Source organism: Dehalococcoidia bacterium, from assembly GCA_040902535.1.
Classification (GTDB): domain Bacteria; phylum Chloroflexota; class Dehalococcoidia; order DSTF01; family JACRBR01; genus JBBDXD01.
Map to the genome: position 1 here is coordinate 68104 of JBBDXD010000022.1, position 109751 is coordinate 177854.

A 109751-nucleotide genomic window follows, 5' to 3' on the forward strand; every position below is an offset into this window, starting at 1 on the left:
CGGCGGACTTGCGTGCGGTCTTCTTGGCGGCGGTCTTGCGTCCGCCCTTCTTGGCGGCGGACTTGCGTGCGGTCTTCTTGGCGGCGGTCTTGCGTCCGCCCTTCTTGGCAGCGGACTTGCGCGCGGTCTTCTTGGCGGCGGTCTTGCGGCCGCCCTTCTTTGCCGCAGCCTTTCGGATGGACTTCTTCGCGGCCTTCTTGGCCGGCGACTTCTTCGCGGCGGCCTTCTTCGCCGAGCGCTTGCGGGTGGCCTTGCGCGCAGACTTCTTCGCCGGCGCCATCGGCATCGCCATCGGTTCTTCCATGGCTGGCGAATCCCACGTCATCTGCGACGATGGCGTTTCCAACGTCATTGGTTCCGACATATAGAGACTCCTTTCCTCCTTTGACAAGGTGCCCTCAGAACGGTGGGGCGTCATGTTGTGAGACCCGCAGTCGTCCAGCGGGCCGGGTTCCTGATCAAGATGGGCGCGCGCCGCGGCGCCACGCCCGTCGCCGTACGCCATTATCGTACGCCCGTGCGTCAAGTCGAACGATCGCCGGGTCTGCGTGCTCATGCCGTCGCGCGGTGTCGTGCGAGGTGCGAAGGTGCGCGGTGATGAAGGCCATGCGTCGCTGTCATGCGGAGTGCCACTGCCCCGCGGTGCGCCCGACGGCGGGAGTCCTCTATGAGGTCGGCGCTAATGCTAACAGAGTGCCGCGTCATATGGAACGAGGAAAATCATCTTGCGCGGGACTTCTTGCTGGCGGCTATACTCAGCCAACTTTTCCAGGGGCGAGATGATGATGATCCACAGGACGGCTTCCGGCCCCGCGACGGCGGCGGGCAGCGCGAAGATCGCAGCGTTCTCGATCGCCGCTGCGGCAGCCGCGCGGGCCAACTTTCGTCGACGACCCTGAGCAGGATCACCGCTACCGAGCGAAAGCGGCCCACCCGATGAGGTGGGCTTTGTTGTTGGAGGGACAGGCATGATCGAGGGGACGACCGTCAACCTTCGCGCGCCCGACATGAGCGATCTGGAGCGCAATCATCGCTGGATCAACGACCGTGAAGTCGCCCGATACCTCGGCGGGCAGGCGCGCTACCTGATGTCGATGGCGGCCGAAGAGGCGTGGATGCGCGGCGTCTGCGAACAGCTCCAGTCATACGACCGCGTGTTCTTGGCGATCGAGACGAAGGACGGCCGGCACATCGGCAACACGAATTTTTTCGGCGCGATTCCCGAGCAGCGCCGCGCCGAGCTCGGCATCATGATCGGTGAGAAGGAATGCTGGTCGCAGGGCTTCGGCACGGATGCGCTGCGGACGCTCGTGCGATTCGGGTTCGACGAGATGAACTTCAACCGCATCGTGCTGCAGGTGTTCAGTTACAACCCGCGCGCGATCGCATGCTACCGAAAGCTCGGTTTCGTGGAGGAGGTGCGGATGCGCCAGGATATGTGGCACGAGGGCGCCTACCACGACACCATCGTCATGGGGCTGCTGCGCGACGAGTACTTCGCGCGCGACAAGGAGCCGGCGCGATGATCGAAGGCAAGCTCATCAACCTCCGCGCCATCGATCTCAGCGACGTCGATCGATACCTGGCTTGGTTCAACGACCCGGAGGTCACGCGCTATCTGCAGAGGCGGTATCAGATGTCCCGGCTGGCGGAGGAGACCTGGCTCCGTGAGCGCGGCACGCAGCAGATGTCCTACGGCTCGGGCGGCAACTTCGCGATCGAGACCAAGGACGGCGTGCATATCGGCAGCGTCGGCTTTCACTACGTGAATCCGGAGAACCGCAAGGCGACGCTCGGCATCACGATCGGCGACAAGGAGTACTGGTCGAAGGGCTACGGCACCGACGCGATGCTCACGATGCTCCGCTTCGGATTCGAGGAGATGAACCTCCGGCGGATCGACCTCAGCGTCGACGAGGACAACGAGCGGGCGATCGCCTGCTACCGCAGGTGCGGCTTCGTCGAGGAGGGGCGGCTGCGGGAGGAGCGCTACTCGCGCGGCACCTACCGCGACCAACTCTGGATGGGGGTGTTGCGCGAGGAGTTCCACTCGCTGCATGGGGTTGGAAGCGAGACGCGGGAGGAATAGGGGAGACCCATGGCCACGGCCATGACCGCCCTAAGTTCCCGCGGCTACCGTCTCGCCGGTGTGTTTTCTGGTCATTCTTCTTGCGGGCCGCTGGGCAAGATAGGTTCGAGGAGCTCCGGGCGTGGATCCTTCACAAACCCGACCCAAGGTCCGGCCAGCCACACCAACCAGGGTTCAGCGGTCTCCCCAACGATTAGATGACACCTACGTCCATCCGCCGTAGCGGCCACGAATCGTTTCGCCGGAGAGTCGCGGCTCCACCACGCTGTCTCCATTTTCATCCCGGATGATCCAACCAGTCTGATCCAATCTGCATCAGCCTCTGCCGTTGTCATGGCCAGCCATCGGGGCTGTGCTCTCACGAACACGCCGACCGCGCAACCGAAGCGACTACCCCTAGGGCGGCGCATGCCCACGGTTGAGACAGACATGGGAACTACGAGAAGTAGGGCTAGGGCAGCTGCTGCCACGAAGGCCAGAATCCCCGACGGCTGTGCGGCGTGCTCCTCCCCGTAGGCAACCAGCAGAAATACGCCCAGTAGGGAAGCCAACATCCAGCAGGCCACCCAGACTTGAGTCCGCATGCGAGGAGACCATCCAGACGACGGCTTCTGGTCCATCAGTCCTTGAGCTTCGCTTCCTGCTGGGAGCGCCGCTGCTGGTAGTCCTCCGTGCCGCGGCCGTCGCCGAACTTGCTGTCGCGCCATTCGAGCGCGGCCTTCAGTCCCCGCGTCATCGCCAGCCGCGCGAACTCCTTCACGGCCGGCGCCTGGTGAGCGCGACCATCGTTCTCCGCCGCCATGCGCTGGATGGTGCGCGCGCCCATCAGCTCGAGCGCGACGTTGACGATGCGCTTGTTCGGCGAGAGCAGTTCCACGTCGATCTTCTCCATCTTCGACGCGATCGCCTCGACCTCGGCTTCCAGCCGATCGGCGGGGACCGACTTCAGCACGAGCCCGATCTCGGCCGCCTTCCTGCCGTCGATGCTGTCGCCGGTAAGCAGCATGTACTTCGCCCACTGCGGGCCGACGAGATACGTCCACATGTGCGCAGGCGGCGAGCCCATGGCGCGGACCGGCGGAAATCCGATGACCGCATCATCCGCCACGACGACGAGGTCGCAGAGCAACGCCAGGTCGGTGCCGCCGGCCAGGCAGTAACCATGCACCTGCGCGATGACGGGCTTGTGGATCTCCCAGATCGCCATGCGTTCGCGCTGCTGGCGTTCGAGTTGCCAGATATCGTCGTCCATGGACGCCATGCCGCGATAGACGTTCGTGTAGGTCTCGTCCTTGTCGCCTTGGCGTGGCGGTGACTGCATGGGCGTCAGGTCGTAGCCGGCGCAGAACGCGCGCCCGGCCGCCTTCAGGATGATGACGTGGACATCGGCGTCGTTGTCGGCCTCCCAGAGCGCGCTGTTGACCTCGCGCTGAAGCTTCATCGAGAGCGCGTTGAGCTTTTCGGGGCGGTTGAGGGTGATGCGGGCCTTGCCGCCGTCCTTCTCGTAGAGGATCGTCTCGAATTCCATGGCGCCTCCGTTTCGTGGCTGAGGCTCGATGGTAGTCGCGTACGGCGAAAGAGGCCAGACCCGAGTCCGGCGCAGGGGCACGTTGCGTCCGTAGGGCGGCCGCTTGCGCATCCGCGCGGGCTGAAAGCCCGCGCTCGGCTTCAAAACCTTGAGGCGAGAGCGCTTGACAAACATTTGTTCTAGGGGGTAGAGTGCCCATCCAACCTAGAACAAACGTACTGAAACAGGAGTCCGGGGCCATGCCGGATGTCATCTTCGAAGAGATCGAGTGCAAGAGCGCCGTGAACCGCGTCGCCGCGGGGAACATGCCATTCCGCTGGACGCTCAACCCGTACCGGGGGTGCCAGCACGCCTGCACCTATTGCTTCGCGCGCGGAACGCACGAGTACCTGGGCTACGACAGCGGCCGCGATTTCGAGACGCGCGTCGTGGTGAAGGTGAACGCGCCGGAAATGCTCCGCAACGATCTCTCGCGCGAAAGCTGGCGGCGCGAACTCATCGCGGTCGGGACGGCGTGCGACCCGTACCAGCCGGCCGAGCTCAAGTACTCCCTCACGCATCGTCTGTTGAAAGTGCTGCGCGACGCCGCCAATCCGGCGAGCATCATCACGAAGTCGCCGTTCATCGTCCGCGACGCCGACGTGCTCGAGTCGCTCTCGCAGGTCGCCGAGCTAACGGTGAACTTCAGCATCTCGACGCTCGATGAAGAGATCTGGAAGCGCATCGAGCCGTCGACGGCGCGCCCGCAGAAGCGGCTCGAAGCGATGAACCTCCTCACGGAGCGGGGCGTCCGCTGCGGCGTGCTGCTGGCGCCGGTGCTTCCCGGCCTCACCGACGATCCGCAGAGTCTGGAGCAGGTGGTCGAGGCGGCGCGCGAACACGGTGCGTCGTTCGTGCACGACAACGTCCTGTACCTGAAGCCCGGCACGAAGGAATGGTTCATGCCCTTTCTCCGGGAGGCGTACCCGCACCTGTCGGAGCAATACGCGAAGTACTACCGGGGCGCCTACGCACCGAAGACGTACACCCAGGACGTGCATCGCACGGTGCAAGACCTGCGCAAGAAGTACGACCTGCTGACGCCGCGCCACGTGGCGCCGAGCGCCGGCCAGCTTCAGCTGGCGATGTGACGGGAGGCTCTTCATCCCGCTCCGGCTGAGGTGCGGGACGAGCGGTGGCGGGGCATGCGGCGCATCTGCGGGGAGGCGTCGCATGCCCCCGCTGCGAATCGGGTGATCCCATTAAGGGATATCCATCGCTGTTCTCTTTACGGGTTCTTAATCTGCCCTTAATTGCCGTTTACTCATGCGAGAGCGCCAACAGGCTACGCTCGTAACTGACGAGAATTGGTAGGAAAGAACGATAGCCGGCGACGGGTCAGCGCCGGATATGAACATGACTCCAGCCATCAACCTCCAACTGCTTCGACAGACTGACGCCTCCGCGGCTCGGATCCTGGCGCTTCCCGAGCGCATCGCCGCGACGATCTCAACGACCGACGGGCACCACATCTCGGGCGGGGTCATCGAGATCACGCAACGACGCGATGGCTGGTGGGGCAGCGTACGGCACCTCGACCGGCCGGGGGTCGTCGCGTCGATGTATTTCGCTGATGGCGTCCGCGAGGTCCTCGTCACGCTTGAAGACGGGCGGCACGGCATCGCTCGCATCACAAGTACGAGCTTCATCGCCGGCGCGCAGCGCGTGTGCGACGTGATAGGCCGCGGGATCCTTGCCTGACGTTTTGGGGGAACGCGTTGCCATAAGCGCCGCCCGCTTGGGCGGCGTTCTTCGTAGAATGTCGTCGTGAATCTTCGGGCTGGCTTGTGATCCATCTCTTCTTCGGCGAGGATGACTATCGCGTCCGAGGCGCCGTGCGCGAGCTGTGCGACCGGATCGCCGCGTCCGACGACATGCTCCAGAGCAATACGACCGTGCTGGACGGCCGGGAGACCTCACCGCAAGAACTGCTGTCGCACGCGACCGCCGTGCCGTTCCTGGCGTCGAACCGGCTGGTGATCGTCGAAGGCCTGCTCCGCGCGCTGGGCGAGATCAAAGGGGGCCGGCGCAAGAAGGTGAAAGACGACGACCCCATGGCGCCCTGGCGCGACGTCATCGTGACGCTTGGCGACAAGGCCGCCGTGCCGGAGACGACGACGCTCGTCTTCGTCGAAGGTGAATTGACCAAGACGAACGTCGCCTTCTCGATGATCGCCCCGATCGCAAGGGCGGTGGAGTTCGCGGCGCTCGGGAAGAATGAGCTCGCCCCGTGGATCGACGCCGAGGCGAAGCGTCGCGGCGTGAAGCTGGCGCCGCGGGCGATCACGGCCCTCGCGCAGCTCATCGGTCCTGACCTCTGGATGCTGTCGAACGAACTGGAAAAGCTTGGCGCGTATGCGGCAGGCGAGATCGTCGAGCAGGAGACGGTCGCGGAGTTGGTCAGCGCCGCCCGCGAGTCGCGTATCTGGGATCTGACGGACGCCGTCGTCGCGGGCGACGAGCGCAAGGCACTCGCCGCGCTCTCGCGCCTGCTCGTCGAGGGCCAGGCGGCGCCGATCCTGGCGTTTATGGTCGTGCGCCAGTTCCGGCAGATCGTGCTGGTGAAGGATCTGCGCGAGCGGCGCCTGCGCCAGGACGAAGTCGCTCGGCAGTCCGGCGTACCCGGCTTTCGCGTCGAGGCGGTAGGTGCGCTGGCATCGCGCTACTCGTGGCCGACGCTACGCGCGGCGTATGCGCTGCTGCTGGAGGCGGACCTCAGCGTCAAGCGCGGGCTGCAAGACGACGAGTCTTCGCTGCAACTGATGGTACACGAACTGTGCGCGCTCGCTCCACGCGCATCCGGGCGCCGAGCGCACTCGCGCTGAGGGGCTATCCCGTCTTGTCTGGACCGATTCGATGTACCGGCCCCGCTCGCGGCTAGGTGCTTACCGGGTGAAACATCGGGTTATAGCAGGCGACTGCGTGCCCGCCGGGCCCCGCCGCCAGCGCCGGCCAGGGCTGCGTGCGACACGCGACGACCGCCTTTGAGCAGCGTGGCAGGAACGCGCACTCGCCGCTGAGTTCGGCGAGGTCCGGCGGCGCGCCGCGGATCGGCTGCAGCGGCTGTCGCTCGTTATCGAGCCGCGGCCGCGCGGCGAGCAACGCCGACGTGTACGGATGCGTCGGCCGCGCGAAGACCTCGCGCACGTTCCCCTGCTCGACGATGCGTCCGGCGTACATCACGGCCATCTCGTCGGCCATCTGGGCGACGACGCCGAGGTCGTGGGTGATGAGGATAATCGAGGCGCCCAGGTTGCGTTTCAGTTCGTTCAACTCGCGCAGGATGCCGGCCTGCACGGTGACATCGAGCGCCGACGTCGGCTCATCGGCGATGATGATGTCGGGATGCAGCACGGTCGCGATGGCGATCATCACGCGCTGGCACATGCCGCCGGACAGCTGGAACGGATAGGAGTCCATCAGCCGGTCGACGTCGCTCAGTCCCTGGCGCCGCAGCGCCTCGGCGGCCATGCGCCGCGATTCGCGCTTCGGCACGCTCAGGTGCGTGCGGATCATCTCTTCGACCTGCGAGCCGATGTTGAGGACCGGATTGAGGCCGCTCTGGGGATCCTGGAAAATCATCGAGATGCGACGTCCGCGCACCGCGCGCAGTTCGCCGGCCGGCAGCGTGAGCACGTCCCGGCCATCGAAGAACACATGGCCGGACTCGATCGCGCCGGGCTTTGGCACGAGGTCCAGCGCCGCCAGGGCGATCGTGGTCTTGCCGCAGCCGCTCTCGCCGACGATCGCCAGCGTCTCGCCCCGCCGCAGCGTGAGGTCGACGCCATCGACGGCCTTTATGGTGCGTTCGCGTTCGTGGTAGTAGACGCGCACGTCTTCGATGCGGAGGATTTCGTCCATGGCGCCTCCGGGGCCGGTGTGGGTGCGATCCGAGTATAGCCAGCGAGACGAAAGCGGCGGAGCGCAGGCTCCGCCGCTGAGGAGTACTCCGTGGCTGCGCGCTAGTCGCGCTTGCCGATCGTGGCCAGCACCTTGCCCTGGATCTCGACGTTGTCGGCGGAAGTGAAGATCGGCTTCATGGTGCTGTTCGCCGGCTGCAGGCGCACGCGGTCGCCCTCGCGGTAGAACTTCTTGAGCGTGGCCTCGTTCTCCTGCCGTAGCCAGGCTGCCACCATGTCGCCATCGTCGCACGAACTTGTCTGCTCGAGGATGACGATGTCGCCGTCATTGACGAGCGCATCGATCATCGAGGTGCCGCGCACCCTCAGTGCGAAGACGTGCTCCTTGCCTTTCGTGAGATCTTCGGTCGCGTCGAAGACGGTGTCATAGTCGATCTGCTGCCAGGTGTCCGATGTCGGCACCGGGATCGGTTGTCCGGCGGCGATCGTGCCGATGATGGGCACCGGCACCGTGCGCGGACGCCGCGAGCCGCGGTCGAGCAGTTCGATGGCGCGGGAGACCTCGCGGTCGCGGCGGATGAAGCCCATCCGTTCGAGCGCCTTCAGGTTGTAGTCGACCACCGACGTGGAGCTGATGTCGCATCCGACCTGGATATCGCGGATGCTCGGCGGGTAATCATGCTCGTCGATGAACCGCCGCATGAACTCAAGGATGCCCTGCTGCTTGGCAGAGAGACCCTTCATGTAGCTCCTCCCGTTGCCGGTGATCATAATTCGGCAACCATCTGTTTCAAACGCCTGTTCTAGCTGGCAAATGTACGTGAGGTGGAACATCCTTGTCAAGCTTTTGGTGGAAGGCTGCGCTCAAAGGAAGGGGCACCGGAGGCTGGAGGTAGAGGATGGACGACGGCGATACGCGTAGACGCAGCGGCAAAAGCGGAAGCCCTCCGACGGCCGCTGGAAGAAGAAGCGCTGGAGGGTGAGGCGCGGGCAGACGGCGTTACGCGCGCAAGGGCAGGGCGGAAGCGTCCATAACCGCTTCAGAGATTAGCGCGCGAGGTCTTTCGGGATTTCCAGCATCCAGCCTCCAGCTTCCAGTGCCCGGACCGCGAGCGGGTGGCGGCTACGTCGCAACCTTGACACTCCAAATCGGGCGTTGATAGTATTCGGCGTTGCGTCCGAAGCAGACGCAGATTCACCGCGCCAGCTCACACAGGTCGGAAGACCCCAAAGTGACAACGGCCGGCACATAGTGGTCGCGGATCCGCCGTGGCGGACGGAGCGGCTACGCCGGACTGGCTCAGCAATAAGGCTTCGCGGCCTTTTGTGTGCCCTGAAGCAGAGCACGCCGGGCCGCTGGCTGACAGAAGTAGAAACGCAGGTATCACGGTGCCGACGATTAACCAGCTCGTGCGCAAGGGTCGCAAGAAGTCGACCAAGAAGACCAAGGCGCCCGCGCTTCGCTTTACCTATAACTCGCTGAAGAACCGCACCGTGCGCGGCAAGGGCTCGCCGCAGAAGCGCGGCGTCTGCACGCAGGTCCGCACGATGACGCCCAAGAAGCCGAACTCGGCGCTGCGGAAGATCGCCCGCGTGCGCCTCACGAATCACATCGAAGTGACCGCGTACATTCCGGGCGAGGGCCACTCGCTGCAGGAACACTCGGTGGTGCTGATCCGCGGCGGGCGCGTGAAGGATCTGCCTGGCGTGCGCTATCACATCATCCGCGGCGCCCTCGATGCGCAGGGCGTAGCGAATCGCAAGCGCGGCCGCAGCAAGTACGGCACCAGGAAGGCGTAGGCGGAGAGACAGATGCCGAGACGAGCGAAAGTCCCGAAGCGCGAGATCCTTCCTGACATGAAGTACGGCAGCCGCACCATCACCATGTTCGTCAACAAGGTCATGGAGCGCGGCAAGAAGAGTACCGCCGAACGCATCATGTACGACGCGCTCGAGCGGATCGAACAATCGACGCGGCGCAATCCGATGGACACGTTCGATGCCGCGCTTCGCAACGCGACGCCGACCATCGAAGTGAAGCCGCGACGCGTGGGCGGCGCCACGTACCAGGTGCCGGTGGATATCCGCGCGGAACGTCGCATGGCGCTCGCGATCCGCTGGCTTCTGCGCTCGGCGCGTTCCCGAGGCGGCCGCTCGATGGCGGAACGCCTGGCCGCCGAGTTGATGGACGCCGCGCAAGGGCAGGGCGCCACGATTAAGAAGAAGGACGATACCCACCGCATGGCGGAGGCGAACCGTGCCTTCGTGCACTATCGGTGGTAGGCGAGTACTGATCCGCTCTCGAAGCGGACACGCCGCCGGAGACGGGACCGTCACCGGCGGCAAACTTTGCCAGCCAGATCGCCGCGCACGCACCGGGCGCGACAAAACGGCTGGAGTAGCTAACGGCAGGACATGGCGAGAACAATACCAATCGAAAGAATTCGAAATATCGGCATCATCGCCCACATCGATGCGGGTAAGACGACGACGACCGAGCGCATCCTCTATTACACCGGCCGCACCTACAAAATCGGCGAGGTACACGAGGGCACGGCGGTGATGGACTGGATGGAACAGGAACGCGAACGCGGGATCACGATCACCGCCGCCGCGACGACTGCCGAGTGGAAAGATCACCAAATCAACATCATCGACACGCCCGGGCACGTCGACTTCACGGTCGAGGTCGAGCGCAGCCTGCGCGTGCTCGACGGCGGCTGCGTCGTGTTCGATGCGGTTGCCGGCGTCGAGCCGCAATCGGAGACCGTGTGGCGGCAGGCGGACAAGTATCGCGTGCCGCGCATCTGCTTCATCAACAAGATGGACCGCATGGGCGCGAACTACTGGCGCACCGTCGACATGATCGTCGAGCGCCTTGGCGCGCTGCCGATTCCGATCCAGATCCCGATGGGCGCCGAGGCCGGCTTCGCCGGCGTCATCGACCTGATCGAGATGAAGGCGTACGCGTTCACTGGCGAGCGCGACGATGCACCCGTAGCGGTCGAGGTCCCGGAAAAGTATCGGGACGAAGCCAAGCAATGGCACGACACGATGATCGAGAAGATCGGCGAGGTCGATGAGCAGACGATGATCAGCTTCATCGAAGGCCACGCGATCTCGACGCACGAGGTGCTGGCGGCGCTGCGCCGCGTGACGCTCGGCAACAAAGCGACGCCCGTGTTGTGCGGCAGTGCGCTGAAGAACAAGGGGGTGCAACTGCTCCTCGACGCGGTCGTGGAGTTTTTGCCGTCCCCGGACGACGTGCCGCCGATCGTGGCCATCGATCCCAAGACAGGCGACGAGGTCGAGCGACCGCCCCGCGACGACTCGCCGTTTGCGGCGCTCGCGTTCAAGATCGTGACGGACCCGCACATGGGGCGCGTCGCGTACTTCCGCGTTTACTCGGGGACATTGAAGTCGGGCTCCAGCATCTACAACTCCACGCGCCAGAAGACCGAGCGAGTCAGCCGCATCATGCAGATGCACTCGAACCACCGCGAAGACATCCAGGAGATCGGCGCGGGCGGCATCGGCGCCGTCGGCCTCAAGATTACGACGACCGGAGACACGCTCTGCGATCCGCAGCACCCGGTGATCCTCGAGTCGATCACGTTCCCGGAGCCCGTGATCCACATCGCGGTCGAGCCGAAGACGAAGGACGACCAGGACAGGATGGGCGAAGCGCTCGTCAAGCTGGCCGAAGAGGATCCGAGTTTCCGCATGAAGTACGACTCGGACACGGGCCAGACCATCATCTCCGGCATGGGCGAGTTGCACCTGGACGTCATCGTCGACCGCATGAAGCGCGAATTCCGCGTCGAGTCGAACGTCGGACGGCCGGAGGTTGCGTACAAGGAGACGATCCAGCAGCCCGCGAAGGCAGAGGGACGTTTCGTGCGACAGACGGGCGGCCGCGGCCAGTTCGGCGTCGCGCGGATCGAGATCGAACCGCTCGAGCGCGGCTCCGGCTTCGAGTTCGTCGACAAGATCGTGGGCGCCGAAGTGCCGCGCGAGTACATCGGCCCGATCGAGGCCGGCGTGAAGTCGGCTCTCGAAAGCGGCATGGTCGCCGGCTACCCGGTGATCGATGTGCGCGTGACGCTCGTCGGCGGCGACTATCACCCGGTCGACTCGTCGGAGATGGCGTTCAAGACCGCCGGATCGATGGCGTTTCAACAGGCGATGGACAGAGCTTCGCCCGTGCTGCTCGAGCCGGTGATGAAACTCGAGATCAGCACGCCCGAAGACTTTTACGGCGATGTGCTCGGCGATATCAGCGCGCGTCGCGGCAACATCACCGAGTACGACCAGCGAGGCAACCTGAAGGTGATTCGCGCCACGGTGCCGCTGGCTGAGACTTTCGGTTATGCGACGGAACTGCGCTCGCTGACCCAGGGGCGCGCGAGCTACAGCATGGAGTTCGATCACTACGAGCAAGTGCCTCGCAACGTAGCGGAGAAGATCCTCGGGACGCGGTCGAAGCGCCCGCGGCGAGCGGGTGACGCGGCCTAACCGCGAAGAAAGCAGACGACGATGGCAAGGCAGAAGATCCGGATCAGGCTCAAGGCGTACGACCACCGTATTCTCGATCAGTCGGCGGAGCAGATCGTCGAAGCCGCCGAACGGACGGGCGCGGCGGTCGCCGGGCCCATCCCGCTGCCGACGGAGATCAAGAAGTACTGCGTGATCCGGTCGCCATTCATCGACAAGGACTCGCAGGAGCAGTTCGAGATGCGCACGCACAAGCGGCTCATCGACATCCTCGAACCGACGTCGAAGACGGTGGACACGCTGATGCGCCTCCAATTGCCGTCGGGCGTCGATATCGAGATCAAGCTGTAGGGGACTGAGATGCCGCTCGAGGGAGTGCTCGGACGCAAGCTGGGAATGACCCAGATCTTCGATGACAAGGGGACCGTACACGCGGTCACCGTCGTCGAAGCGGGGCCGATGGTCGTCACGCAGGTGAAGTCGCCCGAGAAGGACGGCTACGCGGCGATCCAGGTCGGATACGGCGAACGCAAGCGCAGCAACAAGCCTATGCGCGGCCACTTCAAAAAGCTCGGCGACTTCCGCCTGCTGCGCGAGTTCCGCGTGAAGGGCGACGGCGACTACAGCGTCGGCGACAAGCTAGGCATCGAGTTGTTCGACGAAGGCGACTACGTCGACGTGACCGGCGTATCGCGCGGCCGCGGGTTCGCGGGCGGCGTGCGCAGGTGGGGCTTCCACGGCGGACCGAAGACGCACGGTCAGTCGGACCGTCACCGCGCGCCTGGTTCGATCGGCGCCGGCACGACGCCGGGGCGCGTCTACAAGGGCCAGAAGATGGCCACGCACATGGGCGCGGCGCAGGTGACCGTGCGTAACGTCCGGATCGTCGCGAAGGACGAAACGAAGGGGCTGCTGCTCATCGAGGGGCCGGTGCCGGGCGCGACGAACGCGACCGTGACCGTGAAGCACACGACGAAGCACAGCACGGCAAAGAAGTAGAGCGATGAAACTTCCAGTACACGACGCCGCCGGTAAAGAAGTCGAATCGATCGAGGTCGACGACGCGGTGTTCGGCATTGAGCCGAATGGGCCCGTCGTACACCAGGCGTTCGTCGCGACGATGGCGAACCGGCGCGCGGGCACCGCATCGACGAAGACGCGAAGCGAGGTGCAGGGCTCGACGGCGAAGATCAGGCGCCAGAAGGGCACGGGGCGCTCGCGCCAGGGCTCGATCCGGGCGCCGCACCACCGCCATGGCGGCATCGTCTTCGGGCCGAAGCCGCGTGAATACGACAAGGCGCTGCCGAAGCGCATGCGGCGGCTGGCGATTCGATCCGTGCTCTCCGCGAAGGCGGCCGATGGCTCGCTCCGCGTCGTCAGCGACCTCGGCGTGACGTCGCCGAGCACGAAGGTCATGGCGGCGGCGCTGCAGGCGCTTGGCTTCGACCGCTCGGTGCTCGTCGTGACGGGTGAGACCGATGCGGCGGTGAAGGCGAGCGCGCACAACCTGCAAAACGTGACGCTGCTGCCGGCTGCGTATTTGAACGTCGGCGACCTGCTTTCGAGCCAGGGACTGCTGATGACGGTCGATGCCGTGCGCAATGCGGAAGCGCTCTGGGGCGGCGAACGCGCGACGAAGCGCTTCACGGCGAAGGCGGAGGCGTAAGCATGCCAAAGCAACTCAACGCGTTCGGCATCATCATGCGGCCGCTGATCACAGAGAAGGCGCAGGTCATGACGGCGCAGAACAAGTACGCGTTCGAAGTCGACAAGCGCGCGAACAAGATGCAGATCAAGGACGCCGTCGAGACCGCGTTCAACGTGCGCGTCGAGAACGTGAACACGATGACCATGAAGGGCAAGTACAAGCGCTACGGCCGCATGATGTCGAAGCTGCCCGACTGGAAGAAAGCCGTCGTAACGCTCGCACCGGGCGAGAAGATCGAACTCTTTGAAGGCGTATAACCATGGCGATTAAGCAATTCAAGCCAACATCTCCGGGCCGTCGCGGCATGTCGGGCTTCACCTTCGACGAGATCACGAAGAAGAAGCCCGAGAAGTCGCTGCTCGCCACGCGCAAGAAGATGTCGGGGCGCAACGCGCAGGGTCGCATTACGGTGCGCCACCGTGGCGGCGGCTCCAAGCGCCGTATCCGTATCGTCGACTTCAAGCGCGACAAGATCGGCGTTCCCGGCAGGGTGGCGTCGATCGAGTACGACCCCGGTCGCACCGCGCGCATCGCGCTCATCAACTATCGGGACGGTGAGAAGCGTTACATCATCTCGCCGCTGGGGCTGAAGGTCGGCGACATGATTCAGTCTGGCCCCGAAGCCGAGGTGAAGACCGGCAATACGCTGCCGCTGCAGAACATGCCGAACGGCACGGTCATCCACAACATCGAGCTGACGCCGGGGCGCGGCGGCCAGATCGTGCGCAGCGCCGGCGGCTCGGCGCAGCTCATGGCCAAAGAGGGCGACTACACGCTCTTGCGCCTTCCCAGCGGCGAAATGCGGCGCGTGCTGTCGCGCTGCATGGCGACCGTCGGGCAGGTCAGCAACCCGGAGAACAGCCTGATCAAGCTCGGCAAGGCCGGCCGCACGCGTCACCGCCGCCGCCGGCCGCAGGTGCGCGGCTCGGTGATGAATCCCGTTGACCACCCGCACGGCGGTGGCGAGGGCAAGGCGCCGATCGGCCTCCCCGGCCCGAAGTCGCCGTGGGGCAAGCCGACCCTGGGCAAGCGCACGCGCATGAAGAAGCCCTCGGACAAGTTCATCGTGCGGCGGAGAGGGAAGTAAGCCATGTCCCGATCGCTCAAGAAGGGTCCGTTCATCGACCCGAAGCTGCTCAAGAAAGTCGAAGAAGTGCGCCGCACGAGCGCGCGCACGGTGATCCGCACGTGGTCACGCGCCTCGACGATCATGCCGGAGATGGTCGGGATGACGATCGGCGTACACGACGGGCGGCGGCACGTGCCGATCTTCGTCTCGGAGAACATGGTCGGGCACAAGCTGGGCGAGTTCGCGCCGACGCGGACGTTCCGCGGTCACACGAGCAAGTCCGAGAAGACGACGGCGAGGCGGTAGGCAGTGGAAGTCAGCGCAACCGCCAAGTATCTGCCGGTGTCGGCGCGCAAGGTCCGCCTCGTGCTGGACCAGTTGCCGGGCAAGCGCATCGAGGAAGCGATGGTGATGTTGCGCTTCCTGCCGACGCCGCACGCACGCCTTGTCGAGAAGGTTGTGAAGTCGGCGGCGGCGAACGCAGAGAACAACTACGCGCTGGATACGGGCGAGTTGCGCATCAAGCGCGCCTACGCGGGCGAAGGTCGCACGCTGAAGCGCTTCAAGGCAAAGGCGCGTGGTCGCGTCGCGCCGATCCTCCGCCGCACGAGTCACGTGACGGTGGTCGTGGAGGAGGGATAGGTTGGGTCACAAAGTACATCCGACGGGGTTCCGGCTCGGCGTCATTTATGACTGGCAGAGCAAGTGGTACGCCGGCAAGAACTACAAGGACCACCTGCACGAGGATTTCGGGATCCGCAAGCGGATCATGAACAACCCGGATGCGGGCATCTCGCGCGTGGAGATCGATCGCAACGCGAACCAGTTGACCGTGACGATCCACACCGCCAAGCCCGGCATCGTGATCGGGCGGAGCGGCGCGAACGTCGACCTGCTGCGCACGGACCTCGAGAAGCAGACGGGCCGCAAGGTGCGCGTCAACATCAACGAGATACGCACGCCGGAACTGGATTCGTATCTCGTCGCCCGCAGCATCGCCGAGCAACTGCAGCGGCGCGTCGCGTTCCGGCGCGCGATCAAGCAGGCGGTGCAGCGCACGATGGGTCGCGGTGCCAAGGGCATCAAGGTGATGGTCGGCGGACGCCTGGGCGGATCCGAGATGTCGCGTCGTGAGACGGAAAAGCAGGGGCGCATTCCACTCCACACGTTGCGGGCTGACATCGACTTTGGCATCGCGGAAGCGCACACGACGTTTGGCCGCATCGGCGTCAAGGTGTGGATCTACAAGGGCGACATCATGCCGGAGCCGAAGCAGATGCCGCGCGAAGGAAGTCGCGCGAACCGCGTCACCGAAGAGTCGATCGTGGCGCCGACGGCACAGGCCGCCGACACGGCGACGGCATCGGCGCCTGCGGTGGGGTCGCCGTCAGAAGGTGCGGGCGAGTAACGAGAGATGCTGCAACCAAAGCGCACGAAATTTCGAAAGCAGCACCGCGGCCGTCGCCGGGGGCAGGCGAACAGCGGCAACCAGGTGAGCTTCGGAGAGTTCGGCCTGCAGGCGTTGGGCGCCGCCTGGATCGATAGCCGCCAGATCGAGGCGGCGCGTCGCGCGATCACGCACGAACTGAAGCGCGGCGGCAAGGTGTGGATCCGCATCTTCCCGGATAAGCCGGTGACATCGAAGCCGGCGGAGACGCGGATGGGAAGCGGCAAGGGCGCGCCGGACCACTGGGTGGCCGTCGTCAAGCCGGGACGCATGCTGTTTGAGGTCGCCGGTGTGAAGGAAGACCTGGCGCGCGAGGCGCTCCGCCTGGCATCGCACAAACTGCCGATCCAGACGCGCACGGTGATCAGAGAACACGAGGGTATGTAGATGGCGGGGCGCAAGAAGAAGGAACGCGCTGACGAGTTGAGAGGGATGTCCGACGACGACCTGGGAAAGGAACTCCAGGAGACGTACCGGCGGCTCTTCACGCTGCGGTTGCAACTGAGCACGCGGCAGAGCACCAACACGTCGGAGCGCGCGAAGGTCCAGCGCCAGATCGCCCGCATCCGGACGCTCCAGCGAGAGCGCGAACTGGCCGCCGCGTACAGCGCGCTGGGGCAAGGAAGGTAGCGAGACCAGATGGGTTCGCAAGAAAAAGCTCAGGTCGGGACGGTGGTCTCGACAAAGATGGACAAGACGGTGGTGGTGCGCATCGACCGGCAGAAGCGACATCGCTTGTACGGGAAGACGCTTCGCACGACGCACAGGTACAAGGCGCACGACGAGAACAACGAGTGCAGCCTGGGCGACGTCGTCCGCATCTCGGAGACGCGTCCGCTGTCGAAGGAAAAGCGCTGGCGCGTGCTGGAAATCATCACCCGGGGTGACGTCGCCGACGTCGCGCCGCGCGATATCGGCGCGCGCATCATCGAGGAGACGCTCGAGGCGGCCGCGGCCGAAGAAGCGGCGCGCAAGGCGGCCGAGCCGCCGGCCGTGCAGGCAGCAGCAGCAGCGGAAGCGGAAGCGGAAGTGGAAGCAGAAGCCGAAGCAACGGCGTCCGAGGCGCCTGAGGTCGCCGAAGAAGAAGCGGCGGCCGGCGAGGAGTCGGAGTCGTGATCCAGCAGTACTCGCGCCTGAAGGTGGCGGACAACTCCGGAGCACGGCAGCTCATGTGCATCACCGTCCTCGGCGGCACGCGACGGCGTTACGCCTCGGTCGGCGACGTGATCGTCGCGTCGGTGAAGGCAGCGCAGCCGGGCGGCGGCGTGAAGAAGGGCGATGTCGTGCGGGCTGTCGTCGTGCGCGTCGCGAAGGCGTATGGCCGCCCCGACGGTTCGTACATACGCTTCGACGAGAACGCCGCGGTGGTGCTCTCCGATAAGCAGAACCCGCGTGGCACGCGCATCTTCGGCCCCGTGGCGCGCGAACTGCGCGACCGGAACTACATGAAGATCGTCTCCCTGGCGCCGGAGGTGGTGTGACATGAGGAAGATCAAACGAGATGACAACGTGCTGGTGCTCGCGGGCAGAGATCGTGGCAAGACCGGCATCGTGCGGCAAGTGTTCGGCGGCGGCGACCTGGTCAAGGTCAAGGGTCACCGCCCCAAGCTGACGCCCGATACGGTGATCGTCACCGGCATGAACATGGTGAAGCGGCACAAGCGCACGCAGCCCGGCGTTACTCAGACAGGCATCGTCGAAAAGGAAATGCCGATGCCGATCTCCAAGGTGCAGCTCATCTGCAAGACATGCAACAAGGCGACACGCGTGGGCTTCGCCGTCCGCGGCGACGGCAAGCATCGCGTATGCCGCAAGTGCGGACAGGACATCGACTGATGGCGCCGAGACTCAAGGAACGCTACAAGGCCGAGATCGTGCCGGAGCTCATGAACGAGTTCAACTACGGCAACGTCATGCAGGTGCCGCGTGTCGACAAAGTGACCGTGAACATCGGCCTCGGCGAGGCGAAGGACAACGCGCGCGCGGTCGAGACGGCGACGGCCGACATCGCCACGATCACCGGCCAAAAGCCGGTCGTCACGCGAGCGAAGAAGGCCATCGCGAACTTCAAGATCCGCGAGAACATGCCTATCGGCGTCGCGGTCACACTTCGCGGCGACCGCATGTACGAATTCATGGACCGCCTGCTGAACGCCGCGCTGCCACGCATCCGCGACTTCCACGGCGTGCCGACGAAGGCGTTCGATGGCCGCGGCAACTTCAGCCTGGGTGTGCGCGAACAACTGATCTTCCCTGAGATCGACTACGACAAGGTCGACCGGATCCGCGGCATGCAGGTGAACATTGTCACGACCGCGCGGACGGATGAGGAAGGTAAGCGGCTGCTCGAGCTCATGGGCATGCCATTCTCGAAGGAGCGGAGCTAGCCATGGCGAAGATCTCCATGATCGTCAAGGCCAACCGCGAGCCGAAATACGAATCGCGGAAGAAGAACCGATGCAAACTCTGCGGCCGGCCGCGCGCGTTCATGCGGCAGTTCGCGTTGTGCCGCATCTGTTTCCGGCAGCACGCCCTCAAGGGACAACTGCCGGGCGTGAAGAAGTCGAGTTGGTAGTCGCCCGCCAAGGGCGGGCTTCCCGAAGCTGGCGGCGCGGCCAGAGCGCGGGAGCAATAAGGAGGCGGAAGCCTTGAACATGACGGACCCCATAGCGGACATGCTGACGCGGATACGCAACGCCGTGACGGCGAAGCACGACTACGTCAATATCCCCTCTTCGAAAATGAAGATCGCGATTGCGGACGTGCTCCAGAAAGAGGGGTACATCCGCAGTTACGAGGTGCAGGACGAAGCCGCGAAGAAGCTGATGCGCGTGCAACTGAACTACACGGGCAAGAAAGAGCCGGTGTTATCGGGCATCCAGCGCGTCAGTAAGCCGGGCCTGCGCGTCTACGTGCAAAAGCTCGAGATTCCGCGCGTCTACGGCGGCCTCGGCATCGCGATCCTCTCGACACCGCAGGGCATCATGACCGGACAGGACGCGTGGCGCCGGAAGATCGGCGGCGAAGTCCTGTGTTACGTGTGGTAGAGCAATGTCACGAATAGGCAAACTGCCGGTACCAATCGCAAAAGGCGTCCAGGTCGAGATCGACGGCCAGGCGGTCAAGGTGAAGGGCCCTAAGGGCGAACTTCACCGCGACTTCCCGGCGGGTATCTCGCTCCGTCTCGATGACAGCCAGGTGAACGTCGAGCGCGCGGACGACGAGAAGCGGACCCGCGCGCTGCACGGACTGTCGCGCTCGCTGCTCGCCAACATGGTCATCGGCGTATCCGATGGTTTCACGAAGACGCTGGAATTGCAGGGCGTCGGCTACCGCGTCACGCAGTCCGGTGACAAGGTGACGCTCGCCGTCGGATTCTCGCACCCGGTCGAGGTCGCGCCCCCGGAAGGCATCCAGCTCGAGGTGGAGGGCAACAACCGGGTGCACGTGCGCGGCATCGACAAGGAATTAGTCGGCCAGGTAGCGGCTAATATCCGCAAGGTGCGCAAGCCGGAGCCGTACAAGGGCAAAGGTATCCGCTACCTTGGAGAACGCGTGCGCAGGAAGGCCGGCAAGGCCGGCAAGGCAGGCAAGTAATGAAGGGCAACAAGACCGCACGGGCCGCACGTCAGCGCCGCCACATCCGGGTGCGGAAGATCGTCTCGGGGACGGGCGCGCGGCCGCGGCTCGCCGTCTACCGCAGCCTTACGCACATCTACGCGCAGGTGATCGACGACGCGCAGGGGCGTACCCTGGCCGCGGCGTCGGACCTGGAGCAGTCGTTGCGCGAATTGAAGGGCAACAAGTCAGAACGCGCGAAAGCCGTCGGCAGCGCCGTCGCAAAGAAGGCGATCGATGCGGGCGTCACGCAGGTCGTGTTCGACCGCGGCGGCAATCGTTTCCACGGACGGGTCAAGGCGCTCGCCGAAGCAGCGCGCGAAGCCGGCCTCAAGTTCTAGGCGGCGCAGGAGTACAACATGGTCACAGCGACAAAGCGAGAGAGAATCGAGCCGCGCGATCTGGAACTGCAGGAGAAGGTCGTCTTCATCAACCGCGTCTCCAAGGTGGTGAAGGGCGGACGCCGCTTCAGCTTTAGCGCCGTCGTCGTCGTGGGCGACGGCCAGGGGCACGTCGGCGCCGGCCTGGGCAAGGCGAACGAGGTGCCGGAGGCGATTCGCAAGGGCTCCGCCGCGGCGCGCAAGAGCCTGATCCGCGTGCCGATGAACAAGACCACGATCGCCCATCCGATCCTCGCCCGCTTTGGCGCCGCGAAGGTGATGATGAAGCCGGCGTCTGAGGGCACGGGCGTGATCGCCGGCGGCGGCGTGCGCGCCGTCATGGAGGCCGCGGGCATCAAGGACGTCCTCACGAAGTCGCTGGGCTCGGCGAACGCCCTCAACGTCGTGCGCGCGACGATGCAGGGGCTGTCCGAGCTGCGCGATCCGGCGCAGGTCACCGCCCGGCGCAAGGCCAGCGTCGCGCGCGCAGGGGCATCGTAATGTCGAGGATCAAAGTCACCTGGCAGCGCAGCGGCATCAACCATCGCGAGGACCAGAAGCGTACGATCCGCGCGCTCGGTCTGCGCAAGCTCGGGCAGACGGTCGAGCACGAGGACAATCGCACGATCCGCGGCATGGTTCACAAGGTGCGCCATCTCGTGGTCGTGGAGGAGGGTGCGTAGATGCAGCAGCACGAACTGCGGCAGCCCGCGGGCGCGACGCACAAGCGCAAGCGCGTGGGCCGCGGCAACGCCAGTGGACACGGCACATACGCGACGAGGGGCCTCAAGGGTCAGAAGGCGCGCTCAGGCGGCGGAGTCCGCGTCGGCTTCGAGGGCGGCCAGTTGCCGTTCATCCGGCGCATGGCGCGCAAGCGCGGCTTCACGAACCGATTCCGCGTTGATTACGAAGAAGTTAACGTCGGCAAGCTCGCGCGCTTTTCGGCGAACGCCGAGGTCAACGAGCAGGCGCTGCGTGACGCGCGGCTCGTGCGAGGCGGCCGCCCGATTAAGATTCTTGGCGTCGGCGATCTCTCGGTCGCGCTGACCGTCGAGGCGGCGAGTTTCTCGCAGTCCGCACGCACGAAGATCGAAGCGGCCGGCGGCACGGTGCGCTGGCTGAACGGCGAGCCGCAGCCGAAGGAGCCGGTCGAGCCGGCGCCGAAGGCGAAGCGCGCGAAGACTCCGAAGCCCGAGACGACGGCCGGCAAGGCTGCATCGAAGACCGACAAGGCTGCATCGAAGACCGACAAGGCTGCGTCGAAGGTAGAAGAAGAGCAGGACTCCGCGGGCTCCGACGAGGAGCAGGAAGAGGCATCAGATGGCGCTGGCGGCTAGCAGACAGCAACAGGCGAATCGCCCACGACTCCTGCAGGCTGTGTTCGATGCGATGCAGCAGCCGGACATCCGGCGCAAGCTGCTCTTCACGTTCGCGCTGCTTGTCGTGTTCCGGTTCATTGCGCACGTCCCGATCCCGAACGTCGATCCGCGGGCACTCGAGGATGCGTTCGAGGGCAACAACCTGCTGAACCTGTTCAACCTGTTCAGCGGCGGCGCGTTACGTCAGCTCAGCATCGCCTCGCTCGGCGTGTACCCGTACATCACGGCGTCGATCATCATGACGCTCGTCACGCCGATGATCCCTTCGCTGCAATCAATGCGGCAGGAAGGTGAACAGGGCCGTAACCGCATCGAGCTGTACCAGCACTGGATGACGGTGCCGCTGGCGTTCGTCCAGGGCTACGCACAGCTCGTGATCCTGGAGACGCAGGTGTCGGGCACGGGCGCGCTGCGTTTCAGCCCCAGCTTCACCGGCGACGACGCACTGCCGACGCTCACCGCGCTCTTCGCGATGACCGCCGGCACGTTGTTCCTGGTCTGGCTCGGCGAACTGATCACCGAGAACGGCATCGGGAACGGCATTTCGGTGATCATCTTCGGCGGTATCGTCGCGGGCATGCCCGGACTGCTGAACCAGTTGTTCAATTCGACGATCGGCATGTTCGGCATCGCCCTCCTGGCTGCGCTGTCCGTCGTCCTGGTCGCCGCGATCGTCTTCATGCAGGAGGCGACGCGCAAGATTCCCGTGCAGTATGCGAAGAGCGTTTTTCGAGCGGGCAAGATGTACCGGCAGTCCGGACAGAGCCACATACCACTGCGCGTGAACTCGGCGGGCATGATCCCGCTGATCTTCGCGTTCTCCATCGTCATCCTGCCGGTGACGATCGCGCAGTTCATGCTCGACTCATCCACCACACCGTGGATCCGGGACACCGCGAGCTTCTTCGTGCGCGTGCTGGGGCCGGGCACGGGGACGGGGGGCGCAGGCGCGAGCCCCGGATTCTACATCCTGGTGTTCGTGCTGGTGGTGTTGTTCAGCTTCTTCTACACACTTGTCGTGTTCCAGCAGCAGAACCTGGCGGAGAACTTGCAGAAGAACGGCGGCTTCGTGCCAGGTATCCGGCCGGGGCGCCCGACGGGCGAGTACATCATGCGCGTGCTGGTGCGTATCACGTGGGCCGGTGCGCTGTTCCTGGGCCTCGTCGCGATCTTGCCGTATCTGGTGACAAACTGGTTCGACATAACGTCACTCACGATCAGCAGCACCGGCATGCTGATCGTCGTCGGCGTCGTGCTGGATACGATGAAACAGCTGGAAGCGCAGCTCCTGATGCGCAACTACGAAGGGTTCATTCGCTAGGTGTACGTGATCTTCTTCGGCCCTCCGGGTGTCGGCAAAGGCACGCAGGCGGCGATCGTCGCCGCACAGGCGGGCTGGGCGCACATTTCGACGGGCGACATGCTGCGCCGCCACGTCGACGAGGGCACGGACTTGGGCAAGCAGGCCAAGTCGTATATGGACGGCGGCCAGCTCGTCCCCGACGCGCTCGTCATCGATATGTTCATCGATCGTCTCGCGGGGCTCCGGCCCGATCAGGGCTTCGTGCTCGATGGATTTCCACGGACGATCGCACAAGCACGCGCACTCGATCAGGCGCTGCAGTCCCGCGGCAAGGCGATCGACATGGCGCTCAACATCACCGGCCCGGACGACGTGCTCGTCGAGCGCCTGCTCAATCGCGCTAAGGAATCCGGCCGTACCGACGACACACCCGAAGCGATCCGGACGCGCCTCGAAGTGCAGAAGCCGCCTGCCGAGTTGCTCGATCACTACCGGCAGCAAGGCAAGCTCACGGAGATCGATGGCATACCCCAGATCGAAACCGTAACCGCATCCATCCTCAAGGTGCTCGACATGGAGCGCGGTGCGCAGGCCTCGGCGTAAGGAGTCGCATGCCGATCATTCTCAAGTCAGATGATGAGATCGCGATCATGCGCGAAGCGGGGCGCATCGTCGCGAACACGCTCAATCTGCTGGTCGAGGCGTTGCGCCCCGGGCTCGTCGTGAAGGAACTGGACAAGATCGTGCGGCGCGAGTTCGCGCGGCATGACGTGATCCCGACGTTCCTGGGCTACGGCCATCCGGCGTATCCCGCGACGGTCTGCGTCTCAGTGAACGAAGAGATCGTGCATGGGATCCCGGGCAAGCGCGTCATCAAGGAGGGAGACATCGTCAGTCTCGACCTGGGTTGCACGTACAAGGGGTTCGTCGGCGACTCGGCGGTCACCGTGATCGTCGGCACACCGAAAGACACCGTAGCCGAACGACTGGTCAACGTAACCAGGGAGGCGCTAGAGGCCGGCATTGCGCAGGCCAAGGCGGGTAATCGTATGGGGGACATTTCCCACGCCATCCAAACGCACATCGAATCGAACGGGTTCGGTGTGGTCCGGGAATACGTGGGACATGGCGTCGGGCGGGATATGCACGAGGAGCCGCAAGTGCCCAACTTCGGTCCGGTGGACCGGGGGCCGGTGCTCAAGAAGGGCATGGTGCTGGCGTTGGAGCCCATGGTGACCGTCGGAGACTGGCGCACCCGCCAGCTGGATGACCACTGGACCGTCGTCACCGCGGACGGCAGCCTCGCAGCGCACTTCGAACACACGATCGCCATCACCGAGAACGGCGCCAGGGTGCTCACAGCGCCATAACAAAGGGATAAAACTTCTCGTTTCCACGGGGAGCCTGCATTTGGTATAAGAATAGGCTGATCACGGAGATTTCCGAGAAGGAGCGCATGGCAAAGAAGGACGCGATTGAGGTTGAGGGCCTCGTGCGAGAGCCCCTCCCCAACGCGATGTTTAAAGTTGAGTTGCCCAACGGGCACCAGGTGCTGGCGCATATCTCGGGAAAGATTCGTCTTAATTTCATCAAGATCCTCCCCGGCGACCGCGTATTGGTGGAGCTTTCACCATACGACCTGTCGCGGGGGCGCATCACTTACCGGTTCAAGTAAGAGGACATCATGCGAGTCCGGGCTTCGGTAAAGAAGCGCTGCGAGAAGTGCAAGATCATCAAGCGTCACGGCGTGCTGCGCGTGATCTGCGAGATTCCGAAGCACAAGCAGCGGCAGGGGTAGAACATGGCACGTATCGCCGGCGTCGACATTCCGCGCGACAAGCGCGTCGATATTTCGCTCCGTTACATCTACGGCATCGGTCCGACGACGTCGAAGAATATCGTCACGACGGCGCAGGTGAATCCGGCGACGAAGGTGCGCGACCTGACCGACGAAGAAGTGAGCCGCATCCGGGAACTCATCGATAAGGAGCACACCGTCGAAGGCGATCTGCGGCGCGAAGTGCGCCAGAACGTGCAGCGCCTGATCGAAATCAATTGTTACCGCGGAGTGCGCCACCGCCGCGGCCTGCCCGTGCGTGGACAGCGCACGCGCACGAACGCGCGGACGAAACGCGGTGCGCGCCGCACGGTCGCCGGCAAGCGCAAGGCGGCAGCCAAGAAGTAGACCCGGACCTGTCCGGCATAACAGCACGGTGCGCCGGTGCGCGGCGCGAGAAGGAGACGCATGGCTGAGCGAAAGGCATCGACGAAGACGAAGGGACGAAAGCGCGAACGTAAGTCCGTGCCGCGCGGCCGCGCCTACGTGCAGTCGACGTTTAACAACACGCTCATCACGCTGACCGGACCGAATGGCGATGTCCTGTCGTGGGCGAGCGCCGGCCAGGCAGGGTTCAAGGGCTCCCGCAAGAGCACGCCGTATGCCGCGCAGATCGCCGCCGAACAGGCCGCCCGCCGCGCGATGGAGCACGGTCTGCGCCAGGTCGAGGTCTTTGTGAAGGGCCCCGGCAGCGGCCGCGAAGCGGCGATCCGGGCGCTCCAGAGCAGCGGACTGATGGTGCTCAGCATCAAGGATTCCACGCCGATCCCGCACAACGGGTGCCGGCCTCCCAAGCGGCGGCGCGTGTAGGCCGGAAGGACAACAATAGATGGCTCGATACACAGGACCGGTCTGCCGCATCTGCCGCCGCTACGGCGAGAAGCTCATGCTCAAGGGCGACAAGTGCGTCACCAAGTGCACGCTGGAAAAGCGCCCGACGCCTCCGGGGCAACAGTCGACGGGGCGGCGGCGTAAGCTTTCTGACCGCGCCCTGCAGTTGCGCGAAAAGCAGAAGGCTCGCTACTCATACGGCGTGCTGGAGAAGCAGTTCGTCGACTACTACGAGGGCGCCGTCCGGCAGCCGGGCGTGACGGGCGAGAACCTCGTGCGCCAACTGGAAATGCGGCTCGACAACGTCGTGCACAAGATGGGGTACGGCGACTCGCTGGCCCAGGCTCGCCAGTTCATCAATCACGGTCACATCGCCCTTAACGGGCGCAAGACGGACGTCGCATCGGCCGTCACGAGGGCGGGCGACACCGTCGGGTGGACGGCGCGGGGAAGGAAGACGGAGGCTTTCAAGTACGCACAAGAGAACATAACGAACAAGAAGATCCCGTCATGGTTGAACGTCGACCCCAGTGCGATGAGCGGCCGCGTGCTGTCTGCGCCCGCGGCCGGTGAAGTCGTCTCGCAGTTCGACCCCGCCGTGATCGTCGAGTACTACTCGCGGTAGCGAACACATCGGGCAGCGGAGGCGCATGGGCCGCAGTGGCCGATGCGCCCGCTTTACGCCCGGGGAGGAACACATTGAACGAGCTGGATCCCGCACAGATCGAAATCGAAGAAGAAACAGAGTATTACGTCCGTCTCGTCGCGGAACCGCTGAACGCCGGCTTCGGCACGACCCTGGGAAACGCGCTCCGTCGCGTGCTGCTCAGTTCGCTGCCGGGCGCCGCCGTCACCTCGGTCCGCATCGAGGAGGTCGAGCACGAGTTCTCGACCATCCCGCACATGAAAGAAGACACGACGGAGTTCCTCCTCAACCTGAAGGAACTGCGGCTCCGTGCCTACTCCGACCGCCCCGCCAAGCTCTACCTGGAAGCGCAGGGGGAAGGCGCGGTGATGGCGGTGGCGATCCAGGCGACCGCCGACTACGAGATCGTCAATCCCGACCTGCATCTCGCGACGCTCGACTCGTCGGACGCGCGTCTTACCGTCGAGCTAAACGTCGAGTCGGGCCAGGGCTACGCACCCGCCGGACAGAGCGATGGCCTGCCGATCGGCGTCATCCCTGTCGATGCGATCTTCTCGCCCGTGCGGCGCGTGAACTTCCACGTCACGCACACGCGCGTCGGGCAGATGACGAACTACGACCGCCTGACGCTCGAGGTATGGACCGACGCCACGATGTCCGGCGTCGATGCCGTCAGCAAGAGCGCGGAAATCCTGCAGGATGAGTTGCGCATGTTCGCGTTGCTCGGCAAGCCGCTGCCGCCGACCGTCGACCGCGGCCTCGGCGTCGGTACGTCGCTGCCGCCGGACAAGTACAACATGCCGATCGAGGATCTGAACCTCTCGGTCAGGGCGTACAACTGCCTCAAGCGCAGCGGGCTCATGACGGTCGGGCAGGTGCTGGAGAAGAGCGAAGACGAACTGCTCTCGCTGCGCAACTTCGGCCGCAAGTCGTACGACGAACTGCGCGACAAGCTCATCGAACTCGGCCTGCTCGCCGCGTCCGAAGACGGCATGTCGGAAGAAGCGAGCGCAATGCCGCTCGGACGCTCCGTGCCGTCGTCGTTGACCGGCGAAACGTCGGAGGAAGGCGAGGACCTCAGCCCGCTCGGCGCGGCGCTCATCGAGGCGCTGCGCGAGGCCGGCGAGGACCCGTCGGAACTCATGCGCCGCCGCGAAAGGGAAGAGTAGGCATGCGCCACAAGGTCAGCGGCCGCAAATTCGACCGTCCGGGTGACGAACGCCGCGCCCTGCTGCGGGGGCTCGTCGGCGACTTGATGCGGCACGAGCGCCTCAAGACGACCGAAGCGAAGGCGAAGGAAGTGCGCCCCATCGCCGAGCGCATGATCACGCTGGGCAAGGACGGCACCGTGCACGCGCGGCGCCAGGCGCTCGCCTATATCAACGACAAGGATGTCGTGAAGAAGCTCTTCGACGAAATCGCGCCGCGCTTCACAGCGCGCCCGGGCGGCTATACGCGCATCATCAAGCTCGGTCCGCGCAAGGGCGATGGGTCGCAGATGGCGCAGCTCGAACTCGTCGAACGCGCGGCAGAGTAGCGATATGAGCGGCGATACCGTCGTCCGGCGGGCCGGACGTCGCATCGCCGTCTTGCTCGAGTACGACGGCACGGCGTATTGCGGGTCGCAGTACCAGGCGAACGGCCCCAGCATTCAGAGCGAGCTGGAGTCGGCGATTAACAACCTGACGGCAGAACGCGTCCGTGTGGCCTTCGCGGGGCGGACGGATGCGGGCGTACACGCGCTCGGGCAGGTAGCGGCGTTCGATACGAGCACGGCGATCGCCCTCGAATCGGTCGTGGCCGGACTCAACCACTTCCTGCCGGAGGACATCGCCGTGAAACGGGCGGCGGACGTGGACCGGGGCTTCGATCCGCGCCGCGATGCCAAGAACCGCGTGTACGCGTATCGCATCGACAACCGGCCGCTGCGGTCGCCGCTGCTGCGCGATCGGGTGTGGCATGTCGACCGGCCGCTCGACGTGGCGGCGATGCAACGGGCGGCGCGCCGGCTCGAAGGCGCGCACGACTTCGCGGCGTTCGCACCGCCGTTCGATGGCCGCACGGAGCGCACGTTGCGGCGGTGCGAGATCATCGGTTCGTGCGAGCAGTTGACGGTGCGCATGGAGGCGCAGGCGTTTCTGCCGCACCAGGTGCGGCGCACCGTCGGGCCGATCGTCGAGGTCGGGCTCGGGCGGCTGACGGAAGAAACGCTCGTGGAACTGCTCGATGCGGCGGAGCCATCGACCGCGGGGCCGGCGGCGCCGCCTTGCGGGCTGTATTTGGCGCACATAGAGTATTACGGACTCGATTTCGGGTCCGAAGGGTGAACGGACAGGCATGGGAACGTATTCGCTGAAGCCGAAAGACATAGAAGAGAAGTGGCACGTCGTCGACGCCGACGGCCAGGCGCTGGGGCGCCTGGCATCGAGAGTGGCGGCGACGCTGCGCGGCAAAGACCGCCCGACGTTCACGCCGTCGATGCCGAACGGTGACTTCGTCATCATCGTCAACGCGGCGAAGGTGAAGATCACGGGCGATATGCGTGAAAAGAAGTACTGGCGGCACTCCCAGTACCCGGGCGGACTCAAAAGCATCTCGCAGGAGAAGCTGCTCGCGACGCGCCCGGAACGGGTCGTTGAGTACGCCGTGAAAGGCATGCTGCCGCACAACTCGTTGGGCGCGCGGCTGCTCAAGCGGCTGAAGGTCTACGCCGGTCCCGACCACCCGCACGAGTCGCAGGTGAACGCGGGTAACGGCAAGAAGCGCACGGCATCGGCGTAGGAGAAGATTGATGGCAGCAACGGAGCGATACCTCTACGGCACGGGACGGCGCAAGACGGCCGTCGCGCGCGTGCGCTTGTACCCGGGCGCCGGCGAGATCCTCGTGAACGGCAAGGGGTACATGGACGTGTTCACGCGCGGCACACACCAGCAGAAGGTACTGGCGCCGCTCAAGGCCGCCGGCGTCGATGGCAAGTACAACATTCAAGCCCGCATCGTCGGCGGTGGCATCACGGGGTGGGCCGGCGCGCTTTCGCACGGCATCGCGCGCGCCATCGCCGGCAACGATGAAACGGCGAAGCCGGCGCTCCGGCGCCAGGGGCTCCTGACGCGTGACCCGCGCATGAAGGAGCGCAAGAAGGTCGGCCTCAAGCGGGCCCGGAAGGCGCCGCAGTACACGAAGCGCTAGCCTCCGGCTACAACAGAGAACAAACAACAGACAACAGAGGAGAAGGTCACCCTCTGTTGTTTTGTTGTCTGGTGTTCTTAAATCACGACAGGCCGCGCCACCACGGCGCGATGGACGTCTCGATCGCCCGCACGATGCCCTCGACGCGCTCCGGGTGCGCGCGCACGTCGTAGTCGAGTTGCCGTAACGACTGGTACGCCGCGAGGAACGCCAGCACATCCGGCGGACACGTCCTCGCGCGCACATTCGACAACAATGCGCGCGGCATCCGGCGGCACACGGTGGTCGATCGCGCACCAGAACGCAAGCGTCACCAGGTCGACGCGCCAGTCGCCCGACAATGCGAACTCCCAGTCAAAGACGCCTGTGATCTCGTCGCCGATCGCGAGATAGTTGCGATGATGGAAGTCGGCGTGGACGACGTCGTTTTGCCGTAACTGCACGCGTTCGCCGTGCTCGACGACCGATGCAAGTTCTCGCGCGAGCGGCGCCGCGCGCTCGTCCTGCACGACGGTCTCCATGTGCTCACGCATTCGGGCGAAGGCGAACGAGCGCCAGTCGTTCGACTCGCCGGCGGCATCCTTGTGCATCTTCGCCAGTTCGATGCGTCGCTGCGCATGTCGCGCGGTCATGGAGTCGGGGACGTCACCGGGAAGTCTCTCCTGCAGCGACCACGCGACGTTCGGTGTTCCGCCCGTGCCAACGTATTCGGGCGCCGGGTATCCGATCGCGCGCAGGCGACCGGCAAGCCGCACGCCCCGCTCGAATATCGATGCAAGGCTGCGGCTCGTGAGGACCGCCGGAGGCGACATCGTCTTCAGCACCAACTCGCGCCCGGCGCGGTCGATGGAGAGCATGGCGCCGAACTCGCCGCCCGCCAGCGGCCCGACGACGTCTACGCCCAGGTCGCCGGCCAGGGACTGCAGTTCGGAGTTGTCGATCATAAGGAAATGGCCCTCGCTGCTCGCGACGGCCACCGGTGATTGGACAGTCGGCGGGAGCTACTTCTTGGTGCTTTTCGTCGCCCGCTTTGCCGGCGCCTTCTTCGCGGCCGCCTTTTTGGCCGGAGCGCGGCGCTTCTTTGGGGCTTCGGCAGCCGCAGTGCCGCCGGCAGCGGCGTTCAGGTGCTTCATCAGCCGCGACTTGTGGCGCGAAGCGGCGTTCTTGTGAATGACGTTGCCCTTGGTCGCGCGGTCCAGGACGCTCATCGCCTCCCGCACAGCGGCGGCTGCGTCGCCGGAGCCTTCGGCGATGCCCGTGCGGGCCTTCTTGACGGCGGTGCGAGTGGCCGTGCGGACGGTCTTGTTGCGTTCGCGGTGTCGCTCATTCTGGCGCCACCGCTTCAGCGCGGATTTCGAGTGTGCCAATGTGGAGATCCTCCCTGAAGATTGCGGGTCATGCTATCGAACGGGGTGGGCGCTGTCCAGCCACGCCGGAGGTCGCTCGATTGTAGGGAAAACGACCTCCGTAGTATGATGCGGCGACCGCGATATCCCCGGGCGGACACCCCCGAAACCGGTCTGTTGCCCATGTTGAGAACGCTGCGATCTCGCTTCTTCGCGGATGAGGAGGAGCGCTCCGACGATGCCATCCGCCTTGACGCTACGACGACGCTGGCGGCCGCCGCATCGATCGTCGCGCTGGGCTTCCTCGGCAGCAGGCTGCTCGGCCTCGTGCGGACCGTGGCGATCGCGCACGCGCACGGCACGAGCCCCGACCTGGATGCGTACTTCGTCGCGTTTCGGCTGCCGGACCTGATCTTTCAGTTGCTGGCCGGCGCCACACTCGGCAGCGCCTTCATCCCGACCTTCGCGCGCGTGCTGAACCGCGGCAGCGAGCAGGACGCCTGGCGGCTGACGTCTTCGGTGCTGAACATCGTCTTCCTCGCGACGCTCGTCTTCGCCGTGCTCGGCCTGCTCTTCGCGCCCGTGCTCGTGCCGCTCACCGCCCCGGGCCTTGGCGACGAGACGGGCCAGAGCGAAGAACTGCGGGCGCTCGCCATCGACCTGACGCGCATCATGATGATCTCGCCGATCCTCTTCGCCGTGAGCGGCATGTTCATGGGCATCCTGAACGCCCGTCATCACTTCCTCGCGCCTGCGATTGCGCCGATGTTCTACAACGTCGCCATCATCGTCGGTGCGCTGATCTCCGACGACGTCAAGGTCCTCGCATTCGCCGTTGTGATCGGTGCGCTGCTGCACCTGTTGGTGCAACTTCCGGCGTTGCGCCTCGTCGGCATGATGTGGCAGCCGATCTGGGAATGGCGCGATGCCGCCGTCCGCGAAGTCGGCCGCCTGATGGGCCCGCGTGTGCTCGGCCTGGGCGCCTATCATCTGAACTTCATCATCGCGACGTTCTTTGCGTCGACAGTCGGCAGCGGCGCCATCTCCGCGGTCAACTACAGCTGGCTCATCGTCATGACGCCGATCGGGCTGTTCGGCATGGCGATCTCGACCGCCGTCTTCCCGCGGCTCGCCGAGCAGGCCGCGCGCGAGGACGGCGAGCTGCGCGAGACGCTTGGTCGGGCGTTACGCCTCATCCTCTATCTCACGGTGCCAGCGAGCGTGGGGTTGATGATCCTCGCGCAGCCGGTCACGGCATTTCTCCTGCGGAGCGGCGCCTTCGACGCCGACTCGGCCGACCTCGTGGTTACCGCGCTGGTCTTCTACTCGATTGGACTGTTCGCCCACAGCGGCATTGAGATCCTGAGCCGCGGCTTCTACGCGCTGAGCGACACGCGGACGCCGGTAGCGTTCGCCATCATCTCCATGGCGGTGAATCTCGTGCTGTCGCTGGCGCTGGTGTGGAACTTCGGCATCGGCGGGCTAGCGTTTGCGCTCTCCGCCGCCGCCATCGTCGAGTTCGTGCTGCTGGTGCGCACGCTCGGGCGGCGCCTGCGCGGCCTGGACAACGGCATGGTGATGCAATCGCTCGCGCGCACCGTCGTGGCCACGGTGCTCATGGCCGAAGTGCTGGCGTTGTGGCTGGCGGTGCTCAAGCTCGCTGGCGCGCTGGACCTCGGCAGCAAGCTCGACTCCGGCGTCGCCGTCGTCGGGGGGATGCTCATTGGCGGTGCGGCGTTCTACATCACCAGCAGGGCCCTCCGTAGCCAGGAGGCGGTGGTGCTGGCGGAACGGCTGCCCCTTCCGGGGGCGGTCCGGCGCCTGGTCCTGGGATAAGCGTTTCCCTCACTTGTGAGGCGTCGAATCCGGCCGATATACTGAGCATGGTGTTCACAGGCTCCGGTTACCGACACGGTGCGGCCTTGAGGGCCGCACGTTTTTGTCCCTGAGGGGGAGTATCATTGAGCTTCGCAGATAAGACTCTCGTATGCCGCGACTGTAAGCAGAACTTCACGTTCACCGCTGGTGAACAGGAGTTCTATGCGAACAAGGGGCTCCAGAACGAGCCCGTGCGCTGTCCGTCGTGCCGTTCGGTGCGCAAGTCGACCCGCCAGAACGAGCCCGAAGAGGGGTATGTGCGCTACGGCGTGTTCGCGAGCTTCGGCGGTCGTACGCCCCGGCAGATGCACCCCGCGACCTGCGCCGAGTGCGGCATGATGACCGAAGTGCCGTTTCAGCCGCGCGGCGACCGCCCTGTCTACTGCAGCAACTGCTACTCGAAGGTCCGCCCGCCCGAAGGCTCGACCGACGCCGAGCGCGCCAGCTAACGTCCGATCAGACCGCGAATCCCGGAGGCCTCACGAACGTGAGGCCTCTTGCGTTGCATCCGCCACTGGGTGCGCCTCTGCCGGTCGCGCGGGCGCGAGGAGGCGTAACGTCGCGAACCCAACGACGCCCATCAGCGCCGACCCGGCGAAGACGCCGATCTTCGCCTCATCGATGAGCTCCGCCGAGTCGAATGCCAGCTCCGAGATGAACAGCGATACCGTGAACCCGATGCCGGCGATCATCCCGGTTGCGAGCAGCATCACCCAGCTGACGCCGGTTGGCAGCGTTGCTACGCCTGCCCGCACCGCTGCGAACGAGAACAACACGATGCCGGCCGGCTTGCCCAGCATCAGCCCTAACGCTACACCGATCGACACGGGCGATTGCACCGCATCGGCGATGCTGTCGCCGCTGAGTTCGACGCCGGCATTCGCCAGTGCGAAGAGGGGGATGATCAGGTAGCTCGTCCACGGGTGCAGCGCCTGCTCGAGCCGATCCGAGACGGGCCGGCTGTCGCGCGCCAGCTCCTCGAGATCGCGAAGCGCCGCCTGCTCCAGCTCCTCGCCCTCGGGCGTGCCTTCCGCTTCGTTTCGGCGTAGCTGATCGCTTAGGTCGAGAACGCGGCTCTCGAGCTGCTTGTCCTCGTAGAACGCGTTGACCGGCGTCAGCAGACCGAGCGCCACGCCGGCGATGGTCGCATGGACGCCGGACTCGTGGAGGGCGAACCAGCCGAAGACGCCAAGGCCGATGTATACGATGAGGTCGCGGATCCCGAGCCGCCCCATGATCGCAACCGCGCCGAGGGCGCCGGCCGCGGCGGCCAGCCAGCCGTAATCGATCTCGTCGGTGTAGAACACGGCGATCACAGCGATCGCGCCGAGGTCATCGGCGATGGCGAGCGCCAGCAGGAATACCTTGAGCGCCAGCGGCACGCGGGTGCCCAGGAGCGTCAGCACTCCCACCGCGAAGGCGATGTCCGTCGCCATCGGGATGCCCCAGCCACGCGCGCCATCGCCGCCAGCGTTCAGCGAGACATAGATGAGCGCGGGTACGATCATGCCGCCGAGCGCCGCGGCAACCGGCAAGGCCGCCTTACGCGGATCCGACAGCTCGCCTCTCAGCAGCTCTCGCTTTATCTCGAGCCCGACGACGAAGAAAAAGATCGCCATCAGACCGTCATTGACCCAGTCCGTCAGCGAAAGATCGAGTTCGGCGACGTTCAGGTCGACGACGAGGTGCGCATTCCAGAACTCCGCATAGCTGTCCGTGTCCGGCAGGTTCGCCCAGACCAGAGCCGCCACCGCGGCGACAAGCAGCAGGATGCCGCCGGCCGTTTCGGTGTGGAGAAACTCCTGGAGCGGGCGTACGAGAGGCCGCAGGACGGCGGGCGTCGTGGGGCGAGAGGCGGGATTACTCAGCGTCGTCTCCTTACGGCTCAGCGAGCGTCACTCGAAAGTATGCCAGAGGGCGGCTGCACGACCGCGCGCTAGAAGTGGTACTTCTCCGACAGGTTGTACTCTTTGCCGCCGTAGATTGCGGTCAGCGTGCCATCGTCTTCGTGCCGGAAGCGGAAGCATTGCGACGAGTCCCGCGATCTGACGAGCGACGACGCGACGGCGATCGAAAGGTTCGAGTCCAGGAACACCTCGACGGCCTCAACCTGCGGGTCGAACTTCTTCCAGCTAATGCCTTCGCTGATCGTCGAGCCGGAGAGCGCGCCCGTCTCCGCCGGCTCGATGCTGAACCGCACAGCTTCGGCGTGGCCCCTGCCCTTCGTCTTGAACATGTACGACCCGATTTGCGACTGCTGGATGTGATTCCGCGGCGCGCCGCCGCCGAAGATCACCGTCGACGTGCGCTCTCCCAGTTCTTCGGCCAGCAGTACGATCGCGGCCATCTCCAGCACGTCCTGCACGATGTCGAACTGGATGTGCTTGCCGCCCTCCGCGCGGAAGAACCCGAGATCCATGCCCAGCACCGAATCGCCGATCGCCGGGCAGTACACAGGCGTGCCGGCGTCCGCAGCGGCGGTGAGGATGCCGCGCTGCGAGCCGATCTTCTTGAAGTAGAGGCCCATGCGGTAGATGTACTCGCGCGTCGTCAGCAGCCGCTCCGGCAACCCTTCCGCAAACTCAAAGATCATGGGCTCGACGCGGCGATAGTCCGCTTCGTCGCCGAACGTGTCCCAGAAGCGATTCACATCGTGCTCGGCGAGCACCACGTCGTCGGCAGTTGCATGTCCCTGGTAGTGGAGGCTGCCGAGGATCTCGAGCATGTCATGTGTGAGTTGCGCGCCGGTGATGTCCAGGACATCGATGCGCCGCTGGTCGATCAGCGACGCGATCGCCGGCCCGAACCCCATTGGCACGGGCGCGCCGGCGACCGCGCAGAAGATCACGCGGTTGCGCTCGACCATCTTGCTCCAGAGCGCGATCGCGTCGGAAAGACGCCGTGGCTGCCCGCCCGTGCGCCCCAGCGCATCGATGAACCCGCGCAGCGAAGCAGCCGCATCGGGCTCGAAGCGCTTGATCGGCGTGACAAGAAAGTCGTGCTGGTCAGCCACGGTGGAAGGGTAGCGAAGGACCGATCAAGGGCATAGGCGCCGTTCCGGTCCGAATCGATGTCTTCGGTTGAGGAATGGTCGCGCTGGGTCGTGCGCGATTACACGCCCGCGGCTTCCTTCGCCTTGAGCAGGAAGTCTTCCTTACCGCACTTCAACAGTTCGTCGATGCGTTGGATGACGATGTCCGGCTTGTAGTCGACCGCGTGCTTGGGGTCGAGCGCGTACTTGCCCTGCAGCACGTGGACGGTCGTCAGCCGGTCACCGAGCGCCGCCTTCGAGCGCAGGAGGATGCCGGGCTTGTCGTCGACGAGCACGTAGTGGTCGGCCTTGAATCGCGCTCGTACCGACGGCAAGAACTTCTCCTTGTGTACGAAGATCAGCACGCGCCCTTCGACTGCCTGCGTGACGCCGCACTGGTGGATCTTGCTCGGCTGGAATACGGGGTCACCGTCGGACAGCACGATCGGCGTGCCCATGGTCTTCAGGTGCTCGATCACCTCGATGGCTTGCGGGTAGAGCCGCGGGCAGAAGTCCCACTCCATCAGCGCATCGAGCGCAGTTTGGACGAGGTCTGCATCCTTTGGATTCTCCTCGGCGAGCCTTCGCATCGTCTCGTAGAAGTCGATCACGTCCAGGTCGTCGCGCACGACCTCGTAGAGGCGCCAGAACTCTTTGGCCAGGCGTTCGCCCAGGATGTCCCCGAGCGTGGCTTTCATGTCTTCCTTGACGCCGTCGTTGTCCAGCAAGGTGTTGTCCAGGTCGATCAAGAAGACGAGTTGCCGCACGGTCGATCCTTCCCGGTTGGCGCCCGGCCCGGGGCGCGAGCCCCACCTCTTCAAAGTCTAAAACGCGCGAGCGTAACGGGCATCACTTCTCCGTCAAGCACATCTCAATTGAGTATATAGGCGGTTGCCAATACCCCGACGCCCTCAGATTCCGCGGCCCGCCTACGGCACGTACTGGTCGATGATCTTCTGCGCCGCCGTCAGCGACAGGATGTCGTTCGAGCCGTCCTCGATCATGGACGAGCGGGCGTCCCGGAACAGCATCTCGACGACCATCTCCTTCGTCAGTCCCATGCCGCCATGGAGCTGTACCGCATCGCTCGCCACCTCGAATGCGGTCTGCGTGCAGAACACCTTCGACGAGATCGAGTACTGGGTACCCGGCGGAAACGTGCCGCTGTTGTACAAGACCGTCGCCCGCGACAGGTGCCGCGCCGCCTCGACCTTCACGAACATGTCGAAGAGCTTCTTCTGCACGAGCTGGTGCTCGGTAATCGGCACGCCGCCCTGGATGCGTCCCTTGGCGTACGTCAGCGCCTCTTCGAACGCCGCGCGCGCGACGCCGGTGAACGTCGAGCCCATGTAGGCGTTCGCGCCGGCCAGCACCGCATCGATCGTGCCCGTGTACGCCTCGGGTGGCGCCAGCATGTACGACTTCGGGATGCGCACGTTGTCGAAGAAGATCTCGCCCTGGTTCAGCGCTCGCTGCCCAATCTTGTTCAGCGGCGCGCCCTTCGTCACGCCGGGCAGGTTCAGCGGCACGATCGCCACGCCGCCACCCGCCATGCCGCGCGCCCGGTCGACGCCGAGAAACGCCAGCGCGTGCGTCGCAATGGTGCCGTTCGACACCCACGCCGACTTCTGGCCGTTCAGCACGTACTGATCGCCGTCGGGCGTCGCGTTCAGGCCGTACTGGATGTCGGGATTGGAGAAGTACTTCGTGCCGGGCATCAGCGTGTCGGAGCCGTGGCCCGGCTCGGTGATCGCCCAGCAGCCGATGTATCGCCCCTGCTTGTCCTCGCAGAACGGCATGACGATCTCTTCCATGATCTGCGGGTCGCGCCGGCCCGCGGCGAACGCGAACGGAAACGACGTCACCGCCAGCGCGATCGCCAGGCCCGCGCTGCCCCAGCCCATCTCTTCGTTCACGATGTGCGACTCGAGCGGCCCCATGTGCGAGCCGCCGAGCACTTCGGGGAAGTTACGCAGGTGATAGCCGTCCTCGTAGGCACGCTTGAAGACGTGCCACATCGGCGAGCCCTCGGCAATGGTCTCCTCGGGCGTCATCTTGTCCATCGCGACGCTCGCGGGGCGCATGACGTCGCGCGCGAAGGCGTGCACCTGCTCCTTGAGGGCTTTCTGCTCGTCCGTGAGGTCTTTGCGAAGGTCGACGTACATGATGCGCTCCCGGTTCTAGCCTGTCCTCAGCATTGGGGAAGCCGCGGTTACATGGAAGGGCCGAACGACGCGAGGCGGACGGTCGGGAGGTGGGAGATCGGGGTAGGAGGTCGAAGTCCGAGCTTCAGCCGCCCGGGAACGCCGCGATGATCCTCCGCGCGTGCTGGATGTGGTCCAGGTCGTGGACGCGCTGAAAGCCCGCCCACTCCAGGCAGTTCAACGGCCCGAAGAACGGATGCGGCAACTGCATCTCGAGGTTCGGCGCATCCGGCAGACTACGCACTGCATCGAGCAGGTCGGCGTTTCGCTGGCGCAGCTCGGCGAGCGCTTCCGCGTACGGCCGTCCGTCATCTGCCGGGATCATGCCGATGCCGGCGCCGACCAGGTCTTCGGCGGGTGGCGTCGTACCGCGGGCCAGGTGATGGATCAGCTTTGCGATCAGGCGCTCGGTGAAGGCGGCGTGCGACGCGAGCCTGTGCAGTCCCCACTCGTCCGCGGCAGGCGCCACCCGCGCCTGTTCTTCCGTCACCGAACTGAAGATCTCGAGCAGTTCTCGCTGCGTCTCGCTTACACTCTCGACGATCGCGTCGGGCGATTTCGTCCCGTGATCGTGCATGATGTCGAGATACCGCTCGCGCGCGTCCTGGATGTCCTGGCTTACCATCGCTCAGCCCTCAACTACGTGATCCACCGGCTCTTGCATCGTAACGGTGGCACGAGGCCACGCGTCGGTCAAGCGCGGGCGGGCGGCGAGTCATGCATGGATCTCGACGCGCGTCCCCGCCTCCGCGAAGAGCCAGAAGTACTGCGCATCGTGCAGTTGCAGCCCGACGCAACCGTGACTGGTTGCGGTGCTTCCGAACACGCTTTGCGGGCGCCAGTAGTTGAGGTGCAACGCATCGCCCTGCTGGTCGTAGTACTGCGTGAAAAGCACGCGCTCGACGTCGTAGCGCGCCTGGGCGGGGTTGTAGCCCGCCTGCGCAGACGTCATGCGCTCGACCGCGATCCGTCCGTCCGGCTCGACGGCGTGCGAACCCAGTGGGCTCGGGAACTGCGGCGACCCGCTCGACACCGGCGCCGTGTAGATCGCCGCATCGCCGATCATCGCCGACGCGGTCTGCGTCGTGACGTTGACGTCGATCCACTTCTCCGCGCCCTGCGGGTCGCTCAGCGGCGATGCCTGGCCCGGCTGCAGGATGAAGAGGAACGCCGCATAGATGTACGTGCCATCGGTCAACTCGTACCAGGTCGTCGTCCAGTCGGGCACCGTCGGCACCCACGTCTGCGTCCCGACGAGCCAGTTCTCGCCCTGCACGGCGCGCGCGATGGTAACGGGCGTCAGGTCTTCGAGCGTGGCGACTTCGTCCGACTGCGTGGTCGGCGCGGAGCGCACGCGCACGTCGCCGCCAACGACGATCGCCGTGTTTTCACTGATCGCGGGCGTCGATGTCGCTGCGGGGACGGGCGTAGACGTCGCGGGCACAGGCGTGCGGGTGGCCGTCGGCGGGATCGTGGGTGTCGGATCGGCGCCGCCGCTCGCGCAGGCGGCCAGCGTCATGGTGATAATCGCAAGCGCGATCGCGGACGCGGGATGCCGACTGTGTGTCATGTGGCGATCGTAGCACGCTGCTCGTGCGCCACGCGCGTGGCATCGATCACGAGCGCTCCAGCACCTCGTCGACGATCCTGTCGCGCACCGACTCGGAATTGTCGATCGTGGTGTGGTTCACGGGTTTCAGGTCGCCGCCCTTGTCGCCGCTCTCCGGGCCTTGCTCGTCGCTCGCGTCCCAGTTCTCGACGTTCGGCGATTCGTAGGGTTCGCCGCTGAGCGTCGGGTCGTTCGATTCGTGGACGTTGAACACCGGCACGACGTCCGGGCGCGAAGCCGTATCGCCCGTGTACAACTCGTCGACGCGATCGAGGTCCACGACGACGACGAATCGGTCGGCGTACTGGTCTTCGAGCCGCGCTGCGACGACGTCGGCTGTTACGGCGCCGTGGCTGTGCCCGACGATGGCGGCGCGCAGGCAGGGGTAGCGCTCCAGGTACACGCGCACGACATTCGTCGTCCAGTCTTCCATGCCCGTGTGTACGTTCTGCGCGCCTGCCATGGCCGGCCCTGCGAGCACCGAGAGCGTGTCGACGCCCTCGTCGTCGTAGCGGTCCTGCAGGTCGCTGATGACCTCGCGGATGCCGGCGGCGCTGGCCTTGTCCTTCAGGTTCACGACGCCGCCGCCGACGCCGACGAGCAGCACGGGTTCGTCGCCCTGGTCGCATGAGACCTCGGCGGGTGAGAAGTAGCCGTGCGCAACCGCGTATTCCGGCTCGTCCGGCGCGTCCTCTGAGCACGCTTCGGTGTTCGGCGCCAGCGCGATATCGACGCCCAGCAGGAACTCGGCGTCCTGCTGGTCACGTTCGTCGTCGGCGTTGAAGTCGGGCAGTTCCCCCGGGTCCTGCGCGTCTTGCTCGTTGATCCGATCGTCGCCGTTGACATCGAGGCAGGCAATCTTGCTGAACGTCGCGCGGGGGGTCTTGGAGAGCCCCGTCGAGTCACAGGCGACGGCCGTCGCTGCGACGAGCATGGCGCAGAGTCCCGTGAGGTAGCAGATGTGCAAATTCTTCATGCGTCCAGCGTAGGAGGCGGGGCGTTACTATGCAGGGTGCATTTGGACTATCGCGAATTGCACATTCATCTCTATGGACGTGCGTCAACGAGTTCCAGCGCAGCAGCTTCGCCGCGAAGCTGGCCGCAGGCGGCGCTGATCTCGACGCCCTTTTCGACCCGCACCGTGCAGGCGACGCCGCGCGCCGCGAGTGCGCGCTGGAACGCCAGCGTCCGTGCTCTCCCCGGCCGGTGGATGCCCTCGTCCGGCGTCGGGTTGACGGGGATCAGGTTCACGTGGCACAGCACGCCGTCGAGCAGGACGGCCAGCGCGCGCGCCTGCTCCGGGGCGTCGTTCACGCCTTCCATCAGGCAGTACTCGAATGTCACCCGCCGCCCCGTCTTCGAAACGTAGTCGCGGCACGCCTGCACGATGTCCTCAATCGGGTACCGATGCGCTGTCGAGATCAGGCGTTCGCGCAGCGCGCGGTCGGGGGCGTGCAGGGAGACCGCAAGCCCGACCTGCAGTTGTTCATCGGCGAGCTTGCGAATGCCGGGGATGATGCCGACCGTCGAGATCGTAATGTGGCGCGCCGCCATCGCCATGCCCGTGGCGCTGTTCACCGTCTCGACGGAACGCCAGACGTTGCGATAGTTCGCCATCGGCTCGCCCATGCCCATGAAGACGACGTTCGTCAGCGCGCGGCCGCCGCTGTCGCGCTGGTCGCGCGCGAACGCGACGATCTGCGCCACGATCTCGCCGGCCGTCAGGTTGCGCTCGAAGCCCGCCTGGCCGGTGGCGCAGAACGAGCAGCCCATCGCGCAGCCGGCCTGGCTCGAGACGCAGACCGTCGCCCGCCCGCGGCTGTCGCCGCGCGGGTCATACAGCATCAGCACCGACTCGATGAGCTTGCCGTCTTCGAGGCGCAGCAGGCGCTTGCGCGTCAGCCGGTCGTCGGCGGTCAACGTGGCGACCGTCTCGATGCCCGGCAACGGCAGTTCCGCGGCGAAGCGCTCGCGGAGCGCCGCCGGCACGTTGGTCATCTCGTCGTACGAAGCGGCGAAGCCCCGGTACGCCCACTCCCACACCTGGCGGGCGCGATACGGCGGCTCGCCGGCCGCTTCGACGGCGGCCGTCAGTTCGGGCAGGCTCAGGTCATACAGGGAAGGCATCGATCCAGTGTAGCGAGCCGGGTTCGCCGCGCCCCGCGACGTCATACGGGCGATTACGTGCCTTTATTGCACGAATGGAAGTTCGTGTGTTGACAACTCCGGCACCCACGGGTGTATCATCGCTCCCCTGGCGCCGCAGCGCGTCGATCCCCCGGATGGCCGGAGGCGCCACCGCCGAGAGGAAGCGGAGGAGGCTGATCTCACGAAGAACATCCTTGCCTTTGCCCTGACCCTTGTGGTCCTTGCCGTCGTCTTCGCGGCGTCACACTGCCCCAACGATCCCGATTGCGGCCACCCTGGCGGCGAGTGCGGGAGCGACAGCGGCTGCGTGCCGGGGTTCGGCGGCATCGACGACACGCCACTCCGCTGCGGCGGCGGTGGTGGAGGTGGTTCTGGACCGCCTGTCGCTACGGTCGTCATTCCAAGCCCCACGCCGACGCCCGTGCCGCAGCAAACACCAGTACCGCCCTTCAATTTTGTGCCTTATACCTTCAACAGCCCTAACTGCTCGGACAGCAGCCAGTATGTGGATCCTATCAACGTCATCTACGCGGAGAACGGCTCGTGGCCATCTGTTGAATCTCACGCTGGGCAGCACGGGGGTTGGAACAGCCACGATGGTAGCGAGCAGTGGTTTCAAGAACTCGACAATTGCTACCCCATGCACGGGCAGTCCGCGAGTGGGCCCAACTGGCAGTTTCCCGGGCGCTTTCACATGCGATATCGGCAGGGATCGAACTCGATTGCCGGGTACGGAATCATAAGCGTTGCCGACGCGCATCACGAGGATCTTGGCCAGTGCATCATAATGGGAATCGAAGTTCCGGCGCACGTCGTTGATCACAATTCCGACAATGCAGGCGAGAGCGGGTTCGACATGGGGAAGGAGGACATCATTCAAAACTGGGGTGTCGGCGGAACGGGCCACACTCCTCGCGATTACATATACCTCCGGAACATCATGCTCATGAAGCAGTGCGACCAAGCGTACTCTTGGGGCGATGGTTACGCCGTGATCGTCCCAATCCCAGACTAGGAGCGCGTTATGAAACACTTGATGCCACTTGCGCTTCTGGCCGCGGCAGCCGTACTCGCTGCGCTAGCTGGAGCGGCCCGTCAGTTGACAATGGAGAGCGAAGGCTACGCCACGCTCTCGCCTTCACAGAGCTCGGCGGCGGAGGCTACCCAGTTCGACCAGTATCCCCTGTTTTGGTTGGGGGAGGCGTTCGACAATCTTCCGTTGGCCGCAGTGATCCGCGACCTGCGTTCAGACGATCCCACGTCCGCTGTTCCCACCGCAAGGGACGGATTCTATTTCGTATACGGTGATTGCACCGCGAGTGCCCACGGAGGCTGTGCACCGCCGCTTCAGCTATATGTCACCTTGAGGTGCTATATGCCGCCTGAGTTGCTTGACCCGGTAGGAATAACCAAGAGCCTTGGGGTGGCGCGCGGTGGGGCAGTGACTCTCGACATCTACGGTGACGTCACGATGTGGACTGGCGAGGTCTCCGTAACCATTTTCTCGTCGACGGATGAACTATCGGACAGGGCCATTGCAGCATTGGAGCCGGCGAATTTAGCAGCGCTCGGTTCGGACGCCACGAATGTTATTACGGGGTACGACGGCTTGCGGTCAAATCTCGCTCCACCGGGGAGTGGCAGTTGCGATCAGATCCAAGAGAGAGAAAGGTCTCGCGTCCCGGGTGTCGATTGATCGCACGCCAGATCTCTCGGCATGAAGAGCGCATTCATCGTTTGCGGCGGTGTCTTGGCAGTGGTTGGCGCGTTCGGCGCTTTTCAAGCGCTCATACAAATGTGGCCAAACTTCCACGACCAGTTGGCGGGTACCTTTCTCCTCAGTTCGTTCGCCCTCATCGGTATCCTTACCACCGTTCTGGCGCGACGTGCCGCCTGTACCGATTTCGGGCGCCGAACGACGACCATTCTTTCTGGCGCTGTGTTTGCTTTTCTCTTCCTTCAGGGTGCTGCTCTCATCTTTCTCACCCATGCTTAGCGAGGCGAATCGGCGTTGGACTACGCTGGCGATCACGCCCCATCGCACTGACGAGATCATCTCTCGCGCACATAGTGTAGCGAGCGGCGTATTGTCGCCCCGGCAGACCCATATTCTCTGATCATGTTCGAATCAGTACACAAAAGAGAATCTCGCTCCTGACAACTCCCGCCCGTACGGGTGATCATCGCTCCCCTGGCGCCGCAGCGCGTCGATCCCCCGGATGGCCGGAGGCGCCACCGCCGAGAGGAAGCGGAGGAGGCTGATCTCACGAAGAACATCCTTGCCTTTGCCCTGACCCTTGTGGTCCTTGCCGTCGTCTTCGCGGCGTCACACTGCCCCAACGATCCCGATTGCGGCCACCCTGGCGGCGAGTGCGGCAGCGACAGCGGCTGCGTGCCGGGGTTCGGCGGCATCGACGACACCCCACTCCGCTGCGACGGCGGCGGCGGCGGTGGGGGTGGTGGAGGCGGCCCGGCATCTACTCCCACGCCTGTCATCGATGCCGGATTCCGCGCCTTCGGCGGAGAGTTCAGCTACAACGACGACTGTACTCAGCGGATCGACCCTGTGACGATGATCATAAGGTACGACGGAACTAACGCCGAGGAGCACTTCATTCACCATGGAGTTACCGTAAAGACGGGTGGACTCCAGCACTTCAGGGATTTCGAAGCCTGCGTCGAAGGGGAGTACAGCACGGCTACTAACGACGGACAGACGAATTGCGGACCGCTCCCATTTCCTTGTGGTGCGGAAGCGCGCATGCATGTCCGGTGCAATGTCGTGGGTTCAGCGCCAGATACGCACGGCGGCACCTTCGCGAGTTGTACGCCTCATTTCGACGAGGCCGTGACCTGTCGTGGAATTCCCAAACACGCGATTCCTGACCAAATGGGAGATAGGTGGCCGGGTCTCAACCCGACGAGCTCAGGGTTCAGTGCGGGGCGAGACTACTTCCATTGGGTCATGGTCCAGGAGGGCGGGCATGCCTTCATCGCCAGTAGATGGTGGGGCAACGTTCATCTGATGAGCCAGTGCAACGGTTGGTGGACTGGAAGTGACGGTTACGTCAATCATATCGACGGTAGTTAGGAGCTCAACGAGATGAGGAATTGGGTGAAAACCATCTCGCTGGGCGCGACGTTCTGCATCTCGGCGCTGGTCGGTTGGTCTGTTGTTGACCCGCTTGGCCAAACCGTGAGCGGTACCGTGGTGTCGGCCGACGACCCGGAATGCAGCGACAAGGTACGTGCGTACGACGATCATGCACTCGTCTATTTGGGCAACGAGTTTGAAGGATTGCCGCTCCTGACCTGCCAGGCCCCGTACTTTCCCGCGACGGACTACGGCATTCCCGAGACGCGATTCTTCGCGTTCGTTTACGGATGTCTTCCACTCGCCGACGAAGAACGCGAAGGCTGCACTGCGGATGTGCAAGTCACGGTGTTTCCCTGCGATGGACCGGATTTGGCGGACGAAGTGACCGAGCGCGCAAATCTCAACATTCGCGGCGCTGGTGCCTCGAGGAAGCATGACGGCTCGATCTACATCAAGGGTGCGACCGTCAACGTCATGATCTCAACAGGCAGGCACACCGAGGACGCCAAGAACCAGGCAGAACGCGCGGCGCATGCGCTCATAGGTGCGAATGCGCTTTCGGCCGCCTTTGACGAGTCCGACTCCTTCTCGGATGTCGAGAAGATCAAGCCGGGAGCGAACGACGTGTGCAGCTGAAAGTCATCGCGCTTTCGTCAATGCTCGCGGTGCCCGCCTTTCTGTTGGCGGCGATCGTCACGATGCTGTTCCTCTCCGCGGTTTGGGCAATTTATGGCGCCACTTCTCCGTCGGAAGAAGGTCTGCGGATACTGGTCGCCTGGTCGGTCACCGCGGCGACGGTTGTGCTGTCTCTGTCCGTTCTCATAGGCGGGACTGCGCTCTTTGCGGCGCGGCTTCGCTTGAACCGCTTCGCCGCGATATCCGCCGCCGGTTTGCTCTGGGGGTTGACCCTTCCTTTTCTCCTGGGGTACCTCACGTTCTTTAACGGATGCGGCGTCAATGTCAGTGTGCCGTACCCCGGCACACCCGCGTGTTCGTAGCCGGGTTGCGCATCGCGCGCACGATCGGCATCGCGCTCGGCGCGTCCTTCGCGGGCACCAGCGTGATCGTTGGTACCCTCGCGGCATACGGCCTGCTTGTGTATCCGCTTCCGTACGACACACCCAGATCCGCGATCTTCCTGCTGTCGATGATCGTGCTTGCGATCATGGTCGCCGCGATCGCCAGCTCCATTAACCGAATGGTTGCTCCTCGACGGCGACCCACATCCCTGCTTGCGATGCTTGCTGTCCTTATGATCGGATTCGCGGTTGGAAGCGGAGGAGCGAACGCGCTTTATGGCATGCTGTCTGGCGATAGCGCAGAGGCCGGCCTTGCGTCGGCGCTCGCCTGCGAGCAAGATGCATCCATGTTTATTGGTTACCCTCTGGTGTATGCGGGGCGAGAGGTCTTGGGCTACGAACTCCAGGGCTGTCGTCGCGAGAAGACACCTGATCTCTTTGCTCCGGATGGAACCCTTTATCACGCCGCAACAGATTCGTTCACGTTTGTCTACGGGCGATGCCAGATACCCGAGGGCGTGCGATCGTGCCCCGTCCCGGTCGCGATCATTGTCTACCCGGCATGCGAGGAACCGATCTTCCCAGGAGTGATCACCGGAACAGTCAAGGTTCGCGGCGCACCGGCATACGTGAAGAACGACGGATCGCTTCGTCTTGAACTGCCAACGCATACCCTGACGATTTACGGCCCGGGATCGACATTTGTTGAACGACAGGGCAACGCCAGGGCGATCGCTGGCCTGCTCGTACCCGCAAATGAACTTGCGTCGGCGCTCACGGCCCAATCGCCGCTGTCGACAGCATTGGGGCCGGCAGCCGTGTGTCCATGACGCTGCTTCGGTCCGCAGGCGCAGGGGGCCTGGCGTTCGCCGGCGGCCTCCTGGCATTCATCATCGCCATGATCGTGATCTGGGTGATTGCCTCGCTTTCATACGATTGGACTGAGAGTCTCAGTCGCGACATACGCACAACGCTCGCGGTGGGTACGGTCGTCGCGGCCTGTTTGGCCGCTGTGGCATGCTTGCTGTTCGTCAGCCAGCAAGCCTCCGCCCGGCTGAACGCGAACGCACTGGGCTCGCTGTTCGTCGCCGCCGTCCTCGCGGGCCTCATCTTCTACCAATTGTTGGAGATTCTCAGCGAGACGAACGCCTGCATGTGGGATGTCGGGGTTCCGTTGGATCGGGAGTGTTGGTCGAAATAGAGCATGCTCGGTTCCGCGTCTTCAGAACCATCCGCGGCGGCGTCGCTTACTGGTAGCTCGATATTGACGTGCGGTGTACGATCGCCTTCACGTGGCGACAGAGGATCCAGATGAAGATCTTCGTGGTAACGCCCGATCCTCGCGGTTTTCAATGGCGAGAGGGCATGTTCGCGGGCGCCCTCGATGCGAACACGTCCGACAACGCGGTGCGCACGTACAGCACGGCTGTCTTCGCGCTGGTGGGCGTCTCCGGTGCAGCGCTCGTCGCGACGGCCTATGTTCGCGCGTCGCGTGAACGGATACGCGATGGCAGCCGGGCTGATTACACTGGTTTTACTTGGCGTAGTCTTCACGTACGCCGCCTGGATCGTTGCCGTCGTCAACGAGTGCTCGTTTGACTATGCGTTTCCCGGAGGCGGCGAGGGCTACTGCCGCTGATGAGAAGGTCCTCCGTGATCCGCCCCGCTGGCCCAGGCACCTGCCGATGCCCGCTTCCTTCGCGCCGCGCGAGCAGCCAGAATAGTCGCAGAGAGTGCACCGGGAGGCGGAGCCATGACCACAACAGAGAGCGCCGATATCTACGTGGGCAGGGACTACGGGCGTCACGACTTCATCATCACGCCTGAGGTCATCGGCGAGTACATGGACGGCACGGGCGACCGCAACCCGATCTACAGCGGGCCGTCGCCGCTCGGCGGCCCCGTCGCGCCGGCGCTCGTCCGTCATTCCGAGGTCTACGCATACCGCGACCACCCGAAGGCGCAGCCATCGTGGTACCTGCCGAACATCTACGGCAACCTGCACGCGCGACAGGAGTTCGCGTTCTTCGCGCCCGTCATGGCCGGCGACGCCCTCCACACGCGCTCATTCATCGCAGATCGGTACGTGAATCGAAACCGCCAGTACGTCGTCAACGAAGTCCTCTACTTCGACGCCGACGATCGCGTGATCATGCGCGGACGCACGCACCAGAGCTTCCTGCTCGATCAGCAGAACGAAGGTATCGTCGTCGACAAGACGCGCGAGAAGTCGTCGGAGCGCCGGTTCGATGTGGATACGTCGGCCGCGCTTGAAGCGATTCCGCCGGTGACGCGGCAGATCACGCCCGAGATGTGCTTCACGTTCAGCGGTCCGGCGCGCAACTACCACAACGACAAGGAGATGGCGATCAAGCTCGGCTTCCCGGATGTCGTCGTGCAGGGCATGATGTCGATCTGCTTCCTGTCGGAGATGATGACGGATCGCTTCGCCGCCGGCTGGATCGCTGCCGGCAAGATCGACGTCAACCTCGTGAACATCGTCTGGGGCAGCGACGAACTGACGTGCCGTGGATTCGTGCGGCATATCGAACAGGAGGGTGACCGCCGCCGCGCACACCTCGACGTCTGGGCAGAGAAGGCCGGCGGCACGAAGGTGACGATCGGCGCCGCGAGCGCAATCGTCGAGTAGGAGCGCAGCGGTAGCACGAAACTGAGCGCGCCCGCGCAGTATCCCAGCAGGACACCAAGCCGACGCGAAGCGTGGAGAACAGCCGCCCCCGGCTGTTCAGCGTGACGGCGCACCCGTCACGCTGAACGACTTCCTTCAGTCCACCCGCACCGGCAACGACCGCAACCCGCGCAACACGATGTTGTCGCCCCAGTCGAGCTTGTCCGTCGCCAGCCGGATGTTCGGGAAGCGTTGCGCGAGCGCGTTCAGCGCCGCCGGACCTTCGATGCGCGCGAGCGGCGCACCGAGGCAGAAGTGCATGCCGTTGCCGAACGACAGGTGCTTATTGTCCTGCCCGCCGATGTCCAGGGCGTCGGGATCCTTGTATTGCTCCGGGTCGCGATTGGCCGCGCCGATCATCAGTAGCAGTTGCTGCCCGGCTTTTACGCGATGACCGTTGAACTCGGTGTCCTCCAGCACGTTGCGCGACGTGCCCTGCACGGGGCTGTCGTAGCGCAGCAGCTCTTCGGTCGCCGTGCCGATCATCTCCGGCTGCGCTCGCAGACGGTCGAACTGGTCGCGATGCTGCAGCAGCGCCAGCAGCCCGTTACCGATGAGGTTCGTCGTCGTCTCGTTCCCGGCGACGAGGATCAGGCCGATCGTGCTGTTCACTTCTTGGAGTGACAGCTTGTCCCCCTCCGCCTCCGCCGCCACCAGCGCGCTAATCAGATCCTCGCGGGGCTCGCGACGGCGCTCCTCCAGGATCGGGATCATGTACTCACGAAACGCGCGCTGCGCATCACGCGCCCGCCGCTGCTCGTCCACGTTCGCCATGCCGACGGACAGCGCCATCTCGTCCGACCAGTGCTTGAACTGCTCGCGGTCGTCCGGCGGAATCCCGAGCATCTCGGCGATGATGATCACCGGCAGCGGGTAGGCGATCTCGCGGATCACGTCGAACGTGCCCTTGGCAGCCGCGTGCTCGACCATCTCGTCGACAAGCTGCTCGACGCGCGGCCGCAGCGCTTCGACGGAGCGCGGCGTGAACGCTTTGCTGACCAGCGATCGCAGGCGCGTGTGGTCCGGCGGGTCGAGCCCGAGCATGGACTGTCCCTCGGCTTCTTCGCGCGTGAGATCGCCGGCGGCGATGCGTTGTTCCATCATCTTCTTGAAGCGAGGCACCTTGCGCCCGTCGCTGGAGAAGCGAGGATCGCGCAGGACGGCGCTGATGTCGGCATGCCGTGTCAGCACCCAGCCGTTGATCGCCCGGCTGAGATGAAACGGATCCTTCTCCTGGAGCCGCCGGTACGTCGGATACGGATTGACGCGGAAGCCGCGTCGCATCGGGTTGAAGGCTACGCCGGTCTGCACACGCTCCAGTGCGAGGAATGCGCCAAACGCGCCCATCTGCATTGCCGTCGACAGCCGGTCTTTCACGCTCATGGAGCACCCTCTCTACCGAAGCAGGTCTGGATATGATGCCATGAGCGAATCTTCATCGGATAGCCGCGAGACTTGCAGATTTCGCAGAGATGCGGCGCACGGCTTCCGCTCGAAGCGCCCTCAGTCGCGGGCGATGAGGAGTACCGCCGCTGCCGTGATGATCCATCCGGCCACGGTGAGCATGATCGGGATGTCCTTCAGCAGCACATCCTCGGGGCTGCCGCCTTCCTTCTTCACGTTCACCAGATACAGGTACCGGAAGATGCCGTAGAGCACGAACGGGATCGTCAGCATCATCGAGTGGTTGGCCGGCAGGCCGTCGGCGGTGAAGGTGTAGAGCCCGTAGGCCATCAGCGTCGCGGCCGTCACGGTCGACGCCATCTGGTCAAGCAACTCCGGCGTGTACTCGTCGAGGATCTTGCGATGTGTACCCGCGCCGTCCTGCAGCAGTTCGAGCTCCGCCCGGCGCTTGTTGATGCCGAGGAACAGCGCGCCCAGCGCCGTCACGACGTACAGCCACGGCGAGATCGGCACGTCGATGGCGAGCGCGCCGGCCATTGCGCGCAGCACGAATCCCGCCGCGATTACCATCAGGTCCAACAGCACCATGTGCTTCAGGCTGAACGAGTACGCCGCCATCAGCACCGTGTACGCCAGGATGGCGCAGCCGACGCGCCAGTCGAGCGCAAACGCGCCCGCATTGCCGATGACGGCGAGACCGGCCGCCCACCTCCACGCTGACTGCGCGGAGAGCTGTCCCGCCGCGATCGGCCGGTTGCGCTTCTTCGGGTGGGCGCGGTCGCTTTCGACGTCGCGGATATCGTTGACGAGGTAGTCCGCGCTCGAGACTAGGCAAAAACAGATGAACGCGACGAGCGACTCGAGGATCTTCGGGATCCAGACGTCCGGCTCGCCGATCTCGTACTGCTGGTTGACCGCGAAGATCAGCGCCAGGAAGACGATGCCGTTTTTCGTCCACTGACGCGGGCGCATAGCCTTCAGGACATAACGGAGGTGCGAGAGGCGCCCGCCCTGACCGGCTTCCGCCGCTGGCGTAGCTTCGGCGAGCGACGGCTGCCCTGTCGCGAGCGCGACGTCTTCGTTCGCCATGGGCGCATGATAGCGCACCCCCGAAGGCCGGCGAAGCCGCAAGTTCCCCTACCAACGGCCGATGATCCCCTTGGGGGGAGTGATGGAGAAAGCGCACGCTTTCAAGGCGCTCAGACTCGACCAGAGCGCCGACGGGCAGATGGTCGAGACTGCCTACTGGACGCTCGTCCGGCAGGCCCAGCATCGCGCTGCCGGCGACCCCGACGCCCACCTGGAGATAGACGCGCTCAACGAGGCGTACCAGACGCTCACACCCGACAGCCGCGGAAAGCCCATGGCGAGCACGCGAGCCCAGGCCGCCGGCACCGGATTTGCGCTCCTAGACTGGTTCGCGGACTGGTGCGCCGACCAGGCGCTCCGCACGCGCATCCGCTGGTCGAAGCGCAACCCGGAGATCGCATTCATCGGCGGCGCGGTGATCGTGCTGATGCTGCTGGCGCTGAGTGCCGGGGCGTCGGCGCTCAACGTGTTCCTCGTCGTCGGCGTGGTGTGCGTGGCGATCTGGGCGCCGTGGCGCCGCACGCCGCCCCCGAACGAGTAGCGCGCACGCCGCATCACAACCATGCGACTGACCGACTGGCGGACTGAAAGACTTACAGCGGCAGGTTGCTGTGCTTCTTCGGCGGCGCCGTGTCCGTCTTGGAGCGCAACATCTCGAACGCGCGAATCACTTTGCCGCGCGTGTCGCGCGGGTCGATGACATCGTCGACGTAGCCGCGCGCGGCCGCGACATAGGGGTTAGCGAAGCGGTCGGCGTAGTCGGCGACGAGTTTCGCGCGCTCGGCGATCGCGTCGTCCGATTCCTGCAGCCGGGTGCGATACAGGATGTTCACTGCCGGTTCCGGCCCGACGACGGCGATCTCGCCCTGCGGCCACGAAAAGTTCATGTCGGCGCGCAGGTGCTTCGAGCCCATGGCGTCGTAGGCGCCGCCGTACGCCTTACGCAGAATGACGGTGACCTTGGGCACCGTCGCTTCGGCGTACGCGAACACGAGCTTGGCGCCATGGATGATAATGCCTCCGTACTCCTGTGCCGTCCCCGGCAAGAAGCCCGGCACATCGACCAGCGTCAGGATCGGAATGTTGAAGGCGTCGCAGAATCGCACGAAACGCGCAGCCTTGCGCGACGAGTCGATGTCCAGCACGCCGGCGAGATACAACGGCTGGTTCGCCACGATACCCACCGTGCGGCCGCCCATGCGCGCCAGCCCGACGACGATGTTCTGCGCGAACTGCGCGTGAACTTCCATGAAGTCGCCGAGGTCGACGATGCCATGGATGACTTCGCGGACGTCGTAGCTCTTCGTCGCGTCGTCCGGGACGATGGTCACCATGTCTTCGTTGCGGCGGTGTACATCGTCGCCGGTCTCGACGAGCGGCGGATCTTCCATGTTGTTGAGCGGCAGAAACGCAAACAGCCGCCGTACTTCCAGCAGCGTGTCTTCTTCGTTATCGATCGCGAAGTGCGCGACGCCGCTCCGCGTCGCGTGCGCCGTCGCGCCGCCCAGGTCCTCGTGCGTCACGTCCTCGCCGGTAACGGACTTGATCACGTCCGGGCCGGTGATGAACATCTGCGACGTGCCCTGCGTCATGAAGATGAAGTCGGTCAGCGCCGGCGAGTACACGGCGCCGCCCGCGCACGGGCCCATGATGACGGAGATCTGCGGAATGACGCCTGATGCCAGCGTGTTCCGCAGGAAGATATCGCCGTAACCGCCAAGGCTCGCGACGCCCTCCTGGATGCGCGCGCCTCCCGAGTCGTTGATGCCAATGACGGGCGCGCCGACCTTGAGCGCCAGATCCATGACCTTGGACATCTTCTCGCCCATGGCTTCCGAGAGCGAGCCGCCGAAGACCGTGAAGTCCTGCGAAAACACGAAGGTCGCGCGGCCATCGATCTTGCCATAGCCCGTTACGACGGCGTCGCCGAGGTAGTGCTGTTCGTCCAGCCCGAACTCCGTCGCGCGGTGCACGACGAGCTGGTCCAGCTCCTCGAACGTGCCCGGGTCGAGCAGGATGTCGATGCGTTCGCGAGCCGTGAGCTTGCCCCGCTGGTGCTGCGCTTCGATGCGCTTCAGGCCGCCTCCGAGGCGCGCCTGGTCCTTCATCTGAAGGAGCTTCTGGAGCCGTTCTTCGCTGGACATCGCGCCGATCGTAGCAGAGCGCCCTTTGTGGCGGTATGGCGCGTTTGTACCTTGCGCGGTCGACGCTAGGGCGCTTGGGCGGCCATAACAGCATCGAGGGCGGGGCGCCTGTCCGCCCACGGCTGCATCTGCTCGAAGGCGCGCGCGGCGCGCAGCACCGTCGCATCGGCGTATGCCCGCCCGACGATCTGCAGCCCGACCGGCAACCCCTTCGCGTCGAAACCGCACGGCACCGACGCCGCCGGCTGACCCGTGAGGTTGAACGGCACCGTGAACGGCGACCACCCAAACGGCGGAAACGCATCTTCCCCGACGTGCGTCGGCGGTTCGCCGATCGGGAACGCCGTCACGGCGAGCGCGGGCGTCAGCAGCAGGTCGTATGTCTCATGGAATCTTCGTATCGACTGCCAGACGGCCATGCGCCGGTTATTCGCTCGCACGTAGTCCGCGCCGGTTGTCTTGCTGCCTTGCTCGAGGAACGCGCGCGCGGGAGGACCGATCTGCGCGCGCTGTTCGTCCGTTAGTTCACTCAGCCAGACTGCGTCCGACGTCGCCGCGAGCACCATGAACGTCTGGTCCGCCGAGGGGTTCGCGAAGCCCGGCGTCGCCTCGTCGACGGTGCAGCCCAACTCCTCGAATCGTCGCGCCGCCGTTTCGCAGATCGCGCGCACCTCCGGATCGACGAGCGCGTAACCGAGGTCGGCCGACCAGCCGACGCGCAGGCCGCGTACGCCGCCTTCAATATCGGAACGGAACGAAGCGCCCGGATCGTCAATCGAAAACGGATCGGATGGCTCGAAGCCCGCGATCACGTCGAGCATGAGCGCGGCATCCCCGACTGTGCGCGCCATCGGACCGCGGTGCGTCATCGTCGACCAGCCGCCGGGGCTGCGCGGCACGCGCCCGTACGTCGGTTTGAGGCCGAAGATGCCGCACAACGACGCCGGAATGCGGATCGACCCGCCGCCGTCGCTGCCCAGCGCCAACGGCCCCATGCCGGCAGCCACCTGCGACGCTGCGCCGCCGCTCGACCCACCCGGCGTGCGGGTGATGTCCCACGGGTTATGCGTCGCGCCGAACAGCAGATTTTCCGTCGTCGGGAGGAAGCCGAACTCCGGCGTGTTCGTCTTGCCGAGGTGAATCGCGCCGGCGTCGAGCAGCCGCCTCGCGCAATGCTCGTATCCCGTCGCGATGTTGTCGCGATACACGACCGAGCCCTTGCTAGTCGGCAACCCCTTCACGTCGAACAGGTCCTTGATCGAGAGCGGCACGCCGTGCAGCGGGCCGAGTACGTCGCCGCGCATGACGGCATTTTCGGCGGCCCGCGCCTGGCTTATCGCCATCTCTCGCGTCACCAACACGTATGCGTTCAGCACAGGGTTCACCGCATCGATGCGATCGAGCAGCGCGCCGGTGACTTCGACCGGCGACAGCTTCTTCGCCCGCACGGCGGCGGCGATCTCGGTGGCAGGCATCCAGGCGAATTCGTCGTTCATGACGCTCCTCGGAAGTGCGACGACCAGTCCGGCATGCAACATCGCCCCGCTGCGGCCACTGTGTCAACTCCCGCATGCCTGCTACCATGCCGCACCATGAAGATCAGCGTTGGGCCGTTCGAGCGGTCGCGCCACCTCGATGACGCGGCGTGGCTCCTCTCAGAGCGCCAGCGGCGTGACCGCCAGCACGATGACCGGCTGCCCGTGATCTTCGAGGCGCCCGATCCGTGCCGTCCGCTCATCGAGCAGGCGCTGTCGGCGCCGGGGGCGTACGGCGTCTTCGCGACGGCGGACGGTAAGCCCGCAGGCTTCGGCATCATGTCGGTGCAACTCTTCGCGCCGACGCACTTTCTGTCTGGATTCTTCCCTCCACGCGGCGCATCGTTCTCCCACTCCGCGCACGCAGCCGCCGAAGGCATCGAGTACGACGTGTACCGCGAGATGTACGCGGCGCTCGGGGAGCACTACGTCGCACAGGGCTACTTCGACCACACGGTGAACCTCTCGGCGAGCGACCGCGCGGCGCAGGATGCGTTCACGTCGCTCGGCTTCGGACGCACGATGGCCTGCGCGATCCGCGGCGTCGACCCGGTCGAGCGAGCGGCCGCGAACGTCGAACTGCACCAGGCGAGCGCCGAGGACGAAGCGGTGATCTTCGACCTCAATACGGAGCTTATGCTGCACCACGCGCGCTCGCCGATCTTCCAGCCGATGGTCCGCGAAACCGACGAGAGCAGCCACGAGATGCAGCGCGGGCTGCTCGCCGACCCCGATGCGAACGCTCACTGGGTCGCGTACGAGGACGGGCGGCCGGTGGGGATGAACACCTTCATGGCGCCGACATTCCTCTCGCCCATGACCCTGCCTGACAAGACGATCTACCTGTTCCAGGGCATCGTCGCGCCCGATGCGCGCGCCGGCGGCGTCGGATCGGCGATCCTGTCGAAGGGCGTCGAGTGGGCGCGCGGCAAGGGTTACGAGCACGTCGCGCTCCACTTCGCCGCACCGAACGTGCCCGGCGCGAAGTTCTGGCAGAGCAGCCGCTTCGTACCCGTCGAATACGGCATGCGCCGCCACATCGACGAGCGCATCGCGTGGGCGAACCGATGAGCGGCGAATACGCGTTGCAGGCGCTCGTCGATGATGTGATCACCGTCGTGCGCGCGGTGGACGGCGTCGATGCGCGGTGCGAGCGGATCACGCCGTTCCTGCGACGCTGGATGGAAGGCGGTGACACGCTGCCCGAACAGTACACGCAGCCCTGCGACGGCCGCGCGTGCGGGCACCTCTTGTACACGGACCCGCAGGGCGAGTTCTTCGTCATCTCGGTGGTGTTCCCGTCGGGGACGAGCAGCGGCGTGCACTATCACGGCGCCTGGGGCGTCATCGGCATTTTGCAGGGCACCGACGAAGAGACGAAATACGCGCGCGACGAGTCGACCGCCGGCGAAATCGGGGCGGGCCAATCGTGCGAATTGCAGCAGACCGACAAGATCTACTCGCCGCCCGGCACGATCACGTATCTCCGGCCGCCCGAAGAGGGCTTCCACCGCGTCAAAGCCGCGGGCGACGACGCCGGCGTGTCGCTGCACATCCTCGGGGGGACGCCGAAGACGCATCCTCACTTCCTTTGCGATGGCGACAGCCGCAAACTCGTTGACTTCCCGATGGACGCCATCATCACCCACGATCCGCTCATCCGTTAGAAGCGAGATGCGGGACGCGGGAGCACAGGCTCGTCGACGTTAGGTTACGCTCTAACGAAACGGAGGCGCCCGTGACGACCGACATCGCGACGCTCTTACGCAACGAACCGGATGCGATCGAGCCCGGCGTCATCGCCACGGGGAGCGGCTTCCGGGCTGTTGTCCGCCACCAGGGCGAGATTGTCTGGCAGTGCCCCCACGTCCACTTCACCGACCACTCGGCCAAAGCCTGCAACGCGCTCGCGGCGCTGCTCCGCGGCGCGTGGACGCCTCAGTCGTAGGATTCGGAGAGCATGCGCTTGTACTCGGCTTCGTCCAGCGTGCCCGGCGGCAGCCCGTGCCGTGCGATCTGCTCGACGGCGGCCAGCGTCCGCGCGACGTCGCGCTCGTCGTTGAAGATGTGAAAGCAGGCGCGCACGCGCCGGTCATTGCACACGCGTCCGACGATCCTGTCGATGCACCAGAGCGCCGACACGACCTCACTGGGGTTGTAGTCGCGCACGGTGAACGTCACGATGCCGCTGCGCACCGATCGGTCGAGCGGCGTCGTGATGCGCACGCCGTCAATGCTGGCGATGCCGTCGATGAATGACGTCCCCAGTGACAGGCAACGTGCTTCGATCGCTTCCATGCCGATCTCGCGGATTAACTGGAGTGACACTTCGAGGCCCGCGAGGACGGAGCCGCTGTGCGTCGTCAACTCGAACTTGTGGATCGTCGCGTTCGCGTACTCGAAGTTCCCCTGGTAGTCGTAGTGCACGTTCGCACCGTGGACGACGGCCAGCGGCTGCAAACGCTCGATGAGGTCGCGTCGCACGTAGAGGAATGCCGCGCCTGACGGGCCCAACAACCACTTCTGGTCGGGCAGCGCAAGGAAATCGCAGTCCATATCGTGGACGTCGAAGTCGGTCTGGCCGGCTGACTGCGCCGCATCGACCACCACCAGGGCGCCGCGCGCGTGCGCCATGGCGCCGATCTCCTTCATCGGCAGCCGCGTGCCGCGATTGAACGAGACGTGGCTCAATATGAGCAATTTCGTGCCAGGCGTCATCGCTCGTTCGAGCGCATCGAGCATCGCCGGTGCGTCTTCGTCGGAGCGAAAGCGGACGATCGACAGGTCGACGCCATCGCGCAGGCGCGCCATGTACGACGGCACCATGACGGCGTTGTGCTCCAGGTTGCAGGTGATGACATGGTCACCCGCCCCCTGTCCCAGTCCCCGCAGGACGACGTTCATGCCCTCGGTCGTGGTGTAGATCAACGCCAGTTCGTCGGCGTCGGCGCCGATAAGCGATCCGACGGCGTGACGCACGCGACCGATGAGCTGCGCCTTTTCGTAGCGCCGTCGACCGTCTGCGGCCCGTCGTACGCTTCGCGCTCCGCGCGCTCGTGCATCGCAGCGATCGTCTCGCGCGTCGATGGCCCCGCCCAGCCGGTGTTGAGATAGACGTTGCGCTCCGTGATCGGAAAGCCCGCGCGGATCGATGGCCAGTCGGTCATGCGGGGCAGGTTAGTGCTTCATGGTCGCTGACGGAACGCCTCAAGGCCGCCGGTACTGCGCGGGCAGCGACTCGTAGACCCGCCGGTACTCCGCGGCGATGGCCGCATGGCCGGCGGCGTTCGCGTCGAGACCGTTGACGTCGATCCAGTCGCAGTGCCCCTTGAACAGCGACCGGGCGTCTACCAGGAACGCACCGTGGCCCGTCGCGACGTCCGCGATGACGGCGTTCCACGCATCGACGGCGCTGCCGCTGCTTGGATTCGTACACTCCTCGGCGTCGTAATACAGCAGCACGAGCAGCGGCACGTCCGCCGGCTTCGCGGCGGTGATCCGTGCGTAGATGATCTGAAGTTGCTCGCGCAGGTGCGTCAGTCCTGCGGCGAATGCATCGACGCAGGGCGGCGCGGCGCAATTGCGCCCGATGTCGACGAGGTTGTTGCCGCCGATGCTCATCGTCAGCACGAGAAGTGGGATCTCGTTGCGCGGATAGGCCGCCATCAGCTCGAGCGCGCCATCGAGCTGCGATTGCTGGCCGTTGCGGCCATTGATGAACGTGTCCGTCGTCTCGTAGCCCGAACCGGGCGACTGCCAGATCACCGGCCGTCCCCGGCTCTGCTCCAGGTAATCGCGGAACAACGACGGCGACGACGAGCCGAGCGCGCCGCAGCATCCCCACTGGATCCCGTCGCCGATGGACAGGTAGATCACCTGCCCGGAAGCGCGCGCCGTCGCGGTCGCGACGGCCGACGTTCCCGTGGCGAGGGGTATGGGCTGGGGTGTGCTCGTCGGAATGGGCGTTTCGGTCGCCGGCGCCGACGTCGCGGTGATCGCGAGCACCGGCGTGGGCGGCGTTGATGTGACTGTTGGCACGCTGCGGACGTCGCGATCGGCGCAGGGCGTCGATGTCGGTGCTGCAGTGCTCGCGCTTGCCTCCGCCGTCATCGTCGATGCGGCCGCGGACGTCGCGTTGTCCGCGTCAACGACGCTGAGCGCCGTCGGCGTGCCGTTCGGGAAGTGCGGAGTCGGCGTGCCGGCGCCGGGTGGAATCGGTCCTTCGTCGTCGAACCGGACAACGTCATCGCAGCCGAATGCCGAGACGATGCGGTCGCCGGCAGCCTGTGCCGTCGCATCAGCCTCCGTCCGGTACGGGCCGCATGCGACGGCGAGCAGCAGCGGCGCGACGAGCCAGCCGAGCCCGGCCCTCTTCACCATGCGCCGATCATACGCCATCTGGAGCAGGGCACGGCATGCACGGCATCTCCTATCGGGTGGCTGAGGCTTCCCCACCTTGACGGGTGCCCATACGATTCGGTGCATGGACGTTACACACGGGACGTTTGGCGACCGACGCAGGACGATCGGCCCACATGTCCTGGCTTGAACTGCTGCTCATACCCCTGGGCTTCGGCGTCGGGGCGTACGGGACGATCGTCGGCGCCGGTGGCGGCTTCGTGCTGGTACCAGTGCTGCTCCTCGTCTACCCGGATGAGGATCCGGCAGCGATCACCTCCGTCTCGTTGGCGGTGGTGTTCTTCAACGCGCTCTCGGGGTCGGCCGCCTACGCTCGGCTGCGTCGCATCGACTATCGGACCGGGCTGGTGTTCGCGGCTGCGGCGCTGCCGGGCGCCGTCGGCGGCGCCTTCTTCGTGCACGAAGTTCCGCGCGAGGCCTTCGACGTCCTCTTCGGCGCCCTGCTGCTCGCCGTCGCCCTCTATACGATGTGGGCCGTCGGACGCCCGATCGTGATGCGGCCGCCACTGCGTGGACGCTTCGTCAGCACGCGGATACTCCAGGGCGCGCACGAGGGCGAGGTCTTCCGCTACTCATACAACGTCCTGCACGGCGTGCTCTTCAGCGCGGCGATCGGGTTCGTGTCGAGCCTGTTCGGGATCGGCGGCGGCGTCATCCAGGTGCCCGTGATGACGACGGTCCTGCGATTCCCGGTGCACGTCGCAACCGCCACCTCGCAATTCGTCCTGATGTTCATGTCCGGCGAGGGCAGCGCGGTACACCTGATCAACGGCGACCTCGTCGGAGATAACCTGGTCCGCGCGCTCCTGATTTCGGCGGGAGCGATCCCCGGCGCCCAGGTCGGCGCGCGTCTGGCGCAGCGCTTCGGCGGTCCGGCGATCGCGCGGCTGCTCGCCGTGGCGCTGATCGCCGTCGGCGCCAGGCTGCTGTACACGGGCATCCCGGGCTGATCGAGGAGGCGCGGATGAGCGATCTTTACGAGTACCGTATCGCAAGGATCAGGCGCGGCGCCCGGCGCGAACTGCAACAGGAGTTGACGGACCAGATCGCGCCGCGGACGGCCGCCGCCGGCGGTTCGATGTATGCGCTCTTCGCCGGCATGATCGGCTTCGCCACCGACGATGCTGTGCTGATGCGCACATGGCCCGATGACGAGACGCTCGCCGCGTCGGCTGATAAGACCCTCTCATCAAGCGTCATCATCGAGTCGAGCGCGGAGCGGTTGATCCCGTCCATGCGGCCGATCGACGCAACACCGCCGCGATTGCCCGGCGTCTATGCGCACCGCTGGTTCTGGTTGCAGCCGCAGGATTGGCTCGAGTTCCAGAGACTGTCCGAAGATGGCGTGTGGCCGTACTTCGAGTCGGACGGGTGCCGCATCATCGGACTCTGGCGCAGCGCCGAGCCGGGTCCGCTGGCGAAGGCGCTCTTGATCACGCGCTACCCCTCGGTCGCACACTGGGAGCGCACGCGGCTGCAGTCGCCGGATGTGCCCGACGGGGCAGATGAGCACCTATATCACGCCGCCCGGGACGCCGGCCGCCGACGTGCCGAACTGACCGAACGCTCGATCGCCCGCCTTGCGCGGCTGCTGTCGCCGATTTGAAATAGGTCGACACGCGTTCGTCTGCACGCAGCCGTGCCGGTACGATGCCGCTAGCGAAGGAGGCCCCATGGACATCGCCGTCGTTTTGCTCGGCTGGCTCGCCATCGTCGTCATCTCGATGGTGATCGTCGGTTACCTGGCGACTCGCTGGGGCCGCGATGCGTTTGGGTGGCTCGTGCTGGCCGCGGCACTCGGGCCGTTCGCGATCATCGCCCTGATCGGCACACGCCAGCGAGATCTTGAGCGCCCAGAGGCGTTCGAGCATCGCGGCGATCGGCTGAGCCGCGAAGCCCAGAACGTGATCCTCGTCGCATGCGATGGCTCCGAGCCGAGCGAGCGCGCGGCTCGCTACGCGCGCGACGCATACCAGGACGCCGACGAGGTTGTGCTCGTCACCGTGTTCCCGCGCGAAGCACGCCCGCGCGACGACGACGCCCCGGCCGTCCGCGAGCACGAGCAGCGCGTCGCAACCTGCACCACTGCCTCGATGGACATCCTGCGATCAGCGAAGCTCAATGCGCGGACAATCGTCGGTTACGGGACGCCGGGCGAGGAGATCGTACGCGCCGCGGATGAAGAGAAGGCGGATGCGATCGTCGTCGGCAAGCGGGGTGCAGGACTGACGAAGGCGCTGATCGGATCGGTGTCGGGGTACGTGCTGAAGCACTCCAACCGCCCCGTCGTCGTCGTCGACTAGGGTCAGGCGTTCGCCGCCTGCAGCTTCGCTTCGGCGGCCAGGTCGGACTCGACCATCATCTCAATTAGCTGGCGAAACGACACTTCCGGCTTCCAACGGAGTTTCTTGCGCGCTTTCGATGCGTCCGCGATCAGCAGGTCGACCTCCGCGGGACGCATGAACTGCGGGTCGCTGCGCACGTAGTCTTCCCAGTTCAGCCCGACGCATTCGAACGCAATCTGCGCCCATTCCTTGCCCTGGTGCGTTTCGCCCGTGCCGATCACGAAATCGTCCGCTTCCGGCTGCTGCATCATCTTGTGCATCGCGCGCACGTAGTCGCCCGCGTAACCCCAGTCGCGGCGCGTGTCCAGGTTCCCCATCAGCAGTTCCTTCTGCATGCCGAGCTTGATCCGTGCCGCGCCGAGGGTGATCTTCCGCGTCACGAACTCCGGCCCACGCTTCGGCGATTCGTGGTTGAAGAGAATACCGCTGCACGCGTAGAGTCCGTAGCTCTCGCGATAGTTCACCGTGATGTAGTGCGCGTACGCCTTCGCAACGCCATACGGGCTGCGTGGATGGAACGCCGTGCTCTCGTTTTGCGGCGTCTCACGCACCTTGCCGAACATCTCGCTGCTGGACGCCTGGTAGAACTTCATCCCGGCGCCGGACTTTGACCGCGACGGTGAAGCCCCCGTCGTCAGGCGGATCGCCTCGAGCATGCGCAACGCGCCCAGGCCCGTGATCTCGCCCGTCAACTCCGGCTGGTTCCAGGACAGCATCACGAAGCTGATCGCCGCAAGGTTGTACACCTCGTCGGGCTGCACCTTCTGCACGGCGTTCATGAGCGATGCCTGGTCCAGCAGATCGCCCTCGATGATGCGGATCGCGGGGAGCGTGCGCTCGATCTGGCTGAGCTTTGGGTTCGCCTGCCCCCGAATGAGGCCGTAGACCTCGTATCCCTGCTTCAGCAGGTGCTCCGAGAGGTAGTAGCCGTCCTGCCCTGTGATTCCCGTAACGAGCGCTCGCGGCATGCGTCCTTGCCCCCTTCCAGGCTGCGGCAAGGATAGCGAATCGCCCCCAGTCGCAGGGAATCGCGACCGCCCTGCGGCCATACGACCCGACGCACCGTTGCGTCGCGTCCGCACGCGCCGGCCATGGCCGCGCAGAACCGGTTACGCCGCCTGCGTCTCGGAGCCTGTCGCCGTGCCGGAAACCGAAAGCGGCTCGACCTTCATGATGATCCGCTGGTCGCCCGGTTGGTTGTACGGATAGGTGTCCTGGCCCAGGTACTTGTTCGCGAGCCGATCGATGTGCTCCGGCGCGCCCTCCGTCGTCATATCAACGACCCTGCCGCGGATCTCGACGTACTGGTACGGGTTCTCCATGTCCGCGATCGAGACGGACACCCGCGCATCTCGCCTGAGGTTCTGTACCTTCACGCGCTTGACTTCGCTGTTGAGTACGATGTGCGACCCGTCGTACTCGACCCACATCGGGGACACCTGCGGCTGCCCGTCGGGCATGAGCGTGCCGACGAACGCGAAATTCTTGCCCTTGATCAGCTTGATCGTCTGGTCGGACAGTTTGACTGCCATAACACCTGCTCTTCCATAACTGTGACCCCCCGAGCGTAGCGGAAATACGGATCACAACGTAACTGCCAACGCGGATAGTCGTCTATCATCCTGCCATGGATGCTCCGGTCCGCGCCTTCGTGTTCGACGTCGGCAACACGCTCTGGTTCGAGGCGAAGGCGCCCGACATGGATCGCGTTGCCGAACTCGAGGCCGCCCAGGTCGCACCGCTCCTCGATCGGTGGGGTGTGAAGCTCGATGAGCCGCTCGCCCCGATCATTACCGCGATCTGGGACGCATACATGGCGGCGTGGCAGATCGAGATGGACCGCGGCCGCTTCCGCGAGCCGAGTTTGCCCTTCCTGATCCGGGGCGCGATGGCCACGCGCGACATCGAACTCACAGATGAGCAGGCTCACGAATGGTGGCGCGCCGCCTGGATCTCATCGAAAGAGTTCGGCCTGCAGCTCTACCCCGATACGCTCGACGTGCTGCGCGCGCTGAAGGCAGCCGGCATGACGATCGGCGTGAACACGAACCGGCCGTGTACCGGCGCGATGTTCCTCGAAGATGGTGCTGCGGTGTTCGGCTTTCGCGAGTACATCGACGATGCGGTGTGTTCGTGCGATACGGGTTACCTGAAGCCGCACCCTTCGACGTTCAAACTGATCCTAGATCGGCTCGGGATGCGGCCCGATGAGGTCGTGATGGTCGGTAACACGCTGCACGCCGACATCGAGCCGGCGAAGGCGCTCGGGATGCACACCGTCTGGAAGCTCAACGGCCGTTACGACCTGCCGCCGTCGCCGGCCGCGGACTACGCCATCCACGACCTGAATGAGATACTCTCGCTGCCACTGTTGGGTGAGTTCGCGCATGCCGTCGCCTCCGCCGAGAGCCCGAACCCGCACGACGACGACAACGAAGACCGCTACTAGTGCCGACGCCAGGCGCGGTTGAAATTACCGAGACGGGGGCGCGTAGACCGAGAGCATGAGGAGTCCAACATGATCGAGACGAACGCGATCACCACCAAGAACATCGACGCGAACGGCATGACGTTCCGCAGCCGCGTGGCGGGCGACGCGGGCGAGCCCGTGATGCTGCTCCACGGCTTCCCCGAGACATCGCACATGTGGATCGATCTCATGCCGCGGCTCGTCGCAGCGGGTTACCGCTGCGTGGCGCCGGATCAGCGCGGCTACAGCCCCGATGCTCGCCCCGCCGGGCTCGACGCATACCGCTACGAAGCGCTCGTATCCGACGTCTTCGCGCTCGCCGACGCGTCCGGCTTCGATCGCTTTCACCTGGTCGGCCACGATTGGGGCGCGCTCGTGGGGTGGGCCGTGCTCGGCAGCCAGGGCGCCGAACGCATCGCCTCGTACACGTCGCTATCCATCCCGCACGCGCTTGCGTTCGCGCGAGCGACGTACGAAGACGAGGGCGGCGGCCTCTATCGCACGATTCTCCAGTTGCTGCTCACTTCTGGCGGCCCGGAGACAGCGTTCCTCGCCAACGACGCCGCAGCGCTTCGCGGCGCCTACACGCACAGCACGCCGGAACAGATCGAGGACTACGTCGCCGTGCTCTCGCAGCCCGGCGCCATGACCGGCGCGGCGAACTGGTATCGCGCGTCGCGCGCGCACAAGCGCTCGCTCGAGGAGCCGGATGTCCCGTTTGGCGACGTGACGACCCCCGCGCTGCTCATCTGGGGCAAGAACGACCCCTATGTGCGGCGCATGTCCGTCGAGTTGGCGCCACCGCACATGAAGGGCGAGTACCGCCTCGTCGAAGCAGACACCGGCCACTGGATTGCGCAGGAGGCGCCGGATCTCGTTGCGGCTGAAGTGCTCGCCCACCTGCGCGCGCATTCCATCGTGTAGCCGGCATGCAGGCCGCGCCGACCCCCCGGCTCAGCCGCCACCTGGCGACCGACGACCGCCCCGTACGGTACGATCGATCCATGCCGCAACCGCCGCGCGTCTACAAGACACCCGCGATCGTGCTGCGCCAGCGCAGGCTGGGCGACGCCGACAAGATCCTCACGCTCTACACCGCCAGCCTCGGCAAGATCGATGCCGTCGCGAAGGGCGTTCGCAAGGCCAAGAGCCGCCTTGCCGGGCACGTCGAGCCGCTCACGCAGGCGACGTTCATGCTGGCGAAGGGCAAGTCGCTCGACATCGTGACGCAGGTCGAGACGATCGAAGCTTTTCAGCCCCTGCGCGACGACCTCGATCGACTCAGCCGCGCGTTTTATGCCAGCGAATTACTCGACAAGTTCACGGAGCCGCACGCCGAAAACTTCGGCCTGTACCGCCTCCTGCTCGACACGCTGCGCCGCCTCGCGTCCGAGCCAGACGTCGATACGCCGCTGCGCTTCTACGAGATGTCGCTGCTCTTCGACGCCGGCTACACGCCGGAGCTCGAGGAGTGCGTCGTCTGCCGCGAGCGCCTGCAGCCCGTGACCAACTACTGGACCGCGGGCGGCGGCGGCGTCGTCTGCCAGAATTGCCGCAGCGACGAGGCAGCGGTCCGTCCCATATCAGCCAACGCCGTGAAGCTGCTACGGCTGCTCCTGCATGGCCGCTACCAGGACGTCACGCGCGTCACGATCCAGGGCGAACTGGCGTCCGAACTGGAGCGGGCGCTCGGCGAATACGTCCGCTGGGTGCTGGAGCGTGACATCCGCTCCGCCGCGTTCATCGATACGGTGCGCAGGCGGCGTGCCCCGCGCGTGCCCGTTGCCGGCCGGGTCGAGGACGAAGCCACGTAGGTCGCTACACTGGGCCGGGTTCATTGCATCGGGAGGGTGGCGCATGCCCGTGTACGAGTATCTCTGCAAACATTGCGACGGCATCTTCGAGGCCATCCGCCCGATGAGCCAGGCGTCCGACGCGGCTCCGTGCCCGGTCTGCAATCGTAAAGCCCGGCGCGTGCCACCGACATCGTTCTCCGCCCGCACGATGCGTGAAGGCTATCCGCGCGCGATTCCCGACCGTGGCACCTACTACCACCTCGGCAAGGAAGTGAAGTCGCGCATCACCGGCTCGACGCGCATGAACGAGCACCCCGAACTCGCGAAGCCGCGGCCGAAGCCCACAAAGTCGAAGGGCGAACGCGAGATCGTCCGTGAGAAGAAGTTTGCCGAAGCGAAGGAAGAAGCCCGCAAGCGGCGCGATGGCGTGCCGCGCGTCATCGACCGGACGAAGCGCCGCAGCGACGACTAGCCTTTGCGCGCACGCCCCCATCGCTGCGATCGCGTGTGAACGTTACGCGCGATGCCGGTCAGTCGATTCCGCAGTGCTCCGGCTCGAGGTCGGGACGCAGCGCGCTGAAAATCGGAAAGCGCAGGTATCCGTCGCCGGACCATTCGCTGAACCGCACGTGGCAGACCACCTTCGGTTCGGTCCAGTAGACCAGCCTCGCGATCGGCGGCGGGTCGTCGAACGTCGGCGTATCACGGACGAGCGGCTCAAGCATCGCCACTAACTGCTTCGCTTCGGCGTCGTTCAAGCCGCCGGCCACGGCGCCGACGTATTCGAAGCGACTGTCCGTGTAGCCGCCGAGCAGTAACTGGCTGAACGGGTCGCCTTTACGGCGCGTTCCCCCGAACGTGTACCCGCCCACGACGAAATCGCCGCTCCGCAGCGCCCGCACCTCGAGCCAGTCGCCTGACCGCGTACCGGGCGTGTACTCGCTGATCTTCCGCTTCGCGACGATGCCCTCGAGCCGTCGTTGCAGCACCGCGTCGAAGAACGCGATGCCCTCGTCGTCGACGAAGTCCACCGCCGCGAACTCCGCGCTGGGCCGGATCACGTCATGGAGCCGGTTCTTGCGTTGCCAGAGCGTCTTGCCGACGAGCGAGCGCCCATCGAGCCACAGCAGGTCGAATGCCTGGTAGCAAAGTTGGCCCTCGACCTTACGCGGTTTGGTGAACTCGATCGGCGGCCCTTCTGCCGGCATCGACATAGCGTGCAGGCGGGGCCGCAGCGCGTCGAACGCCGGGTGGCCCTGCGCGTCCACGACGATGATCTCGCCGTCGAGGATCGCCTCGTAGGCGTTGAGCATGCCCGGAATGTGCGACAGCTCAGGGAAGTAGGGCGTCAGGTCGCGACCATTTCGCCCCGCGAGCCGCACGACGCCGTCGTGTACGTACGCCATGGCGCGCAGGCCGCCCCACATCAGTTCGAAGATATGGTCGCGCGAATCAAACGGCTCCGGCGCGTCCTGTGCGAGCATCGGCGCGATGCTCGAAGGCATGCGGGAGGACGCAGCCCGTTTACTCGAGATAGACGTCGGCCCGTCGGTGTGGGACGAGCTCATCCAGCCTTCCTGCGACGGGCGGGTTTCGCCTCTTCCTTGTCGTCTCTACTGGCCTTCGATGCGCGCTTTGCCGGAGCCGCTTCCTCATCCTCAGCAGCCTCTCCGCCGCGCTCGCGCCGCGCGTTCTCGACGCTGGCGCGCAGTGCTTCCATGAGATCCGTGACCTTGCTCACCGCGGGCGTCGCGGGCCGCGAGATCTCCTGGCCTTCCGCCTTCTGCTCGATCAGCTCCAAAAGTGCCTCGCGGTAGTTGTCCTGGTATTTCTCCGGCTCAAAGTCGCCCGTCAGCATCTCGACGAGCGACTTCGCCATCTTCAACTCCCGCTCGCCGATCTTGCCGTCCTCCGGTACGTCGAACTCCTCCGTAGAACGGATCTCGTCGGCATAGAACATCGTCTCGAGCGCGATCGTCTTGTTGTACAGCCGTAGCGTCGCGAGCTGCTCCTTCTGGCGCAGCGTCACCTTTGCCAGTGCGATGAGCTTCGAGTCCTTGAGGACCTCGCGCAGCAGCGCGAAGGGCTTCGCGCCGATCTTCTCCGGCTCCAGGTAATACGTCTTCTGGTAGTAGATCGGGTCGATCTGGTCCGCTGGCACGAAGTCCGTGATCTCGATCGTCCGCGTCGTGTCGACCGGCACCTTCTCGAAGTCGTCGTTTTCCAGGATCACGTACTGGCCGGGCGAGATCTCATACCCCTTAACGATGTCATTCAGCTCGACGACTTCGTCATCGGCCGGACAGTAGCGCTGATAGCGGATGCGCTCGTGGTCGGTCTTGTGAAGTTGATTGAAGGAGATGTCCTTCTCGTCGGTCGCGGTGTACAGCTTGATCGGGATGCTCACCATCCCAAAGCTCACCGCTCCCTTCCAGAGTGCTCGAGGCATACAGTCCCGTCCTTCTTCGCCGGCGCGCCTGGCCGGAAACTCTCATCTAGCGTCCCTCTTGGCAGCCCATGCTGTCAATCCGAGAATCTCCACACGGGTGAATCTGGACGCTTCGTCGTATAGCAGCGTAGCGAATGGCGATGCGACGGCAATACGGCCCGGGTGTTGTCGCCGACGCCGCGCACCGCATCGACCGTTCGAGCGGCCTGATCCACAATGCAGCCACTGCGGCCGGCGCGATGGAGGGTGCATGCGGATTGGCGTCAAGGTCGGGCCCGGAGAGGAGCCGGGCCTGAAGCGCGCGGCACGGGCAGCCGAGCGCTTTGGCTTCGAGTCGATCTGGCTCAGCGAGCGCGTCGTGACGCCGCTCGACAAGCCGCATCCCTATGACCCGATGCCTGACCCCTGGATCGGGCTGGCGTTCTGCGCGGCCGTGACCGAGCGCGTCCGCCTTGGCACGAGCGTCAGCCAGATCGCGCTGCGGCATCCGGTGCTGATGGCGCGCGAACTGGCGACAATCGACCGGTTGTCGCAGGGACGGCTGATCGTCGGCGCCGGCGCGGGATGGGTGATCGAGGAGTTCGTCTCGACAGGCGTGCCGTTCGACGATCGCGGCGGCCGGCTCAGCGAGCATATCCGCGCGATGCGTCACCTGTGGACGACGCCGCATCAGAGGTTCACCGGTAAGTACTATGACATTCCACCAGTCGGCATCGTCATGCCGCGGACGCCGGGCGGGCCGCCGATCTGGCTGGGCGGCGTGCTGCCGCCGGGTTTGCGCCGCGCTGCGAAGTACGGCGACGGCTTCCTCGCCACCAACGTGCAGCCCGATCGGTTTGCCGCGACGAAGACGAAACTCGACGAACTACGCGCGAAGTACGGGCACACGGGCGACTTCCCGTGCTACGTCCAGGTCTCGCCGCCGGAGACGGTCGACGACGCGAAGGCGCTCGTGCGTTCGTTCGGCACCGCCGGCGCCGACGGTCTCATCCTGACGTACGCCGAAGGCGTTCCCGACGGCTTCCTGCGCACCGCCGACGCCGCGAAGGCACTGATCGAACTGGCGGCGGTGTACGCATGACGGAAGCGCGCGCCGTCATTCGCGAAGTGATCGAAGACGCGTCGCTGCTGGCGGAGGGCGCGGTGGGCATCGACGCCGGGCTGACGCTGACGAAGATCGCGCGCCGGAGCGCGAGGGGCGTCGAACTGGCCGCGTGCGAGACCGCAACCGTCCTTGATGGCCGCGCAGACGTCAGAGACTTCGGCCCGGGCGCCGTGCGCGTCGGCATCACGGGCGCGCGAGGCGATCGCGTGCACGACGGTGGCGGCGTCGTACCCGTGCAAGAGATCGAGGCTGCGGCGCACGGCGCCATCGCGCTGCTGACCGAGCCTCCACCGGAGTTCCTGCTGGCGCTGCTCGGCACCGGCACCGCGTTTGCCGCGGTACGCGACGGTCAGGTCACGCACCTCGGCGGCACGGCGATGGGCGGCGGCTCATTCCTCGCCATCGCCCGCCGCATTGCTCCGTCGCTGACCTATAGCGACGTCATCGACCGCGCCGCCCGCGGGGATCGTCGCAACGCCGATCTCATGGTGAGCGATGCCTACCCGCAAGGCATTGGCCGCATCGGCGCCGACATGACAGCGGCGCACCTGGCGAAGGACGCCGGTTCGCTCGACGATTTGCTTGCGGCGCTGCTGAACATGCATGGTGAGAGCATCGCGCAGATCGCGGCCGGCCGAGGGCTGACGGCGGGCATCAGGACGATCGTCGTGGCGGGGGGCTTCGCGCATCAGAACGATGCGCTCATCTCCTCGATCACCGCGATGAGCGGGTTGTTCGGCATGGCGGTCAACGTTACACCGCACGCCGGGTTCGCGGGCGCGATCGGCGCCGCGCTGATGGCAAGCAGGCAGTAGCAGGAGCAGCACATGAAGGTCGGCGTCGTCTTTCCGCAGACCGAGATCGGCGACGATCCGATCGTCATTCGCGATTACGCGCAGGCCGTCGAGCAACTGGGCTATGACCATCTGCTCGTCTTCGACCACGTGCTCGGTGCGCACCCGGACCGCTTCGAAGGCGATTTTCGCCCGCCCTACACGCATGAGACGCCCTTCCACGAGCCCATGGTGCTCTTCGGCTATCTCGCGGCGCTGACGTCGAAGCTGGAACTCGTCACCGGCGTGATCATCCTGCCGCAGCGCCAGACCGCGCTCGTCGCCAAGCAGGCGGCAGAGGTCGATGTGCTGTCGGGCGGCCGGCTGCGGCTGGGCGTCGGCATCGGCTGGAACTTCGTCGAGTACGAAGCCCTCAACGAGAACTTCCGCAATCGCGGCCGCCGCGTCGAGGAGCAGATCGCGCTCTTGCGCCGGTTGTGGGCAAAGCCGCTCATCGACTTCGATGGTCGCTACCACAGCGTGAAGCGCGCCGGCATCAAGCCGCTTCCGGTCCAGCGACCGATCCCGATCTGGATGGGCGGGATGGCCGACCCTGTGCTGAAACGCGCCGCGCGCATCGCCGACGGGTGGTTTCCGCAGTTCCGTCCCGGACCGCACGGCACGGAGACGATCGAACGCCTGCGCGGCTACCTGCTCGACGCCGGACGCAACGCCGGCGACTTCGGCATCGAAGGGCGTGTCAGTATCTTCAACACGCCGGAAGCCGGCTGGGCAGACGCGATCGATGGCTGGCGCGAGCTGGGCGCGACGCACGTCACGTTGAACACGATGAACGCGCGCTTCGCGTCGCCACAGGCGCACCTCGACGCCGTGCGCCGGTTCAAGGACCTGGCGAAGTAGCGGCTACGCCGCCTGCGTGTTCGAGGCGACCGGCACCGAGCGTGCCAATCGCCTCCGCTCCGTGCGCGTCCCGAGCAGGTAGACCGCCGACGCCGCGCCGATCAGCAACGCTTCGACGCCGCACATGATCCCCAGGAAGATCGTCATGTCGCGCCAGAACGGCTCCGGGAACATCTGGATCAGATGGTCCGTGCGAGTGTTGAGCAGCCAGAAGTCGTTCGCGAACGCGATGTTATGGAAGCGTTCCCACGCGGCGTCGAACCCCAAGGCCGCGACGAAGCCGACCGACCCCACGGCCAGCAGCCCGAGCGCCAGTCCGACGAGACAATGCATCGCAAGCTGGCGGACGTTGCCGTCCCGCGCCCAGATGAAGAACGCGACGACATACGCCAGCACAAAGACGATGCTCAGCTCCTGGATGCGGTTCACCCAGACGACCAACTCCTTCACGTCCTGCAGGTGACGCGTTTCGCGGGCATTGAAGACCGGCCCTTCGAGTCCGTCTTCGGTGACCGTCTGGTAGAAGGTCTTCTCGCCGTTGTTGAAGTAGTCGCGCAGTCCGCCGCCGACCGAGTTGAGATCGTCGCGGGACAGGCCGGTGGCCGCTTCGGCATCGTAGCGGTCGAACGCGTAGTCATACGTCAGCGGCGTATTGAGCAAGATCCGGATGTTGGAGGTGACGAGTGCGACCGGAAGCGCGATCACGAAAATGATCGTGGCGAGCGTACGGGCAAAGCCCATGTGGGTTCCCCCCTGCCGCCCCGCCGCCGCGACATCCGCATTCTCTGACGGTGGATCTATGTTGTCAAGCTGTTGGTCCGCCACCGGGATCGCCCTTTCCTCGGTGGAAGCTTAACGAGCGCCCGCGCACAGCGGCCAGTGTCCGACACGGCGCGTCAACCATCTCTTCCGTGACCTTCCAATGTGGGAGCCTGGCACCCTGTCGATTTCGACGCCTGTGGGGGCGACGAACACGTCGCTTGAGCCGTTGCGACGCGCGGCGAGCGTGCCCGGACGCTGCTCGACGTCGGCGCCGCGTCGCCCTATTCGGGCAGGATCAGGTGAAGGTCCCCGAACTCGTGCCAGAGGTAGCGCTGACGGATCGCCTCGCCGTAGGCGACGCGCAGGTGCCCGCAGCCCGTAATCGCCGCCAGCATCAGCAGATGGCTCGCCGCAGGCTCATGCAGCCCCGTCAGCAGACCATCCACGGCTCGCACCTTCCGCGCAGGCGTGATCGTGATGTCGGTCCAACCCTCGCCCGCATGAGTCACGCCCGCTGCATCCGTGACGGTCTCCAGTGCGCGGACCACGGTCGTGCCGACGGCGATCACGCGACTGCCGCGCGCGCGCGCGTCCGAGATGCGGCGAGCGCTCTCGGCGCTGACCCTGTAATGCTCGCTGTATGGCTCCTCGCCTTCTTCGAGGCTCGCGACGCCCGTGTGCAACAATACGGGCACAATCTCGACGCCGCGCGCCACCAGGCGCGTGATCAGCTCCGGCGTGAACGCACGCCCCGCTGACGGCATCTCGGCGCTGCCCGATTCCGTCGCGAAGACGGTCTGGTAGTACTCGAGCGGCCAGCGCTCCTGCACGTAGCCGTATCGGATCGGGAATCCATGCTCCGCGAGGTAGCGCGGCAACGGCGCAGGCAGCCGCAACGTCGCGCGCCAGAGGCGAGCAGGCTGGCGGCGCGAGTAGGGCGCTTCAAGCATCGCTGTGCCGCCGCCGCACAGCAGCAAGCGGTCGCCGACCGCCCCGCCGAAGAACGGCGTTGTGCCGCCTTCGCCGGGCGTGCGCAGTTCGATCACCCATTCATCGGCAGATGCGCGCGTCGAGAGGTGAACCTCGATCGGCATACCTGCGACCGTTTGCGCTTCGATGGCGGCATTGATCGTCGCGCTCGTGTTGATGACCAGCACGTCGCCCGCGCGAAGATACTCGGTGATGTCGCGAAAACGGCCATGAGAGACGGCGTCGCTCCGGATGCGCGACACCATGAGCCGTACGTCGTCGCGCGCCAGTCCGCGCGCCTCCGGCGGCTCATGCGCTTCCAGCTCGGGCGGCAGTACGAAGTCGAACGGCCCGCATGGCAACGACGACGGGACGTGCTTCGTCGTCTTCATGTGGCGCCTTGTGGTGCCTGTCATCGCAATCGCCATGTCTTCTCCTCCGGAACGGCGCTTCACGCCGGGACGCCGAGCGCTTTCGCGGCATAGCGTCCGCTCGGCAGATCGCCGGTGATCAGTTCGATGAAGCCCGGGACGCTCTCTTCCGGAAGCGCCCGGTCACTGATGTCTTCACCGGGGAACGCCTCCTGGTGCATCGTCGTGCGCATGTCGCCGGGATCGACCCAGTACACGCGGACCTCGGCGTTCTCGGCGGCGAGCACGGCGCTGATCTGCTCCAGCGCAGCCTTGCTCGAGCCGTAGCCGCCCCACCCCTCGTACGCCTCGACGCCGGCGTCGCTCGTCACGTTGATGATGCGGCCGCCACGCCTGAGCGCCTCGCGGGCATGGACCGCCTGGAGCAACGCCAGCGGCGCGACGACGTTCGTGCGAAAAACGCGCTCGAGCACGTCCACCGGATAGTCCAACAAAGCCGGTTGCGGGCTGGGTCCCAGGATGCTCGCGTTGTTCACGACGAGGTCCACATCGCCGCCGTCGCGTGCCGCATCGGCGAGTGCCTCCCGGTGCGCCGGATCCGTGACATCGCCGGCGATCGCGACCACATCGCTCAGCGACGCCAGCTCCGCACGCGCGGCCTCGAGCGCTTCCGCGCCGCGCGCATCGATGATCAGGCTCCAGCCGCGGCGCGCGAGTTCGCGTGCAAGCGCAAGCCCCAGCCCCCGCGACGCCCCGGTGATCAGTGCTGTCTGTGCCATGTCGACCCTCCTCCGTGGCCTTCGGTGTTCACTGCAGTCATCGTAGGCAGCACCCAACCGCGCCACATCGGAGTGGGGACGTGACGTTCGTACCGAATCGGGCCTAGGTCGGAGGATGTAGCTGAGAGATCGCCGGAACGCCGGCCGGGCTAGGGTTCGACGAGGCGCCGCCGGACGGCGTAGAGCGCCGCCTGCGTACGGTCAGCGAGGCGCAACTTCTGCAGAATGTTGCTGACGTGCGTCTTCACTGTCTTTTCGGACAGCGAGAGGTCGCGTGCGATCTCCTTGTTCGAACGACCCTGCGCGATCAGCTTCAGCACTTCGATCTCGCGCTCGGTCAGGTGATCGCCGGCTTCTTCCGACGGCCGGCCGACCTCGTCCATCAGTCGGCGCATCACGCCCGGCGCCAGGATCGGCTCGCCCGCGTGTACCATGCGGATCGCGCGCGCCAGCTCCTGCGGCGATACGTCCTTCATCAGGTATCCCGCCGCACCGACTCGGATCGCGGCGAAGATTCGTTCGTCATCGGCGAAGCTCGTCAGCACGATGATGCGCGTGGACGGCGACGACTCGTGGATGCGCGCGATGGCCTCGATGCCATCCAGCACCGGCATCACCAGGTCCATCAGCACGACGTCCGGCTTGATCCGCTCCGCGAGCGCGACGGCCCGCTCCCCGTCCGCCGCCTCGCCGCCGACCTCGATGCCCTCCTGCAACTCCAGGAACGTCGTCAGCCCCTGCCGGACGATCGCGTGGTCGTCGGCTATCAACACGACGATGGCATCGCTCATGCGTCGACCTCCAGGCGGACGGTAGTACCACGCCCCGACGAGTCGATGGTAAGCCGCCCGCCGAGCATCGTCGCGCGTTCGTGCATCGATGTCAGGCCGAGGCGCCTCGCGCGTATCTGCGGATCGTCTGGATTAAATCCGGAGCCGTCATCTCGCACCGTGAGTGTCACGGGCACGGCGAGGTCAAGCTCGACGGCGATCGCTCGCGCGCCGCTGTGCTTCAGCGCGTTGTTGAGCGCCTCCTGTGCGATGCGGAAGATGTCGCGTTCGACGCCGGCCGGCAATCGCCGCTCGCCGCCGACGCGTAGCTCGATCTCGGCGCCGCGCACCTGCCGCAACACGTCGACATGCTTCCGTAGGGTGCCAGTCAGTCCCTCCATCTCGAGGTCCGCCGGCCGCAACTCGAAGATCAACGAGCGCATCTCGCGGACGGCGTCCTGCGCCATCTGCTTGAGCTTGTTGAGTTGTGCCTTCGCCATGTCGTTATCGCGCCCGAGAAGGGTATCCGCAGCCTCCGCGGTGAGCGCCAGGCTGAACAGTGTCTGCGTCACGGAGTCGTGCAGCTCCCGCGCCAGCCGGTTCCGCTCCTCGATCACGCTCAACTCGCGACTGCGCTCGTACAGCCGCGCATTCTCGATCGAGATCGCGGCGTGCGCTGCCAGCATTTCGATCAGCTTCTGGTCCTCTTCGCTGAAATGCGCGTCGCCCAGCTTGTCCGTGAGGTAAAACGCACCGATGATCCGCGACTTGGAGACGATCGGTACGCCGAGGAACGATCGCATGTCCGGGTGCGCCGAAGGCCATCCCCAGAACCGCGGATCACGCTGGATGTTCGGCGTGCGAAATGGCGCCGGATCCTCGAGCATCGCGCCGAGCAGGCCGTGGGTGCGTGGAAGCGGGCCGATGCGCGCGATCTGGTCGTCGGCGATGCCGGAGGTGATGAACTGCTCGAATCCGCCCTCGCCGTCGGGGATGCCGAGTGCGGCGTAGCGGGCGCCGGCCAGCTCACGCGCCGCGTCGACCATCTTCTGGAATGCCCGCTCGACCGTGACTTCGGCCGTGATCGATAGCAGCGCGTCACTCATCGCGCGCAGCGCTCGATCTCCCGGCTGCGGGTCATCCTTCACGCACTGATTCTAGCGCGGCATCCAGGCACGCGCCGTCCAGTGCATCGAACTTCCGCCGGCCGATCGCCGGGGCGATAATGCGCGGGTGGCGGATACAGGTACGCACACTCTGACCGTCGTCGGGCTCGGACCCGGCGATCCATCGCTGTTGACGCAGCAGGCGCGCGACATCCTCGCCGCCGCCGACGAGGTCTGGCTGCGGACGGCGCGCCATCCAACCGTCGCCGGATTGCCTCCCGGCCCCCGCTATCAGTCGTTCGACGAGATCTACGAGTCCGGCGCCTCCTTCGAGGACGTGTACCGACAGATCGTCGCGAGGGCGCTCGAACTGGCATCGCGGCCGGGCGGCCTCGTCTACGCCGTGCCCGGGCATCCGCTCTTCGGCGAGGCCACGGTGCGCGCGCTGCTCGATCGAGCGCCGGCGGAGGGCATCAGCACGGCCGTCGTACCCGGGATCAGCTTTCTCGATTCGGCAGCGGTCGCACTGGCATTCGATCCGCTCGCCGATGGCGTGCTGCTGCTCGACGCGCTCGCCTTCGCGCCGCATCGACGTCTGCTCGTGCCAGAACGCCCGACGATCGTCGCGCAGGTGTATGACCGCCGCGCAGCGTCGCAGACGAAGCTCGCACTGCTGGAGTCGTACCCGCCGCAGCACGCTGTGCGCGTCTTGCGGGCGTCAGGCACGGCGGACGCGCAGATCGCTGATACGACCGTCGAAGAACTGGACCGCACCGACGGCTTCGACCACCTGACGCTGCTCTACGTTCCGCCGCTTCCTCCGCTCGAAGACGTGCGTTCCTTCGAAGGCGTGCGCGCCGTCGTGGCGCGGCTGCGTGCGCCCGAAGGCGGCTGTCCGTGGGACCTGGAGCAGACGCACGAAACGCTGCGACGCTACCTGCTCGAAGAGGCATACGAGGCCGTCGATGCGCTCGACGCCGGCGAACCGAAGCGCCTGGCGGAAGAACTCGGCGACCTGCTGATGCAGATCGTGCTCCACGCCCAGGTCGCCGAGGACAACGGCGAGTTCGTCGTTGAAGATGTGTTCGCGTCGATCGCCACGAAGCTCATCCGCCGGCATCCGCACGTCTTCGGCGACCTGCAGGTCGCCGGATCCGACGAGGTGCTGCGAAACTGGGAGACGTTAAAGCAAAATGAGCGCGGCGACGAGCCACTCCTCGACCACGTACCGAAGGCTATGCCCGCGCTGCTCCAGGCGCAGTCCGTGCAAAGCCGCGCCGCAAAGGCGGGATTGGCGCCTCCGCCCCCCGACCCCTCTGCCGTCATCGCGGCGTTAGACGCCCTCAGCGACGACGGCGTGACCTCCTCGCCGGAACGGCTCGGCGAACTGCTGATGGGCATCGTCGCTCTCGCGCGCGACCGCGGGTTCGACGCCGAGGAGGCGCTGCGGCACGCGATCGGACGCTATCGCGCACAGGTTGCCGATGCAGAATCGGCGAGACGGACCGCGGGCTAGCGCTTCGCTGCGTTGCGTATCGCGCGGCCGCGTATCGTCGAGAATGCCGCGGCGGAGAGCGCGCCGAGAATAGCGCTCGCGAGCAGCGCCCAGATCAGCCCCGTGCTCCACTCCATCCACAGAAACTCGACGTCCACTTCCTGCCGGTTCTGAATGACGAACACGATGAGTGCCGCAACGCCCGTAACGCCGACGATGAGCTTGATCCAGTCGACGAGGCTGCGCTCGTCGATCGCGGGCATGGCCGTCGCTTCGTTTCGTGTTGACATGTGACCCTCCTCGCTAGTCGGACTCGCGCTCGCTGCGTGGTCCGGCCAGTGGCTCCGCTGGGCGAGACGCCTCGTACGCCTGGCGCGTGCGATCGACGATATCAAACAAGTCGTCGGGCGTGGTCACCGGTGCGCTGCACAACGTGCCGTAACAGGCGTACGCGGCCGGTGCGGGACGCGGAGGCAGCGCCTCTGCGCTCAGCGCGTCCGCATCCGACGCATCGATCATCCGCACGATGCGGTCCGGCACTGGCAGTGCGAGCGCGGCGAGGTGCAGCGGCCACGCGCCGTTATCCGCGGCGGCAACGATCTTCACCTCGGCCCCCGGATTGAGCAGCATGTCGACGGTCCGTGCGTAGTTCGACGCGAAGTATCCCTGCGACTCGATGACGTCTGCAAACTGGGCAAGCGCACGCCGCGCAGCTTCCTTGAAGCGATGCTCGTGCGTGAGACGCGCGAGCCTGATCAGTGCTTCGGCGGCCACGGCGTTCTCCTTCACCGGCGTCTGCCGCATCGAAAGCCGCCCGAGCGTCTCCGACTCCGCCGGCGTGTCGTAGAACGCACCGGCGTCCGATGCCACGCGCTCGATCATGAACTCGGCCAGTCCGCGTGCGCGCTGAAGGTCCCGCGGACGCGCCGCGACCTCGTATGCGTCGAGGAGCGCCACTGCCGTCCACGCCTGTTCGCCCAGCAGTCCGCCGATCTGCGGCCCGTCCGGCGCCAGGTATCGATGAATGCCGCCGTCGTGCGTGTGCAGCGAATCCCAAACAAAGTCCAGCGCGCGCAGCGCACGATCGCGCAGGTCGGCGCGCCCGCGCGTCCACGACGCTTCGAGGTACGCGCTGATCGCCATCGCATTCCACGACGCGTAGATGCGCCGGTCGATGTAGGGCGGATCGTGGCGTTCCCGCTCGGACGCGGGCAGCGGATAGAACTCCTCGTCAGCGTCCTGCGAACCGTAGAACGCGCCGGTGGCCGGATCGCTGAGCCACTTGTCGAGGTACGCCACCGTGAAGTCGATGTACTGCGCGTGTGACTCATCCTGCGTGATGCGATAGAGCTTCAGCAGGTTCTTGAGCAGGAGCGCGTTGTCTTCGAGCATCTTTTCGTAGTGCGGGACGCTCCAGTCACGCTTGGTCGAATATCGATAGAAACCGCCCCACTCCTGGTCGTACGTGCCGCCCCGCGTCATGTATTCGAGCGTCTTGCGTGCCATGTGGAGCGCGTCGCGATCGCCAAAGCGCAAGTACGCGTGCAGCAGCAGGTCGTTCGCGTCGGTGTGCGGGAATTTCTGTTCCGACCCGAACCCGCCGAAGACCGGATCGTACGCATCGAGCGCCGAGTTGAGCGTGTCCCGCAGGATCTGGTCGGAGAGCGCGCCCTCCGCTTCGCCGTCGGAGTGCATCGCGCGCGCGCGGTTCAGCGTCAACTCGGCGATCTTCTGTTCGATCGATTCCTTGTTGTCTTTGTAGTAGGTGCTCACCTGGTTGAGCACGTCGCGCATCTGGTCAGCCGGGACGTACGTCATGCCGGCCATCACTTCGCCGGTCGGTGTCAGGAACGCCGTCGTCGGCCAGCCGCCCATGTTGTAGCGCGCGTTGATATCGGGCCGCACGTCGTTATCGACGCGCACCGCGACGAAACGGTCGTTGATGAGTTGAATAACGTCGCTGTCCGAATAGGTTGTCTCGTCCATCACGTGGCACCAGTGGCACCACACGGCGGAGATGCCGAGGAGCAGCGGCTTGTCCTCGCGCTGCGCCCGGTCGAAGGCGTCACTGCTCCACTCGTTCCAGGCGATCTCGCTGGCGCGATTCGGGCGTGGAGAGAAGTGGAAGGCGGAGTCGGTCATGCGGGCGGTGCCCCTCCGTGAATCGTCAGACGATCCAGAGTAGCAAGCCCATCGCCTCCGCTCCTACGCGAAGGCGACGAGGGCGCCTCGACCGAAAGGGATCCGCTACCTGGCGTAGGTCTTTGCGCCGCTGATACGTTCGAACACGCTTGGCCTATTGCGCCTGCGCCGCCGGCGGGTTGCGATTCTCGCCGGTCAGGTCACAGGTGCGACGCCGTTCTTCCGCCCCGGCACGAACCAGACGTGCATCATCTCGACGGTTTCGCCGTACAGGTAGCCCTCCGCGCACGTCGCCCCGTGGTCGACGGGCACCACATCGCGCATCTCGCGATTCGTACACGTCGCGTGCGTATGCCAGGACGTGACGGCGCCGCATGGCTGAGGCCCGCTTTGCCCGCGCGGCATCGTGAACATCACGCCGATCAGCACCTTCTCGGCAGTCTCCCTGTTCGTGTAGTAGATCAGCGTCTCCGGGTTCGCCAGGTCCATGCTCTTCCCATCGAGCCGATACGTCCGGTTTCCGTAATGGGTGGCTTCCGGCTTCGCGGGATTGCTTCGATATCCCTCCGCCGCGGCGACGTTGAAGTCCGCGAAGCGCGCCGTCGCTTCCTGCGTGCGATGTACGAGGTCGTTGCCGCAGGCGATCTCCTCGGCCGTTGCATTGAGGGCGCTGTGCCGGTGGCTCCCGTTCGCGGCCTCGCGCGCCGGCGACGCCCCCGGCATCGACTCGTCGTGCGCGTGTGTGCCGTCCATGTGCGCTGCATCCGCATCCGACGCCGATGCAGCGTCAGCGTGGGTGTGCACGGGCGTCGCCGGACCGGCTGACGCGCCGGCCGAGAGTTGCTGCGCGCTCGCTGCGTCGATGGACTCACCATCCGTATGCGTCATTCCGCCGTCATGCACGTGAGCGACGCTCTCCTCTGCGTCTCCGTGCTCGTGCCCGCTCGCCGACACGCTCAGCGCGAACACCACGGCGCCAATCGAGGCCAACGCTGAAGCGCGCATCGATAGCGCTCGGACGTACGGCTTGCCCAGCATCCCCTCCGGCCGTGCCATGCCCCATGCGATGTGCAACGCCGAGAGAATCCCTCCGCAGGTGAGCAATACCCCGAGCCCAAGCAACGCATGCCCCGGGTTGCTCAGCGTGAAGATGCCCTCGCGTTGGGCCAATGACGGATCTTCGGCGTGCAGCCAGGCGTCGATGCTGAGGCCGGCGAGCAGCAGCGCGATCCCCACGGCCCCGGCGATGAGCGAGATCAGCAGTCGTTTCATGGCAGCCCTCCTCTGCGCGTCCTGTCGCATCCAGCATCGCGTGAGGCGGCCGGGGTATGACGTGCAAGGCGTAACCGCTGCGTAAACTCTGCGGCAATTCTGGCTGACGGCGCTACCAGCCCGCCGCGCCGCCTTCGCCTCGCGAGTCGGAGCCGCCGATGAACGCGCCTGACTCGCCGTCGATGACGATCGCCTGCGGGCGCCCCGTACCGTTGCCGCGCTTTGCGACGAGTCGGACGTCGTGGCCCCGGCGCGCCAGTTCTTTCGACGTGTGCTCCGGCATGTCGTCTTCGATCAGCAGGCCGTCCGGCGTATCGCCCCAGCGCGCCGCGTCGACCGCTGCCTGCGGATCGAGCGCGAAGTCGAGCACGCCCGTGATCACCTGTAAGTTCGTCTGTACCTGGAAGTCCGCACCCGGCGTGTTGCCGATGAGGTAGGGACGCCCGTCGCGGAACACCATGTACGTGTTGAGCGTGTGCATCGTGCGCTTGCCGGGCGCCAGCGCGTTCGGGTGCGCTGGATCGAGCGAGAAGCCGCACATCCGGTTGTTCATGATGATTCCCAGTTCCGGCAGGCAGATCGCCGACCCGAACGGCGCGTACACGCTCTGGATGAACGAACAGCAGTTGCCAGCCGCGTCGGCAACCACGAACGACGTCGTGTCCGATGACGCTGCCGCGATCGCGGACGCACGCGCGCGTTCGGGATCGATCTCGCCGCGGCGCGACGCCGCGTGTTCCTTCGTCAGCAGCCTCATCGCGTCGAAGTCGACGAACGACGGGTCGCCGGCGAAGCGCTGCCGGTCCTCGAACGCCAGTTTCTTCGCTTCGACCATGTGATGTATCGCATCGCCGGACAGGTGCCCCCACCCCGCCACGTCGTAGCCCTCGATGATGTTCAGTTCTTCGAGCAGGATCAGCCCCTGCGAGTTCGGCGGCGTCTCGTACACCGTGTAGCCACGATAGTCCACGTACAGCGGCTCAGCGACGTCCGCGCTATGCGAACGCAGGTCCTCGGCGGTAACGTAGCCACCGGTTGCCTGTACGCCTTCGGCGATCTGCTGCGCGATCGCGCCCTCGTAGAACGCCGCGCGGCCGCCATGCGCCACGGCGTCGAGCGTCGCAGCCAGCGCCGGTTGACGCAGCACTTGTCCCGTGCGCGGCGGCGCGCCGTCGATATACAGCGACTGCGCGAGCCCCGTGTATTTCGTGAACATGCCCTGTGTACCCGCCAGCAGCAATTCGAGTTCGCGCGACACCGCGAAGCCCTCCCGCGCGTAGCCGATGGCGGGAGCGAGCGCGTCGGCCATCGGCATGCTGCACCAGCGGTCGCGGAACACCTGCCACGCATCGACGAGCCCCGGGATCGCGATCGTCTTGCCGCCGCGCGGCGGCATGCCGTCGGCATAGGCGGCGAGCGACGTTGCCATGGGCGCCTTGCCGCCCGAGCAGATCGCCGTGACGCGCCCTTCACGCTTCGGATACGCGAGGATGTAGGCGTCCCCGCCCAGATGGCTGCGGCCGGGCTTCACGACCGGCAGCACCGCTGACATCGCGAGCGCTGCGTCGAACGCGTTGCCGCCGCGCCGCAGCACGGCGACGCCCGTCTGCGATACGAGCGGATGCTCCGACGCCACCATGCCGTGCATGCCAGCGACGGGCCCGCGTGCCTGCAACCGATCGACATCAGGCATGGTCAGTCTCCCTCACTTTTGTTGCGCTGAGCAGCGCGAATGACGACCGGGACGGCCGCCCGCCGCGTTCCAGCGCTGGCCGTGCGTGCTTCTCGAACAGCACGAACTCTTCCGGCGAGAAGATGTCATGCAGCATTTCGCCTATCGCGGGAATATTCGGATTTCCCGACGTGTTCAGCCATGTGTCCCAGGTCACCGTCTCCGACGGCAACACATAGACGTGGGTCGCCAGATGCACTGTGCGGAAGCCGGCGTCCTCGGCGTGCCGCAACAGGTCGTACTCGTCGAAGTTCATCATCGGATCGCTGTCCAGCGGCTGTATCGCGCGAAAGTGCTCGCCGATGCGACGCCACAGGTGCGCGATCTCGAGCTGTTCCGACGTCAGCGTGTCTCGCTCGGCATCGTACGTGGCGTTGAAGCGATTGATCGGCTCCCAGAGCGAGATTCGACCGCCCGGGCGCAGCACGCGGTAAAACTCTCGAAACGCACGTTCCTTGTCGCGCACGTAGATCAGCACAGAGCGCGTGGTCACCACTTCGACGCTTTCGTCGTGAAACGCGGCAAGATCATCCGCGGAAGCGTTCACGAACTCGCACCGGTCGAGCACGTCCAGTTCGCGCGCGAGTGCGCGGCACCGGTCGAGCAGTGGCTCGGAGATGTCGCTGAAGATGACCTTCCCGCGTTCGCCGGCGCGGTCCAGCGCGCCGAACGCCACCAGACCGTCGCCGCAGCCGATGTCGAGGACGGTCTCCCCCGCCGCGACCTTCGCTTCATCCAAAATGCTGTCGCGGACCCGGTACAGCATGCGCATGCCGCGCTCGGCCGCTTCTGCGTCGCCGCCGAAGCGCTTCTCGAGCAGCCATGCGGACCACTTGTCGGCTGTCGTTATCATCGTCAGGTCGCCGCTTCCGTCAGCGCGTCGCGCGCCATCTCGACGACCTTGCGTTCGCTGGGGAACGCGAGCATGTGCATCGCGTCGTCGAGCGGCACGAAGCGCGCCTCCTGCACCTCGTGGTCGTGGGCTGCCGTCGAACCGCGCACATAGCGCAGGAGAAAGAAGTGCACGAACTTGTGGACCCGGACGGGCTCTCCAGGCTCATAGTTCGACCGATACCAGTACTCGATCGTATCGAGCGGCACCACTATCTCCGCTTCGATGCCGGCTTCCTCGCGCACTTCGCGGATTGCCGTCTGCTCCTTCGCCTCGCCGTCCTCGACCCAGCCCTTGGGCAATTGCCACCGCCCCTCGTGCGTGAGAATCAATGCGACGTCGAAGCCTGCGCCTTCGCCCGCGCGGAAGACGACGCCGCCCGCCGAGATTTCGTTACGCGTCTTCACGCCGGCGACGCGGCCTCGCGCCATTGTCTCGAGGTTTCGTCCCTTTAGCAGCGGCAGCGGGCAGGACGGGGATCGGCGCCATCAGCTCGCGCTGCGCCGCGCGGTTCACCTCAACCGCGCGCCGCGTCATCGACTCCAGCGTATCCGTGACGCGGCGGAACAGCGTGCCTTCGGCGTAGCTGCCGTCCTTGCGTGCCTTGCCCGCCGGCATGCCCGTCAGCAGTTCCAACCCCTGCTCGATCGTCGACACGCCCCACACGTGAAACTCGCCCTTGCGAATCGCTTCGACGACTTCATGTCTGAGCATCAGATTGTGGATGTTGTCCTTCGGGATGATCACGCCCTGCTCGCCGGTGATGCCCTTCGCCTTGCACACCGCGTAAAAGCCCTCGACCTTCTCGTTGACGCCGCCAATCGCCTGCACCTCGCCGAGCTGATTGACGGAGCCCGTCACGGCGATGCCTTGCTTGAGCGGCACATCCGTGATCGCCGAAAGAAGCGCGTACAACTCCGTCGAAGAAGCGCTGTCACCGTCCACCTCATCGTACACCTGTTCAAACGTAATGCTGGCTGCGAACGACGGCGGCTGCCGGTGCGCGAACTTGCCGTTGATGTAGCCGATCAGGATCAGAAAGCCCTTGCTGTGCGATGGCCCGCTCTTCTGGATCTCCCGCTCGAGGTTGATGACCTGCCCCCGGCCCAGGCTGACGCGTGCCGTGATCCGCGAGGGACGCCCGAACGCGTAGTCCCCCAGGTCGTAGACCGAAAGCCCGTTCACCTGCCCGGCGACTTCTCCCTTCACGTCGACCTTGATCGTCCCGTTCGTAATGAACTCCTGGATTCGCTCTTCCATCAGGTTCGAGCGGTAGATCTTCTTCTCCAGCGCCACCTCCACGTACTTCGCCGCGACGACCTTCTTGCCCTCATCGCAAGCCCAGTAGTCCGCTTCGACGAGCACATCGACGATGTCCATCATGCGCAGCGATAACTTCTCCTGGTCCGCGGCAAGTCGCGCCGAGTACTCCACGATGCGAGCGACGGCGGCACGGTCGAACGGACGCATGCCCAGGTCCGACACCTGCTTCGATATGAAGCGCGCGTAGGCCTGCACGTTTTGGGCGTCCCGCGCGACGTCAATCGTAAAGTCGGCCTTGGCCTTGAAAAGCTTGCGGAAGTCCTCGTCCGCCGATTGCAGGATCGTGAAGATGCGATTGTTGCCGATGATCGCAACCTTCACGTTGAGGGGGATCGGCTCCGGCGCCAGCGTCGCGGTCGGGACGATGCTCAATTGTTCGCCGAGATTTTCGAGCATCAGTTGTTGCGTCCGCAGCGCTCGCTTCAGGGTCTCCCACACCAGTGGCTGCGTGAAGATATCCAGCGCCTCGACGACGATGAAGCCTCCGTTCGCGCGGTGCAGCGCCCCGGGCTTGATCATCGTGTGGTCTGTGGTCATGGAGCCGAAACTCGTCCGGTAGTCGATGCGACCGAACATGCGGTAGTACGAAGGACTGTCTTCGAACACGACGGGCGCGCTCGCCTCGCCATCATGCGTGACGATCACGTTGACCGTGTAGCGGTTGAGCACGCTTTCGCGCAGGTTCGCGGCGAGGCCCGGGATGGGCGTCTGTGGCTGCTCTTCCGGACTCCGGAACGCATCGAGATTCGACACCATGTCTTCGCGCACGCGATCGAGAAAGTCGGTGACATCCCGCTGGCTGGCGTAATCGCGCTTCAGATCATCGATGAGCGGCTCCGTGATCGCCACCATCACGTGTCGATCGAGTTCCGCCAGCAGTTGCGCCACGTCCCGGTCGAGACGCCGAAGTTGCGGCACGAACTGCGCGATGATCGAGTCAAGCTCGGCGGTCCGTGCCTGCACGTCGCGCTTGGCCTCTTCGCTAAGCTGGTCGTACTGCTCCTTCGTGAGCGGTTTGTCCTCGACGACCGGCACCGTCGTGATGCCCATCGGCGTTGCGTTGACCGCCATCTGGCGCGCGTCCGCTTCCTTCTGCAACGCGCCGAACATCTGCTCGCGCTGCGCCTGCACTTCGCGGTTCACCTGGTCGCGTCGCTGGGCGTATTCGTCGCTTTCGAATGCTTTGGGTACTTCTGCACGCACGGTCTCGACGAGTTCGTCGATGTCATCTGAAAGCTGGTGGCCGCGATCGGGCGGCAGGCTCAGCGCGCGCGGCCGCGCCGGATCCTTGAAGTTGAAGACGTAGCACCAGTCCCGAGGCGCTGGTCGCCCCGCCGCAATGCGCTCCACCTGCATCCGAAGCTCGGTGGAGCGCCCCGTGCCCGGCGGGCCGGAAACGAACAGATTGAAGCCCGCCGCCTCAATGCTCAGCCCGAAGTCCATCGCCTCGACGGCGCGTGCCTGGCCGACCGTACCCTCCAGCGGCGCCACCTCGGCGGTCGTCTTGAATTTGAATACGCTCGCGTCGCATGCCCGCCTGAGCTTCGATACGGGTACGCGCAACGATGAGTTCGATCGTCCGGCCATGCTGGCTCCCTTGCAACCAGAACATGCTACCGGAGGCACCGCTCACGCAAACGCCGCCTGCATATCGAATCAGTGCCGGGCCAGTTACGATGGTTGCAGGCCGTCCTCCGTCCGGGGCAGGGCATCCGGTGGCGCGGGCTCGCGCGCCGGCGCTGCGGACGGCTCCGCCGGCAGCGTGAATCGGAACTCCGTGCCACCGCCGCTGCGCGCCGAAGCATGGATCTCGCCGCCGTGCGCGCGCACGATCCCGCGCGATATCGCCAGCCCCAGGCCGGCCCCCGGCGTCTCCGGCTCGCCGAGCGCACGGCGATAGAATCGGTCGAATATGTGCGGCAGGTCCTCGGCGGCGATGCCCTTGCCGTCGTCACGCACCACGCATTCCACGTACCCCGTCTCGCCGTCTTCGACGCGTAACTCGATGCGGCCGCCGCGTGGTGTGTGGCGGAGCGCATTGTCGATGAGATTGCTGAGCACTTGTTCGACGCGGTCGAAGTCCGCACGCAGCGTCCGCGGCCCCGCGGCCTGCACGTCGAGCGTGATGCCGGCCTCCTCCGCGCGCATCGAGAAGACGTCGCCGACGTGCGTCATCAGTTCTGCCGCGTCGATGGGCGCGATGTCCAACTGTTGCTGGCCGGACTCGATGCGCGAGAGGTCCATCAGCTCCGTCACGAGCAGCAGCACTCGTCGCGACTCCACGTCGATCACCCGTGCCGCGCGCGCCCGCTCCTCCGGCGTGTCGAGCGTGCCATCCTGCAACGCCTGCGAGAAGCCCCGGATCGAAGTAAGCGGCGTTTTCAGCTCGTGCGAGACATTCGCCAGGAACTCTCGCAGCGTGCGCTGTGACGTCTCCACGGAGTCGGCCATGCGGTTGACGCCGCGTGCCAGCGCTTTGATCTCGGATGGCCCGGTCTCCGGCACCCGTTGGCCGTAGTCCCCGGCCGCGACGGCCTGGATGGCGCCCGTGGCTTTACGCAGCGTGCGAAAGAGCGATCCCCACAGCAGCGCTGCGACGGCTGACCCCGCAAGCACGCCGATGATCCCCGCGAAGATCAGCCGCGGCAGCAGGTCCGCCCACACGTCGCGGCGGTCGGACTCTGGAAGCGCAACGACAATACCGTGGATGCCGGCATCCTGAGCGCGCACCAGGCGTGGCATCGGCACCGTCACGTGTACCAGCCGTTCGCCCTCCGACGTCGTGTAGCTGTTCTCGGGAAGCTGCGAAAAGTCCGGGCCGCGCGCCGGCGCCTGCGGCACGGCGAACCGCTCATCGAGCAGGCGCTCGTCCGTCGTGCTGTCGGGGATCACGCGTCCATTCGCATCGAGAAGCAGCACGATGACACCCGTCTCGTCATGCTGCAGTTCGAGATACGCCGCCAGCTCTGCTCGTAGCTCGCGGCCCGCCGGCACCGCCCCGCCGAAGCGCGGCGAGAAGAAGGTCAGGTTGTAGTAGATCGGCGCGGCCACTTGCCGCAGCGTCCCGGTCGCCAGTTCATCGCGATAACTGCCCAGGCGCGCCAGCAGCGCGACGCCGGCGGACAGCAACGTCACGCTGACGATGATGATCAGCGCGAGGATCTGGCGGCTCAGGACGCTCTTAAACAATGTCCGGTGCCGCGCTGCGCTCCTGCACCAGTTTGTAGCCCACACCGCGTACCGTCCGGATGCTCACGCCCGATCCTGCAATCTTGGCGCGCACGTGCTGCACGTGCACGTCGACGGTGCGCGTCTCTCCGTAGAAGTTGTACCCCCACACGCGGTCGAGCAACTGTTCGCGCGTGAGCACGATGCCGGCGTGCTCCGCGAGCATGGCCAGCAGGTCGAACTCCTTCGTGCGCAGCGTCAGCTCTTCGTCGCCGGCGCGCGCTTCGCGTCGCTGACGGTCGATCGCAAGAGCACCGGCGCGGATGATCGAAGTATCGGGCGTCACGGCGCCGGCCTCCGCGCGACGCAGGATCGCCTTGACGCGAGCGACCAACTCACGCGGATTGAACGGCTTTGTGACGTAGTCGTCGGCGCCCAACTCAAGCCCGACGATCTTGTCCACGTCCTCATCGCGCGCCGTCAGCATCAGGATCGGGACATTGCTGTCCTGCCGAAGCGCCCTGCATACGTCATAACCGCTCATTCCCGGCAACATCAGGTCGAGGATCACCAGGCTCGGCTTCTCGTCCGCCACCTGCGCGAGCGCGGCATGGCCATCGGACGCGGACACCACGTCGAAGCCCTCCTTGCGCAAGTACACGGAAGCGAGCTCGCGAATCCCCTCGTCGTCATCGACGATGACGATAGTTCCGGATGACGGCATACGGCCCCCCAGATATATCGGCGCGGCGCGTCCGCGGCGACTGAGGATATCGTCGCCCCAAACCCGGCGCGGCGTGTGCCAGGATTGTAAAACGCCCGGAAAAAGCCGGAAAAACCGAGAGCCAGCCGATCCGCCAGTCGAGTAAGACCCGCCTGTGGCGCAGCCACGCATCGCCTCAAGGCCGGTCCTAAGCGGGAAGCCGCCATGAGGCCTTAGCCGTCGTGAGCCGATCTGAGCCACTCGTTATGGACTACAGGCACCGGAACGGCGCATACACGGGATCGCCATGAATTCAGGGAGAACACTGATACGTTGGTTCGCGCGCCATCGGGACAATGCCGGCATGGACATCAACAACGAAACACCGCCTGAGCGCGAGCACGAATCGCATGACCGCACCCGCGAGTTGAGCGCGAGCGTCGAAGAGCGCGAGCGCATCATTCGCGCGCTGAACGAGGCGTTGGAGCGCGACCTCGACGAACTCTTCGAGGACGACCGCGCCGCCTAGCTACGGGATCGGCTCGAATCGCCCGTCCGTCACGCGATAGATGCGCAACCCCGCATCCGTCGCGCTGTCGCCGCGACGGTCGCCCACGGCGTCGAACGAAATGTGACCCGTGAGCCCGTCGTACTCCATGCCGCGCAGTTGAGCGAGGAGCGCGGCGCGCTCGATCGATAGCGTGCGTCCTTCGGTCACGGCGATCGCGTCGACCGCCCGCAGCAACACCGTCACGGCGTCGTGTGACTGCAGCACGAACGGTGTGCTTGGCCGGCGCTGGAAGCGTTCTTCAAAGCGCAGGATGAACGCCTCGTCCGGCGTCGGCCCGCCGGTGATGATCGCGCCCTCGGCCGGTGGGCCTGCCGTTTCCAGGAAGTCGCGCGTGCTCAGCAGTCCGTCAGGCGCCATGAATGCGCCGGTGTACTGGCCATCACGCAGGGCCTTGACGATCAGCGCGCCTTCAGGGTTCAGGCCTTCGAAGACGACGAGATCGGGCGCCGCCGCAACCATCTCCCGCGCCAGCGGCACGAAGTCCACGTCGCCGCGCGCGACGCGTTCGCGCGCGAGCACCTGGCCGCCAGCCTCCTCGAAGCGCGCGGCAAACGCATCCGCAAGGCCCTTGCCGTACGGGTCGCCGTCGTCGATCACGACTGCGGTCTTCGCCTGCAGCACGTCCGTGGCGTGCGAAGCCTGAAGCATCGCCTGCACGTCGTCGCGCCAGGATGTGCGGAAGAAGTACGTCTCGCCTTTTTCTGAAAGATCGACGCGCGTCGCCGACGGCGACATGTGCACGATCCCGGCGCGCTCGTATTCGTCGTTCGCCGCCTGCGCACCGGTCGTGCACATCGGCCCGATGACGCCGATCAGCGTGTCGTCGGCAAGGAGATCCTCCGCCACCTCCACGGCCTTCTCGGCGTCGGTGCATCGGTCATCCAGGCGCTTGACCGCGATACGGTGTGATTTGAGCGCACCGCCGAAGTCTTGCACCGCCAATTCCACTGCATCCGCGATGTCCGTGCCCAGATTCACCTGGTCGCCGCTGAGTGCGACAGAGACGCCGATCGTGAGGGGCGCGCCGGCGGGGATCGAGATCGAAGCCGCGGGCGGTGGATCGCCCGGGGCGGTCGGTTCGGAGGATATCGCGCCATCGCCGCCACACGCCGTCATGATGATGACGGCTGCCGTGGCGAGCCACGCGGAGACGTGCCGCATGAGTCTCGCTTTCCCGGGGCCGGTGTGACGAGCCCAGATGCCGCACGTATTATCTCTGGAGGCAGACCTTGCCGCTACCGCGCGTTGAAAGCCGTAGTAAAGATGCCAAAAGAGAGAGCGTTCGCGATCAACGCGTCGCCGGCGGAGATCTACGCGGCGATCGAGCGCGATCTGCAGGAAGCCGATCAGCACCAGGGCGATACGTTCGCCGTCCTGCACCGCGACCCGCCGCGATCGATCGATCTGCGCGTGACAATTGGCGGCGTCTCATGCTGGCTGACATATTGCTTGCACGCGCGCGACGATTACACCGAAGTCGTCGGGACCGTGACGCCGTACGGATGGAAGTACGCGTTCTTCAAGACCATCACGTTTGGCATGCGCGACCAGGGGTTCGAGGTGGCGCTCATCGAAGGACTTGCGAACCTGAAGGCCGAAGTCGAAGGCACGGGCCTTGTCGAAATCGGCGCCGACGATGACGGACTGCCCTCCGAGCAGTGATGTGACGCCGAATGCGTTACCCTCCTGATGCACCATCCCGGCTGATCAACGTCAGATGGTCGCTCGTCAGCGCGATGCGCCATTCGCGTTTCGATGAAATGCCGAGTACCTCGTACGGATGCGCCGGCACGTCGACCTCGAACACGTATGGCTCTCCGATCTCGGCGCCCGTCACGTCCGTGCGCATGTACAGGCGATGCGTGTTCGCCGTCGCCGTCTCGTCGATGATCTCAGCATCGAGTACGACGTCGAGCGGGTCATGCGCTTCGTGGCCCTCGCGCAGCACGATGATGTGTTCCGGCCGGATGCACAGGTAAACGTCGCCGCGCACCGGTGCCTCCGCATCGTGTACGCGGGCAGTGAACCATGGTGTCCGTACCACGGCGACGCCCTCCGCGTACGCGCCGATCGCGCCGGGGATGATGTTGCGCACCTCGACCAGTTCCGCCACGCGTCGCGACGACGGGCGGCGAAAGATCGCATCTCGCGTGCCGTGCTGCAGCACCATGCCGTCGTCGTAGACCGCGATGCTGTCAGCTAGTCCGTAGGCCTCGTTGAGGTCGTGCGTCACCAGCAGCGCCGTCAGGTCCAGCCGCTTGCGAAGCGTCGCCAATTCGCGCCGAAGCACGGAACGCAGCGGCGCTTCGAGTGCGGAGAACGGCTCGTCGAGCAGCAGCAACGATGGCTCCGCCGCCAGCGCGCGCGCCAGCGCCACTCGCTGCTGCTGGCCACCGGACATCGCGCGCGGACGGCGGTCCGCCAATCCCTCCAGGTCCAGCATCGCGATCAGCCGGTCCGCCCGCGCTCGCCTCCGCTGCTTCGTCCAGTGCGCCACGCCGAACTCGATGTTCTGCCGCGCGCTCATGTGCGGAAACAGCGCCAGTTCCTGCACCACGTACCCGATGTTGCGCTGCTGCGGTGGCACGTTGATCTTCGTCGAAGCATCGAATGCGACGAGTCCGCCCGGCAACTCGATGCGTCCTCGCTCCGGTGTCAACAGCCCTGCGACCGCCTGCAACGTCAGCGACTTCCCCGACCCCGACGGCCCGAAGAGCACCACGAACTCGCCCCGCGCTTCGAACGCCGGCCGCAGGTGAAAGTCGCCTACGCGCTGCTCGATGTCGATGCGAAACATCGCTACATGCTCGCCGGGGCGCCGCGCGCGAGGATGCGCAGCATCAGCAACAGGACCGCCGCCGCCGCCACGAGGATCACCGACAGCGCGATCGGCACGTCGATCGAACGGCCGGATTCGAATGCGCTGATGATCGCCAGCGGCATGGTCTGCGTGCGTCCTTGCAGGTTTCCCGCGAAGATCAGCGTCGCGCCGAGTTCACTCAGCGCGCGTGCCCAGCAGAGGATGGCGCCCGCCACGATCGATGGCCACGCCAGCGGCAGCGTCACGCGCCAGAACGTCCGCAACGGCGATGCGCCCAGCGTCGATGCAACTCCCTCGTACACCGGCTCGACCGCCTCGAACCCGGCTTTCACGGTGCGAATGTAGAACGGCGCCGAGACGAACAGTTGGGCCAGCACGACCGCGACCGTCGTGAACGCGATCTGCACGCCTGACGCATCGAGCGAATCGCCGATGACGCCGCGGCGCCCGAGCGTCACCAGAAGCGCGACGCCGGCGACGGTTGGTGGCAGCACGATCGGCAGGTCGAGCAGCATGTCGATGACGATCTTGCCGCGAAACTGCCGCCGCGCGAGCAAATACGCGAGCGGCGTCCCCACCATGATCGCGACGAGCAGCGTGACCGTGCTGGTGATCGCGCTCAAGCGCAGCGAATCAAGCACAAGCTCCGAGGTGACGTTCTCGCTCAGCTCGCCGCTCGATATCGCGCGCCAAGCAAGTGCGACCATGGGCACGGAAAAGAACAGGAGCGCCAGTAGAGCTGGAGCGCCGAACGCCCAATCCAGCCCGATCCGCGATGTGATGCCCGGCCGCAACTGCCTGGTTCGTGATGTCGCGTTCATGAAGCTCGCTCGAAGCCCCGCACCTCGAAGATGTCCTGGCCTTCATCGGAGAGCAGGAAGTCGATGAACGCCTGCGCTGCTTCCGGCTCCGCGGCATTGCTTGTGATCGCCACCGGATACGCCGCTTCGATATTGTAATCGAGCGGGATCTCGACGCTGTCCACGTCGTCGTCGATCTCGGGCGTCACGTCGGACACGTAGACGATGCCGGCGTCCGCTTCGCCGAGTTGCACCTTGGCGACCACGGACTTCACGTTCGGCTCCTGCGAGACCACGTTCGCCAGCACCATCTCGCGCAGCCCGGGCACGAAGCCATCGTCTTCGGCGATCTTGTCCAGCACCTTGAGCGTGTAACGGCCAGCCGGCACTTCCGGGGCCGCCATGACGATGCGCAGCGATTGCTTCCCGAGGTCCGACAGCAAATGCACGTTGCCGGGGTTATCCGCCGGCACGATGACCGTCAGCGCATTACGAGCAAACGTGCGTGCGTCGGGCAACACGAGCCCGGCGGCCAGCGCCGCCTGCATGTTCTCGACGTCCGCCGCTGCGTACACGTCCGCCGCTGCGTCTTGATCGAGTTGCGTGCGAAGCGTCGGGCTGCCCGCGAAGTTGAAGCGCACGTCGATGTCGGTGCGGCGCGCCATGAACTCCGTCGCCGCGTCCTCGAACGCCTCCGTCAACGACGAGGCGGCGAATATTGTCAGCGTCGTGCGCGGCGGTTCATCGTCGCCGCCGCCATTACACGCGACGCACCCGAGGATGCAGACGGCCGCGAGGATGAGAAGCAAGAAACGTCGATCAGCCACCGGCCCGCTTCGCAAGTTCCATCCGGACGTACGGATTGCGCTGGCGCTCGTGCCCGATCGTCGTTTGGTCCATGTGCCCGGGCAGCACGATCGTGTGGTCCGGCAACACCAGCAGGCGCTCGACGATGCTCGCCATCTCCTCGTCGTAATCGCCGCCCGGCAAGTCGGTGCGCCCGATCGACCCGGCGAACAGCGTGTCCCCCGCAAACAACACGCCGTTGGCGTAGAAGCAGACGCTGCCGCGCGTGTGGCCCGGCGTATGGAGCACGCTTAGCTTCAGCCCGTCGATGTCTATATCGTCGCCGTCGTCGAGGAAGGCGTCCGGGTCCGGCGGGTTCGGAATGTCGACACCCATCCAGCTACGCGCCGAGTTGGCCGTGTTGCGCGCCAGGTCCAGGTCGGCGGCGTGGAGCAGGAACTTCGCGCCGGTCGTATCGCGGATCGCGCCGACACCCAGGATGTGGTCGATGTGCGCGTGCGAGTTCGCGATGTACTTGATCGCGACGCCCATGTCCTTCGCCATCGCCAGGATCTCGGCGGGCTCATCGCCCGGATCGACGCAGATCGCCTCACCCGTGCGCCGGTTGCCGATCACCCAGCAGTTTTCCTGGAACGCGCCGACGACAATCCCCCGGACGATGGTCTCGCTGACAGAAGCGTCGCTGGTATCCACGCACCGAATATAGGGGGTTGCGAGGCTTTCGGCGAGGAACCGCCGCTGCCGATAGTGCGTATTGTCGGTACCAGCATGTACGCCGCGCACCAGTGTTTCGGGCGTCGTGTGGCGGTACCGCAAATCTGCTTGTGCTGCTCAAGGGTAGGCACTAGACTCTCGTGAATCTCAGCACCCGATACTCCCCCGAGGACCCATGACCAACCAGACGCAGGACAAGGCGCGCAACCGCCGGCAACAGCTCGCCAAGCAGGCGATCGAGTTCGCCATGCAGAGCCGCTGGGAAGACGCCATTGCCACGAACAGGACGATCATCGCGTCATTCCCTGACGAGCAGGGTGCCTTCAACCGGCTCGGCAAGGCGCTCACGGAGACCGGCAAGATCAAGGAAGCGCGCGAGGCCTACCAGCGCGCGCTGGAACTCGACCCTTCGAACGCCATCGCGAAGAAGAACCTCGATCGCCTGTCGCAGATGAAGGGGAAGACCGAGCCCGACAAGGCCCAGCAGGTCGACACCAGCCTCTTCATCGAAGAGATGGGCAAGACGGGCGTCACGTCACTCCGGCCGCAAAGCATGAAGCTGCTCACGACGCTTTCGGCCGGCGATGAAGTCGCGCTGAAGCCCGTTGGCAACCGCCTCACCGTGGAGACCATGGCCGGCGACTACGTCAGCGATGTCGAACCGAAGCTTGCGTTGCGCCTGACCAAGCTCATGGACGGCGGCAACAAGTACGCCGCAGCCGTGGCCGGCGTCACGCCCGACAACGTGCGCGTGATCATCAAGGAGACCTTCCAGCACCCCACGCAGGTGGGCAGGCTCTCCTTCCCGGCCGGCAAGGCCGGTGATGTCATTCGTCCCCACATTCGCGAGAGCATGGTGCGCACAGACGCCGAGGACGATGACGACGCCGGCGATGAAACCGAGGACTGGGACGACAGCGAAGAGGAGACCACCGAAGCTCCGCGCGACGTCAGCCTCTTCGACGCATCCCGCGAAGAAGATTCCGACGACTCCGACTTCGACGAGTAGGGATCGCTCGCACGCCGCACGCTGACCTGCCCGGTTTCCACGCCGCTGCGCGGACGTTACGCTCAGCGCATGAAGAAGCCACGTATCGGCGTCACGCGATGGGAAGACGTCCCCGGCGAAGCCGTCGACCGCTACTGGGATCGGCTCACCGAGTCCGGTGCCGAAGTCGTCGACCTCGATGAGTCAGCCGCCTCTCGCGTCGACGAGCTGTCGCCCCTGATCGACGCGCTCATGCTCACCGGCGGCATCGATGTCGACCCGGCGACCTACGGCGCCGCCGCGCGCCACGAAAAAGTGCGCGAGACCGCCCCTGAGCGCGACCGCATGGAGCTGGCATACCTGGAATCAGCGCTCAAGCGCGATATTGCCGTGCTCGCGATCTGCCGCGGCCACCAGCTCCTCAACGTGGGCTTCGGCGGACAACTGCTGCAGCACATCGATAGCGGCGAGCATCGCGCGGACTACCGCACCGAGGGCTATCCGTCGCGGTGGCACGATTTGCGCGTCCAGGAAGGCGCCCGGCTCGCGTCCGTGCTGAGTGCCACATCACTCGAGATCAACTCACGTCACCACCAGGCCGTGACGCGCGACGTGCTCGCGAGCGGACTGCGCCCGGTCGCCTGGGCGGAAGATCACGGCCGGAACCTCGTCGAGGGCATGGAGAGCGAAGCGCACCGCTGGGTCGTCGCCGTACAGTGGCACCCGGAACGTCTCGAGGAGCACAAACCGGCGTTCGCTCCCCTGATGCGACGCTTGTTCGCCGCATTTATCGATCAGGCGCAAGAACGCTCTTAGCGCGACGGCCGCTTTATGACGCGAAACGGCACCGACTTCGCGAGCTTGTCGTCGAGCCACAACTCCGCCACCGCCTCGACCGGCTTTTCGAGCTTGATCGCCATGTTCATCGAGATCAGTACGCGCTGCGTGGAACCGGGCGGCAGTCCGGGCGGCCGCCCCTGTTCGAACTCGCCGCCGATGTCGCCGAAGCTCGCACCGTCCTCGCCCCGCAGCCGGATGCGGAACTGGTGCTTGTGATTCGTGTCCATCCACGGCACCAGGATCGCCGCCGCCACCGCCAACTGGTGCTGCACGGGAAAGTCTTTCGCCCAGATCAGCGACCAGCCGCCGCCGAGCAGGTAGAGCTTGTCCCCTTGCACCTGCGCGGCATCCGCCAGGATCAGAAAGTCGACGGTGGTGCTGTCTTCCACGTGTTCCCTCATGGCGTGACGCCCGCAGCGACCAGCATCTCCGCCGCCAGTGCGCCCGCCTCGCTGTCTCCAAACGCTTCCGTGATGATCGCCTGCACCTTCACGGGATCCAGCAGTTGGATCGAAGCCTCGCACGAGCCGCACGAGACCGCCGCCTCGGCCAGCGATTTGGTGGTGAGCTTGTCGTCGGGCACGCGCTTGAGCAGCGATAGCACGCCCGCCGACTGCCGCGTGCTCATGTCGGTCTTGACGGTCTTTCGAAATGCTCCGTACGCCCCCGGCAGGCGAAAGATCGACAGCGGCGACGAAGCACTGTCGATCAGCGCCGACCCCACCCGCTGCTGGCGTTCGATACGTTCGAAGTCACTTGAACCCTCGCGGATCCGGCCATAGGCGACCGCCTCGTAGCCGTTCAGCTTCAGCTTGCCTTCAGGGAAGAACTGCGGGATGACGTTAACGTCGTCGTCCGAGTAATTGTCCTGGCCAAACTCCTGCGGATTGTCGATGGTCACGCCCCCCATCGCGTCGATCAGGTCCTTCGCACTGTACTGATCGAAGATCACGTAGTGATCGACCTCGATGCCCAGGTTGTGCTCGATCGTTTCCATGACGGCGCGTGGCGCCGCGCTTTCGTCGTCCGCCGACCAGTTGTAGACGAACGCCGTATTGATCCTGTCCTGCGCATAGCCGCCCTCCACGGGCACCTGCATCAGGGCGTCTCGCGGGATGCTCAGAAACGCGGCTTCATGATCGCGCGGGTCGATGCGCAGCAGCAGCACGGTGTCCGTCCGGCTTGGCCCCTCCGTCCCGGGGCGCCGGTCAAGGCCGATCACGACGACCGTGAAGGGACGGTTCGGCAATCCGAAGATCAGCGGCGCGCCGCCGGGGATCGGCGCCGAGACGCGCAGTCCGGTGAACGGCACCGGCAGCGGCTGGACCGCCGTCAGCACCGCAATGAACAGATAGCCGAAGAACACCAATGCGGCGGTCCGCAGCCAGTGCGAGCGCTTCTTGCGCGAGGGTGCGGCGACTTCCGGTGGCGCTTCCGCCGGGGCGGGGCCGCGCTGTTTTGCGCCGCGCGTGGGGGGGATGGCTCGGGGGCGGTCTCTGAGCTGCCCGTACGCCTCAAAGTCTTCCATGACCGCCGGCATCATACCGGACGCCGCCGCGGCCCTTCGCGCCAGTGATCGCGCCGCAGATACAATCGCGGCATGAGGATCGGCCAGGGCTTCGACGCGCACCGCTTCGTCGAGGGGCGCAAACTCATGCTCGGCGGCGTCGAAGTGCCGTACGAACGCGGCCTCGCCGGCCATTCAGACGGCGACGTGCTGCTGCACGCCATCATCGATGCGCTGCTCGGCGCGGCGGCGCTGGGTGACATCGGCGCGATGTTCCCCTCGTCGGATGACCGCTGGAAGGACGCCAACAGCCTTGATCTGCTCCTCCGCGCCCGGACCCGCGTGCGGGAAGCCGGCTTTAGGATCGCCAACGTCGATGCCACGGTCATCGCGGAGGCGCCGAAAGTGGCGCCGCAGGTGATGGTCATGCGGCGCACGATCGCGCAGGCGCTCCAAATTGACATAACAGACGTGAGCGTGAAGGGCACGACCGCCGATGGCATGGGATTCACGGGCGAAGGGGAGGGCGTTGCCGCTTCCGCGGTGGTGCTGTTAGAGTAGACCATAACGATCTGCGAGCCTTCACGGCCGCCAGGTGAGTGCAACATGACCGACTCCTACGTTCGATGGGCGAGCGCCCGGTCCCTCTGCGGGGCGCACTGCAGTTGTCCCTCGGGGTTGTCCGCCTAGCGGGCGCCCCTCTCCGCGCCGACAACCACCATCGGTACGTAGCAGTAGGACACCGTCCTCATGTCTGTTCTCAAGTCGATCCGAAGAGACATCGATGCCATCCGGGAGCGCGACCCGGCCGCCAAAGGCACCCTCGAGGTGATCCTGGCCTATCCTGGCTTCCACGCCCGCCAGATGCACCGCCTGGCCCACACGCTCCACGCACGGCGCGTGCCTGTCTTGCCCCGCGTCATCTCCAACTTCAGCCGCTTCGCCACCGGTATCGAGATTCATCCCGGCGCCACGATCGGCGAGGGACTCTTTATCGACCACGGCATGGGCGTCGTGATCGGTGAGACGGCCGAAATCGGCGACGACTGTCACCTTCTGCAGGGCGTCACGCTCGGCGGTACCAGCACGCACCGCACCAAGCGCCACCCGACGCTCGGGAGCCGTGTCACCGTCGGCGCCGGCGCAAAGCTCATCGGCGCCGTCGAGGTCGGGGACAACGCCCGCATTGGCGCCGGTTCCGTCGTCGTCACGAACGTGCCGCCGAACGCGACGGTGGTCGGCGTGCCCGGTCACGTCGTCGCGTTTCACGATCCGGGCAGCGAGACGACGGTGAAGCTTCCGGACCCCGAGTGGGACCGCATCGACGCGCTCGAACGTCACATCGAACGCATGGACCGACGCCTCCGCGCGCTTCAGGACAAACTCGACACGCTCGGCGCCGCCGCGGTCAATGCGACGACCGGCGCCGCGAACGAACCCATGCACCTCCACAAGCTGCGCGAGGGCGCCCCGGACGCCGATGAAGGCGATGGTGAGTCGCTTCCGAGCCGGGAGGCGATCGGCGGTTGATCCGCTTCACGAACACGCTCACCCGTCAGCTCGAAGACTTCACACCGCAGGGCGATGTCGTGTCGCTGTACGTCTGCGGCGTCACCCCCTACGACGTCTCGCATATCGGCCACGCCATGAGCTACGTCGTGTTCGACGTGCTCAAGCGCTACCTCGTCTGGCGTGGCTACAAGGTTAAGCACGTCCAGAACTTCACGGACATCGACGACCGCATCATCGAGCGCGCCAACCGTCGCGACATGAGCACCGACGCCCTCGTCGAAAAGTTCGTGAACGCCTACCTCGATGACATGCGCGACCTCAACATCGTCCCGCCTGACGCCTACCCGTACGCCACCCGTGAAGTCCCCGAGATGATCGAGATCATCAAGGGCCTCATCGACAAGGGTTTTGCCTACGAGGCGTCGTCACCGCAGAGCGAGTGGTCGGACGTCTACTATCGCGTCTCGGCGAAGAGCGACTACGGCAAGCTCGCGCATCGCACCCAGGATTCGCTGCTCGCCGGCGCCCGCATCGAGCCCGGGGAGCAAAAGGAGAACCCGGCGGACTTCGCGTTGTGGAAGGGCGCCAAGGCGGGCGAGCCTTCATGGGACAGTCCGTGGGGCAGAGGCCGTCCTGGCTGGCACATCGAATGCTCCGCCATGTCGCTGAAGTACCTCGGTCCGCAGATCGATATCCACGGCGGCGGCGAAGACCTGATCTTCCCCCACCACGAGAACGAGATCGCCCAGACGGAGGCGTACACCGATAACCCGCCCTTTGTCCGCTACTGGTTGCACAACGCCTGGGTGAAGATGGGCGACGAGAAAATGAGCAAGTCGCTCGGTAACTTCGTCACCATCCGCGATGCGCTCGACAAGGTCGGCGCCGATGCCCTGCGGCTCTGGACCCTTACGTCGCACTACCGCAAACCGCTTACATTCTCGGAAGACACGCTCGACGCGGCGAAACACGGCGCGGACCGGCTGCAAACCGCCGCGCGTACACCCTCGTTCGACGGCGAGGGCGCCATCGAGATCGCTGCCTTTCGTCAGCGCTTCATCGATGCGATGGACGACGATCTGAACACGCCGCAGGCCCTGGCCGTGCTATTCGACCTGGCGAAGGAAATCAACCGGGCGCGAGACGAAGGCAAGGGCGTCGCGACCGCCCAGGGCGCCCTGCTCGAACTGGCCGATGTGCTCGGCATGCGGCTCGAACAGAGTGAGCGCAGCATCGAGGCTGCGCCGTTCGTCGACCTGCTCGTGCAAATTCGCAACGAGTTGCGCGCGGCAAAACAGTTTCAGCTCGCCGACCGCGTGCGCGAAGGCCTCGCCGAGCTTGATATCGTGCTTGAAGACTCGCCCGACGGCACAAGCTGGAAGCCCGCCTGAGCGGCTTCTAAGCTGCCGCCAGCAGCGAGCTGTTCTCGATGTCCGCTCGGTCGCGCGGGAAACAAAACGTCGCCACCTGCCAGCGGCCGGCTTCCACCGTCAGCCGGTTGCGGATGCGGAACAACGCGTCATGCGCGCCCTGCTCATCCGTCTCGACAAGCAGAGCGGCGACCGTATCCTCGAAGATGCGCGCAACCACATCAGACGCTCGAAGCTGTAACGCGATCGTGTCCAGCGCGAACTCGAGCTTCTTCCGCATCGGGATGCCGTCCGTCGCCGGCACCGCCTCGAAGACGAGCATCGAGAACGCACGCTCGTAGCGGCGCGCGCGTTCCAGTTCCTCGCGCAGGCGCGACTGAAAATACGCTCGGTCGTGCTTCTCCGACGGCAAGAACGGACCTCCCTCGCGCCGGGGACGCGATGATCTCCTGTCAAGGTGTCGGCGGCGCGTGCGTCTGAGTTAACGCCGAGTAAGAGCTTTTCCGGCTTGCAGTTTGGCGTCTGCCAGATTCAAACCTTGTTGCCGCTAGATTCGGGCGTTCCTATAATGGCGGGACGCCGCCGGAATCGCCGCTCGGAGCGGCCCCACGGAGTATGAGTTGGCTGGATCTGATCCCACCGCCGGCGTCCGCTCGATCCTCGTTCCGGTCGACGGTTCCCCTGCTAGCCTCGATGCGGTCCTGCTCGCCTGCTCGATCGCCAAGCGCAACAAGGGCAAGGTCTACGCCGTCCACGTCATCGAGGTGAAGCGGTCCCTGCCACTCGATGCCGAACTCACCGACGAGGCCGCCGCCGGCGAGGATGTCCTCACACGCGCCGAGCGCGCCGCGGCCGAGGCCGACTTCCGCATCGATGGCGAATTGCTGCAGGCCCGCGAGGCGGGCCATGCCATCGTCGATGAGGCCATGGAGCGCGCCGTCGACCTGATTCTCATGGGCTCGGAACACAAGGCGCCGCTCGGTGAGTACCAGATGGGTCGCTTGACACAATATGTACTGCGCGCCGCTCCCTGCAGCGTCTGGCTCTGGCGTCACCCCGTACGAGAATGAGCCTGTACACTGCCTGCTGATATGAAAGTCGTGATCATGGGCTGCGGCCGCGTCGGCGCCGCGCTCGCCGTGGACCTCGACCGCGAAGGCAACGATGTGCTGGTGCTCGATACCGACTCCAGCGCCTTCCGCTTCCTCCCGGACGACTTCTCCGGATCGACCTACGTCGGCAGCGGCATCGACATCGACACGCTGCGCAAGATCGGTGTCGAAAAGTCCGACGTCTTCGTCAGCGCGACGCGCGGTGACAACCGCAACGTCATGGCCGCGCAGATGGCACGGCACATCTTCGGCGTCAAGGTCGTCGCGAGCCGCGTCTTCGACCCCCTGCGCGAGGAGATGTACCGCTACATGGGCGTGCGCACCATCAACCCCACCCGCGTCCAGGCGAAGCGCCTCAAGCGCATCATCGAGGCGCCCTCCGACGAAGAATCCATCAACATCGCTCGCGAGTTCATCGAAAAGGACGGCGACTGATCCGTGGTCGAAAAGAAGCTCTACATCATCCTCATCGGCGGCGGTAAGGTCGGTTTCCATCTCGCCAAGGAACTCGTCGAGGCCAATCACGAAGTACTCGTGATCGAAATGGACCCCCAGACCGCCGAGGCGATCCAGGACGAACTCGGCGACATCGTGATGGAGGGCGACGGTTGCGAAGCCACCGTCCTCGAGAAAGCCGGCACCGGCCGCGCCGATATGTTCCTCGCCGTCACCGGCGATGACGAGGACAACCTCGTTGCCTGCCAGGTCGCCAAGCAACGGTTCAACGTGCCGCGCACCGTGGCACGCATCAACAATCCGATCAACGAGGAACTCTTCCAGAAGTTGGAAGTCGATATTACGGTCAGCGCTACCTCCGCGATCATGGCGCACATCGAGCCGGAGCTCCCCACCCACCAGCTCATTCCCCTTCTGAAGCTCAAGGGCAGCGGCCTCGAGATCGTCGAGATCCGCATCCCGGTGGACTCGCGCGTCGCCAATCGCGCCATTCGCGAAGTGATGCTGCCGTATCAGTCGATGATCGCGCTGGTCGTCGGCGAAGACGGCCAGCCCAAGCTTCCCAGCGGCGAGACCGTGATCCACGCCGGCGATGCCGTGGTCGCCGTCACGCTCCACGAAAGCGAGGAGGCGCTGCGAGAGGCGCTCATGTCGCCGCCGCCGCCGCGTAGCTTTTAGTGAAACGCGTCGCCCGCGCCGCCTACTTCGGACCCGCCGGTACGAACACGGAAGTGGCCGCGCTGCGCCTGTACCGGGACGTCGAACTCGTGCCGTTGCCCACGATTCCGGCCGTCGCACGCGCCGTCCAGACACGCGATGTCGACGCCGGCGTCGTGCCGATCGAAAACAGCCTGCAAGGCACCGTGACCGATACCGTCGACGAACTCATCCACGATGCCGGCCTCGCCGTCTGCGCCGAGGTCGTGCTGCCGATTGAACACTGCCTCATGGTGCAACCCGGGCTCGACCGCTCGACGATCCGCGTCATCTACTCCCACCCGCAATCACTCGGACAATGCCGCCATTACCTCGAAGCGAACTTTCCTGAAACCCGCACCGAAGCCGCGCTGTCGAACGCCGCCGCCGTCGAAATCGCAATGAAGACGCCGGAGTCGGCGGCGATCGGCCCCGCCCGCGCCGCCGACATCTATGGCGCCCAGATCCTCGAGCGCGGTATCGAGGACTCGCGCGTGAACAAGACGCGCTTTATCGCGCTCGCCGCCGAGGGCGCCGCGCCGACTGGCGACGACAAAACGTCCATCGCCTTCGCTGTCGCCCACGACCGGCCTGGCACGCTCGTCAGCGTGTTGCATGAGTTCTCCGACCGCGCGATCAATATGACCAAGATCGAGTCACGGCCGTCCGGCGAAGAACTCGGCGTCTACATTTTCCTCGTCGACATCGAGGGGCACCGTGATGAGCCGATGATCGCGCAGGCGCTCGCCGCCGTGAAGGAGCAGGCCGCCTACTTCACGATCTTCGGTTCGTACCCCGCCTGGCGCGACGCCCCGAATCCCTGATCGTCTCTGCTCTCTTTTGGAGCGCGGGCTTTCAGCGCGCGTTCTCGCTCCTGCATCCGTCGTCGCACTACTCCTCGAACGTCTTCGCCGGTAGCATGGGCCAATTCGTCCAACCCCGAACGTGATCGCCAGGGAGACCCGACGTGGGCGCCGCCGCCGCACTGCTGTCTTCTGCCGCATGGGCCCTCATCTCCTTGGGTCATGAGTCGGCCGTCCCTTGGGGCGTCAGCTAGATCTCGTATCGCCGTCGCCGGCGACGGCGCTGGTCGTCCGGCGGTTGCGGCCGCGGCGCCGGCGACCGCATCGGGATGCGCAGCATGCGGCGTCGCTCTTCCATCGGCGTCGGCTCCGGATATTGCACGCGCGGATGGTAGACCGCGCGCATCGTCGATTTGAACGACTCGGCGATCGTGCGCAGGTCGCGCAGCGTCAGGTCGCTGTCATCGAGCTGGCCCTCGGACAGACGCTCGGCGATGACCTCCTCCACCATCCGGTCGATCTGCTCCGGCGAACGCTCCGACGCGCTGCGGATCAGCGCTTCCGTCGAGTCGGCGAGCATGACGATCGCCGTCTCCTTCGTCTGCGGACGCGGCCCCGGATACTGAAACAGCGCCGGATCGATCGAAGGATCCTTCTCCGCCGCCGTGCGATAGAAATACGTGACGAGCCGCGTGCCGTGGTGCTCCGGAATGAACGCCTGTACGCGCGCCGGCAACCGTGCATGGCGCGCAAGCTCCAGCCCCCGCACCACGTGTTGCTGGATCGATGCGGCGCTCTCTTCCGGCGTCATCTCTTCGTGTGGGCTGGCGCCGCCCATCTGGTTCTCGATGTACATGCCAGGTTGCAGCACCTTGCCGATGTCGTGGTAATAGCACCCGACGCGCGCCAGCAACGGGTCTGCACCCACGAGGTCCGCCGCCCGCTCCGCCAGGTTGCCGACGATCACGCTGTGGTGGAACGTGCCCGGCGCCTCGTCTTGCAGGCGCCGCAGCAACGGTGCGTTGAGCTGTGACAGCTCCATCAGCTGCACACGCGTCGTCACGCCGAACAGCACGCCTACGGTCACGAACGCGCCCGCGCCGAGGATCCCGGCGCTCACACCCCCGACGCTTGCCGAGAGCGCCATCCACGCGAGGTCCATGGCCTCGCGGTCGGTATCCGTGAACCACGTCGCGAGCAGCGCCAGGTACGACACGCCGGCGACGGCGATGCCTGCGCTGAGATAGCGGTTCAGGCGCTCGGCGCGGTGTACCAAGTAGACGCCTGCCATCGGTGCAAGCCCGTACACCGCGAGGATGCGGAACGTATCGAGGGCGCCGACGGTGGTGATGAGCGACACGTCGGGGATTAACGCGCTGACGAACGCCACCAGCGCGCCGATGATCGCCGAAACGACGACGGCGACATCCGTCTCCAGCAACGCCGCGATCAGAATAGGAGACGCCGCAACGGGCAGGATGTACGCCAGGAAGTGCCGGTCGTCGTCGGGGATCACCAGCGGCAGGTAAAACTTCGCCACCATCAGCGGCACCATCATCACCAGCGCCAGCGCGATCATGTGGCGCTCGGATGTGATCCCGCCCGGCTGCATGACGAAGATGTAGCCGGCCACGATGAACGCCGCGATGCTCGACACGATCGCCACCGCGAACACGTTGCGCCACTCGACCGTGCTCGAAAGCAGGCCCGTCGCGCGCAGTTTCTCGATCGCCACTTCATCGACCCGCGTGCCGGTCGCGACGATCACGTCACCGTCCTCGACGTTCACGCGTTCGGCGGGGACCGCGGCCCGCGCCGACTCCCGCGCCCGCGCCGTCTGCTCATCGTCCACGGCGAGCGTCGTCGCGACGAGCGGCCGCACGAGTTCCGCCGTCAGCAGCGCCTCATCGGCAAAGAAGTCGACGCTGATGCGCGAATCTACGGTGTCTTTTGCCTGCGTCGCCGCAGATTCATCCAGCGAGACGTTCAGTTCTTCGCCCAGCACGCGGCGTCCCTCGGCGGCGACCTGCTGCCAGCGCTCGTCCGGCAGCGCGATCACCGCATCGACGCTGCGCGGCGAAAGCCCGAGCCCTGCCAACGAATCACGTTTGCGCGTCTCGTCCGTGAGCGCGCGGATCTGCGTCACTTGGGCGGTCAACTGATCGTAGGCGTTCACCTGAGCCGTGCGCACTCCCGGGTCGAAGACCCGCGAAGGCTGGACGGCCGTCGCCGCTTCCTCACGCCGCTGCTCCGTCAGGAATTCACTGACGAACGAGACCGTCTTCGGAGCGCGCACCGTCCGCGAAGCGATGTCGTCGGTGCGGATGTTGAGTTGGCGCGGGAAGACCGGAAACAGCGCGATCAGCAACAGCGTCGCGAGCGCCACGCCGAACACCGCGGCCGCGCCGAGGCTGATGCTGCGCCGGGTCACGTTAGGCACGCTGAGCAACCATCCGGCCTACAGCATATCAGGGGTGCTACGCCGCCCTCTGTGCCCGGTAAAGCGCTCCCGGCGATTGTGCGGAGCGACCGCGCAGCGTCGAGAGCAGCGCATCCGGGTCGGTCACCGCGAGCCAGACACGGGTGACGTCGATGTACCGCGGCCAGAGCCGCGTGCGCCACGGACGTGCCAGCGTCACTTCGATGAGACGACCGCCGTGGCTGCACGATATGCGGTCCGCGAAGTTCGTCGATAACCCGAAGCGATACCGCCAGCGCGGTCGCGGATCGATCAGTCGCGCGCTCACTACGTCGTTGAGCGGGAACTCCATGTTGAAGAACGCTTCGAACCGGACGTACACCACCTCGCCTTCGATCTCCACGAAACTGTCGTTGATCGCGACGGCGAACGTGCTGGCGATCGCCGCGAACATGGCGACGACCGTGAACCCGAAGATCGCCCGCTGTACGTCATCCGCGTCGCCGTCCATCAGCGCGGGCACGAGCGACAGGAAGGCGAACACGGTCACGCAGAGCACCAGCACCTTGAGCGGCACCCGGAACCAGAACGCCGTCGCGAAGTCGAAGCGTCGCATCACGGTCCCTCTCGCGGAGCGGCGACGGCGCTGCGGTCCGGGCGGGCGGACCGAAGCGCGTCTACCTCTGATATCGGCCCCGGCCACGAGAAATCCTGAGGGAACGCACCCTGCTGGCGTCGTTCGGCTGCGTTTGCAAGCCCGGACAATGCCCTCGATCGCGGCCATTCGCCGTCAATTCCAACGTTCGATACACGTTCGCAGCGGACGCGGGCCAGGACGTGGCGGAAGCGCTCTCCGAAGCCGGAAAGACTTCGGATAGGAGGGTCGTCATGTTCGCACACAAGTTGGCCATAGTAACGGGCGCGTTGGCGATCGCTGGCGCGCTCATGATGGGCTGTGGCGAGAGCGCAGAGAAGCAACTCGACCACGGCAACCTGTCCGTCGACGAGGCCGTCGCCGCAGTACACGTGCCGTGCCTCGACTCGAATCAGGACCTCGCACTGAGCGCCGAGGACTTTGGCCAACCGCTCGCGGGAGGCGCGGAATCCGACGGGGATGGCATTGACTTCAACGCCGACGGCACCGTCGATGACGCCGACGCCGCGTTCCTCGATGTCGATCTGCAGGTCGCGCCTGGATCAGACCCCGCTGCCTGTGGCGATGCGCCGCTCGAATACCTCGTCGCGAGTGACACCGTCCCCGCGATCACGTGCGATGATGGCGCCAGGGCGATCGTCATCGTAGGGGTGGCGGGTGGCGTCGTCGACCTGCGGAACGCTGAGAATGCGGCCGGCGTGCGCTGGATGACCAACGCGCTCATCGACGAACTCGACGAGCGCGACTACCAGACGCTCGCGCTCATCGCCGGACCTGGACTGCCCGGCATTGACGCGCAGCTCAACTCGGGCATGGAGACGTGGATCGCGCACAGCCTCCAGACTGTGCTCGATCAATACCCGTGCGCTCAAGCCGTCCTGCTGGGCCATAGCCACGGCGCCATAACCACGGACGTGGTGGCGTCGCGCCTCGAAGAGGCGTACGGCAACCGGATCCTGCTCGTCGTCTCCAATGACCGCATCGAAGGCCTCTACATGGGCGACACGCAGTCGCGCCCGCAGAGTGTGCCGGTGTTCAACATCTTCGAGACGAATGATTCCGACGCCACAGGTGCGTCATTCGATGCCCCGAACGTCGAAAACTGGGACGCGAGCGGCGAACAGGCGCCAGAGCACGGCGAGGACGGCGGCGCGAGCAAGCCGGTCAATCACACCACCATCGACAACTCAGCCGGCGTGCGCGACCGCATCATCGATGAGGTGGTGGAGCGGCTGCCCTGAGCGTCGCATCAACGAGCCCGCGCGCCACCCCGTGGCGCGGGCTTTCAGCCCGCGAACGCCCAGATCTGTGGCGCGGGCTTTCAGCCCGCGAAACCGTCGTCGATACTCCCCCAGCGACCAGCGACCAGCGACCAGCGACCAGCGACCAGCGACCAGCGACCAGCCTTACAACGCCAGCGTGTACCGCACCGCCGTGAGCTTCGTCCCGCCATAGTCATTGATCTGCGTCGCGGCATCGTCAATCTGCCAGCAGGCGCGCTCGTAGAACGCGCGCGCGCGTTCATTGCGACGAAGCACCCACAGGACGGCCATGCGGTATCCATCCTGCCTGAATGCGTCGCACGTCGGCGCCATCAGCGCGCTTCCGACACCGCGGCGCCAGTACGCGGGCGTGACGTACATCAGGTAGAGGAGGCCGCTGCCCGACTCGCCGTCGGGGCCGATGGTTGCATAGCCGACGAGCGCGTCTTCGTCTTCAGCCACCAGCGTGCGCTTGTTCCGCGGCCGTTCACGCGCCAGGCTCCGCGCCCATTGCGCCGCCTTTTCCTCGACGGACAGGGCGTCGAGGTATGCGTCCGGCATGAGCCCGCGATACGCGGCGCGCCAGCTCATCACATCGACTTCGGTGATCGCTGCGGCGTCATCAGGAGTGGCGGAACGTACGTTCACCGAACCGGCTGTCAGAGTCCGCTCACGGTGAGACGCGCCATCTTGATCGTCGGCGCCGCGGTGCCGGCGAGCCACGTCAGGTCGGAGCCGACCGCCTCGATGTCGCGCAGCATGTCCTTCAGATTGCCCGAGACGTTGATTTCGGTGACGGGATAGGTCAACTCGCCGTTTTCGATCCAGATGCCGGCGGCCCCGCGCGAGAAGTCCCCCGTCGTCACGTTGATGCCGAAGCCCATGAGCGTCGTCAGGTACAGCCCGTCCTGCACGGAGCCGATGATCTCCTCCGGCGCCGTCGCGCCCGCTTCGAGCACCAGGTTGCCGCCGCCGATCGAGATCGCGTCGCCGGAGCGCACGGCGCTCCCCGTCGTCTTGCGGCCGAGACGGCGCGCGTAATAGCTGTCGAACAGGAAGTGCTGAAAGACGCCGTCCGTGACGAGCTGGTTGCGACGCGTCGCCACGCCTTCGCCGTCGAACGGGCGCGAGCCGAGTTGTGCCGGCAGCCGCGCGTCGGACACGACGTTCAGCAGCGGCGATGCGATCGCTTCGCCCTCGCGGTCGGCGAGAAACGTCGATCGCTTGAACAGCGCTTCGCCGCTCGCCGCGTTCGACACGACGCCGGCCAGCCCCGCCGCGGTGACCGGATCCCACACGACCGGCACCTCGCGCGTGCTGACCTTGCGGGCGCCGATCTTGCGCACTGCGCGAGCGGCGGCGCGGCGTCCCACTTCCTCGGGCGACGACAGCCGATGGATGAGGCGTTCGGCGCTGTACCAGTAGTCGTTGCGCTTCTTGCCGTCTTCGTCGTCGGCCATGACCTGCACGCTGAAGCTGGCGGCGGTGTACGGAAAGCTGCCGGCGAATCCCAGGCTGTTCGCCAGCACGACGAGCCCGCGCTCGGCGCCGAAGTCCGCGCCCTCCGAGTTGTTGATCCGCTTGTCGAAGTCGAATGCCGCCTGCTCCGCGCGCAGGACGATGTCCTTCATTTCCTCGACAGTTAGCGACTCAATACGCTCGTCATAAAGCTGCAGCGCGATGTCGACGTCGGACGCAAGGTCTGCCTTGTCGGGCAGGCCGGCGAACTCGTCCGGCTCGCTGATCTTCGCCAGCTCGACGGCGGTCTGCACGAGTTCGTCGAGCGCTTTCGGCGTCAGGTCCGACGTGTTGCAGACCGCCGTCCGCTTGTCCTTGATGACGCGGATCGAAACCGAGCGCGATCCCGCTTCGATCAGCTTCTCCAGCTCGCCCATGCGGACGCTGACCGACGACTCGACGCCGCTTCGGATATAGGCGTCGGCCTCGTCGGCGCCGCGCGCGCGCGCCTTCTCGACGATGTCGCTCGCGACGGAGCGCAGGTCTTCGTTCATGCCTGGTCGATCAGTCCCTCAGTCTGTCGGTCA

General features: G+C 65.6%; 131 protein-coding genes and 1 pseudogene. 79 read left to right on the top strand and 53 right to left on the bottom strand.

Translation table 11 applies throughout. The features are described 5' to 3' along the window. Both WEB52_12045 and WEB52_12050 read right to left on the bottom strand, forming a co-directional pair. On the bottom strand, positions 1–556 hold a 556-nt coding region (locus WEB52_12045), incomplete at its 3' end, for a hypothetical protein (GenBank protein MEX2227167.1). 129 nt (positions 557–685) lie between these two features. Continuing rightward, entirely contained in the window at positions 686–880 is a 195-nt protein-coding gene (locus tag WEB52_12050) for a hypothetical protein (protein MEX2227168.1), read from the bottom strand. Positions 881–968: 88 nt separating this feature from the next. Between WEB52_12050 and WEB52_12055 the strand changes: the two genes are divergently transcribed. Continuing rightward, positions 969–1526 (top strand): GNAT family protein, encoded by a 558-nt coding sequence (locus WEB52_12055; protein MEX2227169.1) that lies wholly within the window; start codon positions 969–971, stop codon positions 1524–1526. After that, complete coding sequence (locus WEB52_12060) at positions 1523–2089, top strand: GNAT family protein (GenBank protein ID MEX2227170.1); 567 nt, start codon at positions 1523–1525, stop codon at positions 2087–2089. The genes WEB52_12055 and WEB52_12060 overlap by 4 nt, the downstream gene beginning before the upstream one ends. A gap of 619 nt (positions 2090–2708) precedes the next feature. Here the strand turns inward: WEB52_12060 and WEB52_12065 are convergent. After that, positions 2709–3617 (bottom strand): crotonase/enoyl-CoA hydratase family protein, encoded by a 909-nt coding sequence (locus tag WEB52_12065; protein MEX2227171.1) that lies wholly within the window; start codon positions 3615–3617, stop codon positions 2709–2711. 239 nt (positions 3618–3856) lie between these two features. Here WEB52_12065 and WEB52_12070 point away from each other — a divergent pair, with 239 nt between their 5' ends. From WEB52_12070 to holA, 3 genes are all read left to right on the top strand, one after another. Beyond that, positions 3857–4747 (top strand): radical SAM protein, encoded by an 891-nt coding sequence (locus WEB52_12070; GenBank protein MEX2227172.1) that lies wholly within the window; start codon positions 3857–3859, stop codon positions 4745–4747. Between the two features lie 265 nt (positions 4748–5012). Then, positions 5013–5357 carry a hypothetical protein gene (locus WEB52_12075; protein ID MEX2227173.1) on the top strand — a complete coding sequence of 115 codons (345 nt, stop codon included), beginning with the start codon at positions 5013–5015 and terminating at the stop codon, positions 5355–5357. An 86-nt stretch (positions 5358–5443) separates the two neighbouring features. Continuing rightward, positions 5444–6481: a DNA polymerase III subunit delta gene (holA, locus tag WEB52_12080; protein ID MEX2227174.1), complete on the top strand. Its 1038-nt coding sequence runs from the start codon at positions 5444–5446 to the stop codon at positions 6479–6481. Positions 6482–6533: 52 nt separating this feature from the next. On the opposite strand, the gene WEB52_12085 is transcribed toward holA, so the two are convergent. Both WEB52_12085 and lexA read right to left on the bottom strand, forming a co-directional pair. After that, positions 6534–7517 carry an ABC transporter ATP-binding protein gene (locus WEB52_12085; GenBank protein ID MEX2227175.1) on the bottom strand — a complete coding sequence of 328 codons (984 nt, stop codon included), beginning with the start codon at positions 7515–7517 and terminating at the stop codon, positions 6534–6536. Between the two features lie 101 nt (positions 7518–7618). After that, positions 7619–8260, bottom strand: coding sequence for a transcriptional repressor LexA (gene lexA, locus WEB52_12090; protein ID MEX2227176.1), 642 nt, complete (start codon positions 8258–8260; stop codon positions 7619–7621). 645 nt (positions 8261–8905) lie between these two features. On the opposite strand from lexA, the gene rpsL reads away from it, so the two are divergent. The 37 genes and pseudogenes from rpsL to rpsI all read left to right on the top strand — a co-directional run bounded on the left by rpsL (position 8906) and on the right by rpsI (position 29418). After that, positions 8906–9316 carry a 30S ribosomal protein S12 gene (rpsL, locus tag WEB52_12095; GenBank protein ID MEX2227177.1) on the top strand — a complete coding sequence of 137 codons (411 nt, stop codon included), beginning with the start codon at positions 8906–8908 and terminating at the stop codon, positions 9314–9316. A gap of 12 nt (positions 9317–9328) precedes the next feature. Beyond that, the gene (gene rpsG / locus WEB52_12100) at positions 9329–9799 is read left to right on the top strand and encodes a 30S ribosomal protein S7 (protein MEX2227178.1); all 471 of its coding nucleotides are present in this window, start codon (positions 9329–9331) and stop codon (positions 9797–9799) included. Between the two features lie 132 nt (positions 9800–9931). Further along, positions 9932–12031, top strand: coding sequence for an elongation factor G (gene fusA / locus WEB52_12105; protein MEX2227179.1), 2100 nt, complete (start codon positions 9932–9934; stop codon positions 12029–12031). 21 nt (positions 12032–12052) lie between these two features. Beyond that, on the top strand, positions 12053–12361 hold the full coding sequence (rpsJ, locus tag WEB52_12110) for a 30S ribosomal protein S10 (protein MEX2227180.1): 309 nt from the start codon (positions 12053–12055) through the stop codon (positions 12359–12361). Between the two features lie 9 nt (positions 12362–12370). Next, a complete protein-coding gene (gene rplC / locus WEB52_12115) occupies positions 12371–13009 on the top strand; it encodes a 50S ribosomal protein L3 (GenBank protein MEX2227181.1) in 639 nt (212 codons plus the stop codon). Positions 13010–13013: 4 nt separating this feature from the next. Then, positions 13014–13676: a 50S ribosomal protein L4 gene (gene rplD, locus WEB52_12120; protein ID MEX2227182.1), complete on the top strand. Its 663-nt coding sequence runs from the start codon at positions 13014–13016 to the stop codon at positions 13674–13676. A gap of 2 nt (positions 13677–13678) precedes the next feature. Continuing rightward, complete coding sequence (gene rplW / locus WEB52_12125) at positions 13679–13975, top strand: 50S ribosomal protein L23 (GenBank protein ID MEX2227183.1); 297 nt, start codon at positions 13679–13681, stop codon at positions 13973–13975. Between the two features lie 2 nt (positions 13976–13977). After that, complete coding sequence (gene rplB / locus WEB52_12130) at positions 13978–14805, top strand: 50S ribosomal protein L2 (GenBank protein MEX2227184.1); 828 nt, start codon at positions 13978–13980, stop codon at positions 14803–14805. Positions 14806–14808: 3 nt separating this feature from the next. Continuing rightward, positions 14809–15093, top strand: a complete 285-nt coding sequence (gene rpsS / locus WEB52_12135; protein MEX2227185.1) for a 30S ribosomal protein S19 — start codon at positions 14809–14811, stop codon at positions 15091–15093. A gap of 3 nt (positions 15094–15096) precedes the next feature. Then, positions 15097–15429 (top strand): 50S ribosomal protein L22, encoded by a 333-nt coding sequence (gene rplV, locus WEB52_12140; protein ID MEX2227186.1) that lies wholly within the window; start codon positions 15097–15099, stop codon positions 15427–15429. Position 15430: 1 nt separating this feature from the next. Further along, the gene (rpsC, locus tag WEB52_12145; protein ID MEX2227187.1) at positions 15431–16195 is read left to right on the top strand and encodes a 30S ribosomal protein S3; all 765 of its coding nucleotides are present in this window, start codon (positions 15431–15433) and stop codon (positions 16193–16195) included. Between the two features lie 6 nt (positions 16196–16201). Then, a complete protein-coding gene (rplP, locus tag WEB52_12150) occupies positions 16202–16621 on the top strand; it encodes a 50S ribosomal protein L16 (GenBank protein MEX2227188.1) in 420 nt (139 codons plus the stop codon). Next, the gene (gene rpmC, locus WEB52_12155; GenBank protein MEX2227189.1) at positions 16622–16864 is read left to right on the top strand and encodes a 50S ribosomal protein L29; all 243 of its coding nucleotides are present in this window, start codon (positions 16622–16624) and stop codon (positions 16862–16864) included. It abuts the gene before it with no gap. Positions 16865–16873: 9 nt separating this feature from the next. Further along, positions 16874–17122 (top strand): annotated as a pseudogene (gene rpsQ / locus WEB52_12160) (30S ribosomal protein S17). A 224-nt stretch (positions 17123–17346) separates the two neighbouring features. Continuing rightward, complete coding sequence (gene rplN / locus WEB52_12165; protein ID MEX2227190.1) at positions 17347–17715, top strand: 50S ribosomal protein L14; 369 nt, start codon at positions 17347–17349, stop codon at positions 17713–17715. A 1-nt stretch (position 17716) separates the two neighbouring features. Continuing rightward, on the top strand, positions 17717–18070 hold the full coding sequence (gene rplX, locus WEB52_12170) for a 50S ribosomal protein L24 (GenBank protein ID MEX2227191.1): 354 nt from the start codon (positions 17717–17719) through the stop codon (positions 18068–18070). Beyond that, complete coding sequence (gene rplE / locus WEB52_12175; protein ID MEX2227192.1) at positions 18070–18621, top strand: 50S ribosomal protein L5; 552 nt, start codon at positions 18070–18072, stop codon at positions 18619–18621. Before rplX ends, rplE begins: the two co-directional genes overlap by 1 nt. Positions 18622–18623: 2 nt before the next feature. Then, positions 18624–18809 (top strand): type Z 30S ribosomal protein S14, encoded by a 186-nt coding sequence (locus WEB52_12180; GenBank protein MEX2227193.1) that lies wholly within the window; start codon positions 18624–18626, stop codon positions 18807–18809. 73 nt (positions 18810–18882) lie between these two features. Next, complete coding sequence (gene rpsH / locus WEB52_12185; protein MEX2227194.1) at positions 18883–19281, top strand: 30S ribosomal protein S8; 399 nt, start codon at positions 18883–18885, stop codon at positions 19279–19281. A gap of 4 nt (positions 19282–19285) precedes the next feature. After that, on the top strand, positions 19286–19831 hold the full coding sequence (rplF, locus tag WEB52_12190) for a 50S ribosomal protein L6 (GenBank protein ID MEX2227195.1): 546 nt from the start codon (positions 19286–19288) through the stop codon (positions 19829–19831). Then, the gene (gene rplR, locus WEB52_12195) at positions 19831–20193 is read left to right on the top strand and encodes a 50S ribosomal protein L18 (GenBank protein ID MEX2227196.1); all 363 of its coding nucleotides are present in this window, start codon (positions 19831–19833) and stop codon (positions 20191–20193) included. The genes rplF and rplR overlap by 1 nt, the downstream gene beginning before the upstream one ends. 18 nt (positions 20194–20211) lie before the next feature. Continuing rightward, positions 20212–20733 (top strand): 30S ribosomal protein S5, encoded by a 522-nt coding sequence (gene rpsE, locus WEB52_12200; GenBank protein ID MEX2227197.1) that lies wholly within the window; start codon positions 20212–20214, stop codon positions 20731–20733. Next, positions 20733–20915: a 50S ribosomal protein L30 gene (rpmD, locus tag WEB52_12205; GenBank protein MEX2227198.1), complete on the top strand. Its 183-nt coding sequence runs from the start codon at positions 20733–20735 to the stop codon at positions 20913–20915. The genes rpsE and rpmD overlap by 1 nt, the downstream gene beginning before the upstream one ends. Continuing rightward, on the top strand, positions 20916–21569 hold the full coding sequence (gene rplO, locus WEB52_12210; protein MEX2227199.1) for a 50S ribosomal protein L15: 654 nt from the start codon (positions 20916–20918) through the stop codon (positions 21567–21569). Next, the gene (gene secY / locus WEB52_12215; protein ID MEX2227200.1) at positions 21553–22932 is read left to right on the top strand and encodes a preprotein translocase subunit SecY; all 1380 of its coding nucleotides are present in this window, start codon (positions 21553–21555) and stop codon (positions 22930–22932) included. The genes rplO and secY overlap by 17 nt, the downstream gene beginning before the upstream one ends. Beyond that, complete coding sequence (locus tag WEB52_12220) at positions 22933–23517, top strand: adenylate kinase (GenBank protein ID MEX2227201.1); 585 nt, start codon at positions 22933–22935, stop codon at positions 23515–23517. 8 nt (positions 23518–23525) lie between these two features. After that, the gene (gene map / locus WEB52_12225) at positions 23526–24284 is read left to right on the top strand and encodes a type I methionyl aminopeptidase (GenBank protein ID MEX2227202.1); all 759 of its coding nucleotides are present in this window, start codon (positions 23526–23528) and stop codon (positions 24282–24284) included. A gap of 86 nt (positions 24285–24370) precedes the next feature. Beyond that, positions 24371–24589: a translation initiation factor IF-1 gene (infA, locus tag WEB52_12230; protein ID MEX2227203.1), complete on the top strand. Its 219-nt coding sequence runs from the start codon at positions 24371–24373 to the stop codon at positions 24587–24589. 9 nt (positions 24590–24598) lie between these two features. Further along, positions 24599–24712 (top strand): 50S ribosomal protein L36, encoded by a 114-nt coding sequence (gene rpmJ, locus WEB52_12235; GenBank protein MEX2227204.1) that lies wholly within the window; start codon positions 24599–24601, stop codon positions 24710–24712. Between the two features lie 3 nt (positions 24713–24715). Further along, complete coding sequence (gene rpsM / locus WEB52_12240) at positions 24716–25099, top strand: 30S ribosomal protein S13 (protein ID MEX2227205.1); 384 nt, start codon at positions 24716–24718, stop codon at positions 25097–25099. A 60-nt stretch (positions 25100–25159) separates the two neighbouring features. Next, a complete protein-coding gene (gene rpsK / locus WEB52_12245; GenBank protein ID MEX2227206.1) occupies positions 25160–25561 on the top strand; it encodes a 30S ribosomal protein S11 in 402 nt (133 codons plus the stop codon). A gap of 19 nt (positions 25562–25580) precedes the next feature. Continuing rightward, positions 25581–26207, top strand: coding sequence for a 30S ribosomal protein S4 (gene rpsD / locus WEB52_12250; GenBank protein ID MEX2227207.1), 627 nt, complete (start codon positions 25581–25583; stop codon positions 26205–26207). 74 nt (positions 26208–26281) lie between these two features. After that, a complete protein-coding gene (locus WEB52_12255) occupies positions 26282–27397 on the top strand; it encodes a DNA-directed RNA polymerase subunit alpha (GenBank protein MEX2227208.1) in 1116 nt (371 codons plus the stop codon). 2 nt (positions 27398–27399) lie between these two features. Then, a complete protein-coding gene (rplQ, locus tag WEB52_12260) occupies positions 27400–27765 on the top strand; it encodes a 50S ribosomal protein L17 (GenBank protein ID MEX2227209.1) in 366 nt (121 codons plus the stop codon). Between the two features lie 4 nt (positions 27766–27769). Further along, positions 27770–28555 (top strand): tRNA pseudouridine(38-40) synthase TruA, encoded by a 786-nt coding sequence (gene truA / locus WEB52_12265; protein MEX2227210.1) that lies wholly within the window; start codon positions 27770–27772, stop codon positions 28553–28555. A gap of 10 nt (positions 28556–28565) precedes the next feature. Continuing rightward, on the top strand, positions 28566–29009 hold the full coding sequence (gene rplM / locus WEB52_12270) for a 50S ribosomal protein L13 (GenBank protein ID MEX2227211.1): 444 nt from the start codon (positions 28566–28568) through the stop codon (positions 29007–29009). Between the two features lie 10 nt (positions 29010–29019). Continuing rightward, entirely contained in the window at positions 29020–29418 is a 399-nt protein-coding gene (gene rpsI / locus WEB52_12275) for a 30S ribosomal protein S9 (GenBank protein ID MEX2227212.1), read from the top strand. Between the two features lie 77 nt (positions 29419–29495). Here rpsI and WEB52_12280 read toward each other — a convergent pair whose 3' ends face one another. After that, positions 29496–30395: a phosphotransferase gene (locus WEB52_12280; GenBank protein MEX2227213.1), complete on the bottom strand. Its 900-nt coding sequence runs from the start codon at positions 30393–30395 to the stop codon at positions 29496–29498. Between the two features lie 24 nt (positions 30396–30419). Next, entirely contained in the window at positions 30420–30785 is a 366-nt protein-coding gene (gene rpsT, locus WEB52_12285) for a 30S ribosomal protein S20 (protein ID MEX2227214.1), read from the bottom strand. Between the two features lie 165 nt (positions 30786–30950). Here rpsT and murJ point away from each other — a divergent pair, with 165 nt between their 5' ends. Then, positions 30951–32600: a murein biosynthesis integral membrane protein MurJ gene (gene murJ, locus WEB52_12290; GenBank protein ID MEX2227215.1), complete on the top strand. Its 1650-nt coding sequence runs from the start codon at positions 30951–30953 to the stop codon at positions 32598–32600. 125 nt (positions 32601–32725) lie between these two features. Beyond that, entirely contained in the window at positions 32726–33091 is a 366-nt protein-coding gene (locus WEB52_12295) for a zinc-ribbon domain containing protein (GenBank protein ID MEX2227216.1), read from the top strand. A gap of 30 nt (positions 33092–33121) precedes the next feature. Here the strand turns inward: WEB52_12295 and nhaA are convergent, their stop codons facing one another. From nhaA to rlmN, 8 genes are all read right to left on the bottom strand, one after another. Further along, entirely contained in the window at positions 33122–34531 is a 1410-nt protein-coding gene (gene nhaA, locus WEB52_12300; GenBank protein MEX2227217.1) for a Na+/H+ antiporter NhaA, read from the bottom strand. A gap of 47 nt (positions 34532–34578) precedes the next feature. Next, positions 34579–35655, bottom strand: coding sequence for a deoxyhypusine synthase family protein (locus tag WEB52_12305; protein ID MEX2227218.1), 1077 nt, complete (start codon positions 35653–35655; stop codon positions 34579–34581). A 98-nt stretch (positions 35656–35753) separates the two neighbouring features. Then, on the bottom strand, positions 35754–36440 hold the full coding sequence (locus WEB52_12310) for an HAD family hydrolase (GenBank protein ID MEX2227219.1): 687 nt from the start codon (positions 36438–36440) through the stop codon (positions 35754–35756). Between the two features lie 162 nt (positions 36441–36602). After that, positions 36603–37838: an acyl-CoA dehydrogenase family protein gene (locus WEB52_12315; protein ID MEX2227220.1), complete on the bottom strand. Its 1236-nt coding sequence runs from the start codon at positions 37836–37838 to the stop codon at positions 36603–36605. A 124-nt stretch (positions 37839–37962) separates the two neighbouring features. After that, positions 37963–38502 (bottom strand): DinB family protein, encoded by a 540-nt coding sequence (locus WEB52_12320; GenBank protein MEX2227221.1) that lies wholly within the window; start codon positions 38500–38502, stop codon positions 37963–37965. A 90-nt stretch (positions 38503–38592) separates the two neighbouring features. Next, entirely contained in the window at positions 38593–39447 is an 855-nt protein-coding gene (locus WEB52_12325) for a L,D-transpeptidase family protein (protein MEX2227222.1), read from the bottom strand. 46 nt (positions 39448–39493) lie between these two features. Next, the gene (locus WEB52_12330; GenBank protein ID MEX2227223.1) at positions 39494–40462 is read right to left on the bottom strand and encodes a hypothetical protein; all 969 of its coding nucleotides are present in this window, start codon (positions 40460–40462) and stop codon (positions 39494–39496) included. Between the two features lie 71 nt (positions 40463–40533). Then, entirely contained in the window at positions 40534–41613 is a 1080-nt protein-coding gene (gene rlmN, locus WEB52_12335; GenBank protein ID MEX2227224.1) for a 23S rRNA (adenine(2503)-C(2))-methyltransferase RlmN, read from the bottom strand. Between the two features lie 235 nt (positions 41614–41848). Here rlmN and WEB52_12340 point away from each other — a divergent pair, with 235 nt between their 5' ends. After that, positions 41849–42649 (top strand): hypothetical protein, encoded by an 801-nt coding sequence (locus WEB52_12340; protein MEX2227225.1) that lies wholly within the window; start codon positions 41849–41851, stop codon positions 42647–42649. A gap of 600 nt (positions 42650–43249) precedes the next feature. Here WEB52_12340 and WEB52_12345 read toward each other — a convergent pair. Further along, positions 43250–43624 (bottom strand): hypothetical protein, encoded by a 375-nt coding sequence (locus tag WEB52_12345; GenBank protein ID MEX2227226.1) that lies wholly within the window; start codon positions 43622–43624, stop codon positions 43250–43252. A 186-nt stretch (positions 43625–43810) separates the two neighbouring features. On the opposite strand from WEB52_12345, the gene WEB52_12350 reads away from it, so the two are divergent. The 7 genes from WEB52_12350 (at position 43811) to WEB52_12380 (ending at position 48400) form a co-directional block, all read left to right on the top strand. Further along, the gene (locus WEB52_12350) at positions 43811–44725 is read left to right on the top strand and encodes a hypothetical protein (protein ID MEX2227227.1); all 915 of its coding nucleotides are present in this window, start codon (positions 43811–43813) and stop codon (positions 44723–44725) included. 24 nt (positions 44726–44749) lie between these two features. After that, a complete protein-coding gene (locus WEB52_12355) occupies positions 44750–45367 on the top strand; it encodes a hypothetical protein (protein ID MEX2227228.1) in 618 nt (205 codons plus the stop codon). After that, the gene (locus tag WEB52_12360; protein MEX2227229.1) at positions 45358–45729 is read left to right on the top strand and encodes a hypothetical protein; all 372 of its coding nucleotides are present in this window, start codon (positions 45358–45360) and stop codon (positions 45727–45729) included. The genes WEB52_12355 and WEB52_12360 overlap by 10 nt, the downstream gene beginning before the upstream one ends. After that, positions 45720–46580, top strand: coding sequence for a hypothetical protein (locus tag WEB52_12365; GenBank protein ID MEX2227230.1), 861 nt, complete (start codon positions 45720–45722; stop codon positions 46578–46580). Before WEB52_12360 ends, WEB52_12365 begins: the two co-directional genes overlap by 10 nt. After that, positions 46577–46951 (top strand): hypothetical protein, encoded by a 375-nt coding sequence (locus WEB52_12370; GenBank protein ID MEX2227231.1) that lies wholly within the window; start codon positions 46577–46579, stop codon positions 46949–46951. The genes WEB52_12365 and WEB52_12370 overlap by 4 nt, the downstream gene beginning before the upstream one ends. A gap of 110 nt (positions 46952–47061) precedes the next feature. Then, positions 47062–47349, top strand: coding sequence for a hypothetical protein (locus WEB52_12375; GenBank protein MEX2227232.1), 288 nt, complete (start codon positions 47062–47064; stop codon positions 47347–47349). A 154-nt stretch (positions 47350–47503) separates the two neighbouring features. After that, positions 47504–48400, top strand: coding sequence for a MaoC family dehydratase N-terminal domain-containing protein (locus WEB52_12380; protein ID MEX2227233.1), 897 nt, complete (start codon positions 47504–47506; stop codon positions 48398–48400). 135 nt (positions 48401–48535) lie between these two features. On the opposite strand, the gene WEB52_12385 is transcribed toward WEB52_12380, so the two are convergent. Beyond that, positions 48536–49822: a cytochrome P450 gene (locus tag WEB52_12385; protein ID MEX2227234.1), complete on the bottom strand. Its 1287-nt coding sequence runs from the start codon at positions 49820–49822 to the stop codon at positions 48536–48538. Between the two features lie 120 nt (positions 49823–49942). Further along, entirely contained in the window at positions 49943–50932 is a 990-nt protein-coding gene (locus WEB52_12390) for a decaprenyl-phosphate phosphoribosyltransferase (protein MEX2227235.1), read from the bottom strand. Between the two features lie 82 nt (positions 50933–51014). Here WEB52_12390 and WEB52_12395 point away from each other — a divergent pair, with 82 nt between their 5' ends. Next, entirely contained in the window at positions 51015–51473 is a 459-nt protein-coding gene (locus tag WEB52_12395) for a hypothetical protein (GenBank protein MEX2227236.1), read from the top strand. Between the two features lie 52 nt (positions 51474–51525). Here the strand turns inward: WEB52_12395 and WEB52_12400 are convergent, their stop codons facing one another. Then, positions 51526–53076: an acyl-CoA carboxylase subunit beta gene (locus tag WEB52_12400; GenBank protein MEX2227237.1), complete on the bottom strand. Its 1551-nt coding sequence runs from the start codon at positions 53074–53076 to the stop codon at positions 51526–51528. Positions 53077–53141: 65 nt separating this feature from the next. Then, positions 53142–54572, bottom strand: a complete 1431-nt coding sequence (locus WEB52_12405; protein ID MEX2227238.1) for an amidase — start codon at positions 54570–54572, stop codon at positions 53142–53144. Between the two features lie 96 nt (positions 54573–54668). Between WEB52_12405 and WEB52_12410 the strand changes: the two genes are divergently transcribed. From WEB52_12410 to WEB52_12420, 3 genes are all read left to right on the top strand, one after another. After that, a complete protein-coding gene (locus tag WEB52_12410) occupies positions 54669–55682 on the top strand; it encodes a GNAT family N-acetyltransferase (protein ID MEX2227239.1) in 1014 nt (337 codons plus the stop codon). Next, positions 55667–56278: a hypothetical protein gene (locus WEB52_12415; protein MEX2227240.1), complete on the top strand. Its 612-nt coding sequence runs from the start codon at positions 55667–55669 to the stop codon at positions 56276–56278. Before WEB52_12410 ends, WEB52_12415 begins: the two co-directional genes overlap by 16 nt. A gap of 71 nt (positions 56279–56349) precedes the next feature. Continuing rightward, the gene (locus WEB52_12420; protein ID MEX2227241.1) at positions 56350–56559 is read left to right on the top strand and encodes a hypothetical protein; all 210 of its coding nucleotides are present in this window, start codon (positions 56350–56352) and stop codon (positions 56557–56559) included. On the opposite strand, the gene WEB52_12425 is transcribed toward WEB52_12420, so the two are convergent. The 3 genes from WEB52_12425 to WEB52_12435 are packed head-to-tail and all read right to left on the bottom strand — an operon-like array spanning position 56550 to position 58991. Then, positions 56550–57590 carry an aminotransferase class V-fold PLP-dependent enzyme gene (locus tag WEB52_12425; GenBank protein MEX2227242.1) on the bottom strand — a complete coding sequence of 347 codons (1041 nt, stop codon included), beginning with the start codon at positions 57588–57590 and terminating at the stop codon, positions 56550–56552. The two genes, WEB52_12420 and WEB52_12425, sit on opposite strands and share 10 nt — an antisense overlap. Then, positions 57536–57778 (bottom strand): hypothetical protein, encoded by a 243-nt coding sequence (locus WEB52_12430; protein MEX2227243.1) that lies wholly within the window; start codon positions 57776–57778, stop codon positions 57536–57538. Before WEB52_12430 ends, WEB52_12425 begins: the two co-directional genes overlap by 55 nt. A gap of 40 nt (positions 57779–57818) precedes the next feature. Continuing rightward, the gene (locus tag WEB52_12435; protein MEX2227244.1) at positions 57819–58991 is read right to left on the bottom strand and encodes an SGNH/GDSL hydrolase family protein; all 1173 of its coding nucleotides are present in this window, start codon (positions 58989–58991) and stop codon (positions 57819–57821) included. Between the two features lie 155 nt (positions 58992–59146). On the opposite strand from WEB52_12435, the gene WEB52_12440 reads away from it, so the two are divergent. From WEB52_12440 to WEB52_12450, 3 genes are all read left to right on the top strand, one after another. Then, positions 59147–59980, top strand: coding sequence for a sulfite exporter TauE/SafE family protein (locus WEB52_12440; protein ID MEX2227245.1), 834 nt, complete (start codon positions 59147–59149; stop codon positions 59978–59980). A 14-nt stretch (positions 59981–59994) separates the two neighbouring features. Continuing rightward, on the top strand, positions 59995–60636 hold the full coding sequence (locus WEB52_12445) for a hypothetical protein (protein ID MEX2227246.1): 642 nt from the start codon (positions 59995–59997) through the stop codon (positions 60634–60636). A gap of 67 nt (positions 60637–60703) precedes the next feature. Continuing rightward, complete coding sequence (locus WEB52_12450) at positions 60704–61333, top strand: universal stress protein (protein ID MEX2227247.1); 630 nt, start codon at positions 60704–60706, stop codon at positions 61331–61333. A 2-nt stretch (positions 61334–61335) separates the two neighbouring features. Here WEB52_12450 and WEB52_12455 read toward each other — a convergent pair whose 3' ends face one another. Both WEB52_12455 and WEB52_12460 read right to left on the bottom strand, forming a co-directional pair. Further along, on the bottom strand, positions 61336–62343 hold the full coding sequence (locus tag WEB52_12455) for a GDP-mannose 4,6-dehydratase (GenBank protein MEX2227248.1): 1008 nt from the start codon (positions 62341–62343) through the stop codon (positions 61336–61338). Between the two features lie 141 nt (positions 62344–62484). Then, a complete protein-coding gene (locus WEB52_12460; GenBank protein MEX2227249.1) occupies positions 62485–62907 on the bottom strand; it encodes a PPOX class F420-dependent oxidoreductase in 423 nt (140 codons plus the stop codon). A gap of 95 nt (positions 62908–63002) precedes the next feature. On the opposite strand from WEB52_12460, the gene WEB52_12465 reads away from it, so the two are divergent. The 4 genes from WEB52_12465 to WEB52_12480 all read left to right on the top strand — a co-directional run bounded on the left by WEB52_12465 (position 63003) and on the right by WEB52_12480 (position 66113). Beyond that, positions 63003–63824 carry an HAD family hydrolase gene (locus tag WEB52_12465; GenBank protein MEX2227250.1) on the top strand — a complete coding sequence of 274 codons (822 nt, stop codon included), beginning with the start codon at positions 63003–63005 and terminating at the stop codon, positions 63822–63824. A 69-nt stretch (positions 63825–63893) separates the two neighbouring features. Next, entirely contained in the window at positions 63894–64769 is an 876-nt protein-coding gene (locus WEB52_12470) for an alpha/beta fold hydrolase (GenBank protein ID MEX2227251.1), read from the top strand. Positions 64770–64849: 80 nt separating this feature from the next. Further along, the gene (recO, locus tag WEB52_12475; protein ID MEX2227252.1) at positions 64850–65659 is read left to right on the top strand and encodes a DNA repair protein RecO; all 810 of its coding nucleotides are present in this window, start codon (positions 64850–64852) and stop codon (positions 65657–65659) included. A gap of 43 nt (positions 65660–65702) precedes the next feature. Further along, complete coding sequence (locus WEB52_12480) at positions 65703–66113, top strand: zinc ribbon domain-containing protein (GenBank protein MEX2227253.1); 411 nt, start codon at positions 65703–65705, stop codon at positions 66111–66113. 58 nt (positions 66114–66171) lie between these two features. Here the strand turns inward: WEB52_12480 and WEB52_12485 are convergent, their stop codons facing one another. Beyond that, entirely contained in the window at positions 66172–67125 is a 954-nt protein-coding gene (locus tag WEB52_12485; protein ID MEX2227254.1) for a hypothetical protein, read from the bottom strand. Between the two features lie 80 nt (positions 67126–67205). Continuing rightward, positions 67206–68090: a Ku protein gene (locus WEB52_12490; GenBank protein MEX2227255.1), complete on the bottom strand. Its 885-nt coding sequence runs from the start codon at positions 68088–68090 to the stop codon at positions 67206–67208. Positions 68091–68340: 250 nt separating this feature from the next. Between WEB52_12490 and WEB52_12495 the strand changes: the two genes are divergently transcribed. The 3 genes from WEB52_12495 to WEB52_12505 are packed head-to-tail and all read left to right on the top strand — an operon-like array spanning position 68341 to position 70889. Then, positions 68341–69171, top strand: a complete 831-nt coding sequence (locus WEB52_12495; GenBank protein MEX2227256.1) for a TIGR03619 family F420-dependent LLM class oxidoreductase — start codon at positions 68341–68343, stop codon at positions 69169–69171. Further along, positions 69168–70010, top strand: a complete 843-nt coding sequence (locus WEB52_12500; GenBank protein ID MEX2227257.1) for a hypothetical protein — start codon at positions 69168–69170, stop codon at positions 70008–70010. Before WEB52_12495 ends, WEB52_12500 begins: the two co-directional genes overlap by 4 nt. Before the next feature lie 12 nt (positions 70011–70022). Then, the gene (locus tag WEB52_12505) at positions 70023–70889 is read left to right on the top strand and encodes an LLM class F420-dependent oxidoreductase (protein MEX2227258.1); all 867 of its coding nucleotides are present in this window, start codon (positions 70023–70025) and stop codon (positions 70887–70889) included. A gap of 3 nt (positions 70890–70892) precedes the next feature. Here the strand turns inward: WEB52_12505 and WEB52_12510 are convergent, their stop codons facing one another. From WEB52_12510 to WEB52_12530, 5 genes are all read right to left on the bottom strand, one after another. Then, complete coding sequence (locus tag WEB52_12510) at positions 70893–71630, bottom strand: TIGR01906 family membrane protein (protein MEX2227259.1); 738 nt, start codon at positions 71628–71630, stop codon at positions 70893–70895. A 302-nt stretch (positions 71631–71932) separates the two neighbouring features. Then, positions 71933–73048, bottom strand: a complete 1116-nt coding sequence (locus tag WEB52_12515) for an S-adenosylmethionine:tRNA ribosyltransferase-isomerase (protein ID MEX2227260.1) — start codon at positions 73046–73048, stop codon at positions 71933–71935. Between the two features lie 23 nt (positions 73049–73071). Then, positions 73072–73770 carry an SDR family oxidoreductase gene (locus WEB52_12520; protein MEX2227261.1) on the bottom strand — a complete coding sequence of 233 codons (699 nt, stop codon included), beginning with the start codon at positions 73768–73770 and terminating at the stop codon, positions 73072–73074. 149 nt (positions 73771–73919) lie between these two features. Then, complete coding sequence (locus WEB52_12525; protein MEX2227262.1) at positions 73920–74561, bottom strand: response regulator transcription factor; 642 nt, start codon at positions 74559–74561, stop codon at positions 73920–73922. Next, positions 74558–75688 (bottom strand): GAF domain-containing sensor histidine kinase, encoded by a 1131-nt coding sequence (locus WEB52_12530; protein ID MEX2227263.1) that lies wholly within the window; start codon positions 75686–75688, stop codon positions 74558–74560. Before WEB52_12530 ends, WEB52_12525 begins: the two co-directional genes overlap by 4 nt. Positions 75689–75773: 85 nt before the next feature. On the opposite strand from WEB52_12530, the gene mazG reads away from it, so the two are divergent. Further along, positions 75774–77162, top strand: a complete 1389-nt coding sequence (gene mazG / locus WEB52_12535) for a nucleoside triphosphate pyrophosphohydrolase (GenBank protein ID MEX2227264.1) — start codon at positions 75774–75776, stop codon at positions 77160–77162. On the opposite strand, the gene WEB52_12540 is transcribed toward mazG, so the two are convergent. From WEB52_12540 to WEB52_12580, 9 genes are all read right to left on the bottom strand, one after another. Beyond that, complete coding sequence (locus tag WEB52_12540) at positions 77159–77431, bottom strand: lipopolysaccharide assembly protein LapA domain-containing protein (GenBank protein MEX2227265.1); 273 nt, start codon at positions 77429–77431, stop codon at positions 77159–77161. The two genes, mazG and WEB52_12540, sit on opposite strands and share 4 nt — an antisense overlap. Positions 77432–77444: 13 nt before the next feature. Then, complete coding sequence (locus tag WEB52_12545; protein ID MEX2227266.1) at positions 77445–79283, bottom strand: DUF255 domain-containing protein; 1839 nt, start codon at positions 79281–79283, stop codon at positions 77445–77447. Between the two features lie 195 nt (positions 79284–79478). Continuing rightward, entirely contained in the window at positions 79479–80555 is a 1077-nt protein-coding gene (locus WEB52_12550) for a hypothetical protein (protein ID MEX2227267.1), read from the bottom strand. Between the two features lie 112 nt (positions 80556–80667). Then, positions 80668–82248 (bottom strand): gamma-glutamyltransferase, encoded by a 1581-nt coding sequence (gene ggt / locus WEB52_12555; protein MEX2227268.1) that lies wholly within the window; start codon positions 82246–82248, stop codon positions 80668–80670. Then, on the bottom strand, positions 82241–83140 hold the full coding sequence (locus tag WEB52_12560) for a class I SAM-dependent methyltransferase (protein MEX2227269.1): 900 nt from the start codon (positions 83138–83140) through the stop codon (positions 82241–82243). Before WEB52_12560 ends, ggt begins: the two co-directional genes overlap by 8 nt. Before the next feature lie 2 nt (positions 83141–83142). Continuing rightward, positions 83143–83586 carry an NUDIX hydrolase gene (locus WEB52_12565; GenBank protein MEX2227270.1) on the bottom strand — a complete coding sequence of 148 codons (444 nt, stop codon included), beginning with the start codon at positions 83584–83586 and terminating at the stop codon, positions 83143–83145. Then, complete coding sequence (locus WEB52_12570; protein ID MEX2227271.1) at positions 83573–86089, bottom strand: ATP-binding protein; 2517 nt, start codon at positions 86087–86089, stop codon at positions 83573–83575. Before WEB52_12570 ends, WEB52_12565 begins: the two co-directional genes overlap by 14 nt. Before the next feature lie 84 nt (positions 86090–86173). Then, complete coding sequence (locus tag WEB52_12575) at positions 86174–87691, bottom strand: ATP-binding protein (GenBank protein ID MEX2227272.1); 1518 nt, start codon at positions 87689–87691, stop codon at positions 86174–86176. Beyond that, positions 87684–88394: a response regulator transcription factor gene (locus tag WEB52_12580; protein ID MEX2227273.1), complete on the bottom strand. Its 711-nt coding sequence runs from the start codon at positions 88392–88394 to the stop codon at positions 87684–87686. The genes WEB52_12575 and WEB52_12580 overlap by 8 nt, the downstream gene beginning before the upstream one ends. A gap of 343 nt (positions 88395–88737) precedes the next feature. Here WEB52_12580 and WEB52_12585 point away from each other — a divergent pair, with 343 nt between their 5' ends. Beyond that, on the top strand, positions 88738–88902 hold the full coding sequence (locus tag WEB52_12585) for a hypothetical protein (protein MEX2227274.1): 165 nt from the start codon (positions 88738–88740) through the stop codon (positions 88900–88902). On the opposite strand, the gene WEB52_12590 is transcribed toward WEB52_12585, so the two are convergent. Next, positions 88903–90105 (bottom strand): branched-chain amino acid ABC transporter substrate-binding protein, encoded by a 1203-nt coding sequence (locus WEB52_12590; GenBank protein ID MEX2227275.1) that lies wholly within the window; start codon positions 90103–90105, stop codon positions 88903–88905. 102 nt (positions 90106–90207) lie between these two features. Here WEB52_12590 and WEB52_12595 point away from each other — a divergent pair, with 102 nt between their 5' ends. Beyond that, positions 90208–90606, top strand: coding sequence for a hypothetical protein (locus tag WEB52_12595; GenBank protein MEX2227276.1), 399 nt, complete (start codon positions 90208–90210; stop codon positions 90604–90606). A 16-nt stretch (positions 90607–90622) separates the two neighbouring features. On the opposite strand, the gene WEB52_12600 is transcribed toward WEB52_12595, so the two are convergent. Genes WEB52_12600 through WEB52_12615 form a run of 4 tightly spaced genes read right to left on the bottom strand, consistent with a single transcriptional unit; the run spans position 90623 to position 94065 of the window. After that, positions 90623–91741, bottom strand: a complete 1119-nt coding sequence (locus WEB52_12600; protein MEX2227277.1) for an ABC transporter ATP-binding protein — start codon at positions 91739–91741, stop codon at positions 90623–90625. A gap of 2 nt (positions 91742–91743) precedes the next feature. After that, positions 91744–92586 (bottom strand): ABC transporter permease, encoded by an 843-nt coding sequence (locus tag WEB52_12605; GenBank protein MEX2227278.1) that lies wholly within the window; start codon positions 92584–92586, stop codon positions 91744–91746. After that, positions 92583–93392, bottom strand: coding sequence for a molybdate ABC transporter substrate-binding protein (gene modA / locus WEB52_12610; protein ID MEX2227279.1), 810 nt, complete (start codon positions 93390–93392; stop codon positions 92583–92585). The genes WEB52_12605 and modA overlap by 4 nt, the downstream gene beginning before the upstream one ends. Then, positions 93385–94065 (bottom strand): MBL fold metallo-hydrolase, encoded by a 681-nt coding sequence (locus WEB52_12615; protein ID MEX2227280.1) that lies wholly within the window; start codon positions 94063–94065, stop codon positions 93385–93387. The genes modA and WEB52_12615 overlap by 8 nt, the downstream gene beginning before the upstream one ends. 196 nt (positions 94066–94261) lie before the next feature. On the opposite strand from WEB52_12615, the gene WEB52_12620 reads away from it, so the two are divergent. Together WEB52_12620 and WEB52_12625 are read left to right on the top strand one after the other, a co-directional pair. Further along, complete coding sequence (locus tag WEB52_12620; GenBank protein ID MEX2227281.1) at positions 94262–95095, top strand: tetratricopeptide repeat protein; 834 nt, start codon at positions 94262–94264, stop codon at positions 95093–95095. Between the two features lie 69 nt (positions 95096–95164). After that, positions 95165–95890: a gamma-glutamyl-gamma-aminobutyrate hydrolase family protein gene (locus WEB52_12625; GenBank protein ID MEX2227282.1), complete on the top strand. Its 726-nt coding sequence runs from the start codon at positions 95165–95167 to the stop codon at positions 95888–95890. On the opposite strand, the gene WEB52_12630 is transcribed toward WEB52_12625, so the two are convergent. Then, complete coding sequence (locus WEB52_12630; protein MEX2227283.1) at positions 95887–96303, bottom strand: hypothetical protein; 417 nt, start codon at positions 96301–96303, stop codon at positions 95887–95889. The two genes, WEB52_12625 and WEB52_12630, sit on opposite strands and share 4 nt — an antisense overlap. Before the next feature lie 8 nt (positions 96304–96311). Beyond that, the gene (locus WEB52_12635; protein ID MEX2227284.1) at positions 96312–97442 is read right to left on the bottom strand and encodes an LCP family protein; all 1131 of its coding nucleotides are present in this window, start codon (positions 97440–97442) and stop codon (positions 96312–96314) included. Positions 97443–97514: 72 nt separating this feature from the next. Here WEB52_12635 and ispF point away from each other — a divergent pair, with 72 nt between their 5' ends. The 3 genes from ispF to cysS all read left to right on the top strand — a co-directional run bounded on the left by ispF (position 97515) and on the right by cysS (position 100324). Further along, a complete protein-coding gene (ispF, locus tag WEB52_12640) occupies positions 97515–97982 on the top strand; it encodes a 2-C-methyl-D-erythritol 2,4-cyclodiphosphate synthase (GenBank protein MEX2227285.1) in 468 nt (155 codons plus the stop codon). Between the two features lie 189 nt (positions 97983–98171). Then, complete coding sequence (gene cysE / locus WEB52_12645) at positions 98172–98951, top strand: serine O-acetyltransferase (protein ID MEX2227286.1); 780 nt, start codon at positions 98172–98174, stop codon at positions 98949–98951. Further along, positions 98951–100324 carry a cysteine--tRNA ligase gene (gene cysS, locus WEB52_12650; protein ID MEX2227287.1) on the top strand — a complete coding sequence of 458 codons (1374 nt, stop codon included), beginning with the start codon at positions 98951–98953 and terminating at the stop codon, positions 100322–100324. The genes cysE and cysS overlap by 1 nt, the downstream gene beginning before the upstream one ends. A 7-nt stretch (positions 100325–100331) precedes the next feature. On the opposite strand, the gene WEB52_12655 is transcribed toward cysS, so the two are convergent. Beyond that, positions 100332–100715 (bottom strand): hypothetical protein, encoded by a 384-nt coding sequence (locus WEB52_12655; protein ID MEX2227288.1) that lies wholly within the window; start codon positions 100713–100715, stop codon positions 100332–100334. Between the two features lie 208 nt (positions 100716–100923). Between WEB52_12655 and WEB52_12660 the strand changes: the two genes are divergently transcribed. From WEB52_12660 to pheA, 4 genes are read left to right on the top strand one after another with little or no spacing between them, the layout of a single operon-like run. Next, positions 100924–101373 carry a universal stress protein gene (locus WEB52_12660; GenBank protein MEX2227289.1) on the top strand — a complete coding sequence of 150 codons (450 nt, stop codon included), beginning with the start codon at positions 100924–100926 and terminating at the stop codon, positions 101371–101373. Positions 101374–101394: 21 nt separating this feature from the next. Further along, the gene (locus WEB52_12665; GenBank protein MEX2227290.1) at positions 101395–101850 is read left to right on the top strand and encodes a TrkA family potassium uptake protein; all 456 of its coding nucleotides are present in this window, start codon (positions 101395–101397) and stop codon (positions 101848–101850) included. A gap of 3 nt (positions 101851–101853) precedes the next feature. After that, positions 101854–102549: a TrkA family potassium uptake protein gene (locus WEB52_12670; GenBank protein ID MEX2227291.1), complete on the top strand. Its 696-nt coding sequence runs from the start codon at positions 101854–101856 to the stop codon at positions 102547–102549. Beyond that, entirely contained in the window at positions 102549–103391 is an 843-nt protein-coding gene (gene pheA, locus WEB52_12675; protein MEX2227292.1) for a prephenate dehydratase, read from the top strand. The genes WEB52_12670 and pheA overlap by 1 nt, the downstream gene beginning before the upstream one ends. 229 nt (positions 103392–103620) lie before the next feature. Here the strand turns inward: pheA and WEB52_12680 are convergent, their stop codons facing one another. Together WEB52_12680 and WEB52_12685 are read right to left on the bottom strand one after the other, a co-directional pair. Then, positions 103621–105810: an HDIG domain-containing metalloprotein gene (locus tag WEB52_12680; protein MEX2227293.1), complete on the bottom strand. Its 2190-nt coding sequence runs from the start codon at positions 105808–105810 to the stop codon at positions 103621–103623. Positions 105811–105847: 37 nt separating this feature from the next. Further along, on the bottom strand, positions 105848–106405 hold the full coding sequence (locus WEB52_12685) for a hypothetical protein (protein MEX2227294.1): 558 nt from the start codon (positions 106403–106405) through the stop codon (positions 105848–105850). Positions 106406–106677: 272 nt separating this feature from the next. Between WEB52_12685 and WEB52_12690 the strand changes: the two genes are divergently transcribed. Further along, positions 106678–107685 carry a hypothetical protein gene (locus tag WEB52_12690; GenBank protein MEX2227295.1) on the top strand — a complete coding sequence of 336 codons (1008 nt, stop codon included), beginning with the start codon at positions 106678–106680 and terminating at the stop codon, positions 107683–107685. A 165-nt stretch (positions 107686–107850) separates the two neighbouring features. On the opposite strand, the gene WEB52_12695 is transcribed toward WEB52_12690, so the two are convergent. Then, positions 107851–108354 carry a GNAT family N-acetyltransferase gene (locus WEB52_12695; GenBank protein ID MEX2227296.1) on the bottom strand — a complete coding sequence of 168 codons (504 nt, stop codon included), beginning with the start codon at positions 108352–108354 and terminating at the stop codon, positions 107851–107853. 11 nt (positions 108355–108365) lie between these two features. After that, the gene (locus WEB52_12700) at positions 108366–109718 is read right to left on the bottom strand and encodes a TldD/PmbA family protein (protein MEX2227297.1); all 1353 of its coding nucleotides are present in this window, start codon (positions 109716–109718) and stop codon (positions 108366–108368) included. Positions 109719–109751 lie beyond the last annotated feature (33 nt).

Excerpts from the sequence above, each read along its gene's own strand:
- WEB52_12055 (MEX2227169.1), top strand. The coding sequence starts at position 969 with ATGATCGAGGGGACGACCGTCAACCTTCGCGCGCCCGACATGAGCGAT.
- WEB52_12060 (MEX2227170.1), top strand. The coding sequence starts at position 1,523 with ATGATCGAAGGCAAGCTCATCAACCTCCGCGCCATCGATCTCAGCGAC.
- WEB52_12065 (MEX2227171.1), bottom strand. The coding sequence starts at position 3,617 with ATGGAATTCGAGACGATCCTCTACGAGAAGGACGGCGGCAAGGCCCGC.
- WEB52_12070 (MEX2227172.1), top strand. The coding sequence starts at position 3,857 with ATGCCGGATGTCATCTTCGAAGAGATCGAGTGCAAGAGCGCCGTGAAC.
- WEB52_12075 (MEX2227173.1), top strand. The coding sequence starts at position 5,013 with ATGACTCCAGCCATCAACCTCCAACTGCTTCGACAGACTGACGCCTCC.
- WEB52_12085 (MEX2227175.1), bottom strand. The coding sequence starts at position 7,517 with ATGGACGAAATCCTCCGCATCGAAGACGTGCGCGTCTACTACCACGAA.
- lexA (MEX2227176.1), bottom strand. The coding sequence starts at position 8,260 with ATGAAGGGTCTCTCTGCCAAGCAGCAGGGCATCCTTGAGTTCATGCGG.
- rpsG (MEX2227178.1), top strand. The coding sequence starts at position 9,329 with ATGCCGAGACGAGCGAAAGTCCCGAAGCGCGAGATCCTTCCTGACATG.
- fusA (MEX2227179.1), top strand. The coding sequence starts at position 9,932 with ATGGCGAGAACAATACCAATCGAAAGAATTCGAAATATCGGCATCATC.
- rpsJ (MEX2227180.1), top strand. The coding sequence starts at position 12,053 with ATGGCAAGGCAGAAGATCCGGATCAGGCTCAAGGCGTACGACCACCGT.
- rplC (MEX2227181.1), top strand. The coding sequence starts at position 12,371 with ATGCCGCTCGAGGGAGTGCTCGGACGCAAGCTGGGAATGACCCAGATC.
- rplD (MEX2227182.1), top strand. The coding sequence starts at position 13,014 with ATGAAACTTCCAGTACACGACGCCGCCGGTAAAGAAGTCGAATCGATC.
- rplW (MEX2227183.1), top strand. The coding sequence starts at position 13,679 with ATGCCAAAGCAACTCAACGCGTTCGGCATCATCATGCGGCCGCTGATC.
- rplB (MEX2227184.1), top strand. The coding sequence starts at position 13,978 with ATGGCGATTAAGCAATTCAAGCCAACATCTCCGGGCCGTCGCGGCATG.
- rpsS (MEX2227185.1), top strand. The coding sequence starts at position 14,809 with ATGTCCCGATCGCTCAAGAAGGGTCCGTTCATCGACCCGAAGCTGCTC.
- rplP (MEX2227188.1), top strand. The coding sequence starts at position 16,202 with ATGCTGCAACCAAAGCGCACGAAATTTCGAAAGCAGCACCGCGGCCGT.
- rpmC (MEX2227189.1), top strand. The coding sequence starts at position 16,622 with ATGGCGGGGCGCAAGAAGAAGGAACGCGCTGACGAGTTGAGAGGGATG.
- rplX (MEX2227191.1), top strand. The coding sequence starts at position 17,717 with ATGAGGAAGATCAAACGAGATGACAACGTGCTGGTGCTCGCGGGCAGA.
- rplE (MEX2227192.1), top strand. The coding sequence starts at position 18,070 with ATGGCGCCGAGACTCAAGGAACGCTACAAGGCCGAGATCGTGCCGGAG.
- WEB52_12180 (MEX2227193.1), top strand. The coding sequence starts at position 18,624 with ATGGCGAAGATCTCCATGATCGTCAAGGCCAACCGCGAGCCGAAATAC.
- rplF (MEX2227195.1), top strand. The coding sequence starts at position 19,286 with ATGTCACGAATAGGCAAACTGCCGGTACCAATCGCAAAAGGCGTCCAG.
- rplR (MEX2227196.1), top strand. The coding sequence starts at position 19,831 with ATGAAGGGCAACAAGACCGCACGGGCCGCACGTCAGCGCCGCCACATC.
- rpsE (MEX2227197.1), top strand. The coding sequence starts at position 20,212 with ATGGTCACAGCGACAAAGCGAGAGAGAATCGAGCCGCGCGATCTGGAA.
- rpmD (MEX2227198.1), top strand. The coding sequence starts at position 20,733 with ATGTCGAGGATCAAAGTCACCTGGCAGCGCAGCGGCATCAACCATCGC.
- rplO (MEX2227199.1), top strand. The coding sequence starts at position 20,916 with ATGCAGCAGCACGAACTGCGGCAGCCCGCGGGCGCGACGCACAAGCGC.
- secY (MEX2227200.1), top strand. The coding sequence starts at position 21,553 with ATGGCGCTGGCGGCTAGCAGACAGCAACAGGCGAATCGCCCACGACTC.
- map (MEX2227202.1), top strand. The coding sequence starts at position 23,526 with ATGCCGATCATTCTCAAGTCAGATGATGAGATCGCGATCATGCGCGAA.
- infA (MEX2227203.1), top strand. The coding sequence starts at position 24,371 with ATGGCAAAGAAGGACGCGATTGAGGTTGAGGGCCTCGTGCGAGAGCCC.
- rpmJ (MEX2227204.1), top strand. The coding sequence starts at position 24,599 with ATGCGAGTCCGGGCTTCGGTAAAGAAGCGCTGCGAGAAGTGCAAGATC.
- rpsM (MEX2227205.1), top strand. The coding sequence starts at position 24,716 with ATGGCACGTATCGCCGGCGTCGACATTCCGCGCGACAAGCGCGTCGAT.
- rpsK (MEX2227206.1), top strand. The coding sequence starts at position 25,160 with ATGGCTGAGCGAAAGGCATCGACGAAGACGAAGGGACGAAAGCGCGAA.
- rpsD (MEX2227207.1), top strand. The coding sequence starts at position 25,581 with ATGGCTCGATACACAGGACCGGTCTGCCGCATCTGCCGCCGCTACGGC.
- rplQ (MEX2227209.1), top strand. The coding sequence starts at position 27,400 with ATGCGCCACAAGGTCAGCGGCCGCAAATTCGACCGTCCGGGTGACGAA.
- truA (MEX2227210.1), top strand. The coding sequence starts at position 27,770 with ATGAGCGGCGATACCGTCGTCCGGCGGGCCGGACGTCGCATCGCCGTC.
- rplM (MEX2227211.1), top strand. The coding sequence starts at position 28,566 with ATGGGAACGTATTCGCTGAAGCCGAAAGACATAGAAGAGAAGTGGCAC.
- rpsI (MEX2227212.1), top strand. The coding sequence starts at position 29,020 with ATGGCAGCAACGGAGCGATACCTCTACGGCACGGGACGGCGCAAGACG.
- WEB52_12315 (MEX2227220.1), bottom strand. The coding sequence starts at position 37,838 with ATGTACGTCGACCTTCGCAAAGACCTCACGGACGAGCAGAAAGCCCTC.
- WEB52_12320 (MEX2227221.1), bottom strand. The coding sequence starts at position 38,502 with ATGGTAAGCCAGGACATCCAGGACGCGCGCGAGCGGTATCTCGACATC.
- WEB52_12325 (MEX2227222.1), bottom strand. The coding sequence starts at position 39,447 with ATGACACACAGTCGGCATCCCGCGTCCGCGATCGCGCTTGCGATTATC.
- WEB52_12330 (MEX2227223.1), bottom strand. The coding sequence starts at position 40,462 with ATGAAGAATTTGCACATCTGCTACCTCACGGGACTCTGCGCCATGCTC.
- rlmN (MEX2227224.1), bottom strand. The coding sequence starts at position 41,613 with ATGCCTTCCCTGTATGACCTGAGCCTGCCCGAACTGACGGCCGCCGTC.
- WEB52_12345 (MEX2227226.1), bottom strand. The coding sequence starts at position 43,624 with ATGGGTGAGAAAGATGAGAGCAGCACCCTGAAGGAAGAGAAAAGCAAA.
- WEB52_12370 (MEX2227231.1), top strand. The coding sequence starts at position 46,577 with ATGACGCTGCTTCGGTCCGCAGGCGCAGGGGGCCTGGCGTTCGCCGGC.
- WEB52_12375 (MEX2227232.1), top strand. The coding sequence starts at position 47,062 with ATGAAGATCTTCGTGGTAACGCCCGATCCTCGCGGTTTTCAATGGCGA.
- WEB52_12380 (MEX2227233.1), top strand. The coding sequence starts at position 47,504 with ATGACCACAACAGAGAGCGCCGATATCTACGTGGGCAGGGACTACGGG.
- WEB52_12385 (MEX2227234.1), bottom strand. The coding sequence starts at position 49,822 with ATGAGCGTGAAAGACCGGCTGTCGACGGCAATGCAGATGGGCGCGTTT.
- WEB52_12390 (MEX2227235.1), bottom strand. The coding sequence starts at position 50,932 with ATGGCGAACGAAGACGTCGCGCTCGCGACAGGGCAGCCGTCGCTCGCC.
- WEB52_12395 (MEX2227236.1), top strand. The coding sequence starts at position 51,015 with ATGGAGAAAGCGCACGCTTTCAAGGCGCTCAGACTCGACCAGAGCGCC.
- WEB52_12400 (MEX2227237.1), bottom strand. The coding sequence starts at position 53,076 with ATGTCCAGCGAAGAACGGCTCCAGAAGCTCCTTCAGATGAAGGACCAG.
- WEB52_12405 (MEX2227238.1), bottom strand. The coding sequence starts at position 54,572 with ATGAACGACGAATTCGCCTGGATGCCTGCCACCGAGATCGCCGCCGCC.
- WEB52_12410 (MEX2227239.1), top strand. The coding sequence starts at position 54,669 with ATGAAGATCAGCGTTGGGCCGTTCGAGCGGTCGCGCCACCTCGATGAC.
- WEB52_12430 (MEX2227243.1), bottom strand. The coding sequence starts at position 57,778 with ATGACCGACTGGCCATCGATCCGCGCGGGCTTTCCGATCACGGAGCGC.
- WEB52_12435 (MEX2227244.1), bottom strand. The coding sequence starts at position 58,991 with ATGGTGAAGAGGGCCGGGCTCGGCTGGCTCGTCGCGCCGCTGCTGCTC.
- WEB52_12440 (MEX2227245.1), top strand. The coding sequence starts at position 59,147 with ATGTCCTGGCTTGAACTGCTGCTCATACCCCTGGGCTTCGGCGTCGGG.
- WEB52_12445 (MEX2227246.1), top strand. The coding sequence starts at position 59,995 with ATGAGCGATCTTTACGAGTACCGTATCGCAAGGATCAGGCGCGGCGCC.
- WEB52_12450 (MEX2227247.1), top strand. The coding sequence starts at position 60,704 with ATGGACATCGCCGTCGTTTTGCTCGGCTGGCTCGCCATCGTCGTCATC.
- WEB52_12455 (MEX2227248.1), bottom strand. The coding sequence starts at position 62,343 with ATGCCGCGAGCGCTCGTTACGGGAATCACAGGGCAGGACGGCTACTAC.
- WEB52_12460 (MEX2227249.1), bottom strand. The coding sequence starts at position 62,907 with ATGGCAGTCAAACTGTCCGACCAGACGATCAAGCTGATCAAGGGCAAG.
- WEB52_12465 (MEX2227250.1), top strand. The coding sequence starts at position 63,003 with ATGGATGCTCCGGTCCGCGCCTTCGTGTTCGACGTCGGCAACACGCTC.
- WEB52_12470 (MEX2227251.1), top strand. The coding sequence starts at position 63,894 with ATGATCGAGACGAACGCGATCACCACCAAGAACATCGACGCGAACGGC.
- recO (MEX2227252.1), top strand. The coding sequence starts at position 64,850 with ATGCCGCAACCGCCGCGCGTCTACAAGACACCCGCGATCGTGCTGCGC.
- WEB52_12480 (MEX2227253.1), top strand. The coding sequence starts at position 65,703 with ATGCCCGTGTACGAGTATCTCTGCAAACATTGCGACGGCATCTTCGAG.
- WEB52_12485 (MEX2227254.1), bottom strand. The coding sequence starts at position 67,125 with ATGCTCGCACAGGACGCGCCGGAGCCGTTTGATTCGCGCGACCATATC.
- WEB52_12490 (MEX2227255.1), bottom strand. The coding sequence starts at position 68,090 with ATGCCTCGAGCACTCTGGAAGGGAGCGGTGAGCTTTGGGATGGTGAGC.
- WEB52_12495 (MEX2227256.1), top strand. The coding sequence starts at position 68,341 with ATGCGGATTGGCGTCAAGGTCGGGCCCGGAGAGGAGCCGGGCCTGAAG.
- WEB52_12500 (MEX2227257.1), top strand. The coding sequence starts at position 69,168 with ATGACGGAAGCGCGCGCCGTCATTCGCGAAGTGATCGAAGACGCGTCG.
- WEB52_12505 (MEX2227258.1), top strand. The coding sequence starts at position 70,023 with ATGAAGGTCGGCGTCGTCTTTCCGCAGACCGAGATCGGCGACGATCCG.
- WEB52_12510 (MEX2227259.1), bottom strand. The coding sequence starts at position 71,630 with ATGGGCTTTGCCCGTACGCTCGCCACGATCATTTTCGTGATCGCGCTT.
- WEB52_12515 (MEX2227260.1), bottom strand. The coding sequence starts at position 73,048 with ATGGCGATTGCGATGACAGGCACCACAAGGCGCCACATGAAGACGACG.
- WEB52_12520 (MEX2227261.1), bottom strand. The coding sequence starts at position 73,770 with ATGGCACAGACAGCACTGATCACCGGGGCGTCGCGGGGGCTGGGGCTT.
- WEB52_12525 (MEX2227262.1), bottom strand. The coding sequence starts at position 74,561 with ATGAGCGATGCCATCGTCGTGTTGATAGCCGACGACCACGCGATCGTC.
- WEB52_12540 (MEX2227265.1), bottom strand. The coding sequence starts at position 77,431 with ATGTCAACACGAAACGAAGCGACGGCCATGCCCGCGATCGACGAGCGC.
- WEB52_12545 (MEX2227266.1), bottom strand. The coding sequence starts at position 79,283 with ATGACCGACTCCGCCTTCCACTTCTCTCCACGCCCGAATCGCGCCAGC.
- WEB52_12550 (MEX2227267.1), bottom strand. The coding sequence starts at position 80,555 with ATGAAACGACTGCTGATCTCGCTCATCGCCGGGGCCGTGGGGATCGCG.
- ggt (MEX2227268.1), bottom strand. The coding sequence starts at position 82,248 with ATGCCTGATGTCGATCGGTTGCAGGCACGCGGGCCCGTCGCTGGCATG.
- WEB52_12560 (MEX2227269.1), bottom strand. The coding sequence starts at position 83,140 with ATGATAACGACAGCCGACAAGTGGTCCGCATGGCTGCTCGAGAAGCGC.
- WEB52_12570 (MEX2227271.1), bottom strand. The coding sequence starts at position 86,089 with ATGGCCGGACGATCGAACTCATCGTTGCGCGTACCCGTATCGAAGCTC.
- WEB52_12580 (MEX2227273.1), bottom strand. The coding sequence starts at position 88,394 with ATGCCGTCATCCGGAACTATCGTCATCGTCGATGACGACGAGGGGATT.
- WEB52_12585 (MEX2227274.1), top strand. The coding sequence starts at position 88,738 with ATGGACATCAACAACGAAACACCGCCTGAGCGCGAGCACGAATCGCAT.
- WEB52_12590 (MEX2227275.1), bottom strand. The coding sequence starts at position 90,105 with ATGCGGCACGTCTCCGCGTGGCTCGCCACGGCAGCCGTCATCATCATG.
- WEB52_12595 (MEX2227276.1), top strand. The coding sequence starts at position 90,208 with ATGCCAAAAGAGAGAGCGTTCGCGATCAACGCGTCGCCGGCGGAGATC.
- WEB52_12600 (MEX2227277.1), bottom strand. The coding sequence starts at position 91,741 with ATGTTTCGCATCGACATCGAGCAGCGCGTAGGCGACTTTCACCTGCGG.
- WEB52_12605 (MEX2227278.1), bottom strand. The coding sequence starts at position 92,586 with ATGAACGCGACATCACGAACCAGGCAGTTGCGGCCGGGCATCACATCG.
- WEB52_12620 (MEX2227281.1), top strand. The coding sequence starts at position 94,262 with ATGACCAACCAGACGCAGGACAAGGCGCGCAACCGCCGGCAACAGCTC.
- WEB52_12625 (MEX2227282.1), top strand. The coding sequence starts at position 95,165 with ATGAAGAAGCCACGTATCGGCGTCACGCGATGGGAAGACGTCCCCGGC.
- WEB52_12635 (MEX2227284.1), bottom strand. The coding sequence starts at position 97,442 with ATGGAAGACTTTGAGGCGTACGGGCAGCTCAGAGACCGCCCCCGAGCC.
- ispF (MEX2227285.1), top strand. The coding sequence starts at position 97,515 with ATGAGGATCGGCCAGGGCTTCGACGCGCACCGCTTCGTCGAGGGGCGC.
- cysE (MEX2227286.1), top strand. The coding sequence starts at position 98,172 with ATGTCTGTTCTCAAGTCGATCCGAAGAGACATCGATGCCATCCGGGAG.
- WEB52_12665 (MEX2227290.1), top strand. The coding sequence starts at position 101,395 with ATGAAAGTCGTGATCATGGGCTGCGGCCGCGTCGGCGCCGCGCTCGCC.
- WEB52_12685 (MEX2227294.1), bottom strand. The coding sequence starts at position 106,405 with ATGCGACGCTTCGACTTCGCGACGGCGTTCTGGTTCCGGGTGCCGCTC.
- WEB52_12690 (MEX2227295.1), top strand. The coding sequence starts at position 106,678 with ATGTTCGCACACAAGTTGGCCATAGTAACGGGCGCGTTGGCGATCGCT.
- WEB52_12700 (MEX2227297.1), bottom strand. The coding sequence starts at position 109,718 with ATGAACGAAGACCTGCGCTCCGTCGCGAGCGACATCGTCGAGAAGGCG.